Source organism: Pleomorphomonas sp. JP5 (assembly GCF_023721815.1).
Lineage (GTDB): Bacteria > Pseudomonadota > Alphaproteobacteria > Rhizobiales > Pleomorphomonadaceae > Pleomorphomonas.
Genome location: NZ_JAMDLI010000008.1, coordinates 1,031,074 through 1,115,105 on the forward strand (window position 1 = coordinate 1,031,074; position 84,032 = coordinate 1,115,105).

Below are 84,032 nucleotides of genomic sequence, written 5' to 3' on the forward strand. Positions count from 1 at the left end.
CGATGGCGATCGTTTCCTGTCAGTGGTTGTCACCAACGGTCGCTCCGACTGGTCGGTGTGCCAGCCGTTCCGCGAACTCGACGATTTTCGCCTGCGCATGACCGTCAAGGACGGTTCGGTATTGGTTCATGCCTCTCGTGACGGCCATACCTGGTCGATGCTGCGGGTGGCGTCCTTCGCGTCGTCGGCGCGCTATCAGGTCGGCCCCATGGCCTGTTCACCGTCGCGGGCCGGACTGGAGGTCGCCTTCTCCGACTTCTCCATCGGTCCGGCCTCAACCGAGCCACTGCACGCCGAGATGTGAGGCGAAGGAGCTTCCGCATGACCGAAACACCCGCGATCCGGCTGACCGGCGTCGACAAGCTGTTCTCGACCGAAGCCGGCGGCACGGTAACTGCGCTCACCGACGTCGATCTCGACGTGGCGGCGGGGGAGTTCGTCGCGCTGATCGGCCCGTCCGGTTGCGGCAAGAGCACCATCCTGAGGCTCGTCTCCGGTCTCGACAAGCCGACAGGTGGAGCGGTGGTCGTTCATGGCGGCGAGCCGGAGGCGCTTGGCCGGGCCCACAAGCTGGGGTTCGCCTTTCAGGACGCGGCGCTGCTGCCGTGGCTCGACGTTCGCGACAACATCGCCATGCCCTTCCGCCTCGCCGGCATCGAGACGAACAAGGATCGCGTCGCGATGCTTATCGATCTCGTGGGGCTTGCCGGTTTCGAGCGGGCGCGACCGGACGAACTCTCCGGCGGCATGCGCCAGCGTGTCGCCATCGCCAGGGCGCTTGTGCTTGAACCGGAGGTGCTCCTTCTCGACGAGCCGTTCGGGGCGCTCGACGCGGTGACGCGACGGCAGATGAATCTGGAGCTGCAACGCATCTGGAGCGCTACGCAGACGACGACCCTTCTGGTCACGCACGCCGTCGACGAAGCCCTGTTCCTTGCCGACCGCGTGCTGGTGATGAGTCCGCGCCCCGGCCGTGTCGTAGAGACGGTACTGGTACCCTTCGGCCGGCCGCGTGCTTCGGCGCTCCTCCGCGAGCCTGACTTCCACATCCTGGAGGACCGGTTGACCGAAGCGCTCATCCCGAATGTCTACAGCGAACCGGAACGCATCCAGCCTATTGCGTAGCCGCTCTCGAAACGCTAGGTAATCCCTCACGTTTCGGTCGCGGGGCATAGCGCAGTCTGGTAGCGCACCTGCTTTGGGAGCAGGGGGTCGCAAGTTCGAATCTTGCTGCCCCGACCAAACGGCGGCCCTCGATCGCGGTCCCGCGGCCGGCGGGCTGGGATGGCGATAGAGGAGAAGGGCCAAGATGACGGCGCGAATCTACAAGCCTGCCAAGACCGCCATGCAGTCCGGACGCGGTCGCACGGAGCGTTGGCTGCTGGAGTTCGAGCCCGAGAAGCCCAAGACCATCGAGCCGCTGATGGGCTACACCTCGTCGCGCGACATGAAGCAGCAGGTGCGCCTTTCCTTCGACACGCGCGAGGAGGCGATCGCCTACGCTGTGCGAGAGGGCCTCGCCTATCAGGTGATGGAGCCCAAGGAGCGGACGCCGAAGAAGCTCTCCTATTCCGACAATTTCAAATATTCCAAGGCCGAAACCTGGACGCATTGACGCGTTCGCCCCCCCGCCACACCACAGGGGCGATCGGCCCAACGGCTCCATAGCTCAGCTGGATAGAGCAGCCGCCTTCTAAGCGGCAGGTCGCAGGTTCGAGCCCTGCTGGAGTCGCCACTTCCATCGCAACTGCTCGCCCTTTGTTGAGGCCGCTTGCAGGCTTGGCTTATTGCCGAGGTGTCCATGACTTTCGGGTCACGGCGCGGTTGTTTCCAGTTTGAATACCAAGAAAACCGCTCTCATTCGAAATTACGCCAAGCGTGTTGATTGCGGATTGACTCGGAACCATTCCCGGTAGTTGTGTCTCGTCGATTTCCAAAGGGACTTGGGGTACAATCTTGAAGCGCTATTCGGTTTTGGCCGTCGCGTCTGCGGCGGTGGTTCTATCTGGCTGCGTTACGGTCGAGAAGACGTCGTTTGCCAAGCAAGCCGGACAGGAAGTCCTTGTCCGCTCCGGACGAGACGCCATTCTGTCGCAGACGGGATCCACGCAGCTCATCGTCGCTCCGGCCTCTCGCACGGAGAAAATGCCGAGGCCCACCTATGTGGCGCTGATCAGGAACACTGGGAACAAGCCGGTCACGCTGCGCTACTCTGACATTTCCGTCGTCCAGACCGACACCGGCAAGCCGCTCAAGGTGTGGACCGTCGACGAGTTGCAGTCCGAAGCTCGCGGACAAGCCATTGCTCTGGCCATTCTCGGCGGCGTGGCAGGCGTTGCAAGCGGATACTATTCTGGCTCGGGAACCGTCAACGGCCAACACTACACCTACAGCGGCTACAATGGCGCCGCAGGCTCGGCCATCGCTGGCGCCAACGTGAGGTCCGCCGCAGCCGAAGGGGAGATCAATGTCGCCGCCCTCGAAAACAACATGTTGATGGACAACACGATTCTGCCCGGTGAGTCGTATGGCGGCGCATTCGTGTTCGACGCGGCCAAAGTGGCCAAGACGTCCGATCCAAAGCAGTACACGATAACCTTCAAGATCGGGCCCGACGTCCACAAGATTCAGCTGGCGGTCACCAAGGAGAAATCGAAGTAAGTCCAGATCCGCTTTTGCCGCCGCCGGGGCGATCAGTCTTCGGCGGCGCCTTTCGCCGGCTATCACGCCTGTTGCCTTGTCGACGCCTTCGTTACCGGCGACACGGCAGAGTGCACGAGCACACAAGGAAGGCAGGAGCAAAGGTGATGGATCTGGAACGCATTGGACGTCGTTTGTTCCAGATGGCGGGCGTGATCTCGTTCGTCGTGATCGCAGTGCTCTCCGTCCTGCCCGGCGCCGACCGCCCGCATGTCTTCTCCTCGGGCAACGTCGAACACGTCCTAGCCTATGCCGGAGCTGCCTTCTTCGCTTCGTCGCTGCCTACCCTTCGCGGATGGCGGGTCGTGCTGCTGCTTTCCGCCGCCTCGCTGTTGTTCGAAGGCATCCAGATACTCATCCCCGGCCGAGGCCCCGGCCTCGACAACTGGATCGCCTCGACACTCGGCGCCATCGTCGGGTTGGCCCTTGGCCGCGCCTTCGTCACCGTGGCGCGCACCACGTTGGCGATCGTCTCGCGCTGAATCTCAGCTCGCCGTCACGAGTTCCACGCCCGACTGCCGAAGCGTCGTGGCCAGCTTCTCGGGCGGCGAGGCATCGGTGACGAGCGCATCGACATCCCGCCACGGCGCGTAGCGCGAGGGGAAGATGGCGTCGAACTTGGAATGGTCGGCCACCACCACGCTTTTGGCAGCACGCGCCACCATGGCCGTGTAGACGGCGCCGCATTCGAGCAGCGCTTCCGACGGGCCGTCGGCGGCGAGGCCCGACGCACCGGTGATGGCGTAATCGGCGTAGAAGTTGCCGAGGAAAGATACCGTGTGCACGCCGACCGTGGCGCCTTCGCTGGAGTGATAGTCACCAGGCAACATCAACACCTTGATGGTCGGGTTGAAGGCCAGAACCGTCGCCACACCGAAGGAATGGGTGATGACGGTGATGTTCTTCATCTCCACGGCTATGCGGCGGGCAACGTGAACCGTGGTGGCGCCGGACCCGATCATCAGCACATGGCCATCGCCAACGACCTTCAGGGCGGCGCGCGCGATACGCTGGCGCTCATCGACGAACAGGCTGTGACGTTCGGTGACCGACGGCTCGCTGGAAAGCGGCCGCACGGCGCCGCCATAGGTCCTGTTGAGCAACCCTTGCGTCGTCAGCTCGTCGAGGTCGCGCCGAATGGTCTCGGTGGAGACGCTTAGCCGACGGGCGAGCTCGGCGACGCGCAGCGACGGACTTGAATCGAGCTCCGCCAGAATCTGCGTCTGCCGCGATGATTTGGTCCGCTTCATGCTGCGCGCCATAGTTCTATCCGACCGACCGGCTCGACGCCGATTCGGCCATCCTATTGGTTTCCGAGGTTTTCAGGTCGCGGGGACCACGGTCAAGGTGTCATATGAGCTGCCTCGACCGCCGACGGGCTTCCTCCCCTTGGCAGGCGCTCCGCTTCGGCCGGAGAAGTAGCTTTCGCAACCTCACCCTTCTCTCGCCCGCAACTCGGAGCGCCGTTTGAGAAGGACACGAACAAGACCTCCCCCCAGCAAAAGCGCCGCCGCCGTGAGCGTGCTCATGGTGCCGAGCGCCGGCACCATGGGCGTATATCCGGCCACCATCTTGGAGTAGAGCCACTTCGGGATCGTCGAGTCGGCGCCGGCCGTGTAGAGCGACAGCGGAAAGTTGCCCCAGGAGAGCAGGAAAGCGAACAGCGCGCCCGACCAGATGCCCGGCCAGAGGATGGGCAGCGTCACCGTGCGAAGGGTGAAGAGGCGCGAGGCGCCGAGGTCGCTCGCCGCTTCCTCCAGCACCGGATCGAAGCTGAACACCTGGATGGCGATCACCAGCGTCACCACCGGCACGATCCAGACGAGGTGGGCGACGACGGCGGTCTTCCAGCTGGGGCTGATGCCAAGCGCGTTGAACCAGAGCAACAGCGCGAGGCCGAGCACCGGCTGCGGAAAGAAAATCGGCAACAGCAAGAGGCGCTGGAAGGCGCGGCGCCCTTTCCAGGGATAGCGGGCGAAGGCCAATGCCCCGAAGAAGGCGAAGAGAACGCTGAGCACGGTGACGATCAGCGCGATCAGTACCGAGTTCTGGACGAGAACGTGGATCTCGAAGGAATCCCAGGTCTTGCCCCACCACTCGGTGGAGAAGATCCGGATCGGGAAGGAGAAGTAGCGCCCCTTGGAAAGCCCGGCCAGTGCGCCGCAGGCGATCGGCAGGTAGATCGCCAGCACGACGAAGGCGGTCCAGGCGCGGATGAGGAAATGAGTGCGAGTGCGGCCGACAGTCTGCATGGCTCAGCGCTTTCCGAGGATCTTGTCGAGGTCGAGCCGAGACATGGCAGTGAGCGCCAGACCGGAGACGATGAGAACGAGGATGAGAGCAAGCGCCGATCCCATCGGCCAGTTCTGGGCGTAGGTGAAGGCAACCTCGATATCCTGGGTGATGGTGATTACCGACTGTCCGCCGAGGATCTTGGCCTCCGCCACCGCGCCGGCGGCCAGCACGAAGGTCAATAGAGCACCGATCAGGATGCCGGGCATGGCGAGCGGCAGTTCCACCTCGCGCCATATCATCAGCCTGGAGGCGCCAAGATCACGTGCCGCATCGACGAGATCGCGCGGAATCATGGCGATGCCGAGCGTCATTGGAAACAGCATGAACGGCAGATAGACGTAGACCATGCCGAAGAGCGTGATGCCCGGCGTGTAAAGAAGATCGGGGCCGCCGGGGAAGCCGAGCCATTTCAGAGCGCCGTCGAGGACACCGTTCTTGATGAAGAACAGCACCCAGCCGTAAAGGCGGACGTTTTCGGACACGAACAGCGGAAAGACGAACAGCACCGACACAAGGCCGGACCACTTGCCGAACACCTTGTTGAGCCCGAAGGCGATGGGGTAGCAAACAACGAGAAGGATGGCCACGCAGGCAAAGGCCAGCGCCAGCGCCCAGACGAAAGACGTCCAGACCGTGTTGTTGGCATCGAAGATCGCCGCGAAGTTCTGAAGCGTGAAGGAGCGGAAAACGTCGAAGCTCTTTGGCGTCGCAAAGGCATAAGCGGCAACCGTGACCAGCGGCGCAAGAAAACCGGCGACGAGCAGGACAAGCACCGGCAGCGAGGCACGAAGGCCGGGCGACAGTTTCGGTGCCGGTGCGGACAGGGAGTTCTCGGCCATGTCAGCCTCCCACCACGATGGCGTTGCCGGCATCCCAGCCGATCGTCACCTCTCCATCGCCCTTCCAGGCGGCGGCACGAGGCACCTCGATCAGGAAGGTGCGCCCGGTGCGACTCCTCACCTGATATTGCAGGCGTGAGCCCAGCGAGTACTCGTTGAAGATGGTACCGGTGAGCGTGTTGTCGGCGCCGGCCTCTTCGGTCACGAAGCGCATGTATTCGGGGCGGATGACGACGCTGGCCTCGTCGCCGGCGATATCGAGGCTCGACGGCACCGCCACCGGCTTGCCGTCGCGGCGCAGCCAGCCGCCATCGGCGCGACGGATCGGGACGATGTTCACCTCGCCGAAGAACTCTGCGACGAACCGGTCGGCCGGGGTCGTGTAGATCTGTTCGGGCGTGCCGATCTGCACCACCTTGCCGGCCCGCATGACACCGATGCGGTCGGACATCACCATCGCCTCTTCGAGCGAGTGGGTGATGTAGACGAAGGTCTTGCCGCTTTCGCGGTGCAGATCCTTGAGCTCCTTTTCCAGGAGCTTCTTGAGCTTGTAGTCCAGAGCGGACAGCGGTTCGTCGAAGAACAGGACGTCGGGGTCGTAGGCGAAAGCGCGCGCCAGCGCCACGCGCTGCTTCTCGCCGCCCGAACACAGCATGACGTTCTTGGAATAGTAGTCCTCGGGCAGGCGAACCTTGGCCATCAGCTCGAGTGCCCGCTTGCGCCGCTCTTCCGGGGCCATCTTTCGGACGCGCAGCGGAAACTCGATGTTGTCGCCCACGGTCATGTGCGGGAAGAGCGCCAGGGACTGGAAGACGAGGCAGGTCGGCCGCCGGTTGGACGGCACGTCGTTGATCAGCTCGCCGCGCAGCGTGATGTAGCCCTCGCTCGGGCTTTCAAGGCCGGCCAGCATCCGGAGCAACGTCGTCTTGCCCGACCCCGAAGGGCCGACGATCGTCACGAACTCCCCCTCTTCGATGTCAAGGCTGATGCCGTCGACCGCTGCGAAGCCGTCGAACACCTTGCGAACGTCGACAAGCTGCAGCACCGGTCGCGGCGACTTCTGGGCGACGAGTGAATCGGAGGCGGGAGAGGCGGCGACAGACGACATGAGCGAGCGACCCTGAAAGCAAACCTGAGGAAAGCCGTCCGCCGCGAGCGGCGGACGGTGTTGTTCGGGTGGAAGATCAGCCGCGCTGGCGCTTGGCGCCGAGCATGATCTCCAGTGCCTTGTCATAGTCGGGCACGATGTCGTACTCGGCCGAGCGAGCCATTTCCTCTTCGACGCTGTCCCACTGGATGGCGTCAAGTTCGTCCTTGGTGAACAGGTCGAAGCAGGCCTTGTTGCCCATCTGGGCCACCGGGTTGAAGGTGCCCTCGGCGAAGGCCACGGTGTGCGCCACTTCCGGATCCTGAACGTATTCGAGGAACTGGGTGGCGAGCGGCGACAGCTGCGGATTGTTGACCGTCGAAGTGATCTCGATCCAGGCCACGCCGCCTTTGCCGTCGATCGGTCCCTTCAGCGGCGTGACGGCGCGAAGGTTCGGATAGCCGTCGGCACGAGCCGGGGACACGGAGTAGGTGCCGCCGGTGAAGTGCAGGTCGATTTCGCCGGAAATCAGGGCCTGGTTCATGGTGGCGATGTCGCCGATCATCTTGGCACCCTTGAAGATGCGAACGGCGGTCTCCTCGAATGCCTTGAAGTCGGCATCCGTGTGCTCGACGAAGGGGTTGATGCCGGCGGTCAGGAAGATATCGAAGACGTTCCAGTCGTCGGATTCGAGGATGCCGTATTTGCCAGCTAGCGACGGGTCGTTGAAGAGGTTCCAGCCCTGCTCCTCGGCGGTAGCCCGGCTGATCTTGTCGGTGTTGACGACGAAGGAGTAAGGTCCGAAGCGCTGGGCCATGCCGAGCAGATCCTTGCCGTCGTCGCTCATCGCCCAGCGGTAGGGCGCCTTGAACTCGGGCAGCATCTTGTCGAAGTAGGGCTCGAAGGTCTCACGCGGCAGCGGCTTGATCAGGCCGGCCGGCGCCATGACCTTGCGCGCCCAGGGATTGTTGACATTGATCAGATCCCAGACGGCGGTCTCGCCAGCCCGGAGGCGGTTGATCATCGTCGGATCGTTGGTGAGGCTCTCGGCCTTCACCGTCGCGCTCTTGGCCGCCCGGAACGGGTCGAGCACCTGCGCCGAGTTGTAGCCCTCCCAGCAGAGAATGTTGAGCTCGCTTTCGCGGGCGGCGAAGGCACGGCTCGCGGACACCAGCGGGCCGGCGAAAGCCGCCGCCCCCATCATCTGCAACATGTTGCGCCTGGACATCGGACCCATCGGAAAATCCTTTCCTGCTGACGGTTGGTCTGTTCCCATTTGTTATGTTGGAAGTCTGTCGCAAAAATGTGTTGTTTACAACATCAATTTCGTTGGGCATGTTGACCTCAACGAAGGGCAGCCGTGCGGTAGGCGGGACGCTCGCCGGGTTGCAGACACAGGATATATACCCGCCAAAATCCCTTGTTTCCGGGGTAAATATCATGTTCACCGCATACCGCATCTTTTTTGACCTTCTGCTGCCGCAGGCATGACCGATATGCCGGATTTTTGGTCAAACAACGAGAGAAGGTGGAACTAAATGTTGCAGTCACTACATGGAAGGACAGTGATCGTCACCGGCGGGAGCCGGGGTATCGGCAAGGGAATTGCCCTTCGTTTCGGTGAGGCCGGCCTCAACGTCTTGGTTGTATCGCGAAGCGAGTCCGACGCTTCGGCCGTCGCAAAGACGATTGGACCGAACGCCAGCGGCTTCGGCGCCGACGTATCGACGCCGGAGGGATGCGCGGCGATGGCCAAGGCGGCGGTCGATCGCCATGGCTCCATCGATGTCCTGTGCGCCAATGCCGGCATCTTTCCCGCCGCCAAGCTGTCCGAAATGACGGCCGCCGATTTCGACCACGTCATTTCCACCAATCTCCGCTCCACCTTCCTCAGCGTGTCGGCCGTGCTTCCGGCGATGACAGAAGCCGGCCGAGGCCGCATCGTGCTGACATCGTCGATCACCGGCCCGGTCACCGGTTATCCGGGATGGTCGCACTACGGTGCGAGCAAGGCCGGCCAGCTCGGCTTCATGCGCACGGCGGCGATCGAACTGGCGCCAAAGGGCATCACCGTCAACGCCGTGCTGCCGGGCAACATCTTCACCGAGGGTCTTGAGGGGATGGGACCGGACTACATCGCCAAGATGGAGGCGTCGATCCCGCTGAAGCGACTGGGCACGGTGGCCGACATCGCCAACGCCGCCCTGTTCTTTGCGTCCGAAGAGGCAGCCTACATTACCGGCCAGACCATCACCGTCGACGGCGGGCAGATCCTGCCGGAAAGCCTCGGCGCGCTGGAAGCGATGGAGGGCTGAGTTGTTCAGGAGGAGCGGCGCTTGGCAGCGCCGTTCCTCCGACTTCCGCCGGTTCAGCGGTCCGCCAAAATCGCCTTCAGCGTCTCGACAAAGAACTCGGCATTCTCCCTCGAAAAGCAGAGCGGCGGCCGGATCTTCAGTGTGCTGCCCCAGAGTCCGGCAGCGCCAATCAGGACGCCGCGCTCCTTCATGGCATTGATGACGAAGGTGGCTAGCCCCTGATCGGGCCGGCCGTCGTCATCGACGAAGTCGAGACCGATGAACAGACCGGCTCCGCGCACGGCCCCGATATCGCGACGATTGCCCATCACCGTCAAAAGGTTTGCCTTGAAATAGGCGCCGACGTCGCGAGCATTGTCGATGAGCCCCTCTCCGTCGATGACGTCAAGCACCGCCGAACCGGCGGCGGCTGCCACCGGATTGCCGCCGAAGGTGTTGAAGTAGCCGGTCTCCTCGCAGAACAGCGACAGAAGGTCCGGCCGAGTGACGACGCCGGCCATCGGGAAACCGTTGCCCATCGGCTTTCCCATCGTGACGACGTCGGGAACGATGCCGTGACGCGAGAAGCCCCAAAGGCCGCCGCCAGTCCGACCGAAACCGGGCTGCACTTCGTCGGCGATGAAGAGACCACCGGCCTTGTGGGCGACATCGACCGCCGACTTCAGGAAGCCCGGAGGATCGGCGAAGATTCCGTCGGAGGAAAAGATGGTATCGACAATGACAGCGGCAAAGCCGACGCCATTCGCTTCGAGATCGTCGATCGCGGTCTGAAGATTGTTCGCAAAGAAGGCGGCGACATCGCCGCCCGGCGCCTGGGCCGGGTCAGGCTCGGGTATGACGCGCACGAAGTCCGGCACAGGCTTCGACTTCATCGATGATGGCGAGATGGCGGTCACGTGTTGGGTGTTGCCATGGTAGGCGGCGCGGGTGACGACAAACCCGCGCTTTCCCGTCGCCGCCTCGGCGATCCGCATGGCAAGGTCGTTACTCTCCGAGCCGGTACAGGTCATGGTGAGGTTGGTGAGCGGCGGCGGAAACCGCGACAGCAGCTTTTCCGCGTAGGCCTCGACCGGCTTAGTCAGGTAGCGGGTGTGGATGTTGAGGACGGCTATCTGCCTGGCCACCGCCTCGGCGACAGCCGGATGGGAATGGCCGATCGATGGCACGTTGTTGTAGACATCAAGGTAGCGCCGCCCCTCGGCGTCATACATGAAGACGCCTTCCGCCCGCACCATCTCGATCGGCTCCTTGTAGAAGAGCACCGACGACGCGCCGAAGGTGGCCTGACGTTTGGCGACACGCTCCGCCAGCTCCGGCGCCAGCGCCGTCCCCTCCGAAGCCTCGAAGCGATTGAGGGCGAGAATCTGCTTGGTCGGACTCATGCCACACCCTTCAGGAAATCGGCGGCGAGATAGCGGTCGGCGAGGTCGATGGTGCCGGCGGTGTAGGCCGCCCCCATGGACTGTGCCGTCGGCGTTTCGGAATGCGAAGCGATCCAGGCGGTGAGCTGCATCCGCCTCAGCATCACCAGCATGGGCAACGCCGCCGCCTGCTCCGGATCGAGCGGGGCGAGGCGCGCATAGCCATCGAGCCAAGCCGCCATCAGCTCGGGGATAAAGGGCTCGGTTTCCATGAAAGAAATCGAAGCGGCAAAGTCGTAGGCAAACCAGGAGAAGCCGCAATCGTCGAAGTCGATGACGCCCAGTCGGTCGCCATCCACCAGGAGATTGGCGGCGCGCATGTCAGCGTGGATCAAGCCAAAACGATCGGGCGAAGTGCCGAAGGAGGCTGTTTCCTGCTGGAGCCGGGCCGCCACCCTTTCGAGCACCGAACGGCCGACATCGTCCAGGCCAAGCGCAGCGCGCCAATCGCCCCAATAGGCGTTCGGGCCGATGATAGTATCGAACGTCCAGGTCTTGCGAGTAAAGCCAGCCGGCGGCGACCACGCTCGACTATGAGCGTGGAGACGGGCGGAGATCTCGCCGAGATGGCCGTACCACCTCGCAAGATCGCCGGCCTCGTCGGGGGCCTTACCGTTCATGAATTCGAACGCCACGACATTGCGATGCGTTTCGCCGTCGAAAAAGGTGGCGAGCAGCCGTCCGTCTCTTGCGTGAATCGGCGCCGGCGTGGCGATGATGCCCGCCTCCCTTAAAGCCTCGATCCATTGCAGTTCGGACGATATCTCTTCATCGCTGTGGTAAGCCGGGCGATGTACGCGCAAGATCTTGCGTCCGCCACCCTGAGCATCGTCCACCATGAAAGTGGCGTTCTCGGAAATGGTCAGCAGCGATAATCCCGCTGTTTCATCGATATTCCAAGTCGGTAGCGCTGAACGCAGGCCACCTTCGAGACGGGCGAGAAAGGCATCATGGTAGAGCATGCTGGCCGGATCCGTGCAGGACTATATTTGCAGATGCAACAACATCAATGTTGGAATTGCAACATTAAAAAGCGGGCAGACACTGCCTGCCACACCGGCAAGCCACACATTTTCGCCTTAAAAGCAATCCCCGGGGAGCCGTGCTCCCCGGGGATGCAAGTCTAGACCCAAACGATCGGGCAATGGCTCAGCGAGCAGCCGTCCAGCCCTTGTAGTCGGCCACGTTCTCGCGAGTCACGAGCTTGGACGGCAACAACGTCACCTGCTGCTCGGGCTTCTTGCCATTGAGCAGATCGATGCCGATCTGCGTGGCGAGCTGCGCCATGGCATAGGGATCCTGGCTCGACGAGGCGAGGACGAGGGACGAGGTGTCCTTCAACTCGGCTTCGATGTCGGGCGCGCCGTCGACGGCCGTGATGAACAGGTCGGTGCGATTGGCCTGCTTGGCGGCAAGGCTGGCGCCGATACCCGTCGGGTCGTTGATGGCGAACACGGCATCGATCTTCTCGAAGCGGGTCAGCATCGACTGCATGACGTTGAGACCGCCGTCGCGCGAGCCCTTGGCGTCCTGATCGTCGGACAGCACGTTGATGCCGGAGTTGGCGCCGAACACCTTCTTGCAACCGACGACGCGGTCGATGACGGCCGACACCTGCGGGCCGTTGATGATGACGACGTCACCCTTTCCTTCCAGCTTGTCGACGATGTACTGGCAGGCGATCTCGCCGGCCTGGACGTTGTCGGTGGTCACGGTGGCATCGGCGCCCTCGGCGGCGGTGTCAACGGCGACGACCGGAATGCCAGCGGCCTGAGCGCGGGCGATAGCCGGGGCCACAGCCTTCGGATCGGCCGGATTCAGGAGGATCAGGTCGACGCCGGCGGCGATGAAGTTATCGATCTGGGTGAACTGCTTGTTCATGTCGTAGTCATAGCCGAGGGCGGTGACTTCGACGTTGGGATTGATCTCCTTGGCCTTGTCCGTCGCGCCGGTGGCAAGGGCGACGAAGAACGGATTGCCCATGGAACCGAGCGAAATACCGATCTTGTTGAGGTCCTTGGCCGAGGCGACGCCGGTGAAAGCAACGGCGGCGGCGGCGGCGAGCAGAATGCTGCGAGACTTCATGACTACGTTCCTCCTTGGGATGCCGGCTGGGCCTGGCGGATCTCCTCCCGCCTGACGCGCCTGCTATGTCCGGCCGGCCGCGAGGCGGTCCCGCCGGTGGATTGCAGGGGTGGCATGGCTACCGGCCTCTACCGGCGATACACCACCCCAGATGCGGAGGCGGGGACAGCCCGCCGCCGAATTTCTGGGACTGGGCGAGGCACTCTGCCCAGTCCTCGTTTCCGAGCATCTGCCCGGTCCGAAAAGACTCCGGCTTTTCGGACCGACGGCTCAGGTGCGCGCCCCGCCCTGCGAACGGACGCGGTCGAGCGCCACGGCAATGATGATGACGAGGCCCTTGATGATGTACTGCCAGATGTCGGAGACGCCGATCAGCACGAGGCCGTTGGACAGCACGGCGATGATCAGCGCGCCGATCAGCGTGCCCCAGATGGAGCCGACGCCGCCGGTGAACGACGTGCCGCCGAGGATGACCGCCGCGATGGCGTCGAGTTCGTAGGACTGGCCGAGCTGGGTGCCGTTGGCGGCGAACAGGCGGGCCGCGCTCATCACGCCGCCGAGGCCGGCCATCAGGCCCGAGAAGCCGTAGACGAACAGGAACACCGCCCAGACCTTGATGCCCGAGAGGCGGGCGGCGCTCTCGTTGCCGCCGGTGGCGTAGATATGCACGCCGAGCACCGTCCGCCGCAGGATGATCCAGGTGACGATCACCGACAGGAAGGCGATGATCACCAGCCAGGGAATGCCGAACAGGTAGCCGTTGCCGATGAAGGCGAAGGGCAGGTGCGAGTTGAAGACGGTGGTGTCGTTGCCGAGCAGTCGGGCGACACCGCGCACGGCGGTGAGCGAGCCGAGGGTCGAGATGAACGGCGGCAGGCCGATGAAGGCGACCAGCGAACCGTTGATGAGGCCAAACACCAGGCCGGCGAACAGCGCCAGCGGAATGCCGATCATGCCCATGTCGGGAATGAGCGATCCGATCACCGCCACCATGGCCGACGCGGCGAGGATGGAGCCGACCGAGAGGTCGATGCCGCCAGTCAGGATCACCGCCGTCATGCCGCAGGCGAGCACGGTGTTGATCGACGCCTGCTGGGTCACGATGGAGAGGTTCTGTGGTGAGATGAAGCGGCCTGACATCAGCTGGAAGGCGATGCCGAGCAGGATCAGGATCGGCAGCATGCCGACGGTGCGAATGATCTGCTGGATGAGGACCTGACGATTGGCGGCGGCCTTCTCACGGGTGAGATCGGTGGCCGAGGTTTCCTGGGACATGGCGGTTCCCTTGCTTTCGTTTCTTGTGGCTTCAGGCAGCAGGCGCGCTCGGTTGAGCGAGGCCGGCGGCCAGGGCAATGATGTTTTCCTGGGTGATCTCGATACCGGTGGTGCCGCCGACCTCGCCGACGATGTGCCCCTCGCGCATCACCAGCACGCGATCGGCGATGCCGACCACTTCCGGCATCTCCGAGGAGATGACCAGCACGCCGACGCCCGCCTGCACGAGGTCGTCGATGATGCGGTAGATCTCCGACTTGGCGCCGATGTCGACACCGCGTGTCGGTTCGTCGAGAATGAGCACGCGGGGCCGCGTCTCCAGGAGGCGCGATAGCAGAACCTTCTGCTGGTTGCCGCCGGACAGCGATCCCACCTCGACGATCGGACCGGCGACGCGGATCGACAGTGCCTTGATGGCATCGACGGCACGCGCCCGGGCCTTCCTGAGGTTGAGAAACCCTCCCCCGCTGGCGTCGCGCCCAATCACTTGCAGGTTGACATTTTCCTGCACTGTCATGTCGAGGAACAGGCCCTGTCCCTTGCGATCCTCGGTGAGGTAGACGATGCCGGCATTGACGGCCTGGATCGGTCTATTGATGTCGAGCGGCTTGCCGTCAAGTTCGATGCTGCCGCTCTTGCGGGTGTCGGCGCCGTAGATCAGGCGGGCAAGTTCCGTCCGTCCCGACCCCACCAGACCAGCCAGACAGAGAACCTCGCCCTGATGCAGCTCCAGGGAACAACCGCGTACGCGGTGACCGTCGCTCACGTCGCGTACCTTGAGGATGACCTCGCCCCGGCTGCCCTTGGCGTCGTGGTCCTTCTTGTAGAACTTGGAGAGGTCGCGACCGACCATCATCTTGACGAGTGTCTCGGCGTTGAGTTCGTCCCGCGTCAGGGTGCCGACATAGCTGCCGTCGCGCAGCACCGAGCAGCGATCGGCCAGCTCGTAGACTTCGGCCATGCGGTGCGAGATGTAGATGATGGCGAGGCCGTCGGCGCGCAGCGTGCGGATGAGATCGAACAGCTTGTCGGTCTCGCGCGAGGACAGGGCGGTGGTCGGCTCGTCCATGACGAGGATGCGGGCATTGGCGTGGATGGCGCGGGCGATCTCCACCATTTGCCGCTCGGCGATGGACAGCGTCGAGACGATGGTTGTCGGCCCGAAGGTGGCGCCGAGGCGGTCGAGCACGCCCTTGCAGTCGGCGCGCATGCGGGCTCGATCGACCTGACCGCCCGACGACAGTTCGCGACCGAGGTAGATATTCTCGGCCACCGTCAGGTTGGGCGACAGGCTGAGCTCCTGGTAGATGACGGCGATGCCCTTCGTCTTGGCGCTGAGCGGGCCGTCGATATGGATGACTTCGCCATTGATGCGCAGTTCACCGCCGGAATCGGCCCGGTAGGCGCCCGAAAGAATCTTCATCAGCGTCGACTTGCCGGCGCCATTCTCTCCCATCAGGGCATGGACCTCGCCAGGGTAGACGGTCAGCTCGACATTGGCGAGCGCCTTCACGCCCGGAAAGGTCTTGGAGATGCCGCGCATCTCGAGGATAGGTGTCGTCTCAGGCGCGGACGGCATAGTCTCTGAACTCCCTGAACATGGGCGCCGTACCGGTCAGGATCGACGAGCGCGGCGAAAAGTTGAAGAAGAGTGGCAGCGTGGCGGCACCAAGGGCGCCGGCGCGAGCTCCGAACGAGCCCTCGAGCACGTTTGCGACGGGCACGCTTTCCGGCGTGGCGGCGCCAAGCGCTTCGGCAAGACGCTCGACGATGATCTCGATGAGCCCGCAATCGAGATCGCCCTCAAGAACGACCTGATCGACGTCAAGCGCCGCCGTGGTGGAAAGGATGGCAGGAACAAAGGCGGCGACGGCGTCATCGATCCATTCGTCGAACGCGACCGGCCGGGGCTGGCGACGGAAGAGGTCGCCGATCTCGGCCAGCGTATCGACGACATGACCGTGCCAGCGCAAATGGCGGCGAAGTCCAGCCAAAGACGTCCGGGTGAGCAGCACGTCGCAAGAGCGTTCGGGCCTAGGCGCCGATGGCAGCATCGACGCCGGCACAGGCATCATGGCGAAGTCGCCCGCATTGCCGCGACTGCCGCGCAGGCAGTCGCCATCGAGCACAATGCCGCCGCCAACAGCCCCCCCGATGAAGAGATAGATGAAGTCCGATCGTGCCCGGCCATGTCCGTAAAACAACTCGGCAATGGCAGCGGCGTTTCCGTCGTTCTCAACGAAAACGGGGATGCCGGTCTCCGCTTCGAGCGCTGCGCCGAAATCGAAATCGTCCCACAAGCGGAAGGAGTTGGCCGGCAGTTCCAGCTCGCGCAGCCAGCTTCCGAGATGATAGGGCTGGGCGAGACCGATGCCGGCAAGCCGCTCCCAGCGCTCCGGCCCGATCTCCTCTTCCAGCGACTTGATGTCATCGGCTACGATCGCCAGCATGTCCTTTGGTGGCGGCAGCAGCGTATCGTGCGACCGGCTGGCAAGAATGTGCCCTCCGAAATCGACACACACCGTCTCGCAGCCAACACGGTCGATGCGAACGCCGATGGAGTAGGCGCCCTCGGGCGCCAGCGCCAGCATGGTTGCCGGCTGGCCACGCTGCCCTTCACGCTTCTTGCCAAGTTCGACCACGAGGCCGGCGGAGGCGAGAAAGGCGATAATGGCGCCAATGGCATTGTTGGTAAGTCCGGCCGCACGAGCAAGGTCTGCTTTGGACGCCTCGCCAAACCGGCGTAGCGCCTGCAGTACGATCCGCTCGTTATAGAGACGAACCTGAGCAGAGTTCGACCCCTGCCCGGTCCGCATCGTGCGGGCCGACATTCTCACTCCCCCGGAACAGAGCAAAGCAACCGACTTGTCGACTGTTGAAGGTGGCGACGACGGCCTCCCAACCGTCGTCGCCCAGCCGAGGCAAGTTCTCCCGCGCTTCCCTCGATTAATTAATTCACGATGAAGAACCTAGGTCCGATGTGCGAGACCGTCAATTCAGCCAAAAGAATGAAAGACATCCGGTTGACGCGACGGACAGATTGCCGCATCGCGCGCAGGCACGGTAGGTAACAATTATGAATTGTTTCAAGCGAGATGACGGTCAGACGAGCCGCCTGAACGCAACGTTTCGAGCAAGCCAGCAACCGAGGGTGAGCCCCTCGACGGCGCCGCTCGCCGCGCGGCGAACCTGCATCGTCCAGTCGCCCGGTGCCGGCGCATCCATGCTGCGCGGCGTTGCCAGCTTCCAGACATCGCCGGCAAACGGTCGGATCTGGTGCATTGGTCCGCGACCGAGAAACCCATCGAAGCGGCCGGCAAAGGCAGGTCCAACGGCTTCGATCTCCAGAACCGAGTCGGTTTCCGCCGACCAGTAGCGGCCGGCGATGTCCGCCAACGGGGTGCCGACAAGCCGCGCCGCCAGACCACGAAGATTGTCACCCGGGCGCTCCAGGCGCAAACCGTCGCCCTCGCGGGAAAGGTTCATCCCCACCGAACGCGCCGCACCATCCTCACCAAGCGACAGCACCTCGGCACCCCCACCCATGTTGGCCAGGACGGCATTGCCATGGGTGATCACTTCGACCGAAAGCCCCGACTCCGGTTCAAGATAGGTGCCCGCCCACCCCTCTCCGACCGGCGCGCCATTGCGTGGCGACGACGGTCGACCGAGCGCCGCGCGCATCACGAAAAGCGCGGCAGCGTGAGCGTCGGCCTCGTGGTTGAACATGACGACGACCGACAGCCGCTCGGCCGCCGCGTGCAACCGGCGAATGCGGAAGCCCCGCAGCGCCCCGCCGTGACCGGTAATCGCGATATCGTCGATTCGATCGTGCGCAAGGCCCATGCCGTAGCGAGCCGGACCACCGTCGGCGAAAGCCGTCGGCGCCGACAGGCGGCGGTAGAGACCATTCGCATCGTTGCGAGTCCGATCGATGAAACCCTCCCAGGCGAGCATATCGTCAAGCGTCGCCGCCACGCCGGCATCCCCGGTCCAGAAGATGCGATTCGTCGCAGGGAACCAACCGAGCGCCGGACTGCCCTCGTAGCCGATCGTGCCGTTGAGCGGCAGCGCCGTGTCGGAGGCAAGACGGGCAGCGCTCATGCCGGCAGGCTCAAAAATGTGACGGCGGTAGAGCTCGGCAAGCGAACGTCCGGACTGGTCCTCAAGGAGATCCGAGAGGATGCGGTAGTTGCCATTGGAGTACGAGTACTGACTACCCGGCTCGAAATGGGTGGTCTTCATGCGGGCGAACAGCGGCCTCGCGTCCTCGCGGCGGAAGACACCCTCATGGTGAGCACCATGAAGGACGGTGAGTGCCCAGTAGTCGCGCAAGCCGGAGCGGTTGTCGCAGAGTTCGCGCACAGTCGGCCGTCGGCCCTGCAAGTTCGGCAGGAAGCCAGCAAGTCGATCATCAAACGCCGCGGGATCGCCAACGAGATCGAGCAACACGCCGCAGGTCATCTGCTTGCTGATGGAGCATATCGGAAGGAGGCGGGATGGCGTCATGGCCAGGCCTGCGTCCTGATCGGCGTAACCCCACGCCTCCCGAACGATGACCTCGCCATCCTTCATCACGCCGACCGTGCCACCCGCCCCCTTGAAACGCTCCGGCAGGGAGGCCACGGCGGCGGCAAGGGCGGCACGATCTATCGATGACATCTTCACTCTTCCTTCGGATTGACCAAGCGCAGCTAAGGCAGCAAACCCTTGCCGCGCAAGGCCGTTCCAGCCGAAGTTCGTTCTCTCAGTGCGACATTGAGGACCGATGCGCCCATCCGGTCATGCGCTTCTCCACCCAAGCCATGATCGAATACATGACGATACCCTCGACGGCGAGCGCCAGCAGACCGGCAAAGACGAGGGGGACGTTGAACTGGCTCTGAGCCGAGCTCATCAGATTGCCGAGGCCGTAGTTGGAGGCCACCGTCTCCGACACCACCGAGCCGACGAAGGCGAGCGTGATCGCCACCTTCAGCGAGCCGAAAAAATACGGCATCGAGCGAGGGATTCCCACTTTCAGCATGATGTCGAGCTTCTTGGCGCCAAGCGCCCGGAGCACATCCTCGGTTTCCGGTTCGATCGTGGCGAGACCGGTGGCGACGTTGACGACGATCGGGAAGAAGGAAATCAGAAAGGCCGTCAGCATGGCCGGCACGGCGCCGATGCCGAACCAGATGACCAGGATCGGCACAACGGCAACCTTCGGCACGGCGTTGAAGCCGATCATCAGCGGATAAAGTCCGGCGTAGATCACCTTCGACCAGCCGATAAAGAGCCCGAGTGCCAGTCCGCCGACCACCGCCATCAGAAAGCCGAGCGTGGTGGTGTAGAGAGTCTGCAGCGAGTTTTTCCAGAGCGGCGACCAATACTGGTAGAAGGCGGCGAAGATGCGCGAGGGCGCCGGCAGGATGGTGTATGGCAGATCGAAAATCCGGACCGCCGCCTCCCAGATGGCGAACAGTGCGATGGTGTAGAGCCAGGGGGACGCTTTCACCCAGTTAATGCGGGCGACCAGAGGCTTTGTCGGCTCGGGCTTCTGAATGTCCTCGACAACAGCGCTCATGCCGCCCTCCTCGCGTTTGCGATCTCGCCGTGCAGTTCGTGAACGACGTCGTTGAAAGCCTTGTCGTAAGTGATCTCCAAATCGCGCGGCCGGGCGAAGGGAACGCGGTGCTCGCGCAAGACGCGACCGGGACGCGCGCTCATCACCAGGATCTTGTCGGCGAGGAACACCGCCTCGCGCAGGTCATGCGTGACCAGAATGATGGTCACGTCCTGCGCGGCATGCAGGTCGCGGATGACACACCAGAGCTCTTCACGGGTGAACGCATCAAGCGCACCGAACGGCTCGTCCAGCATCAGGAGCTGCGGCTCATGGATCAGCGCGCGGCAGAGGTTGGCGCGCTGCTGCATGCCGCCGGAGAGCTGCCAGGGAAACTTCGACCCAAACCCCTTGAGGCCGACCACTTCGAGCAAGTGCTCAGCCTTCTCAACATACTCGGCCTTGTGAGCGCGCAGCCGCTTGCGGTGTTTCTCGACGATCTCCAGCGGCAGCAGGATGTTGTCGAGCGTGGTGCGCCACGGCAGCATGCTTGGGTTCTGGAAGGCCATGCCAACGATGCTCACCGGCTCGGTAACGTGTTGGCCGGCCACGATGACATTGCCCGCCTGGGGAATGTGCAACCCGGTGACGAGGCGCATCAGCGTCGACTTGCCGCAACCGGAGGGGCCGACGACGGCGGCGAACTCGCCCTTGTCAACCTTGAATGTGAGGTCGGCCACGGCCAGCGTTCCGCTCGCCCCGCCATAGCGCATGTCGACGTTTTCGATGGAGACGAGATGGGTCATGTGCCTCGCGTTTCAGGCTCGCTGTTCGGGGAAAGCGCGAGACCGGCCGAGAGGCCTCGACCGGTCCACATATCTTGATCAGGGCAGCATGCGTTCGCCTTCGGGCGGCAGGAAGCTCGCATCGAACACTTGGTCGGCAGCCACCGCACCCTTGAGGCCCATCGAGGTCTTCAGCGTTTCGATGGAAGCGGCGAGCCGCTCCGGATCGACGCCGCCCATGCCGTGTTCGACGACATAGGGAGTCTTGATGTTCTGGGCGTTGGCCATGGTGAGGCGTTCGAGTTCGATGTCTGGGTTCAGCGTCTCGTTGCGCTTCAGCACGGCATCGACACCCTCCTGCGGGTTTGCGACCGCGTCTGCGAAGCCCTTGGCAAGCGCCTTGAGCACGCCCTTTACCACCTCGGGATTGCTGGCCGCGAAATCGGTATTCACGGTGACGGTGTTGCCATAGAGGTTGAGGCCATGCTCGGCCATCAGGATCGGCGCGATGTCATCGGCCGGCACGCCCTGGGCCTTGAGGTTCAGGATCACCGAGAACGAGAAGCCGAAGACGGCGTCGACATCACCCTTGGCCAACATCGGTTCGCGCACCGGAAAGCCGACCGATTCAAGCGTGATCTTGCTGTCGTCGATACCGGCGACGGCCTTGAAGGCCTTCCACTGGGCAAAAGCGCCATCCGGCGGCGGCGCGCCAAGCTTCTTTCCTTCGAGGGATTTCGGATCGTCGGTAATACCGAGCGACTTACGGCCAACGATGGCAAAGGTCGGGCGATCATAGACCATGAAAACGCCCTTGATCTTCTGCGACGGGTCCTCGTCGAGCAGCTTGATCAGCGAGTTGATGTCGCCGAAGCCCATGTCGTAGGTGCCGGTGGCGACGCGCGAAATTGACTCCACCGAACCATTGCCGCTGTCGATGGTGACATCCAGCCCCTCGGCCTTGAAGTAGCCCTTGTCGAGAGCGAGCAGGAAGCCGGCCGCCGGCCCCTCGAACTTCCAATCGAGCGTGAACTTGACGGGTGTATCGGCAAAGGCAGCCGTTGCAGCGACGAGCGAAGCAACCCCAGCGAGGCCGACGAAAGCGACCCTCGCGGCGAGGCAGCGGGCGGATTTCAGCATGACGTTCCCCTTATAGGCTTGTAATGACGCCAGTTTGCCGGGGAAGTGGTCAGAAATGCAAGTCAAATTGCTCAATGTCTAAGCAAAATGCAATTCGCCTATATTTTAGACTGATCGCAAGGCCGATTTGCCCCTCACGTGAGCAGTCAGTTGTGGATAGCATCGGCAACCCACGTCAAGTTCCTTCACTGAAGGCCTGCATACCGCCAGTCCAGTTGCATCACAAAGCCAGCAGGAAGCTGTCGTCGGAAAACACCACCAACACTGACAGAGGCGGAAGAGCCCGTCCAACTCCGGTCGGTCAGGCCAAAACCCGCTTGAGTTGGAAGAGTCTGGATCGAGCGGAACGGCCGCGAGAACGCCCCTCGACCACCAAGACAGCAGCTCAGAACCGTGTATGCATGAGTTCGCGGCATGCGATGCCGGCGAGAACGGCAATCGGCCACGTAAAGTGCGATGAGGAGCGACATACGCCGACAGGAACACCTGGATCGGCGCCAGCCGAACCGACCACGCAAGAGTGGTCGATCGATACCGGGTCAACGAGGAGGCCACTCTCGCCGGCATCGATCGACCGACCCGACAAGACCAGGAGATGCGGCGGACCTGGCTTCACCGGGTTGTAGTTGGAAAGCAATTGTACTCTTTCCAAAATCTCTAGACTATCAACAATATTTTTCTACCGTTTTAACGAGTTATTTACAACAACATACAGGCCAAGCATCGCTTCTCGATACTTTAACCATAAAGAAGTAACCTTAATTCATGACTCGAAGTGTTCGCCGACAAGAGGATCAGAGACAGCCGATGAGTAGCACCAAGCCACTCATGCCACTGATTTTCAAAACAGGTTCGCCCCGAGAAGTCATCGACTCCTCGGCCATGGCCGACCATCGGCAAGCAAGACGCTCTGGGAGTGCCTGCGATCAGGCGGCGGCGAGCACGACCCGGTTCCGCCCCTCGGCCTTGGCGCGATAAAGGGCATTGTCGGCGCGCTTCAGCAGGGACTCCGGCGTGTCACCGTTGTGCAGGATATAGGCGGCGCCAACGGAAATCGTCACATCGACGAACTCCGCCCCGCCGTGAATGGCGAAGGGATCGCGGGCAATCTTGGTGCGAAGCCTCTCGGCAACGATGGAGGCGATGCCGTAGTCGGTTTCCGGCATCACGATCACGAACTCCTCGCCGCCAAAGCGACAGGGCAAGTCGAGCGCCCGCAGATTGCGGCGGATGCGAGTGGCGAACTCACGCAGGATCTCATCGCCGGCATCATGGCCGTGGGTGTCGTTGACCCGCTTGAAATAGTCGATGTCGATGATCAGAAGCGACAGATCGCCCTTCTTCTCGCCGGCGCGATCGACGAGTGCGGCAAGGTGCGAGTCCAGGTAGCGGCGATTGTATAGACCGGTCAGCGCATCGGTGATGGCAAGCTCCATGGTCTGCAGCACACTGGCGCGCAGCCGGTCGGTATAGCGCTTGCGGCGGATCTGGGTACGGCAACGCGCAATGAGCTCCTGGGCGTCCACCGGCCGGATCAGGTAGTCGTTGATGCCGAGTTCGAGGCCACGCGTCAGCCGGTTGCCCTCGTCAGGATCGGCGATCAGCAGGATCGGCAGCAAACGCGTCCTGTCCAGTGACCGCAACTGCGAACAAAGACGAAGCGCGTCGTAATCATCAAGCCCCATGGAAATCATGACGAGGTCATAATCGCCTTCGGCGGCACGGAACAACGCCTCCTGGGGATTGGTCTCGATATCGACCCCCATCTCGCTGGACAGTGCCTGGGCGATCCGCACGTATGCCGAGCGGCGATCCTCGACCAGCAGCACGCGACCGGGCGCGCGCGCAGTGAGATCGGCATAGGTCATTGCCCGGTCGAAGGCGACCGAACCCTGATTGGCCCTGAGATCGAGCTCGTCCGTGAGCTGCTTGAGGCGAACGAGGCTCTTCACGCGCGTGATGAGCTGGGTGTCGGAAACCGGCTTGGTGAGAAAATCGTCGGCGCCGGCCTCGAGGCCATGGACGCGATCGGCGGGCTGATCGAGCGCGGTGACCATGATCACCGGCAACTGGGTCGTCTTGGGATTGGCGCGAATGCGGCGACAAACCTCGAAACCATCCATCCCCGGCATCATGACGTCGAGCAAGACGATGTCATAGGTGGCGTTGTCGAGCATCGCCAGCGCTTCGGCGCCAGAAGTGGCGGTATGGACATCGAAATATTCGGCGGTAAGGCGAGCCTCCATGAGGCGCACGTTGACCAATATGTCGTCGACAACAAGAATACGCGCTGTCATCACACACTTCCGATCCGACCGGCGCTTATTGGTCGCCGATATACGTCCGCACCGTCTCGATGAACTTTGAAACTGAAATCGGCTTGGAGATATAAGCCTCGCAGCCCCCTTGGCGGATGCGCTCCTCGTCGCCCTTCATGGCAAAAGCGGTGACCGCAACCACGGGGATCGAGCGCAACTCGTCATCTTCCTTCAGCCACTTGGTGACCTCGAGCCCCGACACTTCCGGCAGCTGGATGTCCATGAGAATGAGGTCCGGCCGGTGGGTGCGCACCAGATCAAGAGCCTCGATCCCATTGCGTGTTTGAATCGTGCGATAACCGTGCGCTTCCAGGAGATCATGGAAGAGCTTCATGTTGAGCTCGTTGTCCTCGACGATGAGAACTGTCTTGGCCATTCGACTCTCTTTCCGCCTTGCGCACCGGTTTTGCCGGGTGCTTGGCGGTTTTCGTTCCGGCGCACTCGGCTCGTACGCAGGAGCGCCTTCCGGTGGGGATAGGTTGCCGCACTGATTCCAGTATAACAAATATAGTACGGATTCCTTTAGCAATCCCAAACGGTGGATCGAATATGCCCATTGGTAAAAGACTTACCCTTGACGCCGCGGAGGAGTTGGCCGTTTCCGCCCTCTCCTACCTTGCAGGAAATCCGGATGCGCTCGGTCGGTTCCTGTCACTTTCGGGCATCGGGCCGGCCGATCTTCGGGTGGCGGCACGCGAACCCGGCTTTCTCGCCGGGGTACTGGAATTCTTCCTGGCCGACGAGTCGCTGCTTCTCTCCTTCGTGGAAGCGGCCCAAGTGAGACCGACCATGATCGCCGCAGCCCACCACGCACTGGCGGGTGACAGCGAGTTCTGATTGGCCGGCGAGGGCAAGAGGAGCCGCCGGGAGGCGAACATGTCCCAAGCGTCGGGTGGTTTTTGCAGGGATTGCCTCGCCCCGGCTCCGGCCGAGGGGCGCCGCTGCCCCGCCTGCGGCGGCCCGCGCCTCCTCCGTCACCCCGACCTTCACCGCCTCGTCATCGCACATGTCGACTGCGACGCCTTCTATGCGTCGGTTGAAAAGCGAGACGACCCTTCGCTCGCCACCAAGCCGTTGATCATCGGCGGCGGCAAGCGCGGCGTCGTATCGACTGCCTGCTACATCGCCCGCATCAGCGGCGTGCGCTCGGCCATGCCGATGTTCAAGGCCTTGCAGCTTTGCCCCGAGGCGGTGGTGATCCCGCCCAACATGGAAAAGTATGCGCGCGTCGGCCGCGAGATTCGGCGGCGGATGCTCGAACTGACGCCGCTCGTCGAGCCGCTGTCCATCGACGAAGCCTTTCTCGACCTGTCTGGGACAGAGCAACTGCACCGCGCCAGCCCCGCATTGGTGTTGGCCCGCTTCGCCCGGGACGTGGAACGCGAGGTCGGCATCACCGTCTCGGTTGGCCTCGCCGCCAACAAGTTTCTCGCCAAGATCGCCTCCGATCTCGACAAGCCCCGAGGTTTCTCAGTGATCGGATCGTCGGAGGCGGCGGCTTTCCTGGCGCCCCGGCCAGTCACGACGATCTGGGGCGTCGGTCGCGCCTTTTCCGAGCGTCTTGCGGCCGATGGCTTCCGGACGGTCGGCGATTTGCAGGCCGCCGATCCCGCCCGACTTGCCAGCCGCTACGGCGCGCTCGGCCTCAGGATCGCCCGATTGTCGCATGGCGAGGATAGCCGGCATGTCATTCCCAACTCGAAGCGCAAGAGTGTCGGTTCGGAAGTGACCTTCTTTGAGGATCTGGCCGATCTCCGCGACCTCCGCCCAATCCTGCGAGAGCAGGCGGAGCGTGTTTCCTTTGGCCTCAAGCACGAAGACATCGCCGGTTCCACGGTGACGCTGAAGCTCAAGACCGCCGACTTCAAGCTGAGGACCCGGGCACGGCGCCTTGCCGATCCCACCCAGCTCGCCGACCGCATCTTCACGGCGGCCGACGCACTCCTCGCCGAAGAGGCGCACGGACAGAAATATCGGCTCATCGGAGTCTCGGTCTCGGATCTCTGCGAAAGCCGCTTCGCCGATCCGGCCGACCTCGTCGACCAAAAGGCAACGCGAAAGGCGGCCGCCGAGCGCGCCATGGACGAAATCAGGGAGAAGTTCGGCAAGCGGGCGCTCGAAACCGGCCTGGTCTTCGATAACCATCGCCGCCGCAAGGAGTGATGGCGTCACTCACCCATTGTTCAGACGGGCACGCGTCGTACGCGGCGTCGTCAAGAGCAGGCTGGTGTCCGAACCTGTAATGCCCGGCAAAAGGCGAATACGACGCAACACCGTGTCGAAGTCGGTGAGCGTCGCGGCACCCAGTTCCACGACGAGATCCCAACGGCCGTTGGTGGTGTGAATAGCCGCAACTTCCGGGAAACCTCCGAGTTGCCGGATCACCTTGTCCAGCACGTGCCCTTCGATCTCGATCATCATGACGGCCCGCACCGGGACCTCGATGGCGTCGTTGCGCAGGATCACCGTGTAGCCGAGGATATCTCCGTCGCGTTGCAGCCGCTCCATGCGAGACCGCACGGTGGCGCGCGAAACCCCCAGCTCGACGGCGAGATCCGACACGGAACGGCGACCGTCGTGACGCAGGAGAGTGACCAGTTGCTGATCGAGCCGGTCCATGAAACTCCGTTTTGCTCAATGGAACTGCCATTTTGATAAGGCAAACCATGTAATCTGCCAATCCCTCCTGTTCACTTCGCCGGCAAGCCATGGCCAGATGCACGCGATCCGACAGCGAGGGACGAAGGCATGAAGGTGAGGCTTCTGGGCATTCCGGTTGAGGACGGCGCCGGCCGCATGGGCTGCGAGATGGGGCCGAGCGCCTATCGGACCGCAGGCATCGTCGAGGCGATCGCCGAGCTCGGCCACGACGTCGAGGACCTGGGCAATGTCGCCCGAGGCCCGCTGCCAGCCGTTACGCCTCCCCACCCTCACCTGCGACGCCTGCCCGAGATCGCCGCCTGGATCGGCGCCGTGACGGAGGCTGCCTATCGCGCCTCGGACGGCGCCGTGCCGGTGTTTCTCGGCGGCGATCATTCGCTGGCCGCCGGTACCGTGCCGGGCATCGCCCGCCGCGCGGCGGAAGACGGGCGGCCCCTCTTCGTGCTGTGGCTCGACGCCCACACCGACTTTCACACGCTCGACACCACCCAGAGCGGCAATCTTCACGGCACACCTGTGGCCTATTTCACCGGGGCGAAGGGCTTTCACGACTGCTACCCGCCACTGTCCCACCCGCTATCACCTGGTAACGTGACCATGGTCGGCATCCGCTCGGTGGACCCTGCCGAGCGACGGGCGCTTGGAGGCTCCGGCGTCACCGTCCACGACATGCGCGCCCTCGACGAACACGGCGTCGGCTCGCTGGTCTGGCGTTTTCTCGAACGCGTGGCGGCGGCGAATGGCCGGCTGCATGTCAGCCTCGACGTCGATTTTCTCGACCCATCGATCGCGCCCGGCGTCGGCACCACGGCGCCGGGTGGCGCGACCTTCCGCGAGGCCCACCTCATCATGGAGATGCTCCACGACAGCGGCCTCGTTTCCTCCATCGACCTTGTCGAGCTTAACCCCTTCCTTGACGAGCGCGGCCGTACCGCCACGCTGATGGTCGACCTTCTCGCCAGCCTGATGGGCCGCACCGTCATGGATCGCCCGACCCGGAGCTTTGCCGCATGAACAGCATATCCCCGCTCGCCATCGTTCCCTTCGTCTCGGTCGACAACATGATGCGGCTGGTGCTCAGCGTTGGCGTCGAGCGCTTTCTGGTGGAGCTTGCCGACTACATCGAGGAAGACTTTCGGCGCTGGCCGACCTTCGACAAGACGCCGCGCGTCGCCTCTCACTCGGTCGATGGCGTCATCGAGCTGATGCCCACCTCGGATGGGACGCTCTACGGCTTCAAGTATGTCAACGGCCACCCGAAGAACATGCGCGAAGGCAAGCAGACGGTGACGGCCTTCGGCGTTCTGGCCGATGTCGGCTCGGGATACCCGATGCTGCTCTCGGAGATGACGCTGCTAACGGCGCTCAGGACCGGCGCCACCTCGGCGATGGCGGCACGGCGCCTGGCCCCGCGGGGAGCCAGCACCATGGCCATCATCGGCAATGGAGCGCAGTCGGAATTCCAGGCCCTCGCCTTCGGGGCCATACTCGGCATCCGCAACCTGCGCCTTTACGACATCGATCCGGATGCGACTGAGAAGTGCCGGCGCAACCTCGCCCCGCTCGGCTTCTCCATCACCCCGTGCCGCACCGGCCAGGAAGCCGTCGAAGGGGCGGATGTCGTCACGACCGTGACGGCCGACAAGCAGTACGCCACCATCCTGACCGACAACATGGTCGGTTCGGGCGTGCACATCAACGCGGTTGGCGGCGACTGCCCCGGCAAGACGGAGCTTCATCGCGACATCCTGAAGCGATCGTCGATCTTCGTGGAATACGCGCCGCAAACGCGCATCGAAGGCGAGATCCAGCAACTGCCGGCCGACCATCCCGTTACCGAGTTCTGGGAAGTACTCACCGGGGCTTCGCCCGGCCGCGCCTCGCCGGGCGAGGTAACGCTTTTCGATTCGGTAGGATTTGCCATCGAGGACTTTTCGGCGCTGCGCTATGTACGCGACAAGCTCGCCGGCACGTCCTTCTATCAGGAGCTCGATCTGCTCGCCGACCCGGACGAACCGCGCGACCTGTTCGGCATGCTGGTGCGCGCCGAGCCGGCCGCTACTTGAGGTGCTCCTGCAAGGCCTTGAAGCGGATGGCCAGTTCGTTCTTTCCGGTCGAGGCGCCAGTCGACTTGACCGGTGGCGAATAGCCAGGAACCGCAATGCCCTGCTCGAGCATCTCCTGAACAGTTATCGTCCCGGCATCGACGATCTCGCCGGTGCCAGTGTTGGTTATGTAGTGCCGGTAGGTGCTGCTGCCGACCTTCCAGTAGGAATGGGTTTTCTTGGCCTCCAGGTCGGCAATGCTCGGTGGAGGGCGAGGACCGGGCTCGGAAGAGGCAACGGGAAACGGTTTGACGTAAATCCAGATCGCCGCGAGGATCGCGGCAACGACCAGAGCCAGACAGCCGGCGATGAGAAACGAACGCGCATCCTGATGGCCGCCATTGCGGCGTCGACGGGCCAGTGTGCCGTTGGCCTTTCCACCTGTCTTTTTCGTGGAACTGCCGATGGACATGTTCTGCGAGGCGACTACTCGTGACTGCATGATCCGCCTCCCTCAATACGCGGCGCTCTTCCTCCACCAATCGACCCGGCTTTGCCGGTCACGGCAGTCGTGCAAGGCTCGACCAAACGTGCTTCTCGGTCATGATGAATCAGATAAGTACGAAAAACGTTTATTTCCCCACCTCGGGCAGTTCTTCGAGCAATAAAGAAATAACACAGTTAACAAAAACCTAATTCTACTTGACCACGCCCGAGACCGAACAAGCTTGAACCAAGCTGCATCGCCGATAGCTGACCTCCTGCTTCATTTGACAGAAAAACCTTTCGCGAGACTTGCGGGCCAATCGGATGACCAGCCCGATCATCGCTGGCTGGCCTTGCCAAGAGGGAAGAAAGCGCGGAGCAAGCCTCCGGGGTTACCGGGGCAAGTGAACTGAAAAGCCGATCTCCCACGCGTTGCCCCAAGATCTCGATCTGGCAGGCTCGTGGAAAGAGCCGGCCGAAGGACGGGAGCTTCTGACAATTGGAAATATTCCGAAGCATTGCCTCCTTAAGTCTCGATTCATCATTGCCGGCGCAATCCTTGTCCTATTGGTTTTTTGCAGAAGACGCGGATAATGTTCCTTAATCGAGTCAAGTTGTGGAAGGTAATTGGCACAGCCGTTGCGATCTTCATTACGTTAACGGTGTGCTTGCTTCTCTCCGTCGTCTACACGACGCTGTCGGCCGATGCCTCTCGGCAAGCATTTGAAAAACAGATGATCGCCATCCGCACGGGAGCCCTTCTGATGCAGAAGGACGTCGCGGACACGACGATCGCCTGGTCGGGGGATGCCGTCGACCACATCGAGATGCCGGCCATCCCGCCGTTCCCGACCCACAACCTCATCGACAACCTCACGCGCACGGCAGACGCAGCGGCCACCATCTTCATTTACGACGCCGCCAAGGACGACTTCACGCGCGCGACGACCTCGATCAAGAAGGCTGACGGAAGCCGCGCGATCGGCACCGACCTCGGCAAGGCCTCACCTGCCTACGCGGCCGTCAAGGCGGGGCGCACCTTTACCGGCGAGGCCGCCATCCTCGGCGTGCCCTATCTCACCATCTACACGCCGATCAAGACTGCGGCCGGTCAGGTGATCGGCATACTGTTTGCGGGCATTCCCGAAAGCACCGTCGCCGCCACCAAGGATGGATTGGTGTTGAAGGTCTCCCTTCTCGGACTGCTGCTGGCCGCGCTGATGTCCGTCGGCGCATCCTGGCTGGTGGCTCGGCTCATCCGCCCCGTGGCGCAGCTCTCAGGATTGATGGAGCGCATTTCCCGGGACGATCTCGCCGAGGAAATCCCCTACGCCACATATGGTAACGAGGTGGGAACCATCGCCCGCGCCGTCGTCATCTTGAAGGAGAGCGCCCTCACCCGCATCGCGCTCGAGAAGGACAAGACGGTCGAGGCATCCGACCGTGCTGCGCGACAGGAACGCATCGAGAAACTGATCGATGACTTCCGTGCGTCCACCCGGACGGCGCTCGGCGCGGTAAACAAGACGGTCGAGGATCTGCTTGCTGCCGCCGGCTCGCTGGGCACCGGCGCCCTGCGCACGGTGCAAGATGCAGGCGCAGCCTCGAATGCTTCATGCGACGCAACCGACAACGTGCAGGCCGTCGCGTCCGCGACCGAAGAGCTTGCCGCGTCGATCAGCGAAATTTCAGGGCAGATCCAGCGTACCGGCGTCATTGTCGCCGAGGCGGCGCGGGGAACGCGCGATGCCGACACCAAGATCAATCGCCTCGCCCTCGGCGCGACCAAGATCGGAGAGGTCGTCACGCTGATCAAGGAGATCGCCGAGCAGACCAATCTCCTGGCCCTGAACGCGACCATCGAGGCCGCGAGGGCCGGCGAAGCGGGCAAGGGATTCGCTGTCGTCGCTTCGGAAGTGAAGAACCTGGCCGGACAGACCGCCAAGGCAACCGAGGAGATCGCTGCCCAGGTCGACAATATCCAAGAGGCCACCGCCGACGCCGTCGAGGCAATCCAGACCATCAGCACGACGATGCAGGAGGTCGACCGCTACACTGGCGCCATCGCCGCCGCCGTCGAGGAGCAGGGAGCGGCCACCGACGACATCAGCCGTTCGGTCAACGCGGCGGCGGCAGGCTCGCAGAAGGTGGCGACCAATGTCGGCGCCGTATTGACCACCGCTCGCGAAACCGAGACCGCAGCGCAAAAGCTGGATCGGGATTCGCGCGAAGTGGCCGACGAAGCGGACCAGTTGCGCTCGACCATCGACACATTCCTCAGTGCCGTCGTCGCCGCCTGACGTTCAGGACCCCGGCTTCCGCCGGCATTCTTCTGGCGGAAGCTCCCAAACTCAAAAAAGTAGTTGGCAGGGGCTTGCATTGCCGGAACGATCCAACTAGGTTCCGCGCCGTCATGTGCAGCTGTAGCTCAGTTGGCTAGAGCGTCGGATTGTGGCTCCGAAGGTCGCTGGTTCAAGCCCAGCCAGCTGTACCATTTCTTCCTTACATATCGCACGGTGTTGGCCTTTTGCGCCGATGACGTCCTCGCCGCTTTCGCGCTGCCAAGCCGCTTGATCGTACCGACTTGAACGAGCCCGCAAGCAGCGCTTTGCCCCCTCTTCCGCGGACAGACACGGCCTGTCGACAAGGCCCGGTTCGGAGATACCGTGCGGGATGGCGCGGAATCGTTTGTCGGCCTCCAAGCGCCAGACTGCACCGGCAACGCGATCCAGCAACACCGCCGTGCGCTGCACGCCTCCGATCAGCTGACGGATGGCCGTATCCATCAAGGCAGACATGTCTCGGATGCCAAGCCCGCTCCACCGGGAGCCCCTGGGTGGTCGCATCTTCTATATGGGGCAGCCAGAGCCCTCCCTTCCCGGCAACGGGAACCATCCGGCAAGAGAAGCGTATCAACTCATGGCGGCGAGCGCGTTCGGCGCGAAAGAGCCACCGCAAGGGACCATCTGAGCTTCCCGGGCACGACAAACGCCCGATTTCCGCGGTCATCACGCGAAAGTGTGCGCAGATCGCGGTAATTTTTCCTCCCACGCACGTCTACACACGACTTCGTGAAAACACTTCACGGAATCCGTCCTGTCCTATTGACTTCAGGTACCCTTTTTCCGTGATGAGGTCAGTTCTATATCAACATCATCGAAGCGATACGAAAAATTGGGCTGGATTGAGACGACCCAAAGACCTCCCGACGCTCTCGAATACATGGAGTATGGAAATGAAGACCTTCACCATCGCCGCCGTTGCTGCCGCTGCTATCGCCCTTCCGAGCCTGGCCTTTGCCGCCGAGGGAACCTATTTCGAGCCTTCCGATGGCACATTCGTGTCCGGCACGCTGAACGCCCCTGTTGCCTCTGCCAATGAGGACGGCGCCCGCTACACTCAGGCGGTCTCCGTGTACGAGCCGGCCGACGACACTTTCGTGACCGTCAAGGTTTCGGGCGCCCCGGTCATCGCCACGCATGACGCCGCCAAGGCCACCTCGGTTATCCGCTATTACGAGCCCGCCGACGACACCTTCGTCGAAGTGCCGGTCGGCAAGTAATTTCAAGTCACCATTGCCAAAGAGAACGGCGCCGGCCTCTGACCGGCGCCGTTTTCGTATGTGACGGACATGGAAAGAGCGGCATTCCCGCAGTGACGAACGAGGCATCCGGACGACACGATTTTCCCTTTGCCTTGCCAGCGAACTCGGTTATAGGAACCTTGTTTCGCGTGTCCGCGACATGGCCATGCACCCGTAGCTCAGCTGGATAGAGTGCTGCCCTCCGAAGGCAGAGGTCACAGGTTCGAATCCTGTCGGGTGCGCCAACTCTTTCTTTTATTTCGACATATTGATTCTGCTGACGGCTTCTGGACAGCAAGACGTCAGCACCCCGAAGCTGCACTCAGGCAGGCAAGGGGGATATTGCCGAACGCACAAGGCCGGACACTGCGTCGCTATGTTAGCGGTCAAAGCGGATCGGCAAGCTCAGTTTCAAAGTGCGGCTTGCAACTCCATCTGGAAAGGCTGGCATGCTGCCGCTACGCCTGACAAGGGCCAACGCAGCTGCGTCAAAGTCACGGTTTCCCGAGCTGCGCGAGAGACTGATCGCGGAAATGCTTCCCGAAGAAGCGACCGTGAAGCTGATGACAGCCTGCAGCCCACGCTGGGCGCTCATGTCCAGAGACCGGCGCTGACGCATGATGCGGGCCCGAATCTTTGCGACATACCCTTTGAGCGCATCCGCGTCGGGTTTGCCAGCTCCCGATGCCTTGGGCGTCTCCTGCGAAGCGACAGAAGCCGGCTTGCTGCTTTTGGCGACTGCCGCCTGAGCCGGCGGAACGGTTCGTGTCTGCGCGGGTGACGGCTGAGCCTTTTTAGGCGGGCGCGGCTTCTTCGGTGGCAGCACTGTCGGCAGAACCTTCTCGGCTACGACCGTCTCGAGCGGCTCAACCTGGGCCGTTTCCACCGGAACATCCGATGACGACGAGACATCCGGGGGCGTATCCATCACAGTCCCCTGCGGTGGCTCATCGAGATTGACCTGATCGACGGCCTCCAAAGACGTCTCGGTGGGCTTCACATCCGGAACGTCTTTGGAGGCAACGCTTTCGACACTCTCGGCAGGAGGCAGCGCGAGCTCTGGCGGCAGATCGATCATGATCGCGGCTTCCGGCGCCTCGACGGCACGGTCCAGGGCGGTTCTGTTCAGCAGAAGAAGGGCGCCGATCACATGCAGGCCAAACACCATGGCAAAGGCGGTGGCCCATGCCAGCGAGCCTCCCCCGCCATGGTCTGCCACACCCCCGCTACCATCAAACGTCATCGCCATTGAAGTCGGCTCTTTCCTGTAGTGGATCAGGGCAGCGCTTCGCCGGAGCCAGCGGTGGGCGCTGTCTCCAGCCCGACGAGCGCAATCTTGAGGTAACCGGCCGCACGCAGGGCATTCATGATGGACATCAGATCGCCGTAGGAGACAGCACGGTCGGCGCGCAGGAATACCCGCTCGTCACGATTTCCGCCCGTGAACTCATCGACTGCGACCTGGAGGTCACCCGGCTGCACCGTCTCGTTGTCGAGAGCCAGGGTCAGGTCTTCCTTCACCGTCAGATAGAGCGGCTTGTCCGGCCGCCTGGCCGGTTCCGCCGTCGAACCTGGCAAATCGACCTGAACATCGACCGTCGCCAAAGGGGCCGCGACCATGAAGATGATCAGCAGCACCAGCATCACGTCGATAAAGGGCGTCACGTTGATCTCGTGCGCCTCGACCATCTCTTCGCCTTCGTCGAGGGAACCTGCCATCAGCGGGCCTCATGCGGTTTGGGCTGCATCACGTGCTGGCGGTCCGCATCGCGGGATACGAGACGTTGAATTTCAGCGGAAAGGTCCCCGATATCCGCCTTGTAGCCAGCGATCCAGCGGGCGAACATGTTGTAGATGACGACGGCCGGGATAGCGGCCACGAGACCGATCGCCGTGGCCAAGAGGGCCTCCGCAATACCCGGCGCAACGACGGCGAGATTGGTCGTCTGGGCTTTCGATATGCCGACAAAGGCATTCATGATGCCCCAAACCGTGCCGAAAAGGCCGACGAATGGCGCCGTGGAGCCGATCGTCGCCAGAAGTCCGGTGCCCTTCATCATCCGACGGCCGGCCGCAAGCTGAATACGGTCCAACCGCGACCCCACTCTCTCCTTGAGCCCCGCCGAGGGTGCCCCCTCCGAAAGCCGCACCTCATGGGCGGCAGCCCGCACCATGGCGCCAACCGGCCCACGGACGAATCCATCGGATGCCGCAGCCTCGTTGAGGCTGGACGCCTCTCCGATCCGTCTGGCGCTCCGAGCAAGCCGGCGACGGGCCACCAGCAGTTCGCCCGTTTTGACAAGAAAGACCGTCCAGGTGGCGAGGGAGACGACGGCAAGGCCGATCATGACAGATTTGACGATAATGTCCGCTGCCAGGAACATGCCGATCGGCGAGAGGTCGTGTGGAAGTATTTCGGTGGCGATGGCGTTCATTGGCGAAGCTCCGCCGGCGCGCGTGAAGAAAGCACCAGCAGATCAAGGCAGTTCGGCACAGGACCTTCAGGATCAGTGCAATCCATGACTTCGTTCACCAGAATGTGGTCGATGTTTTCGCAGCCGATACCGGTGATGGGAAATGACTTCACCATGGTCTTTTCCGCGGCAAGTGGTCCGAGCGCCGCAGCAAGGCGCTTTGAAACGATGCTCTCTCTGTCAAAAACGACCAGGTCGAGCTTCAACTGGGAAAGCGGCCGATCAAAGCCGTTGCGTATGACGACCGTCGCGCGACAATCCGCCCCCGACATCTCGAGCTTGTTGAGTTCCAGGCCGATGGTACGAGCTTCCGCCTGCGCCATCGCCGACGACGGCAAACAGATGAGGCCAACCGCCATGCACCCGGTCACGACCAGGCGGACGAGCCTACTCTGGATTCCGGCTCCGATTGACGTTGGATTATCGTTATTTTTCATGGCCATCCCGTTGAGCGAGCCCCTCAGGTCGCCATCTTTGATCGCAGCGCTTCAAACGCCTCGACCTGATCGGGCAACAGCTCTCTTGCCGCATCGCGGCGGACGAAAACCTTGAACATGGCCTCGCCGTCGCTGTTCATGAACTGGACTGACAGCGAGCGACGGCCATGGAACATGCGGTCGACGAAGTAGATCCCGGCGCAGCGGTCGGCCTTGATGTGGCCGCCAATCGGGCTGTCACCATGGATGTTGAAGTATCCGTGGCCATAGCTGCCGTCAGGCAATGCACCAACACATTCCAGCACGATATCCGACGTGTGGACGATGAAAAGAACCTCGCCCCAGCCAGTCAGCTCGCGCCATATATCGGCGAACTTCTCCTGGTGTACGGGAACCGCTGCACCTGTGGGCAGGTGGTCAAGCACGACGCGGGATGAAACACCGGCCTTTGCTGCAATGGCCTCGACGACCCCATCGGGGTTTTCGGCAAGTGCGGCGACAGCCGCAGCGGATCCAGACATTTTATGACTCCCAACAGGCCTTGAGCCCCCCTCAGGCGGCCGACGCCGAGATTTCGCGGCGTACGCCGTCGCCATCTTCGGCGATGATCACGTGGAAGCCCTCAAAATGTGGGCCGCCGAGATAGATGTTCTGCCGGCGCTCGCTCGCCTTGGCATGCGCAAGGCGGAAAGCATCTGATTTCGTCCAGGCGACAAAATCGTCATAGCTCTCCCAAAGCGTATGCGAAGCATAAAGCCTGTGATCTTCGGCCTCCGGACCCTTCAGAAGCTGGAATTCAAGGTAACCAGGCACGTCCTTGAGGCGGCTTTCACGCGAGCGCCAGATTGTCTCGAAGGTCTCTTCTTCGCCGAGGAGGACATGGAAGCGGTTCATAGCGATATACATGGGTCATTTCTCCAGTTTGGGGACGTTTCAGCCACCGAATCGAGCGTTCAGGGTGAACATCACGCTCATGCCGGCGCTCGGCTCGTCACTCAGATATTCGGTGTAGGTTTTGTCGAAGAGGTTCCTGACCTCGACGCCCATCGACAGATTGTCCGTCGCTTGCCAGTTGGCAAAGAGGTTGACGAGGTTATAGGCGTCGCTCGAACTGACGGTCGACGGAACGTCATTCTGCGCGAAGACGGATTCAAGCTGCGCACCGACGCTAAGTTTCCGGTCGAGGAATCGCATTCCGGCCGTCGTCACGATCTTGGCCGCCGGCACGGTCGCAAGGGCTTCACCGGTGTCGTCATTCTTGCCATCGACCACCGATGCGGCGATGCTGGTGAAAAAGCGCTCCGCATCATAGGCGGCTTCAAGTTCGAAACCGGTCAGCGTGCCTTGGCCAATGTTCACATACTGATAGGTGGATGTCGCCCAGTTTCCCGTCATGTTGAACTTGGCATCGATGAAGTTGTCGATGCGATTGTGGAACCAAGCCGTCTTCAGGCGCAGCCGGTCGTCCGCCGCAAAAACGCCATTGCGCGCATAATTGACGCCCATCTCAAAGTTATGCGCGGTCTCAGGGCTGAGATTGGGATTGGGTAGAAAGGTAAAGTTGGCAGAGCCGGGATGCGTGCCTGTGATCAGCGTCTCGGTGACGGAGGGTGCCCGGTAGCCTTCGGCGTAGGTACCATAGATCTGCAGGCCCTCGGCAATGGTGCCCTCGAACGGTTTCACACCGACGGTCACCTTGGGCGATAGGCGCCTACCGTCGGTCGAGGCATCGGCGCTGTCGAGGCTGTAGCCATCGAAACGGAGACCACCAATAATCTCCAGCCAGTTTGAATAGCTGATCGCGTCCTCGATGAAGGCGCCATAGGCCTGCCGCTTGCCAGATGGCGTATAGAGATCGCCACCAGAGCCCGATGCATCGAAGGTGGCGACGTCGTCACGGAAGAAGTCGCCACCATAGGTCAAGGCATGCGACAGGGATCCAGTGTCAACGCGGGATGTGTTCGAGATGTCGAAGCCAGCCGTCTTGATATCGAATGACTGCCCTAGCCCGGCATAAGTACCTGTCGTACGGGTCTCGTCCTTGTCGGTCTGCGTGTAATAGATCGACGCATTGACGTTGAAGAGCTTATCGTCTGGGTTGTCATACTCCCAGCGGGCACTTGCGATCTGCTCGTAAAGGTCGACGTCATACTGCGTGGCGGTTCGCGCTCCTCTGTCATAGTCAAAATTGTTGGCAAGATAACCGAGCGTGACGGTGTGATAGTCCGAGGGCTTGATCTCAGCCTTCAGCAGCCCGGCGCCGATACGCTCGCCCGTATTGAGGACGGCATTTCCATCGCCGTCTTCAAAGTCGCTGGCTCGATTGAAGTTGAAGCTGCCTAGAACGGCGAAGCGGTCCGAAAAGCGATAGGCTCCGGTCACGCCCGTTTCGGCATGACCGTCGTTGGTGCCGAGCACGGAGCGGCTCTTCACTGCCCAGGTCTCGTCGTCGTAGAGGAAATCGGACGGGCTGACCGTGCGCATGTTGACGATGCCGCCGATCGCACCCGAGCCATAGGCGTTGGCAACAGGGCCGCGCAGAACCGTTACTTCCTCCAGCAGACTGGGGTCGAGGTAGAATGCCCCGTTGGGGCCATGGCCTGCCTGCTGAAAGTTCTGGCGCGCGCCGTCGACGATCATCGCGACACGACCAAAACCCTCAAGGCCTCGAATATTCACGGCCGCGCCAGGATCGTCGGCGTCGATGGAGGCTTTGACACCCGGAATCCCTCGGAAAATATCCGAATAGGTGGTCATTGCCGGCTTGGTCGCATCGTCGAGCCGCACGACAGAAACGGAGGCCAGCGTATTCACTGGCGCCTTCTTGGTCCGGTTCACTGAAACCGTAATGGTGTCGAGGAGGATTTCGTCTTGCGCTGGGCAGTCAACACCAAGCGTGCATTGGTCACTCACCACCGCAGGAGCTTCCTGAGCCACAGCCCCCGGCATAGCCGCGACGATGCTCACCCCCATGATAGCTGTTGAGGCCAACAGCCCTTCGATTCTCTTGCTCAACATTGCAATTCCCCGACACAAAGCCCTCCAAAACGCCGCTCGACCAGTCACTAAGTTCACCTCGCGCCCTTGCTGATGGGCGCTGTGAATGAGGGGCTGACGGGCGGTCCGTCTTGGCTTCTCTTGCGTCAGTAAATAAATATGAGTATGAGAGTCAAGATACTGTTGCGAATGAATTGCAACATTAGAATCTCTAAAAACTAACGAGATATCAGATGGTTGGAATTTATGGCCGGCGAGTGGAGGGCTTGGTCGAGAGCCGCAAGCCGCCTGTTTGGTCCCTCAGGAAGGGCACCCGAGACACGATCGCCGGCGCTCTGGGATTGGCCTTGGTTGTCACAGCAAATCCCGCTTGTTCCGAAGAGGGTGGCCGGTCGGCAGCCCGCATCGTCTCCATCGGAGGAGCCGTGACAGAGATCCTCTACGCTCTCGGAGCTGAGGAGAGGATCGTGGCAACCGACACGACAAGCGTCTATCCGCCTGAGGCCAACGGCCTGCCGAAAGTTGGCTACATGCGCCAGCTCGCAGCCGAAGGTGTCCTGTCCGTCAAGCCCGACCTGATTCTCGCAGTGGAGGGATCGGGCCCGCAACAAGTTCTCGGCATCCTCGAGGAGAGCGCCGTGCCGATTGAGATCATCGCGGATGCCCAGACGCCGCAGGGCGTGCTCAAAAAGATCGAAGCGGTTGGAGCGGCCGTCGGCAAGGAGGCGGAAGCCAAAGCGCTTGAAGCCGAAGTCGCCGCCGACTTTGCAGCCTTGGCGGCAGAGGTCGCAGCCGTTGCGCAGTCGAACAGGAAAAAGGTTCTCTTCGTCCTGTCGCTTGCCAACGGAAAGGCGATGGTCGGCGGCAAGGAGAGTTCAGCGGATGCCATGATCAGCCTTGCAGGCGGTATCAACGCCGCATCGGGCATCAGCGGCTTCAAGCCGATGACCGACGAGGCCGTGATCGCTGCGGAACCGGACGTGATCCTCGTCATGCAGACATCGAGCCACGCACTGGATGCCGACGCCGTTTTCACGCTACCGGCCTTCAAGGCAACCCCGGCTGCCGAAAGCAGGGCGTTCATTTCCATGGGCGGCAATTATCTGCTCGGCTTCGGCCCACGGGCTGCCCAGGCCGCGCGCGATCTGGCCGCCAAGCTCTATCCGGACCGGATCGCTTCCCAATGACGGATGCCACATCCCTGCCGCGCCCGTCGGCCTTTCGTCGACGGGCGAAGTCCGGCGACAGGCGCCGTACCGGCCAACTGACGGTCGGCCTTTCTGCCCTGCTGTTGCTGGCTGTTTGCGTCTTGGCGGTCGCGACCGGACCGTCACCAATTCCCCTCGGCGATCTGGCGCGAAGCCTGCTTGGGGAGAGTGACGCGCTCAGCGCGCGCGAGGCGATCATCCTGCACGATATTCGCCTGCCGCGACTGTTGCTCGGTGCATTGACCGGCATGGCCCTGGGCGTATCCGGCACGATGATGCAAGGGCTTTTCCGCAATCCTCTGGCTGACCCGTCGCTCGTCGGCGTCAGCTCCGGGGCAGCGGTGGCAGCCGTCTGCGCAATCGTTCTTGGCGGCGGCCCTCTGTCCGCCTTCGCTGCCGTGCTCGGCAACAGCTTTCTGCCGGTTGCGGCTTTCATGGGTGCATTGGCAACCACCTCCTTGCTCTATTTCCTGGCGACGAAGGCAGGACGAACCTCCATTGCAACCTTGCTGCTGGCGGGACTTGCCGTCACCGCCATCGGCAACGCCCTGATCGGGCTCGTCGTTTTCACAGCTGACGATCAGCAACTGCGCGACATCACCTTCTGGACCCTTGGAAGTCTGGGTGGGGCAACATGGGGCCGAGCGATGGCCATGGTGCCGTTCGTCGGGATCATGCTTGCCGCAGTGCCTTTCGTATCAAGGGGACTCGATGCCCTTATCCTCGGCGAAGCGGAGGCAATGCACGTCGGCATAAACGTCGAAACACTGAAGCGAGCCACCATCCTCGCCGTCGCCTCGGCTTGTGGCGCTGCGGTGGCCGTCGCCGGTGTCATCGGCTTCATCGGCATCGTCGTGCCACACTTGCTGCGACTGGTGATGGGCCCGTCCAACCGATACCTGCTTCCCGCTTCCGCTTTCGGTGGCGCGGCGCTGCTGATCGGTGCCGACACAATCTGCCGTATCGTTGTCGCGCCGGCGGAACTGCCGATCGGGATCATCACCGCCCTGATCGGGGCTCCGGTGTTCATGGCCTTGCTGCTGCGACGCCGAAACGCCTTTGGCCTCTGAGGTTACAGATGTTGCAATGCCAGTCTATTTCCGTCGCCATCGGCAGCCGATATTTGCTGAAGGACGTTGGCTTTTGCGCGAGAGCGGGCGAGTTCACGATCATTGTCGGCCCCAACGGTGCCGGTAAGTCGACGCTGCTCAAGGTCCTCAGCGGTGAGATTCGCCCCGTCGAAGGTCATGTTTCCCTGAACGGCGAGCCGATTTCCCGCATGCGGCCGGCACAGCTTGCCAAGTGCCGTGCCGTCCTGCCGCAAAGCGTGACACTGGCCTTTTCCCTCACGGTGGATGAGGTCGTTCGTCTCGGCGTGGAAGCGGCCGGCGTCAAAGGTTCGGCACAGGAGAGCCTATGCGAGGCTGTCCTTGACGAGGTTGGGCTGGGCGGCTGGGGAACGCGGCTTTATCAAAATCTGTCAGGCGGCGAGCAGCAACGGGTTCAGTTCGCCCGGGTTCTTGCCCAGGTTCCCAGGCCGGTTGCCAATGACCTGCCCCGGTTCCTGCTGCTCGACGAACCGACGTCCAGCCTGGATATTCGCCACCAGATCGACCTTCTGGAGCGCGCCCGCCGCCATGCCCGCGAAGGCGGCGGGGTCATCGCCATCGTTCACGATCTCAATCTGGCTGCTGAATTTGCGGACCGGATTGCCGTGATGTCCAAGGGACAGATTGCCGCTTTTGGTCCCCCAAGCGAAACGCTGGATGACACGACAATCTCCAAAGTCTTCGGCATTTCCGGCATTGTCGGCACGCTGCCGCCCGCGACCATGCCTTTCATCCTGCCGCAGAGCCGCCATGCCGCGCTGCCTTAAGCGGTCAGCGTTGAACGCACGTCCATCTGGTTCAGCCTGGAGCCTGCCTTAGTGTGTTGGGAGAGCGTCACGCCCAGAGGGACGGGTCTTTTGAGGTCGAAACAGAACGAAGCGGCTTGCCGCAGCGAGGCCTAGATTCCCATCGCCGACTTGGTCGCAAAGGCGACGATGATCAGCGCTGCGAGGGCGAGACCCAGCACAGTGGGCACTGAAAGCATTGGTTTGGCCGAGTTTGCAGTGGTCACCGCGCCGCGCAACGCGATGGATGCCACGGCCAAGGCTAACCCCAGCGCGGCACCGATCCATTCCAGCGTCGCCAGGAGCACCGACATAGGCTCGGGCGGCACGGGAAACATCCGGCCGAGATCAAGCAGATAGACGGCGACGTAGGCGAGACCGGCAAGTCCGGCCCAACCAAGCCCTTTCCCTGTCCTTGTAACGAAATAGGCGAGGACGAAGCTTCCCAGACCAAGCACGGTCAGGAACACGTTGAAGGCGCCCAGAACCACTGCGGGATAGGCGCTGAAGTCGCGCGTTTCAACGAAGCCCCCAGGGATCATAAGCGTCAAGTTCAAAGCAGAAGCGACAAGTAGTCCGGCGATAACGAAGCGTGAGGCTGACATTCGAGTGATCCTCAAAACGATGTTGCGGATGGCCCCGCCAGGTGGCTTTCGCCGCTTGGCGCGAGGATCGCGGTGAACAGGTTGAAGACCCGGCGGTTGAGCATGAGAACCGTCCCTTGATCGTAACCTCGAGCGTTCAGCGCAAACCACCGGTCGGCTTCGCGCAATGCCGCGAAAGCCATGCTCGTCAGCAAGTCCAGGGGCAGGTCCGAGCGGACGGCGCCGAGGCGCTGTCCCGTTTCGATCAACCGCTCAAACCGAGAGTGGAGGTTCTCGAGCAGGTCCACGATGGCAATCTGCGCCCTCGCCTCCCGGTAGACGCCACGCCCAATTTCCGCCAAGCGCTCGTTCTGCTGGAGAATGGTTGTCACATTGCCGAAGAGAGCGGCGATTTGTTGCCAGTAGGCCGCAGCCGAGTCCGGAGCAGCCGGGGCGACTTCGAGCAAGCCGGCAAACTCGCTGAAGGCGCGCTCGATCACGGCGCGATAGAGTTCGCCCTTGTCGGCAAAATAGTAGTAGGCCTGCCCCTTACTGATGGCAGCACGCGTGAGAATGCGGTTCAGCGACGCAGCCTCGAAGCCGAACGCCATGAACTCCTCTTCCGCGATATTGAGCCATGCGGTGCGTTGCGCGTCCGGAAGCTTGCGCAGTCTTTCACGGGCCTCACGTCGACTGTCCATGCGATGATCCCAAAGCCTTCTTCTGTTCGTATGAATTTAGACCACCGGTCTAAACTTGTCCAGTCAGCAAACTCATTACTCTCTACGATGCCAAACAGCCCGATAAAGGCAGAAGCACCCAACTGGGCGTCGACCGTTCAGGCCGCGCCAAGCTGTTCGCCGAGATGCGTGGGACGACGTCAGCCGATATGCACCGAAGATACTGAGAGTGTGCGTCTGTCGATCAGGAGAACGCTCCCGCAGCGGAGCAAATGTCGGCGGCCAGCGCATCAACCCGCGCAGGGTCCGCGTCCCAGGCGAACATGAAGCGGGCGCCGCCACCGATGAAGGTGTAGAAACGCCAGCCTCGCTTGCGCAGCTCGTTCAGCACGGCCTCCGGGGCGCTCAGGAACACCGAGTTCGCCTCGACGGGAAAGAGAAAATCGATGCCGGGAGCTCCGGCAATCGCGGCGGCCAGCCGCGCCGCGCAGGCGTTGCCATGCCGGGCGTTTCGGAGCCATGCACCGCTTTCCAGCATGCCGACCCAAGGGGCCGACAGAAACCGCATTTTCGACGCGAGCTGCCCGGCCTGCTTGCAGCGATAATCGAAGTCCTCTGCCAGAGCCTTGTCGAAGAAAATGACGGCTTCGCCGACCGCCATGCCGTTCTTGGTGCCGCCGAAGCAGAGCACGTCAACGCCCGCCTTCCAGGAGAGGTCGGCTGGCGAGCAGCCAAGCGCCGCGCAGGCGTGGGCGAAGCGAGCACCGTCCATGTGCAGCTTGAGCCCCAGCTCCCGGCAAGTCGCCGCAATGGCTCGCACCTCTTCGATGCCGTAGACGAGGCCGGTTTCGGTTGGCTGGGTGATCGTCACCACCCTGGGCTTTGGGAAGTGGATGTCAGACCGGCTGGTGGCCATTGTCCTGATGATGTCCGGCGTCAGCTTGTTCTCCGCCGAGGGTGCAACAAGCAGCTTCGATCCGTTGGAGAAGAACTCGGGAGCGCCGCATTCATCGGTTTCCACATGCGCCGACGCGGCACAGATGACGCTGTGATACGATTGGCAGAGGGCTGAGAGAGCCAACGAGTTGGCGGCCGTGCCATTGAACACGAAGAAGACCTCGCAGTCCTTCTCGAACAGGCGTCTAAAGGCGTCCGCGGCGCGCTGGGTCCACTCGTCTTCGCCATAGGCGATGGCCGACCCACCATTGGCGCGCTCCATCTCGGCCCAGGCCTCGGGGCATATGCCGGCGTAGTTGTCGCTTGCGAATTGCTGGGCTGAACTGGTCACGTCAACGTCCTCTCTTGCCGATGAAGCGGAGTGACGCGCGTGGCTGGTGTCCCGTTGTTTGCCGGTCGGCCACATCCCCCTCTCGCGAGGAGCACCACCTTGCTCGGGAGCAGGTTGGTGTCGGGCGCCTCCCCGACTCTTGATGCATGAATGGCAAATAACACCAAGCTTGCGACTCGGCAACCGACCGCGGGGCGCTTTTCAGGCCCAGACAGCGTCGCCCTCCCCATCCTCTCGACGACGGCACTCGTACGGGAGACAGCGTACGCCGTTGCGCAAACAACGGTTCCAGCCTATTCCATTTTGCTTCGCGACGGCAGGTTTCCAGTCTTCGGCGCCCTTCTGGCGCGGCAGAGCTTGCGGCATGTCATGTCGCCGTTCGCGGAACTGCGTCATTGTGGACCGTGACAGACATGGTTTGTCGCGAGCGTGGCATCACCAGGCGGACGGAACATCTGGCCCAGCACTTGTGCGAGCGCTCGGGCAACTACCAAGAACGAACAAGGGGATACAGAACATGGCGCGGTTGGGTTTGGAGCGAAATGTCGTCGATACACAGGTTCTGGACCGGACCATCGCCCGTCTCGGACAGGCGGGCGTTCTGTTGCCCACGCTGGCGCAGCTTGCCGACCCCACGACGATTCCCGACGTCGTTCGGAAGCGCCTCGCCAGTGTCGATCCGGACGTTGCCGACCCTCTCAATCTCTTCCGCGTTCACTGGTTCAACGATGCCGCCCGCAATGGGCTGACCGACATTCCCGACTACGTCGAGCTTCCAAGCGAACTCACCGGCGTCAAGGCCCGCATCGTGCTGGCGCTGGGCAACCGCTTCCCGATGATCCGCGCCCACAAAGTGCTGGCCGCGTACGGCTGCCTCGTGCCGCGCCTCGTCACCGGGCAGTTCGATCCCGGCCATCACAAGGCGGTCTGGCCGTCCACCGGCAACTACTGCCGTGGCGGTGTCGCCATCTCGCGCATCCTCGGCTGCCACGGCGTGGCCGTGCTGCCGGAAAACATGAGTCGCGAGCGTTTCGACTGGCTCGACAAGTGGGTGGTGGATAGCTCCGACGTCATCAAGACGCCCGGCTCCGAGAGCAACGTCAAGGAAATCTACGACGAGTGCGCTCGCCTCGACAGCGACGCCGACAACATCATCTTCAACCAGTTCTGCGAGTTCGGAAACTATCTCGTCCACCGCACCTGCACCGGCGCGGCGCTTGAGACGATATACGAGGCGATCACCGGGGATCGCCCGGGCTCGAAGCTTGCCGCCTTCGTGTCGGCATCCGGATCGAGCGGCACGCTGGCGGCCGGCGACCATCTCAAGGAGCGTCACGGCACCAAGATCATCGTGGCGGAAGCCACCGAATGCCCGACGCTGCTGGAGAACGGCTTCGGCGAGCACAACATCCAGGGCATCGGCGACAAGCACGTGCCCTACATCCACAATGTCATGAACACCGACATGGTGGCCGGCGTCAGCGACAGCGACACCGATCGTCTGATCGTTCTGTTCAACACCGAAGTCGGCCGCAACTACCTGATCGAGCGGCGCGGCGTCGACCCGAAGCTGGTCGCCGACCTTGGCAACCTCGGCCTGTCGTCGCTCTGCAACATGCTGGCAGCGATCAAGGCCGCCAAGTATTACGACATGGGACCGGATGACGTCATCGTCACGCTGGCCACCGATGGCGCCGCCATGTACGGCAGCGAAATCGACAAGGTGGTCAAGCGCGATTTCGGCAACCGCTTCGACACGGTGGCGGCGGGCGAAACCTGGGGACGTTCGCTGGCGGCGGCGTCGACCAGCGATCTCCTGGAAATGACCCATGTCGACCGCAAGCGCGTGTTCAATCTCGGCTACTTCACCTGGGTCGAGCAGCAGGGCGTCTCCATCGAGGAGTTCAAGGTCCGCGCCAAGCAGTCCTATTGGGACGACCTGCTCGACCTCGTGCCCGCCTGGGACGAGATGATCGCCGACGTCAATGCCAAGAGCGGCATCGCCAAGAAGCTGGGCCTCTAGAGCATGGTCGGGTTTCGCTGCCACGGCTGCGGCGCCAAGGTCGACGCAGGCCTTGCTCTGGCGTTCCGCTGCCCGAACGCCGACGGCGATGATGTCGACCATGTGCTCGTGGTCGACAGTGAGGCGCCCTCGCCTTCCATCGGCAGCGAAACCGACCCGTTTCTGCGCTACCGCGCATGGCTGTCTCCCTATCGGCTGGCGCGGGAGGCAGGGCTACCCGACGCAGCCTGGGCCGATCTCGTCGGCCAGCTCGATACCGCACTGACAACCGTCGACGGACACGGCTTCCGCGTCACGCCGATGGCCGAGCGGCCTGCTCTCGCCGAGGCCATCGGTCTCTCGGGGGCTCTCTTCGTCAAGGACGAGACCGGCAACGTGTCGGGCTCCCATAAGGCACGCCACCTGATGGGTGTGATGCTCTATCTGCGCGTCCTGGAGACGGCACGGCTGCAGGCAGGTGACAACATCAGGTCTCGGCGTCTCGCGATCGCTTCCTGCGGCAACGCCGCGCTCGCGGCGGCCGTTGTGGCGCGAGCCGCGAACTGGCCGCTCGACGTGTTCATACCGCCCGATGCCGACATGTCGGTAAAGGCAAGGCTCGGGGAGCTCGGCGCACAGATCACCATCTGCGATCGTCGGCCGGGCGAAACCGGCGATCCCTGCTATCTGCGCTTCCGCGAGGCAGTGGCCGCCGGCGCCATTCCCTTTGGCGTGCAAGGCACCGACAACGGACTGGCGATCGAGGGTGGCCGCACGCTCGCTTTCGAGATGGCGGAAGAATTCCATCGCATCGGCACGGTACCGGACGCGCTTTTCGTTCAGGTTGGCGGCGGCGCACTGGCCAGTGCGCTGGCGCAAGGGCTGGCGCTAGCCCGTGCGAACGGATTGCTGCCCAGACTCCCCAAGCTGATCACCGTTCAAACCGCGGGCTGTGCGCCTCTGGCCCGTGCCTGGGAACGCCTCGACGGCATCGACCTCGCGGTAGCGGCGAAGACGCGTTCGAAGTTCATGTGGCCCTGGGAAACGACGCCATCGAGCCTCGCGCATGGCATCCTCGACGATGAAACCTACGACTGGTGGGCGATCGCCGAAGGCATGCGGGCGAGCGGCGGTTCGACGGTCGTGGTGGATGAAGCGCAGGTCGCCGCGGCGCATAGGGTCGGCCGCACACACACCGATATCGTCGCCTCCGCAACCGGCACCGCCGGCCTCGCCGGCGTGATCGCGACACCCGATGCCGGCAAGAAGATCGCCGTGATCTTCTCGGGCAAAGAGAGATAGCCGCGGCATCGGTCGCGATGCCGGCTTTCAGACGATCGACGATATGCGGACGCTTCGGAAAATGATCCCCAAAGCCCTACCGCTCGACAGGCTAAGGTCGCCGCGCGAGACAGAACTATAACACGGAAACCTGATTATCATGTTTGTTTGATATATTAGGTTGATATTTTTGTGACTTTGCTTTAGTGACTGTCTCAATCAGGAGAGCAGTCATGCCAGCCTTCGGCCTGGGAAACGGAACAATCTGCGCGCCCATCCCGATATCCGTTGACCACAAGGTGCGCTCCGGCTGCGCGCATGACATTGCGAGCTTCTCATTCGGTACCACGACGGCGTCGGCCGGTTGATTTCTCCAGCGACGGATCCGTCCCGTGCATCACAATGACGACCTTGAGCAAGTGAAAGCGTCGTCCGGCCCGACCGGACGGCGCAAGGCCCTTCTCGACTATCTGCTCCCAGCCGGCTCCGCCCAGGTCGAAGAGCTTGCCGACCATTTCGGCGTCAGCCGCATGACCGTCCATCGGGACCTGCGCCTTCTGGAGGAGCAAGGGATCGTGCGGCGTGTCCACGGCGGTGTGACGGTGCGGTCCTCCAGCCTGGCCGATAGCACCATCCTCTATCGTGCCCGCCTCGCAGACGCCGAGAAAGACGCTCTCGCCCAGGCCGCTGCGGAGCTTGTCGAGCCGGGTCAGGCGATCATCCTCGACGACTCAACCACAGTCGGCCACCTCGCGGCCCATCTCGTCGACTGCACGCCGCTGACGGTGATTACCGGTAGCCTGACGATCATCGACACGCTGAAGGATGTCCCCGGCATCGAGACCATCTGCCTTGGCGGGCACTATAACGCCAGGTTCAACGCGTTTTTCGGCTATCTTTGCGAGCAGGCGGTCGGATCCCTGCGCGCCAACACCCTGTTCATGTCGACATCGACCGTGTTCGGCCTGACCGCCTTCCACCAGCAAGAAGAAGTGGTGAAGTCGAAGCGCGCCCTGATGGAGGCCGCCGACCGCAAGATCCTGCTGATCGACAGCAGCAAGTTCGGCAAGACCTCACTGATCAAGCTGGCAACGCTGACCGAGTTCGATCAGGTGATCACCGATGGCGCCCTCTCGCAGGCGGACGCAGACAGCCTGCTCAAGGAAGGGGTCAAGCTCACCATCGTCGAGACTTAATGACGTTGCCGAGGGGGAAAGTTGGCGACAGGCCAAGCCCCTCGGGACGAACGGCATCGGCCATTCGGGGCAAATCCGGGGGGGGTCAGGCGCGCGTTTCTATCCGACCGCGACGGCGGAACTGGAGGCGATCCGCCCCATACGTTCTCGGACCGCAATGGCCTTGGAGATCAGCGAGGCAAAACCGGCAGGCGTCCAAGCCGCACGACCAATGAACAAGCCATCGATCGTCGGTTCGGCAGCAAGCACGGCCGCGTTGTCGGGATTAACGCTGCCGCCGTAGAGCACCGGCACCAGTGGAGCCCCCAGTTCACTCAAGGTGGCATGAAGAGCCACGTGGACCTCGCGCGCCTCCTCGGCGGTTGCCGGCACGCCAGCCTCGCCGATCGCCCATATTGGCTCATAGGCCACGAGGCAACGGCCGACCTCACTTCCGCAAAGGCCAGAAAAGGCCAGCTTCACCTGGCGTGTGACCGCTTCCGCCGAAGCGCCGGCCGCTCGTTCCCCGGCACTGTCGCCGACGCAAAGCAGAGGCTTCAGACCGTGCCGCAAGGCAGTCTTCACCTTCATGTTGATCGTTTCGTCGGTCTCGCCGAAATACTCCCGCCGCTCCGAATGGCCGAGTTCGACCAGATCGATATCGAACTCGTCGAGCATCGACGCCGATATCTCGCCAGTATAGGCGCCGGCATCGGCCCAGTGCATGTTCTGCGCTCCAAGCAGAAGAGGCGTCGTACCGATCGCCTCCCGCGCGGCAGCCAGAGCGGTGAACGGAGGAATGACGAACAATGCGTAGTCGTCACCGATATCGGCCGGCAGACGCGTCCTCAAGTCGGCTATGTAGCGCCGAGTTTCGGCAACCGTCTTGTTCATCTTCCAACCGGTACCGATCCAGAATGTACTCACCTCAGCCTCCGCCTCACGGCGGCGAAGGTCATTTGCCCTCGCGAACCGCTCTTCGCTAGAGCACGTCCGGCGAACTCTGGTTCGCAGACATGCTCCATCTCTTTGCCTGTACGCAACTCGGAACGCAAAACCGGATTCCGCTTTCGCGGGAGTTGCACTGGAGGTCACCGCCGATCTCTCATCGATCACCAGTACCGCCAGGACAGCTCACGCGGCAATATAGTCGCGCATTGCCTCTAGGATCAGCGACATCGAAACAGCCCCGGGATCCGGATGCCCCAGCGACCGCTCCCCGAGCGTCCTCGCCTTGCCGGTGGTCGCGATCATGTCCTTGGTCGCCTCGACACCACCCTTGGCGGCATCCGTTGCCTCTTTCACCACCTCGACCAAGCCGCGCGCGATCGCGGTCTTCGCAGCGGTGGCAGCCGGGGCCAAGGCGTCGATCATGGTTTTCTGGCCAGGCTTGGCAGCGCCTCGCTTCTCGACACCTTCAAGTCCCAACGCAAGGAACCCGGCAAAGCCTTCTGCATTGAGAACCGCTTGTCCGTCGAAGGCGGCGCTGCCAGACCGAAACATGGTCCCGAAAATGGCACCGGCGGCGCCGCCGGTCTTGGCCATGATCGCCGTGCCGGCCGCCTTGAACACGGCAGAGACCGAAACGGGCTCGGTTGACGCCATGGCTTCCTCGACGGCGGAGAAACCGCGCCGCATGCCAATGCCGTGATCGCCGTCGCCGATCGCCTGATCGACCTGGGTCAACATATCCACATTGGCGACAAGGTGCCGGGCCACGGCCGAGAGCATGTCCCGCGCCTGGACTGGTGTAAGGGTATCGTGCATGGTCAAGACCTCGAGTAGGCGAAGGAACGAGCCGGCATATCCAGATAGCGCTTCAGCTCGTCGTCGAGCTTCATCAGGGTGATCGACAGGCCGGCCATCTCCTGGCAGGTCAGGAATGAGCCGACGTCCGTCCTGTGAACGGCGATTCCACGCTTGGCGAGGACCTGATGCACCTTGCGGGCGACGATCAGCATTTCCATGCAGGTCGTCGCGCCAAGGTTGTTCACGAGAAGAGCGACCTCATCGCCCGACGAGAACGGCAGGTCGGCAAGAATGCGGTCCGTCATTTCCTCGGCGATGGCATCCGCGTCTGTGATCTTGCGGCGAGCAATACCCGGTTCGCCGTGCGCGCCCATGCCGATCTCGATCTCGTCCTCGGGCAGCTCGAAGGTCCGTTCCCCTGTCTCGGGAATGGAGCCTGCCGCAAGGGCAACACCCATCGAGCGCGTATTGTCGCGCGCTTTCACCGCGACGCGATACACATCATCAAGGTCTTTCAGCTCGGCTGCCGCACCACCGGCCACCTTGATCACGAAGAAGTCGCCGGCGATGCCACGCCGGTCGGTGATGCGATCGAGAGGCGCGGCGGCAACATCGTCCCACACGCGAACGGTACGGGTGACGATGCCCGCTTCCTCGGCAAGTTCGGCGGCGATGTCGAAGTTCATGTTGTCGCCGGCATAGTTGCCGTAGACCATCAGCACGCCTCGACCACGATCCACGGCGGACAACGTGTCGAGCACGAGATCGGGCGTCGGCGCGGCAAACACTTCGCCACAGGGCGCGCCGTCCGCGAGATTGGGTCCGACGAAGCCCGGAAACATCGGTTCGTGCCCGCTGCCGCCGCCGATCAGCAGCGCCACCTTATCGTCGGCGAGTTTCGTGCGCACAACGGCGTTGCGATCATCAAGACGACGCAGATCGCCACCTGACGCAGCCACCAGACCGTCGATGAGCTCGGTGACGACGTTCACTGGATTATTGAGCAGTTTCTTCGGCTTAGCCATGCCGAGCCTCCCATTTCGTTATGCGACCGAGTTCACCCACAGAGCGCCGGCCGGGTTGAGGCAATAGGGCCACCGGGATGGGCACATGTCAATCACAATTTCACGATTCTGTTATTTTACTACCTGTTTTATGTTTATTTCAGAGCTTGATATCATCAAATTCACCATCATCCGGAGATCGAAAACACGGCCCACCGACAGGAAAATCCGCCAGAGAATATCTTATAACTGTATGTTTATAAATTGTTTTTCAGAAGAGTGCTCATCTTTCTATCGGGCTTTCGTGGGCGAACATACCGGCATCGATCGTCTCAGTCGCGGACTTGCTCACAGAGAGATTGAGTGTTATCAAACGACCACAGATCGTGATGTTACTTAACACGCCCGGAAGGGTTAGCGACTTCGCGGGCAAGGATCAGTTCGCACGACATGTAGAGCCACGTGAGCAGAGGTGGAGGAGAGGAAACATGAAAGCGCTTGTTCTCGAGGAGATCGGCAAGATCCGGCTGCGGGACATCGATCTGCCGACCACGCCCGGACCGGACGACGTCAAGATCGCCATGAAGAACGTCGGCATCTGTGGCAGCGACGTACACTTCTACGAGCACGGCAACATCGGACCGTTCGTCGTCAAGGAGCCGATGGTTCTCGGCCATGAGGGCGCGGGCGTCGTTGTGGCGGTGGGAGCCAACGTCACCTCGTTCAAGGTCGGCGACAAGGTCTGCATGGAGCCGGGCATTCCCGACTGGACCTCCAGGGCCTCGCGCATGGGGCTCTACAATCTCGATCCGGCCGTGCGCTTCTGGGCAACGCCGCCGGTTCACGGCTGTCTGGCACCGGAGGTCATCCATCCGGCGAACCTTACCTTCAAGTTGCCCGACAATGTGAGCCTGGCCGAGGGCGCCATGGTCGAGCCGTTGGCCGTTGGCATGCAGGCTGCCACCAAGGCGCGCATCCAGCCGGGTGCGACGGCTGCGGTGATCGGCTCCGGCACAATCGGCATCATGACAGCATTGTCAGCCGTGGCCGCCGGCTGCTCCGACGTTTTCGTCATCGATATCCAGCAGGAGAAGCTCGACGTTGCCGCCAAGTATCCGGCATTGACGCCGATCAACCTCTCCAAGGAGGACGCCGTCGCCCGGGTTCGCAACGCCACCGGCGGCTGGGGCGTGGATGCCGTCTTCGAGGCGAGCGGCAGCATGAAGGCCTATGACACGCTGTTCGACTACGCATGCCCGGGCGGTTGCGCGGTGCTGGTAGGCATGCCGGCGAAGCCCGTGGCCTACGACGTCGTGGCCGGACAGGCCAAGGAACTGCGCGTCGAGCACGTGTTCCGCTACGCCAACATTTACGACCGTGCGATCAACCTGCTCGCCTCGGGCAAGATCGACGTCAAGCCTCTGATCTCGAAGTGCTACTCCTTCGAGCAGTCGGTCGAGGCCTTCGAGTTCGCGGCCAAGGCCCCCGCCAACGTCATCAAGACGCAGATCGTCTTCGGTTGACCGCAACGCCGCCGGATCCCTTCGGACCCGGCGGCCCCTTATCGCAGCTATTGCCCCGTGGCCAACCTCTGTGCCCGTTGCCGGCGCTTGCTGGTTGCATCGTCAAGGGCAAGGACGGTGTGCGCGTTGGCCGAGCTTGTGGCCAACGTATTGACGACACCGGTCCTGAGCGCGCCGAGAATTCCCGCCGCCTTGGTGTTCTCGCTGGCGATGGCGACGACATTTGGAATTCGCCCGAGTTCCCCGACCGTCAGGCCAATGATGCGTCCCTGCATCGGCGTACGCGATTGATTGCCCTCGATATCGATGAAGTCGTAGCCCATCAGGTCGCCGATGGTTCCCGACAAGCGGGCCTCGACGATCTCCTGTGGCGAGAACCAGCCCATGCGAACCATGTTGCTGTCTTCGCTGAGATCGCCAACGCCGATCAGCGCGATGTCGGCGCGGCGTGCGCGGTCGAGCGTCTGCTTGATGGTGTCGTTCTTCAGCAGCGCCGCGCGGATGTCAGGATTGGCAACCAAAGCCGGTGCATAAAGCGTTTCACTTTCGCCACCGAAGCGAGAAGCAAGGCGCCGGCAGATGTGGTCGGGGTTCATGAACTCCCCAGCCCTGAGAGAGCCTCCGATCGCCGAAACGAAGGTGACGGCCTTCTGAGTGGGGGCAAAAATGTTGTCGGCCACCGCGCCGACATTGCGCCCCATGCCAACGGCCACGATCATGCCGTCGAGCAGCGTCTTGTCGAGATAGTTGGCCACCAGATTGGCCAGCGCCGATCTCTGGGCGTCCGGATCGCGGTTATCGGCGGCGATCAGGACCCGATCGACCCCGAAACGCTTCACGAACTCCTGCTCAAGTCTCAGGCTGAGCGACGGGTGTGTCCGAACGGCGATCTCGACGATGCCTTCCTCGCGCGCCTGGCGGAGCAGGCGGCCAATCTTGGCACGCGACATGTGATATTTGCGAGAAAGGGACTCCTGGGTCTCCTCTTCCAGATAGTAGGCTGCGGCGATTTCGGTCAGGATGGTCAGATCGGTGTCGTTCATGATCTCCCGCTCGCCCGCTCCGCCGCGCTTGCGACGGAGCGTGGGCCTCCTCTGCCGCAAGGACTACCGAACAGCCGATCGACCATCGGTCGATCGGCTCGCTTGAACAGTGGATTAGCATATGGGCGGGGCGCGATCAGCCCCGCCGACCGGCGTAGAGAGACGTCCTCACGCCACCCGCATCTCCTCGACGAAGTTGCATACTTCCTCGCCGAGTTGAGCAGATTGCCGCTTCAGCTCTTCGGAAACCGTAAGCACGTGCCGCGCCGCCGTGTCGGTAAGCTGTGACGACACGCCGACCCTCTCCATGATCGTCGTCACCTGAGAGGCGGCCTCGGCGGCGAGTTGGGTACTGCGGGCGATCTCGGCAGTGGCCGAGCCCTGTTCTTCGACGGCGGAGGCAATCGACTGGGACGACAGTTCGATGGTGGCCAACGTCTCAACGATGCCAGCCATTGCCCGCTCCGCCGTATCGGTCGCCGCCTTGATCTCGCCGATCTTGCCGCCGATCTTCTCGGTTGCGCCGGTCGTCTGGTTGGCCAGCTCCTTGACCTCGGCAGCGACAATCGCAAAGCCACGACCGGCCTCCCCGGCCCTCGCCGCTTCGATGGCGGCGTTGAGCGCCAGCAGGTTGGTCTGCGAGGCGATGTCGCTGATCATGCTGACCACCTCGCCGATCTCGTGCACCGCCGTCGACAATACCCTGACGCTGGAGGCGCTGCCGCGCGCCTCTTCCGCCGCCCGACTCGCCGTTACCGACGAGCGCTCGACCAGGGACGCGATCTCCTGGATGGAAGCGGCGAGTTCCTCGGCACTGGCGGCCACCGCATGCACGTTCTGCGAAGCGTGATCGGCGGACGAAGAGCCTTCCCGTCCCTGCCGCGCCGTGTCGCCGGCCGTCTCCGTCAGATTGTTGGCCGAATCCGCGAGCGTCACCGACGAGGCGCCGAAGCCGGATACCATTTCCTGCGTCCGCTCGACGAAGCGCTCGGCGAGCCTGGCGCGCTCTGCAATGATCGCCTGGTGACGGGCGTCGACGTCCTGTTGGGCGGCGCGCTCGGCAACGCCGGCAGCCAGAGCCCGGCGCAGAGCCTCGAGGCTCTCGGCCAGCGCCCCAACCTCATCCTTGCGATGATCGATCGGGATGGAAACATCGTAGTTTCCCCCCTCGATTTCGGCCATCATCCCAAGCAATCGGCGCAGCGGCTTCGATACCGTCCGGCTCATGAAGCCGATCCCGACCGCCATGACGATGATGACGGCAAGAAGCGTCCCTCCGGCGGAAAACCCGATCGAAAGCCAGGAGTAGGCATTGCTAGCCTTGGACTCGGCCCGCACGTCCTTGAGCAGAACATCGTTGAAGCGGACGGCCGTGGCCTGGGACTTCTCGATGGCCGGTGTGCAAGACTTCAGCATGTCGTCGACCGCCGCATCGGTCTGCTTGCGATCGGGCGACATCAGCCTCTCCATGACGCTGCCACAGGTCTCCAGGAAAACCTTGTCGAGGTTCGACCGGATGGCCTTCAGTTCCGTTGCCTTGGCTGGCAGGGCTTTGGCAGCCGCGTCGATATACTTGTTGAAGTTGGAGCGGCTGGTTGTACGCAACATCGCAGCTTGCTGGATCTGCTCCGGCGTGGATGCCGCCGCATTCTGATACATGGATGTTACGATATCGGAGATCGCTCGATTGGCGCGTCCGACGTAGTCGGCGGCTGCCACTGACCCGTTGAGCAGATCCGAATAGCGCTGGTCGACCATCAGCATGTTGACCGACGAGTAACCGCTGCCGAGCAGCGCCATCACACCGAGCGCTCCAACCAGAAAATTGGTCTTGAGCATCAGCGAGGCATTGACGATTCTCATGACTTTCCCCTTCCGGAGCCGGCTTCGCTTACCAAGACCGCCCCTCCTCCTCCGCCACCCACCGCCTGGAGCATCGAGCTATCGCTCCGCATGCGCCCCACCAGGCCGGCCCTTTGGTTTGGCTCTATCCCCTGGTGTGTCCCGGGAGGTGACATCACGCAACATCGGACACCCGAGGCCTTCTCAGGACAGAGCGCCACTCGAATGTCACTTTCAACAAAACAATATGACCACAATTATTGATATAGTTCTAACGCGACGGCACACACAATCGCTTCCTCTCGGCAACCGAGACCACGCGAGAGTGGGGTGTCGCGTCAATCGGAACAGAAAAAGGCCCGCATCGCCTTCACGATGCGGGCAAAACCCTGCTTTCGAGCCGTAGAACGCGCCCCACACCTCGGAGGCGCGACCGGCAACAATCTGACTGCTTACGTCTTGGCCGCCGTCCCTTCGGGGGAGCAAAGGCCGACGGGCCAAGTGGCCGGAAAGCCGGGTTTGTGGCGCTCGGGACCTCCGGTCGAGTGACGATCACTTGTCCGCACTCGACCGGAGGGTAGCATCGCCGAGTTATTCGGACAGCACGAAGGGCGAGGTCATCTTGTCGACGTTGTCCTTGGTGATCAGGAAGCAGTCATAGAGCTGCTTCTCTGTGTCGACGCCCGTCTTGCCGGTCTTGATGAAGTTGTCCGCCTGCTCGACCGCCTTCTGGGAGAAGGTCGCCACCGGCTGAAGGACGGTATACTGCAGTTCACCGGCCTTGATCGCGGCAACCGCGTCGGGCGATCCGTCGAAGCCGCCCACCTTAACCTTGTCGAGCTTGCCGGCTTCCTTGAGAGCGGCCACAGCACCGAGCGCCATCTCGTCGTTGCCGGAGATCACGCCGATGATGTCGGGATGAGCCTGCAGCAGGGACTGCATCTTCTTGTAGCCCTGCGCGCGGTCCCAGTTGGCCACTTCACGGCCGACCTTGATAAGGTCGGGATACTGGGTCAGCACGGTCTCGTAGCCATTCGAGCGCGTGGCGGCGTTGTTGTCTGACGGGTTGCCGAACAGTTCGACGTAGTTGCCCGACTCGCCGACCATCTGAACCCACTGCTGGGCGCCGACGGCAGCACCCTGAGCGTTGTTGGAAACCAACTGCGCCTTGGCGAGACCTTCCTGGTTGATCTCGGCGTTCACCAGGAACACGGGGATGTTGGCGGCAACCGCCTTCTTGACCGCGCCCACCGAACCATCGGCATTGGCCGGATCGAGGATGATGGCCACCGACTTGTTGGTGATCGCGGTATCGATCAGCGTGCTTTCGGTGTTGGTGTCTCCCTTGTGGGCGGCGACGTTGGCGGTGTAGCCGAGCTTTTCGGCCGTCGCCTTGGCAACCTCGCCTTCGGTGAACCAATAAGGATTGGCAGGGTCGGTGACGATGATGGAGATGAGGCCGTCGGCATAGGCGTAGCCGGCCATCATCGGAGTCACGGCAGCAGCGGCCAGGAGCACGCGGCGGAAGGCGTTAGGCATGTTTCTCTCCCTAGGTTGTTTTTCGCGCCGGACAGGCGACGAAGCTTTCCGCCCAGGCATTTTCCTCCGGCCTGGAGCAGAGAAGAGCGGAAGAACGGCAGCTAGAAGCGCTTGCCACCGTACTGAAGGCTGTTGAGCAAGACGGCGAGCACGATGACCGCGCCGGTGAAGACGGTCTGCCAGTAGGCGGAGACGCCGATGATCACCAGGCCGTCGGACAGGAAGCCGATGACGAAGGCGCCCAGCATGGTTCCCCGCACCGTGCCGCGGCCACCGTTGAGCGACGCACCACCAATCACGACCGCGGCGATGGCGATCATTTCATAGGTGAAACCGGCGGTCGGACCGGCCGACGTCAACTGTGAGGACAGCACCAGCCCGGCAACCGACGCCAGCATTCCGGAGAGTGCATAGACGCAGATGTGCACGAAGGGGACCGGGACACCCGACAACTCGGCGGCGCGCTGGTTGCCGCCAGTGGCGTAGATCCAGCGGCCAAAGGCGCTACGGGCCAGGATGATGCCGAAGATGGCAGCCAGCAGGGCAAGGATGATCACGCTCACCGGAATTCCGAACAGGCGATTGAAGCCCAGCCAGTCGAAACCAGTGTTGCCGTAGGTCTCGTTGCCTCCGAGATTGTTGTAAGTAAGGCCGTTGGTAATCAGCAGCGCAATACCGCGAGCCACATAGAGAATGCCCAGCGTCGCGACGAAGGAGGGAACCCGCAGGTAGGCCACGAGGACGCCGGTGATCGAACCGAGGAATGCGCCGAAGGCCAACGTCATCACCGTCACAGCCCATACCGGCGGATAAAGGATGACGCCGAAAGAGTTGATGGTGATGCCCTGCATCAGGAAGCCGGCGATGATGCCGGCAAGGCCGAGCACCGAGCCAACCGACAGATCGATGCCGCCGGTCAGGATGACGAGGAGCATGCCGATCGCCAGAATACCGTAGATCGCCACATGCGACGACATGATGAGAAGGTTGCTGACAGTCAGGTAGTTTGGTGACATCAGCGAGAAGAAGATGATGATCACCAGAAGCGCACCAAAAGCACGTCCCTCGATGAGAAGTCCGGCTATGTTGATCTTTGGCTTGGCAGCGGTTGGGTTCATTTTCGAAACATCTGTGCTAGACATCAACGTTGTCCTGCTCACTGGACTTTAGTGGACAACGGCTTCGCCCGAAGCCGCCATAATTCGTGCCTTGGTCACATCTGAGCCGAACTCGGCAGAGATCTTTCCCTTGTGCATGACGATGATGCGATGAGCGACGCTCAGGCACTCGCCGACTTCAGAGGTCGTGTAGAGAACGGCGAGGCCTTCGCGGGCGCCCTCGGCCAGCAGACGGAAGACCTCCGCCTTTGCGCCGATGTCGATGCCGCGGCTCGGCTCGTCGAGCAAAATCGCCTTGGGATTGGTCGACCACATCTTGCCGATGACGACCTTCTGCTGGTTGCCGCCGGACAGCGAGCCGATCAGGTGATCGGGCGAACCGGCCTTGACGGTGGTCCGCCGGATGGCGTTGTCGACATGCTCGCGCTCAAGTCGCTTGGACGTGAAAGGACCGCGGACAAGGCGAAGCAGATTGGCCAGCGACAGGTTCTGTCCGATGGTCATGGTCTGCACCAGACCATCTCGCTGCCTGTCCTCGGGCACCAGCACCAGCCCCTCGGCAATCCGCTCGGCAATGCTGGCGCGGGTAATGTCGCGACCGTGCAGATGTACCCGCCCTTGTCGGGCCGCGAGCCGGCCAGCCAGACACTCAAGAAGCTCGGTGCGCCCGGCCCCCATCAGGCCGTAAATGCAGACGATCTCCCCGGCTCTAACTTCGAGCGACAGCTCATCGACCAGCTTCTGGTTCCCAGTGGCGTCGACGACGGTGACCGCGCCCACCTTGAGCACGGTGTCACCGAACTCGTATCCGGTCGGCGGCGTTCCGAGGTTGAAATGTTCGCCAACCATATGGCGAACGATCCACTCGAGATCGATGTCTCCGCGCGGCGCATACGCGGTCATGTTGCCATCCCGGAGGACGACGGCGTGATCGGTAATCTGAAGCGCTTCCTCAAGGTGATGAGAAATGTAGACGATCGATACGCCCCGGCTCTTCAGGTCGCGGATCACCTTGAACAGCACTTCCACCTCGGATGCCGAGAGCGCGGACGTCGGTTCGTCCATGATGAGGATCCGGCTGTTCACCGACAGAGCGCGAGCGATTTCCACGATCTGCTGCTGTCCGAGGCGCAGTTCCTCCACCCTCGTCTTCGGGTCTATGTTCTCCTCGAGCTCGGCGAGCAACAGGCGGCACTGCCGTTCTTCCTCGGCAAAGTCCACACCCTTCATGGTCCGGATTTCCCGTCCCATGAAAATGTTGTCGCGCACCGTCATGTTCGGCGCGAGGCTGAGTTCCTGATGGATGATGGAAATGCCGTGGTTGCGCGCGTCGGTCGACGAGTCAAATTCGATCGGCTCGCCATCGAGGATGATCGTGCCGGATGTCGGCTTGTAGACGCCCGACAGGATCTTCATCAGCGTGGACTTGCCGGCGCCGTTCTCTCCGAACAGCGAGGTCACCTGCCCGCGACGGACGTCGAAGTTCACGCCCTTCAAGGCTTGAATGCTGCCGAATGTCTTGGCGACATTCCTGGCGCTCAGCACGATGTCCGACGTTTCCGGCTCAGAAGTGGGGAAGATGGATGTGTCCACTTTACTGGACCTCCAGGCGAACCGGCGTCACCAGCCAGCTTTTCGGATTGATCAACCGAAAGGCGCCGACCACGGAGACCGTCTTGCCGGCCAGGGCGCCGGTGTCAACGGATGCGAGAACCGTTTTCTTCATCTCGTTGTTCAGCGCCGAGCCAGCATTCTGATACTCGATCTGGTTGGTGAACTGTCCGAAGGAAATGGTTCCGGGTGCATCCCGCAACTCCGTACCGTTGATGGCAGGCCCGGTCTGGACTCGGACCTTCACGTCCGGCAGATCGGCGACCTTGACCTCGCATAGTCCGGACGCCAGCCGTTCGCCCGCGACACCGACGAACTTCACCGAGAAGACCGGCCCGGAGCCACCCGCGACTCCGTATTTGGCGATGGCTTCGTCCTTGTTGGCGAGAATGGCCTGCTGGAGCGTGGCGGCCTCTACGGCGCGACTCTCGATTGCCGCCTTGACTTCCGGGAAGGCCTTGGCGCCGTAGACAGCCGCGGAGAACCCGGCCTGTCGCAGATCATCGGACGAGCCGATCCGAACCACTTTGGTATCGAGCGCTATCGCCAGAACGACAACCAGCACGCCACCCAGCAACGCAAGACGCCGCTTCCGTCGCCCGGACGACATGGGCCTCTCCATCTTCGTCTCAACGATTGCCGCATTCGCCTTCTTGATCATCGCCTAGGAACCCCGACCATTGATGACCACACTGAGGCTGGTTGGACGCGGCGCATCCTTTGTCGGCATATCGCCGGCGGCCGAGACATGAGTGCCCGACCACGATGCCTGGCAGGCATCGAAAGTGATGTTTCTGCGTGTCCTCCCAGTCGACGCGCCTCGGGCTTCTCCTCACCACCGAGCGTGTGATCTGTTGTTATTTTGATCAAACCATACGGCAACCGTAACACCGATGTCAATAACTTATGTTTTTTTTATACCACAAACATGTTCTTTCGTCTCGTCCAAAGGTCGGAAAACCAAACCGGTTTTGTCAGCCGGCCCGCCGTCCCGAAAGTCCTGGATCGGCATTTTAACGAGCCTAAACATATAGTTGACAGAACTCGGCCGATACACCCACTCCACCCCGGACGGTCAATACGCATATCAGCGGCCGCACACCACCAAACGTAACACCACAACTCATCCGGTTGTAAGTATCGGCCGCACATCTGACGATGAGGCAGCCCCCCCATCGAGCGTATCTTTCCAAGCTTCACGCGCAGTATGGAGGGAAGAGATACTCCAGCGGCGGCCATGACGGCCGAGCACAGCCGTTGAAGGCGAGGCATCCGGCAGCAAGGCCGAAGTCACAACGGCCGGGCGATGATTTTTCCAGCCCGAACAAGAGCCAGAACATGTCGGCTCGGCCAGAGCCCATCGACCCACACCTACCGAGTCTCTCGCCCGTGTGCGCCGAGAAGGTAATAGCTTCGAAGGCGCCAGGTCGACGGAGACCGTTCACCCCTATCCTGACGACTCGCTCGGCTGGCTGATCTGAGCAGACTCATCAGACACTTCGCGGCCGACGATCGCGCGGATCAAGTCTTGGTGGCGAACCTCGGCGAGCAATCCTCCGACATGGATGTCATCGCGAAGGGCCTTGTAGGCATCGACGAGCCCGAAGGGCTCCGGCAAACGCCGGAAACATAGACGACACCAAGACCGAGCGCTTGCAAGAGACGAGAGGCCGAAAGCATGCACTGGGCCTCTCATCCCCCTGGAAGCCAGAGCCAGGTCGCGTCATGTTCTGTTTCCGAGGAAAGCGGAGCGATCGCCGGCCACAGAACGAAATGGCCATCCGCCAGGCGAACGACCATTCCAATCTACATGTAACAGCGCGCGGAAATGCTTCCGTCACGCCCGAGACTCTCGCCACTTGTGGGCGCGTCGCCCGATCAGGCCGGCAGCTTGGCGCGCAACAGGCCGCACAGGGTTTCAGTATCCTTGGCGAACTGCCGGATACCCTCGGCCAACTTCTCGGTGGCCATCGCGTCCTCATTGAGCTGCCAGCGGAAGCTCGTCTCGTCGAGATCGAGACGACGAATGTCGCGTGAGGGCGGGTTGGCGCCCAACTGGCGTTCCACCTCCCCCTCGGCAGCACGAAGTTCCTCCAGAAGATTGGGGCTGATCGTCAGGCGGTCGCAACCGGCGAGACCAAGAACCTGGTCGGTATTGCGGAAGGAGGCGCCCATCACCACCGTCTTGTAGCCGAAGGCCCGGAAGTAGTCGTAGATCTCTCGAACCGAACGAACGCCAGGATCGTCCGAGGCGGACGTCACGACCGCGCCATGCGCCTTGTACCAATCGGTAATTCGCCCAACAAACGGCGAAATCAGGAAGACACCGGCGGCGCCACACAGGGCGGCCTGCGCCTTGGCGAAGATCAGCGTCAAGTTGCAGGCAATACCCTTGTCCTTGAGTTCGGCGGCGGCCTTCACGCCTTCCCAAGTCGCGGCGATCTTGATCAGGATACGCGACGGGTCGACGCCTGCTTCCTTGTAGATAGCGATCAGGCGCTCGGCTCGCTTCACCGTGCGGGCCGTATCAAACGACAGGCGGGCATCGACCTCGGTCGATACGTAGCCTGGCACAATGCGGGACAGTTCCGCCCCGAAGTTGACCGCCAGCTTGTCGAGCGCCAGCTCAAGACGGGCGCTGGCATCACTCTCGCGAGCAACGGCATAGGCGACGGCATCGTCCATCAAGGCGGCATACTCCGGCCTGCTTGCCGCCTTTAGAATGAGGCTCGGATTGGTGGTGCAGTCCTGCGCCCGTACAGCCTTGATCTGAGCGATGTCGCCGCTATCGGCGACGATTACCGTGTGCCGGGCCAGCCCGGCGAGTTTGTCGGTCATGACGATTTCCTTCCTTCCGGGCCCATGGGCGACCTCGCCGCCTGGCGCAGACTCTTCGTTGGAAACGGGATGATCGGAACGTAGCAGGTCACGCGCTCCAGTCAAGAAAATATAACATATTTTGTTGCTTATGTATCATGATATCGGTTATTTTGGCTATCCGACATCATGTATGCCCATAACGGCGGCCTTCTCCGGATAACTATCGTCCCCAGGGGTAGGCAGCAGGCTGGAGTTCCGCCGATCAGGTTGAACCGACCCGATCGAAAAGCGCCTGCTCCGGCAAACAAGCCTGGAGTCTTCGCTTGACGGCCAGATATTTCAGTTTGGTCAGCGATGGCGCCAGATCGCTGCACCGAGGCAAAGCGCACCCGGCTGCCCCCCGCTACGCCTCTTCGGATGTGGAGAGCTCCCCTCCCTGCCCTTCGCCGAAAGCAGTGTGCGGTGTGACGACAAGGTGCTACAAATTTCGTCAAATTGTGCTAACACCGGGGGCAGATTTCCTAGAAGGAACGTTACGACCGTGGATATCGAACATGACCGACGCCGGGGCGTGAAGCCGTCTTCAGGACCGGAGGGGCGGCGCAAAGCACTCCTCGAGTACCTCCTGCCTGTCGGCTCAGCCCAGGTGGACGAGTTGGCGACGCATTTCAGCGTCAGCCGGATGACCGTTCACCGAGACCTCAAGATCCTCGAGGAACAAGGCATCGTTCGTCGCGTCCACGGTGGCGTAACCGTTCACTCGTCGAGCCTGGTCGAAAGCACCATCCTTTATCGCTCTCGCCTCGCCGACGCGGAAAAGGAGGCCATCGCCCGCGCCGCCATCGAGATGGTCGAACCCGGTCAGGCGATCATTCTCGACGACTCGACCACCGCGTCCCGCATGGCGCCGTTGATCGTTGGCTGCAAGCCGCTGACCGTCATCACCAATAGTCTCACGGTGATCGACATGCTGAAGGAAGCGCACGGCATCGAGACCATTTGCCTTGGCGGTCACTATAACTCCCGCTTCAATGCCTTCTTCGGCTATCTCTGCGAGAAGACCGTTTCGACGCTCAGGGCCAACACGCTGTTCATGTCGACCTCGACCATTCTCGGCTCCGTGGCCTACCACCAGCAGGAAGACGTCGTTCGGACCAAGCGGGCGCTGATGGAAGCGGTCGACCGCCGCGTGTTGCTGGTCGACAGCTCGAAATTCGGTATCACGGCGCTCATCCGTCTCGCCGGCCTCACGGAGTTCGACACCGTGATCACCGATTCCGGCATCCCACCGGCCGAAGCCGAGCTGCTGCGAAAGAGCAACGTGCAGCTGCGCATCGTCGAGGCCGTTCCGGCGGACTGAACGGCGCTTGATCTCTGAAAGCGCGCCCCGCGCCCGGAGATCATGTTGGGGCGACGGCGTCGCCCCAACAATAGCTTCTCTCAGGGGACCAGCATGATCTTGAGAGACTTGTCGCCCTTCTTCATCATCTTGAAGCCGTCGTCGTAGTCCTTGAGCGGCAGCTTGTGAGTGACCACGCCCTCGGTCGGCAAGCGGCCGTCGGCGATGGCGTCGATGACGAAAGGATAGACGTAGGGGCTGAGGTGGGCGCCAAGCACGTCGAGCTCCTTGCGATCGGATATGATCGACCAGTCGCAGGTGACGTCGTGGCTGAAGACGCTGAACTCGACGAAGCGGCCGAGCTTGCGGATCATCTTGAGGCCCTGGAGAACGCTGGACGGGTGACCGGTGGCCTCGATGTAGACATCACAACCGTAACCGTCGGTCAGATCCTTGACGATCTTGTCGACATCCTCCTTGAACGGGTTGAGGACCATGTCGGCACCGAACTTCTTGGCAAGCTCGAGCCGGTCCTCCTTGCCGTCGAGAACGATCAGCTTCTTCGGATTCTTGAGCCTCAGGGCGCCGACCATGCCGAGACCAAGCGTGCCGGCGCCCGATAGCACCACCACGTCGTCAAACTGGACATTGCCGCGATTGACCGCATGCGCCGAGCAGGCATAAGGCTCGACAAGAACGGCCTTTTCAAGCGGAAGGTCGTTGGGGACCTTGTGGGTGCGCGACTCCTTGGGGAAGCGCATGTAGCCGGCCATGGCGCCGTTGACGTTGGTCTGGAAACCATAGACGTCGTGCTTCTCGCACATCCAGTACTCGCCACGCTGGCAGAACCGGCAATGGCCGCACGGCACGATCTGCTCGGAGATCAGCCGATCGCCGAGCTTGTACTTGCCTTCGGCGGCCACGTTCTCGCCCAGTTCCACGGCGATGCCGACGAACTCGTGGCCCGGAATCATCGGCGCCTTGATGTAGGCAGGCTGATCCTTGTCGCCCCAGAAGGACGGCGCGCCGTCATAGCTCTTGATGTCGCCGGCACAGATGCCGCACCCCTCGACCTTGATGATGATCTCGTCCGGACCGGCGCGAGGCACATCGACCTGGGTAAAGCGGAAATCGCCGGGTGCGTAGGCAACGACGGCGTCCATCTTCGCCGGCAGTTCGCCAAGTGAAATCGAGCGGGGATGCTTCACGAAGTTCATTTCTTCCTCCCTGAGGGTTCGGCGGCGTAGCGGCTTGGCCGAGAGAACGCCGCCAACTAGGTACAAGCGGCAGCCGGCAAGCCCTTTCCCGACCGTGGCGCCCGGCCACGGCCGATCCTCTGAAAGAGCATTGCCGCCGCTTTGTTCAGTCGAGTTTGGTGGCGACGCTGGCGGCTAGTGTTTCGAGAATGATGCAACACGATGCCGATCCGGCATCCATCACACCGCGCGAACGCTCGCCGAGACGACTGGCCCGGCCGACCTTGGCAATCATTGCCACCGTCGAGTCACGCCCCTTTCGCGCAGCCTCGACCATGTCGTCGAGCGCCACCCGGTAGGGCTTGCCGGCCGACACCGCCGCCTCGAAGGCTTCCACCGCCGGCACCAGGGTGTCGAGCAGCGTTTTGTCGCCGGGCTTGGCGCCGCCGATATCGAGCACGCCGTCGAGACCAGCGCGGATCATTCGGCCGAAAGCGGAGGCATCGAGCTCGGTAACTCCATCAAGGGAGTCTGCCATCTCGTTGAAGAAAGTGCCGTAGAGCGGCCCCATCGAGCCCCCGATTCCGGCCATCAGCGTGTTGCCGAGAATGCCAAGGCTCTCCTTCAGGCCCGGCGTCGGCGTCCCGAGCGCCTGGGCACACAGGTTGAAACCCTTGGCCATGTTGACGCCATGGTCTCCGTCACCAATGGCGCCATCGATCTCACTCAGATGATCGCGCTCGGCAACGATCGCCTTGACGAGGTCGGTTACCAGAAAGCCGGCCTGACTGACGGGAAGGTTCATGATCCATCCTTCCTTACTTCACGAGGCCGACCGAACGCGCCGGACGGGCAAGCAACCGGTCCAGTTCGTCGTCCAGGCGCATGACGGTGAGCGTCGCGCCCATCATCTCGAGGGACGTGAAGTAGTTGCCGACGAAGTTGTGCCTGATATCAATCTTCTTCTGTCCAAGCACCTCGGCAATGCGGTCATAGAGAATGTAGAGCTCCATGATCGGCGTCGCGCCAAGACCCGACAGCAAGACCGCGACCTTGTCGCCCGCAGCGAAAGGCAGGTCTGGCAACACATAGTCCAGCATCATGTCGGCCATTTCGGCCGCCGGCTTGGTCTTCATCACCGAGACACCCGGCTCGCCGTGGTGACCGATGCCGACCTCCATCTCACCATCCTTGATCTGGAAGTTGGGATGCCCGACCGCGACGATCGTGCAAGGGCTGAGGCCGATGCCGATCGAACGAGTGTTGTCGATCACCTTCTGAGCGGCGGCGATCACCTCGTCGAGACTGCCGCCTTCGGCAGCGCGCGCCGCGCCGACTTTCCACATCAGGATCTCGCCGGCGACGCCGCGGCGCTTGGCCAGCTCATCCTTCGGCGCAGAGGCCACGTCATCGTTGGCGACCACGGTCTTGACGGTGATGCCCTCCTTGGCAGCCATCTTGACGGCCATCTTCACGTTCATGTTGTCGCCGGCATAGTTGCCGTAAAGGCAGGCGACGCCGGCGCCACCGTTGCTGGCCTTGAATGCATCAAGAAAAGCCTGGGCCGTGGGCGAGGAGAAGATCTCTCCGATGGCGACCGCATCGACCATGTCCTCGCCGACGTAGCCGAGAAAGGCAGGCTCGTGACCGGAGCCGCCGCCCGTCACCACGCCGACCTTGCCGGCTTTCGGCGCGGACTTGACCTTTATCACGCGCGGATTTGTTGTTTCCGATACCAGATCCTGATGCGCCTTGAGATAGCCGCGAACGGCATCCTCGACCATAAGATCGGGATCGTTGAATATTCTATTCATCGGTCGTCTCCACCCTAACCCAGTTATTATTATGTGTCCGACCATTCATACGCCGGACATATCTTGCCCGTCACCGCAAACGTCTGGAACGAAAGCAGTCGCTGTACTTCAAACTTGGCAAGCCGCTCGCTGGCACGTCTATATGCGTGGACCTAGCGACCTGTTTCCTTCCCTACGCAGTCATGTTGCTGCTTTTGTTATTTGAAGAAACGCTACGCCCGGCCCGGCCGGATGTCAACACGCATGAGCGTTTGTTCGCGTTCTTACGGGCGAAACTGACATCGTTTTTGATACAAAAATACCATTTTTGACGCGACCAGCCACGATTATCCGGATTTCCTGATCACTTTCCGGCCTGAACATGACACACTGAACAAAATCGACCCGTCAGTCCAACCAGCACGGTCGAGCAATCGACTCGCCCACCGCTCATTTGCGCATAAGGATTTTGCTGACTTCCGTCGCAATAAAGGCATAGATTGTAGTATAAATTATTGGATAATATCTACACCCATACTCATACTAAAAATCACATATCATTAACATGCGCTCATAGCCGCCACTAAATAAAAAGTGAATTTACAAATCTCATATACAATATGTATACTCCGATAAAAGCGTCATATATAAAATTCTATATTTCATGCCCCACAAATTACTATATTTTTACTTCGAGGTAGCGTCCAAAGAACGGATATACCTGACGACAGTCGTCACGCTATGCCGACCAACCTGCGCCAAGGTCCATCTCGGGCGTCAAACACCCCCCTCGGAACGTGTTTCCGCACAGTCGGCTGCTTTTCGGAGATCGCGGCTCGGGGAGCTCACCAGGGAAACGTCGATCAACCGATCCTGCCAGCCACGCGTTTGGGCTTACCCGGCAGGAGTGAGACGAGCACTTTTGAGATGGGACGCCAAAACGACCGAAGCTCCGTTGATCTGCTTGACCAGATCAACGGAGCTTCGGGGCAGAGGCGCGAATATCATCCAGAAGACGCGTCGGCTAGGCTCGGCTGGCCCAGCGCATGGCAAAGTTCCAGGGCGCAGGGGGGGGGCAGAGCTAGACGACCCACGCATTCTCCCGCCGGGGGACACAGAGTCCCCCGGCGGTTGACGCGAGTTCAGCGCTTATATTCCGGTAGCACCTGATAGCCGGTGTGGAGAAGATCGTGGGCCTTGTGGCCGCCAATCTCACCCAGGAACTCGGAGTAGAGCTCCTTGATGTAGGGATTGTGGTGCGAGCAGCGCCAGAGCCCAGCCTGATCTTCCTGATACAGGCCAGCGGCACGCTTGGCGCGCAGTTCGTTGGTCGCACCATAGGGCTGTCCACCGCCGCCAACGCAACCACCGGCACAGGCCATCACCTCGATGAAGTGATAGGGCAGTTCCTCGCCGGCCTCGCGGGCGGCCCTCACCTTTTCCAGCACCTGCTCGACGTTGGCGAGGCCGTGGGCCACCGCAACGCGGATCTCCTTGCCGGCAACGTTGAGCTTGCCTTCCTTGACGCCTTCCAGACCACGCGTCATTTCGAAATCGACACGCGGCGCGTCATGACCGGTAACGTAGTAATGAGCCGTGCGAAGAGCCGCCTCCATGACGCCGCCGGTGGCGCCAAAGATGGTGCCGGCACCGGTGTAGGCACCGAGCATGTGATCGGGCTGTTCATCGGGAATGGTCACGAAGTCGATGCCCGACTGCTTGATCATGCGCGCAAACTCACGCGTGGTCAGCGACACGTCGACGTCCTGATATCCCGACGAGCTCATCTCCTTGGACCGGATGATCTCCGACTTCTTGGCCGTGCAGGGCATGACCGAAACCACGAAGATCTTCGCCGGATCGATACCCATCTTCTCGGCATAGTAAGTCTTCGAGAGAGCGCCGACCATCTCGTGCGGCGACTTGCAGCTCGAGAAATGGTCGATCATGTCGCCATGGAACTTCTCCATGAAATCGACCCAGCCCGGACAGCAACTGGTGATCAGCGGCAGGGCTCCCGTTCCCTCGAGCAGGCGGCTCTTGAACTCGGAGGCTTCCTCCATGATCGTGAGATCGGCGCCAAAGTTGGTGTCGAATACCGCCTTGAACCCCATTCGGCGCAGAGAGGCGTAGATCTTGCCGGTCAGGTTGGCGCCAATCGGGAAACCGAAGGCCTCGCCGACGGCGACGCGAACGGCGGGCGCGATCTGCACCACGCAGTAGGCTTCGGGGTCCTGCAGCTTGTTCCAGACGGCAACGGTCTCGTCATACTCGACGATGGCACCGGTCGGGCAATGGGCCGAGCACTGGCCGCAGCGCACGCAAGGGGAGTCGGCCAGCGGGATATCACCGGCGGCAGCGATCCGCGTCTTGAAGCCGCGATTGAGGAAGCTCAGCGCCCAGACGTTCTGGTGCTGCTGGCAGACGGTGATGCAGCGGCCGCACAAGATGCACTTGCGCGGATCGAGCACGATGCTTTTCGTGGACGTGTCGAGCGGCAGATCGGGCACGATGTTCGGCAGTTCGGATGTGGTCATGCCGAAATCGGCCGCGAGGGCCTGAAGCTCGCAGTTCTGGTTGCGGAGGCAGGTCAGACACTCGTTGGGATGACGCGACAGCGTCAGTTCCAGCACGCCGCGCCTCACCTCGACGATCTCCGGCGTCTCCGTCAGGATGTCCATCCCTTCGTCGAGGGGAGTGCAGCAGGAGCGAAGCATCTTGCCGGTGTTCTGCACCTTGACGATGCAAATGCCGCAGGCGCCGGTTGCCTCGAGGTCCGGATGCTTGCAGAGCGTCGGAATCTTCACGTGAACCTTGCGCGCCGCGTCCAGGATGGTGGTTCCCGGGGCGACCTCCACAGGCACGCCGTTAATCGTTGCGTTGATCATGTCTGTCATTTCGACCACTTTTCGATCTCGGGAAATCAGACTTCCACAGCCGCGGGCTGCTTGAGACGCTCGGTGAACTCCGACGGGAAATGCTTGAGCGCCGACAGCACCGGGTTCGGCGCGGTCTGCCCCAGCGCACAGAGGGAGCCCTTCTGCATGGCCTGAGCGATCATCCTGATGTTCGCGATATCCTCTTCCGTGCCGTCGCCGGCGACGATCTTGTCGAGGAGATGCAGCATCTGCGTTCCGCCGATACGGCAGGGCGCGCACTTGCCGCAGGACTCGTCGACGCAGAAGTCGAGATAGAAGCGGGCGAGCTCGACGACGCTGTCGTGATCATCGATGACGATGAGACCGCCGGACCCCATCATCGAGCCGAGCTGCTGCAGGTGCTCGTAGGAAATCGGCGTGTCGAACTGGCTTTCCGGGATCATGCCCCCCGACGGACCGCCGGTTTGCACGCCCTTCACCTTGCGCTCGGTGCCGGTGCCGCCGCCGATCGTCTCGACGATCTCGCGGATGGTAATGCCCATCGGCACCTCGACGAGACCATTGTGGGCGATCTTGCCGGTCAACGCGAAGACCTTGGTGCCTTTCGATTTTTCCGTCCCCTTGGCGGCGAACCACTCGGCGCCCTTGAGCAGGATGCGCGGCACGTTGGCAAGCGTTTCGACGTTGTTGACGCAGCTCGGCTTGTCCCACAGTCCCTTGACGGACGGGAACGGCGGCCGGGGGCGCGGCGTGCCGCGCTTGCCTTCCACCGAGGCAATGAGAGCCGTCTCCTCGCCGCAGACGAAGGCGCCAGCGCCCAGACGAACGTCGAAATCGAAGCTCCAACCGGAGTTCAGGATGTTGCGCCCGACCAAGCCGGCCTGGCGCGCCTGTCGGATGGCCTTCTCGATGCGATCGACGGCGAGCGGGTATTCGGCACGGATGTAGAACACGCCGTTGGTGGCATTCATGGCGCGAGCCGCGATCATCATGCCTTCGAGGACGGCGTGCGGATCACCCTCCAGCACGGAACGATCCATGAAAGCGCCCGGATCGCCTTCATCGCCATTACAGATGACGTACTTGACGTCCGACTGCATGCGGCGGGCGAAGTCCCACTTGAGACCGGTCGGATAACCAGCGCCACCACGGCCGCGCAGACCGGATGCCAGCACCTCCTGGCAGATCTCCTCGGCGGACATGGTGAGAGCTTTTCGGAGGCCCTGATAGCCGCCATGCACGAGATAGTCGGCGAGCTTTTCAGGATCGGCATGACCATTGTTGGAGAGCACCACGCGCTCCTGCAAGGCGAAAAAGGCGGCATGCAGATCGACGACGTGGGCGCCAAGCGGTCCGACGGGATCATGGATCTCTTCGCCATTGGCAACCGGAGCAACGACCTCCTCGACGAGGCGCGTCGCGAGATCGGGCGTCATCTCGCTGAACAGGACATCCTCGTGCCCCTTGCAGGTCATGCGAACCAATGGCCCTTTGCTGCACAGGCCCATGCAGCCCGTGCCGCCAACCTGAACTTTGCCAACCAGTCCTCTTTCGGTGATATCGGCCTTGATACGCGCGACGATGTCCGCCGCGCCGGATGACTGACAGCCCGTGCTCGAGCAGCAGACCAGGCGCACGTCCATTGCTTGCTGCTTGGCAAGCTCGGCGGCAGCTTTCACTTCAAGCTCTTCCGGCTTCATAACGGTCCCACTTGTGTCTGGAATTGGTCGAACTCGGCGGCCTACTCGGCGTCGGCGGACTCTGCGGCAACGTGCATCGGCTCATCCCGCTTGACGTTCTCGAGCAGCCCATGCGCGTCGGTGACGTCCTGCTTGCCGTAGACCTTGCCATTGACCGAGGCGAGCGGCGCAAGGCCACAGCACCCGAGACAGCGCACACCCTGGAGGTGGTACTCGCCGTCGGGCGTGCTTTCGCCTTCCTTGATGCCTAGCTCGTTCTCGATGCCATGCAGAAGCTTCGGCGACCCCTTGATGTGACAGGCCGTACCGGTACAAACGGAGATGATGTACTTGCCGGGGCTTTCCAGCTTGAAGTAGTTGTAGAAGGTCAACACCTCGTAGATGTTGGCAAGCGGAATGCCCATTTCACGGCCAAGCTTCATGGCGGATTCGCGCGGCACATAACCGAGGCGCCCTTGAAGCTCATGCAGTGCCATGATGAGGCTGCCTCGCTTCTTCTTCCACTTCTGAGCCAGGACGACGATTTCGTCCTCCGGAGCCTCTTCGACTTCGGACTCGACATCATCCAATGCTGTATCTTCACTCATGGTCATTACCCGTGCAGTCTTTTGTTGCTACCTCAATCGATTTAGAAGGCCATCGAATGCAATTGTGGTTCTCTTTACTCCAGTTTTAAGAGATTACCGCAATCAACTCGCCTTCCAGTCGCATCCGAATATTTAGATTCTTGTTTTCATATTTTCGGAGCCACCAAGCATTCGATCCGTGCCGCCCGCCTCAACACTTGAGGAGGCTTTCACATCATCGCCGCCTCATCAAGAAGTAGAGTTCCCTATATGACGGCATGAATATTCGATCCGAAACGTTTCCAGAAGAACTCATTCTGTCTGCGCTGCCGCCAAGCAGGTGCGAAGGCGGCTTTTCAGCCACCTCCTCTCCGTCCAGCAGAAGGAGATTTCACCTCAACCGAGCGCTGAACGCCCGTCAGTTCGGACCGCCGTCGGCTGCTGCCGCGTACTTTCTGTCGACGTCCTCGATGGCCTTTACATTCCCTCCAGACGGTCCATTTGGATCAAACTTTCCGGTCAGATTCAGAAAGGTATCGGCAATCAGCTTGGCATGTTCGACCCCCACGACGCGTGCGCCAAGCGTGATGATCTGAGCATCGTTGGAAAGAGCCGCCCTTTGGGCAGAGTAGACATCATGCGTCAGGGCCGCGCGAATGCCCCGAACCTTGTTGGCGCTGATACACACACCGATGCCCGTTCCGCAGATAAGGATGGCCCGGTCGTAGGCTCCGCTCAGCACACCTGTTGCAACCCGGTCGGCAAGGTTGGCATAGAATGGATCGGCGACATTACCGGTACGCGACACTTCGAACACCTCGAAGTGAGACTTGAGATGTTCGGCCAGCACATGGGCCAGCCCTTCTCCGGCACTGTCACCGGCCACTGCCACCTTGATCATGCTTTCCTCTCCGCATATTGGCGCCCGCGCTCGCTATCCGGGCCCTATGCCCTCCACCGCGGGGATGTGAACTCACACGCCTTGCCACCCGACAAAACGATCAAATTCTCACCACCCTGTGCGCCTTTGGGCTTTATGAGGCGAAGATAACACCGTAACAGGCCAAATCAACCTAATTATGTTGGTTTGATAACTTATGTTGATATTTTTGTGCTTTTGCGGTAGAGGCTGTCGCAAAAGGGAGGACCAGCATGTCAACCACATCAGACTGGATCAGAGAAAAGGCAACCCACGCTCCGGTGGACTTCCAGCTCGCCAACTGCATCCGGGCACTCGCCATAGATGCCGTCGAAGCTGCCAACTCAGGACATCCCGGAGCACCGCTTGGCATGGCGGATGCCGCGACAGTGTTGTTCGCCCGTCACCTGAAGTTCGATGCCGCCCACCCCGACTGGCCCGACCGAGATCGCTTCGTACTCTCCAACGGCCATGCGTCGGCGCTGCTGTACGCGCTGCTCTATCTCACCGGCTATCAGGACATGACGATCGATGAGATCAAGGCCTTCCGCCAGTGGGGATCGAAGGCAGCCGGACATCCCGAATATGGCCATGCCAAGGGCATCGAGACGACGACCGGGCCACTCGGGCAAGGCCTCGCCGGCGCGGTGGGCATGGCGATGGCGGAACGGCGACTCTCCGACGAGTTCGGTGCGGATGTCGTAGATCACCACACCTATGTCCTCTGCGGAGACGGCTGCCTTGAGGAAGGCATCAGCCAGGAGGCGGCCTCGCTGGCCGGTCATCTTGGCCTCGGCAAGTTAGTCGTTCTCTATGACGACAACGGGATCACCATCGACGGGTCCACGACCGTCAGCTTTTCCGAAGACATTCCCGCGCGGTTCCGGGCTTGCGGCTGGCACGTCCAGACATGCGACGGTCACAACATCGGTGCACTCGATCAGGCGATCGCCGCCGCCAAAGCTGCGACAACTCGCCCATCTCTGATCGCCATGCGCACGGTGATCGGCTTCGGATCTCCCAACAAGGCCGGCAAGGAATCTTCCCACGGCGCGCCGCTTGGCGCCCAGGAAGCTGCCGCAACCAAGGCGGCGCTCGGCTGGACCGCACCGGCCTTCGAGATTCCCGACGATCTTCTCACGCGTTGGCGCCAGATCGGGAGTCGCGGCGCGGCGGCACGCCAGGCGTGGCAAGACCGCCTTGCGGCCCAACCGGCCGCGCTTCGGGATGAGTTCGAAAGGCGCATCAGCGGCGCCCTGCCCTCTGGATACCCGAATGCCGTCGAGGAGCTGAAACGCGAGCTGTTCGCCAAGCCTCAGAAAGTAGCCACACGCCGCGCCAGCCAGATCGCCCTCGAAGCGATCACCGCCGCCGCACCTGAGATGATCGGCGGCTCGGCCGACCTCACCGGCTCCAACCTGACCCGTGTCAAAGCGGTCGACAGCCAGTTCACCCGCTCCCAGTCGGGCCGCTACATCGGCTATGGCGTGCGCGAGTTCGCCATGGGGGCCATGATGAACGGCATGGTCGCCCATGGGGGGCTCATCCCCTACGGCGGCACGTTCCTGGTGTTCTCCGACTATGCTCGGGGCGCCATACGCCTGTCGGCGCTGATGGGCATCGGCACCATCTATGTGATGACCCACGACTCGATCGGGCTCGGCGAGGACGGCCCCACGCATCAGCCCGTCGAACATCTGGCGTCACTTCGCGCCTTGCCGCGCCTGTTGGTGTTCCGCCCTGCGGACGTGGTGGAAACGCTCGAGTGCTGGGACGTCGCAGTCCGCAGCCGTCATCGTCCCTCGCTGCTGGCGCTCTCGCGGCAGGCTGTGCCGCAGTTGCGCGGCCATGACGGAGAAGCCCCCACGGAGAACCGCGTCGCTTCGGGCGCCTACGTCATTCGCAGCTTTGGCGGCGACAAGCGCGACGTGACGCTACTCGCCACCGGCACCGAAGTATCATTGGCCATAGAGGCCGCGGAAGTGCTCGCAAAAGATGGGCTTTCCGTCGCCGTGGTCTCGATGCCGTGCTGGGAGCTTTTCGAAGCGCAACCCAAGACCTATCGCGAGTCCGTCCTTGGCTCGGCGCCACGTGTTGCCGTCGAGGCAGCGGGAAAGTTCGGCTGGACACGCTATGTCGAAAGCGAAGAGGACGTCATCGGCCTCGACGACTTCGGCGCGTCGGCCCCGGCCGAACGGCTCTATGCCGAGTTCGGGATCACCCGTGAGGCCATCGTTGCCAAGGCAAAGGCCCTGGCGGGGCGCGCCTGAACGCGGCCCCAAGCCTCGCGCATACCTTCATGATGAGATAGGGCGGCCTCCTCCCGCCCGATCGGAGCCGTGCCGGAGTCACTCCCGCTCCGGCACGGTTCCCAACAAGAAGCTGGCTTCGGGAGGGGCAGAATCGTTGCCTACAGGACATAGCGGCCCGCATAAATGCCGCAAACGCCGCGTATCGACCTTGCCGAAAAGCACAAGGTCACACGATGAACCAGCACGCGCGCGACATCGAGCCGGATCTCGGCCCGCTTCTCGACATAACCGATGACCTTCCGGATCAGGATGCGTTCGGAAGTGGCAAGACCGAGCCCCGCCTTGATGACAACACCAAGAAAAAGCCCGGTCTGACGCTTGGGCCAATGGACCGCATCGGCCCGATGAGCGCCCCGCCCTCGGAGCGGTCACCCAAGCGCGTACCCAAGGCAGCGGCGCACCCCGCCCCCGGGCTTTGGGGCGGGTTCTGGCGCGCCGTCGTCATCGGCATCGTTTCCGGAATCGTCGGCGGCCTCGTTGGCGCCTTCACACTCGTCTGGCTGACCGGCGAGGGTTGGAGCGTGTTGGCAAAGCTGCTCGTCGATGCGATCGGGCATCTCTGACGCCCTTCGAACGACTTCAGGCCTTCAGCCAGCCGTCGACATCGGCCGCCTTTGGCAGGCCGCCGGCATGCACGACCTTGCCGTCAACCACCACGCCCGGCGTCGCCGCGATGCCGTAGCCGGCGATGGCAGCATAGTCGGTGACCTTCTCGATGGTGACCGATACGCCGAGCTTTTCGGCCTCGGCCTTCAGGAGATCGGCCGTGAGCTGGCAGGTCTTGCAGCCGGAGCCAAGAACTTTGATGTCTTTCATGATTTCCTCCACGTTGAGTTCAGGTGGGTGAGGTGAGCTTCTGAAACAGCGGCTTCAGGCGATCCCTGTAGGCGCCGACAATCGCCGCTTCGTCAGCCGCGAGCGGCTTGACCGGCACAAGATCCATCACATCGTCGGGCGCGAGGCCAGACTCGAACAGTGTGGCTGAGGCACCATTGACCATGGCTTCGACCGCTCGGCGGCCCGCCGCGTCCGTGAGACCGAACTCCACGGCGAGGCGTTCAAGTTCCTTGAGCTGGAACCACAGGTAGGTTGGGCCCATGGCGGAGATCAGCGCATAAGCCTCTAGGGCGCCTTCATCCACCACTGGACAGTCGCCGAGTGGCTCCATCAACGTAAGGAGCGTACTTCGCTCGTTCTCCGGAAGCCCCACGGAGAAGGCAATGGGATTGTACCCCTTGCCGACGATGGATGGCGCGTTGGGATTCTGCCTGGCAAGGCGGGAGAAGCCACCGAGCAGGTTGGAAAGACCGGCGAACTTCATCTTCGGCGCCAGAGAGAGAAGAACCGCTTCGGGCTTCAGGTGCCCCTTGATCGTTGGCAGCGCCTCGGCAAGCACCGGAGGATGCAAGCCGACGATGACAAGGTCGGCGGATGCCGCCTCGGCGAGGGTACCGGGCGTCACTTCGGGCGCGATGGATGCAAGCCTCGCCGCCTGTTCGGAGTTTACGTCGAAGACGACGACCGTCCTCGGCAAGGCGCCGGCCTTCTTCCAGCCCTCGATCATGATTCTGGCTATACGCCCGCCACCGACGAAACCGATGGTTCTCATGGTTGCTCCTTTGCCGCGTCAGGCAACGAAGAGGATGTTGAACAGATAGCCGACGGCCAGGATGCCGACCCCGACGACGCCGGCAAAAACCGCGATCAGCCGGACGGTCAGGACCTTTCGCAGGATGATCATCTCCGGCATCGACAAGGCGATCACCGCCATCATGAAGGCCAGCACGGTGCCGAGCGCCGCCCCCTTGCCGATCAGCGCCTCGACGATGGGAATGATGCCGGCGGCGTTGGAGTACATGGGGATGCCAACCACGACGGCGGCGGGCACCGACCACCAGGCATCCTTGCCCATGATCGAGGCGAGGAGATCGGCCGGAGCATAGCCGTGGATCAGCGCGCCGACCGCGATACCGGCGATCACCCACATCCATACCTTGCCGACGATGTCGGCGACCGCGTCGAGCCCGGCTTGCAGGCGATCGACGACCGTGAGCTTGCGATCGGGCAGATCGACGTTGCCCATGCGCACCTCACGCACCCAGGGCTGAAGCCAGCCATCGAGATGGAAGCGGCCGATGACGAAGCCGGCAACAATGGCCACACCGAGGCCGAAGCCGAGATAGGTGAGCGCCACCTGCCAGCCGACGAGGCCGAACAACAGGCCCAGGGCGACCTCGTTGACCATGGGGGCGGCGATGAGGAAGGAAAAGGTAACGCCGAGCGGTACCCCGGCCGAAACGAAGCCGATGAACAGTGGCACCGCGGAGCACGAACAGAAAGGCGTGACGATGCCGAGCGAGGCGGCAGCCACGTTGCCGACGCCCTCGCGCTTGCCGGACAGAAGCCGGCGGGTGTTCTCGGCAGAGAAGAAGCTGCGGACGACACCCATGGCAAAAACCACTAGCGTCAGCAGCATCAGTACCTTGGGCGTATCGTAGAGGAAAAAGGCAAGAGCGTCGGCAAGGTGACTGCCCTGCGCGACGGGCAAATGCGCCACGGCCCAAAGCGAAGCCGGCTGCAGCAGCTGATAGACGACGAACCATAGCACGATCGCGGCAACGGTGGCGCCAATCCACAACGGGGCATGAGGTTCGCCCCCCGGCTTGGGCGGTGTGGGGAGCGGACAACAGCTGGTCATGCCGCGACCTCCTCGGCCAACTCGGCGGAGGGCAGCGCCAGCGCCGCGTCGACCATGGCGGTCACGGCCGGGCTGAGGGCGGGATTGCGACGGTAGCGAACCCATTGGGCGTCGCGCCGGTCGGTGACCAAGCCAGCCACCTTCAGTGTCGCCATGTGACGGGACATGCGCGACTGCGAAGCGCCGAGCTTGCGCATCAACTCGCAGACGCAATGCTCCTCGCCATCCCAGAGCAGGCGAATGGCACCGAGGCGGGTGGGATCGGCAAGAGCCGAGAGAATGTCGACGGGGTCTTTCATGTGGTCATCCGCTTATGCGCTTATCAGCAACTACTACTCAATGAGCCACCCGACAATCCGGATATTGTCTTATATCCATATTTCGTCTAGCGTCGATATATGGATAAGACACAAGCTCTCGATTCCCTCTCGGCACTGGCGCAGCAGACGCGCCTCGACGTTTTTCAGTTGCTGATCCGCTACGAGCCGGAAGGCCTGGCGGCCGGCGACATAGCCGAGCGGCTGGGCGTGCCGCAGAACACGCTCTCGACCCATCTCGCCATCCTCACGCGCGCCGGCCTCGCGACATCGGAACGTCGCAGCCGGCAGATTATCTATCGTGCCGTGGTGCCAGCGCTGCGCGGCCTCGTGCGCTATCTGGTCGACGATTGCTGCGCGGGCCACCCGGAGCTTGGCCGCCATTTCGATTGCCGTGGCACCGAGAGTTGCTCCACCTCCCTTCCTCTGGAGAGCGCGTCCATGCCAGACCGCGTCTACAACGTTCTGTTCCTGTGTACGGGCAACTCCGCCCGGTCCATCATCGCCGAGACCATTCTCAACAAGGATGGCGCCGGCCGCTTCCGCGCATTCTCGGCCGGCAGCCACCCGTCCGGACAGGTCAATCCGCTGGCCATCGAGGTACTGAAGGAAGAGGGGTTTCCGACCGAGGGGCTGCGGTCCAAGAGCTGGGACGAGTTCGCGGTTCCCGGAGCACCCGAGATGGATTTCGTGTTCACGGTTTGCGACAACGCCGCCGGTGAAGTCTGCCCGGTGTGGCCCGGACAACCGATGACCGCCCATTGGGGCATCGAGGACCCGGCACGTGTCGTCGGCACCCATTTCCAGCAGAAAGCGGCCTTCATCACCGCCGCGCGCTACCTCAAGAACCGCATAACCGCCTTCCAGTCGCTGCCGCTTGCGAGCGTTGACCGCATGGCCCTGACCAGCCACTTGCGCGATATCGGTCGTCTCGACGGAGCCACGGCAAAGGCAGGAGAGACCAAATGACGTCCGTTGCCAGCCGGCTCAGCTTCCTCGATCGCTACCTCACCCTCTGGATCTTCGCCGCCATGGCGCTCGGCATCGCGCTTGGTTACGCCTTCCCCTCGGTCGAGGCGATGATCAACTCGGGAACGGTGGGCACCACCAACGTCCCGATCGCCGCCGGCCTGATCCTGATGATGTATCCGCCGTTTGCCAAGGTGCGCTACGAGGATCTGCCGAAGGTGTTCGCCGACCTCAAGGTCCTCGGGCTTTCGCTCGTGCAGAACTGGCTGATCGGACCGGTGCTGATGTTCGCGCTGGCGATCATTTTCCTGCCGGACAAGCCCGAGTACATGGTGGGGCTGATCCTGATCGGCCTTGCCCGCTGCATCGCCATGGTGATCGTCTGGAACGAGCTCGCCAAGGGCTCGACGGAGTACGCCGCCGGCCTCGTTGCCTTCAACTCGATCTTCCAGGTTCTGTTCTACTCGGTATTCGCGTGGTTCTTCATCACCGTGCTGCCGCCAGTCTTCGGATTGACAGGGTCGGAAGTGGACATCTCCATTGGCGAGATCGCCAAGAGCGTCTTCATCTATCTCGGCATTCCGGCCATTGCCGGCGTGCTGACACGCGTGATCATGCTGCGTTTTGTCTCGAAGGACTGGTATCACGGCCATTTCGTGCCGAAGATCGGGCCGATCACCCTCATCGCGCTGCTCTTCACCATCGTCGTCATGTTCTCGCTGAAGGGCGAGTTGATCCTGACGATCCCGGGCGACGTGGTGCGGATCGCAATCCCGCTCCTCATCTATTTCGTGGTGATGTTCGCACTGAGCTTTACCCTGTCGCTGAAAGCCGGCACCGATTATCCGCGCTGCACGACACTGTGCTTCACGGCGGCCAGCAACAACTTCGAGCTGGCGATCGCCGTCGCGGTGGCTGTTTACGGCATCAACTCCGGCGCCGCATTTGCCGCCGTCATCGGCCCCCTGGTCGAGGTTCCGGTGATGATCGGCCTCGTCAATGTGGCGCTGTGGTCGCGCCGCTTCTTCCCGGCCGAGAAGGCAGCCTGACGATGGATATCGTGATCTACCACAACCCCGGCTGCGGCACCTCGCGCAACGCGCTGGCATTGATCCGCCATGCCGGCATAGAGCCGCACGTGATCGACTACCAGAAATGCCCGCCGAGCCGGGAGCTGTTGCGTCAGCTGATCGAGCGGATGGGCATGGCTGTGCGCGACGTGCTGCGCGTCAAGGGTACGCCCTATGCGGAGCTGGGACTCGGCAATCCGGCGCTCACCGACGACGAGTTGCTCGACGCCATGATGGCGCATCCGATCCTGATCAACCGGCCGATCGTGGTGAGCCCGCGCGGCGTAGGGCTCTGCCGACCCTCCGACATGGTGCTGGACCTGTTGCCGGAGGCCCCGCTTGCCGACTTCGTCAAGGACGACGGCGAGATCTGCCTACGCGATGACGAGGTGGCCGGCCGCGACGCGGGGCTCGTGGCGGCGCTCGCGGCGGAAAGCCTCCCCACGAGCGATCTTGCCGAGCCGGGGCGGCGGTTCTTCGTCTACCGCACGCTCTCCGGCGAGATCGTCGGGTATGCAGGCCACGAACTTTACGAGGCTGACGCCTTCCTGCGCTCGCTTGTGGTGCTGCCGGCCTGGCGCGGCAAGGGAGCCGGCAAAGCCATCGTGTCGCGGCTCGTCCGTCGCGCCTTCGACGAGGGCGGACGGACGGCTTGGCTGATGACCACATCGGCGGCCGAGGCCTTCGAGGCAATGGGCTTCAAGCGCATCGCACGAGAGAATGCACCCGAGGCCATCCTTGGCACACGGCAGGCGAGGGAGCTTTGTCCGTCGTCGGCGGTCATTCTATCGAGGGCGATCAGGCTATAGGCCAGCCCCCTTACGCGGCGAGCCGGCTCACCACCAACTGATCGACTTCGCCATCCGAAAGCATGCGATCGATCAACTGGACGCCCATGACCTGATCGTTGCACCAGACAACCTTGACGTCCAACGGGCCAAGGACCGGATGAACGACCCGACCGTCGGTGCCGGCCCTCATGCCGTCGACCTTGGCCAAGCGCATGCCGGAACGCGACGCGTCATGCAGGCGAAGCGAACGCCGGGCGCCATCGGCGAAGTCCACCACCACCATGACGTCGGCCTGTTTGCGCGGGTGCCGCCGCTGGTCCATGAGGTCATGTACCAGTGCGTCGACTTCATGTTCCAAGCTTTGCACCTGGCCGACGAGAGTGCCGCTCATGTCGGCCAGTTTCGCCGCGGCCTGCTCGGTCTGAGAGGCAAGCGTCGGCAGGCAGTTGAGGCTGGCGACCACATCGTGGTTGGCTGTCGTCGAACGATCCAGGCTCTCATTGATTTCCGATGTTGCAGCGCTTTGCTGTTCCACCGCGCCGGCAATGGTCGTGCTCAGCGACGACATGGCTTCGATCGATCCCGTGATCTCGTCGAGCGAAGAGGCGACCTCCTGGGCAGCGGCCCGAATGTCCTCGACCTGCCGGGTGATCTCATCGGTGGCGCCCGCCGTCTGGTTGGCGAGTTGCTTGACCTCGGAGGCCACCACGGCAAATCCCTTGCCCGCCTCGCCGGCGCGCGCCGCCTCGATAGTGGCGTTGAGGGCGAGCAGATTGGTCTGCTGGGCGATGGCCGAGATCAAGGTCGTGACCTGTCCTATTCTCTCCGACGCCTGTGTGAGCTTGGTGCCGAGAGCCCTCGCCGCTTCCGAGTAGGTCCGAGCCGTTTCCGCGTCCTTGGCCGAAACTGCGGTCTGTTGGGAAATTTCGGACAAGGAAGCCGCCAGTTCGGTCACGGCGGAGACGACGCCGTTCATATCCTTGTTGGTAAGGTCGAGGCGGTCCAGCGACACGTCCAGCTCGCTGCGCGTCGTCGACGCATTGGTCGCGACGGCATCGATCACGACGCTGACATTCTGGGCGAGCCCGTTGATCGCGGTCACCACCGAGTGGACCGACACGCGCAGGCGGTCGGCCACACCGGCTAGCGCGGCCCGCTTGTTTTGCAGGATTTCGCGCTGGCGCTCCTCCGAGTTGGCCTCGTTGAGCTTCTCGATGGTCCTATCGCGGAAATAGGCGACGGCGCGCGCCAGCTGCCCCACTTCGTCGGAGCGGCCGGCCTCCACCAGCTCGGTGGATATGTCGGAATCGCCGAGCTCCCGGATATGAGCATCCAGGCTGGATATGCTGCGGACGATCGAACGAGACAGGAGCACGGCCGCGGCGATGGCCAGGATGGCAATGCCAAGCGCGAGGCCAAGCATGGTGGACATGCGCGCCCAGAAGCCTCCGACACGCACTTCGAGCAGGTCATCAAGCTGATCGGCCGATTGCCGCCAGTAGCTGTCCGCCGCCCCGACCAGCGCCTTGTTGGCCGCCGAAAGTGCGGCGATGTCGGCTCTGGCTCGCATCTCGTCATTCCGAAGCTCGGCGGCAACCTTGTTGGCGGTTTGCGAGAAGGCCTCGACACTGTCGACAAAAGCCGCTGTCGGACCGTCGAGCGCGGCAGCTACGGAGCCGGACAGGTTGCTCTTCTTGGCAACCTCGACCGATGCTTCGATCGTGCTCCTGTCGGTTTCGATCTGGCCCAGCAGGACGATGAAAGCGGCGCGGGCCGTGTCGTCGAGTTCCTTCAGGGTCGACTGATGACGAGCCAGCATATCCAGTTCGGCGGCGCGGGTGATCAGGTCTGGCAGACGCACCACCACCGTATCCATGACATAGAAGCTGTCGAGGTCAGGGTCGAGGATCAGGTTGCTATCGTTGCCCGCAGCCGTCGCCAGATCCCGGAACAACGCCCCGACCTCGGCTGTGGCTTTGCCCGACAACGAAAGACGACCGGCCGCGTCACGAACGGATGCCGGATACTCTGGCACCATGAGCGATCTGGCCGCCTCCAGGATCTTCTCGTCGTCGCCATCCGGCGCAGATGCCCATGACATAACCGAAGGCCACATCTGGCGAAGCCACCCGGTTCCGGCCAGCTCGGCTTCGGCGAAAGCAATGTCTTTCTTGCTTTGCAGCACGAACAAGCCGGACATCAGTCCGAGAGGCAGAAGCAGCATGACAACGACGATGGCCAATTTTCCCCGAATGGACATTCGACCGCTCCGTCCCACGTATTCGCCTCCTCATCTTCGCGGCAATGGCCTAATATTTAGGAAAATGCACCTAAAGTTGACCAGCCCGACCGAAAACAGCCGAATACGACTCAAATTAACCAAGATATATTTTGGTTCAGAGTCGTTAATTCCGTATTTATTTCTCCTTTTCTGATCAGATCTCAATATGCCGATTTTTGCATATCAAAGATCTCGACGTTTGCTTTGAGAAAGGCGCTACAACAGGGGGATCAGGATACGGCGTACTTGGATCGCCCCCCCTTGTAACTTAGCCCCACCACGATCTGGTATCATTCCGGTTGCGGTGGCGGACGGGAGACCGCCCCCCCTTAGGGACACCAAGCCCGTGATTG

General features: G+C 62.2%; 73 protein-coding genes, 4 tRNA genes, 6 pseudogenes and 1 riboswitch (1 of these 84 running past the window's edge). Of the genes and pseudogenes, 31 read left to right on the forward strand and 52 right to left on the reverse strand.

Annotated features, from left to right (window positions below; genetic code table 11):
* The 7 genes from M4J40_RS15890 to M4J40_RS15920 all read left to right on the forward strand — a co-directional run.
* Window positions 1-304 carry the 3' portion of a DUF1349 domain-containing protein gene (locus tag M4J40_RS15890; protein WP_251755332.1) on the forward strand. It extends 284 nt beyond the left edge of the window, so the window shows 304 of its 588 coding nt (coding positions 285-588); its start codon lies off the left edge, out of view; the stop codon is at window positions 302-304.
* A 17-nt stretch (window positions 305-321) separates the two neighbouring features.
* Window positions 322-1,125 (forward strand): ABC transporter ATP-binding protein, encoded by an 804-nt coding sequence (locus tag M4J40_RS15895; protein WP_251755334.1) that lies wholly within the window; start codon window positions 322-324, stop codon window positions 1,123-1,125.
* 40 nt (window positions 1,126-1,165) lie between these two features.
* Window positions 1,166-1,242 (forward strand) — tRNA-Pro (locus M4J40_RS15900).
* Window positions 1,243-1,309: 67 nt separating this feature from the next.
* Entirely contained in the window at window positions 1,310-1,615 is a 306-nt protein-coding gene (locus M4J40_RS15905; RefSeq protein ID WP_026790850.1) for an ETC complex I subunit, read from the forward strand.
* 43 nt (window positions 1,616-1,658) lie between these two features.
* A tRNA-Arg gene (locus M4J40_RS15910) sits at window positions 1,659-1,735 on the forward strand.
* 221 nt (window positions 1,736-1,956) lie between these two features.
* The gene (locus M4J40_RS15915) at window positions 1,957-2,661 is read left to right on the forward strand and encodes a hypothetical protein (RefSeq protein ID WP_251755336.1); all 705 of its coding nucleotides are present in this window, start codon (window positions 1,957-1,959) and stop codon (window positions 2,659-2,661) included.
* 146 nt (window positions 2,662-2,807) lie between these two features.
* On the forward strand, window positions 2,808-3,182 hold the full coding sequence (locus M4J40_RS15920; RefSeq protein WP_251755338.1) for a VanZ family protein: 375 nt from the start codon (window positions 2,808-2,810) through the stop codon (window positions 3,180-3,182).
* A gap of 3 nt (window positions 3,183-3,185) precedes the next feature.
* Here the strand turns inward: M4J40_RS15920 and M4J40_RS15925 are convergent, their stop codons facing one another.
* The 5 genes from M4J40_RS15925 to M4J40_RS15945 all read right to left on the reverse strand — a co-directional run bounded on the left by M4J40_RS15925 (window position 3,186) and on the right by M4J40_RS15945 (window position 8,158).
* Entirely contained in the window at window positions 3,186-3,962 is a 777-nt protein-coding gene (locus M4J40_RS15925; protein WP_251755339.1) for a DeoR/GlpR family DNA-binding transcription regulator, read from the reverse strand.
* 171 nt (window positions 3,963-4,133) lie between these two features.
* Window positions 4,134-4,952 carry an ABC transporter permease gene (locus M4J40_RS15930; protein WP_251755341.1) on the reverse strand — a complete coding sequence of 273 codons (819 nt, stop codon included), beginning with the start codon at window positions 4,950-4,952 and terminating at the stop codon, window positions 4,134-4,136.
* 3 nt (window positions 4,953-4,955) lie between these two features.
* Complete coding sequence (locus M4J40_RS15935) at window positions 4,956-5,834, reverse strand: ABC transporter permease (RefSeq protein WP_251755344.1); 879 nt, start codon at window positions 5,832-5,834, stop codon at window positions 4,956-4,958.
* Between the two features lies 1 nt (window position 5,835).
* Complete coding sequence (locus M4J40_RS15940; protein ID WP_251755346.1) at window positions 5,836-6,942, reverse strand: ABC transporter ATP-binding protein; 1,107 nt, start codon at window positions 6,940-6,942, stop codon at window positions 5,836-5,838.
* A gap of 76 nt (window positions 6,943-7,018) precedes the next feature.
* Window positions 7,019-8,158: a PotD/PotF family extracellular solute-binding protein gene (locus M4J40_RS15945; RefSeq protein WP_251755348.1), complete on the reverse strand. Its 1,140-nt coding sequence runs from the start codon at window positions 8,156-8,158 to the stop codon at window positions 7,019-7,021.
* Between the two features lie 301 nt (window positions 8,159-8,459).
* Here M4J40_RS15945 and fabG point away from each other — a divergent pair, with 301 nt between their 5' ends.
* Entirely contained in the window at window positions 8,460-9,236 is a 777-nt protein-coding gene (gene fabG, locus M4J40_RS15950) for a 3-oxoacyl-ACP reductase FabG (protein WP_251755350.1), read from the forward strand.
* 53 nt (window positions 9,237-9,289) lie between these two features.
* Here fabG and M4J40_RS15955 read toward each other — a convergent pair whose 3' ends face one another.
* From M4J40_RS15955 to M4J40_RS16010, 12 genes are all read right to left on the reverse strand, one after another.
* On the reverse strand, window positions 9,290-10,618 hold the full coding sequence (locus tag M4J40_RS15955; protein ID WP_251755352.1) for an aspartate aminotransferase family protein: 1,329 nt from the start codon (window positions 10,616-10,618) through the stop codon (window positions 9,290-9,292).
* Window positions 10,615-11,619: a phosphotransferase enzyme family protein gene (locus tag M4J40_RS15960; RefSeq protein WP_251755355.1), complete on the reverse strand. Its 1,005-nt coding sequence runs from the start codon at window positions 11,617-11,619 to the stop codon at window positions 10,615-10,617. The genes M4J40_RS15955 and M4J40_RS15960 overlap by 4 nt, the downstream gene beginning before the upstream one ends.
* A 187-nt stretch (window positions 11,620-11,806) precedes the next feature.
* Window positions 11,807-12,742 (reverse strand): ABC transporter substrate-binding protein, encoded by a 936-nt coding sequence (locus M4J40_RS15965; RefSeq protein ID WP_251755357.1) that lies wholly within the window; start codon window positions 12,740-12,742, stop codon window positions 11,807-11,809.
* Between the two features lie 270 nt (window positions 12,743-13,012).
* Window positions 13,013-14,017, reverse strand: coding sequence for an ABC transporter permease subunit (locus tag M4J40_RS15970; RefSeq protein WP_251755359.1), 1,005 nt, complete (start codon window positions 14,015-14,017; stop codon window positions 13,013-13,015).
* Window positions 14,018-14,048: 31 nt separating this feature from the next.
* Window positions 14,049-15,596, reverse strand: coding sequence for a sugar ABC transporter ATP-binding protein (locus M4J40_RS15975; RefSeq protein ID WP_251755361.1), 1,548 nt, complete (start codon window positions 15,594-15,596; stop codon window positions 14,049-14,051).
* Entirely contained in the window at window positions 15,580-16,848 is a 1,269-nt protein-coding gene (locus M4J40_RS15980) for an ROK family protein (protein ID WP_251755363.1), read from the reverse strand. Before M4J40_RS15980 ends, M4J40_RS15975 begins: the two co-directional genes overlap by 17 nt.
* 271 nt (window positions 16,849-17,119) lie before the next feature.
* A complete protein-coding gene (locus M4J40_RS15985) occupies window positions 17,120-18,679 on the reverse strand; it encodes a D-aminopeptidase (RefSeq protein ID WP_251755365.1) in 1,560 nt (519 codons plus the stop codon).
* 85 nt (window positions 18,680-18,764) lie between these two features.
* Window positions 18,765-19,583, reverse strand: a complete 819-nt coding sequence (locus tag M4J40_RS15990; protein WP_251755367.1) for an ABC transporter permease — start codon at window positions 19,581-19,583, stop codon at window positions 18,765-18,767.
* The gene (locus M4J40_RS15995; RefSeq protein WP_251755368.1) at window positions 19,580-20,368 is read right to left on the reverse strand and encodes an ABC transporter ATP-binding protein; all 789 of its coding nucleotides are present in this window, start codon (window positions 20,366-20,368) and stop codon (window positions 19,580-19,582) included. Before M4J40_RS15995 ends, M4J40_RS15990 begins: the two co-directional genes overlap by 4 nt.
* A gap of 78 nt (window positions 20,369-20,446) precedes the next feature.
* The gene (locus tag M4J40_RS16000) at window positions 20,447-21,487 is read right to left on the reverse strand and encodes an ABC transporter substrate-binding protein (protein ID WP_251755370.1); all 1,041 of its coding nucleotides are present in this window, start codon (window positions 21,485-21,487) and stop codon (window positions 20,447-20,449) included.
* Between the two features lie 926 nt (window positions 21,488-22,413).
* On the reverse strand, window positions 22,414-23,784 hold the full coding sequence (locus M4J40_RS16005) for a PleD family two-component system response regulator (RefSeq protein WP_251755372.1): 1,371 nt from the start codon (window positions 23,782-23,784) through the stop codon (window positions 22,414-22,416).
* A gap of 25 nt (window positions 23,785-23,809) precedes the next feature.
* On the reverse strand, window positions 23,810-24,181 hold the full coding sequence (locus M4J40_RS16010) for a response regulator (protein ID WP_101290899.1): 372 nt from the start codon (window positions 24,179-24,181) through the stop codon (window positions 23,810-23,812).
* Window positions 24,182-24,354: 173 nt separating this feature from the next.
* On the opposite strand from M4J40_RS16010, the gene M4J40_RS16015 reads away from it, so the two are divergent.
* Both M4J40_RS16015 and M4J40_RS16020 read left to right on the forward strand, forming a co-directional pair.
* Window positions 24,355-24,642, forward strand: coding sequence for a DUF3572 domain-containing protein (locus M4J40_RS16015; RefSeq protein WP_251755374.1), 288 nt, complete (start codon window positions 24,355-24,357; stop codon window positions 24,640-24,642).
* A gap of 39 nt (window positions 24,643-24,681) precedes the next feature.
* The gene (locus tag M4J40_RS16020; protein WP_251755377.1) at window positions 24,682-25,968 is read left to right on the forward strand and encodes a DNA polymerase IV; all 1,287 of its coding nucleotides are present in this window, start codon (window positions 24,682-24,684) and stop codon (window positions 25,966-25,968) included.
* Window positions 25,969-25,977: 9 nt separating this feature from the next.
* Here the strand turns inward: M4J40_RS16020 and M4J40_RS16025 are convergent, their stop codons facing one another.
* On the reverse strand, window positions 25,978-26,424 hold the full coding sequence (locus M4J40_RS16025; RefSeq protein WP_251755380.1) for an Lrp/AsnC family transcriptional regulator: 447 nt from the start codon (window positions 26,422-26,424) through the stop codon (window positions 25,978-25,980).
* A gap of 129 nt (window positions 26,425-26,553) precedes the next feature.
* Between M4J40_RS16025 and rocF the strand changes: the two genes are divergently transcribed.
* Window positions 26,554-27,480 (forward strand): arginase, encoded by a 927-nt coding sequence (gene rocF / locus M4J40_RS16030; protein ID WP_251755382.1) that lies wholly within the window; start codon window positions 26,554-26,556, stop codon window positions 27,478-27,480.
* A complete protein-coding gene (locus tag M4J40_RS16035) occupies window positions 27,477-28,532 on the forward strand; it encodes an ornithine cyclodeaminase (RefSeq protein ID WP_251755384.1) in 1,056 nt (351 codons plus the stop codon). Before rocF ends, M4J40_RS16035 begins: the two co-directional genes overlap by 4 nt.
* On the opposite strand, the gene M4J40_RS16040 is transcribed toward M4J40_RS16035, so the two are convergent.
* Window positions 28,525-29,013, reverse strand: coding sequence for a hypothetical protein (locus M4J40_RS16040; protein ID WP_251755386.1), 489 nt, complete (start codon window positions 29,011-29,013; stop codon window positions 28,525-28,527). The genes M4J40_RS16035 and M4J40_RS16040 overlap by 8 nt on opposite strands.
* Before the next feature lie 718 nt (window positions 29,014-29,731).
* Here M4J40_RS16040 and M4J40_RS16045 point away from each other — a divergent pair.
* The 4 genes from M4J40_RS16045 to M4J40_RS16060 all read left to right on the forward strand — a co-directional run bounded on the left by M4J40_RS16045 (window position 29,732) and on the right by M4J40_RS16060 (window position 32,825).
* Window positions 29,732-31,297, forward strand: a complete 1,566-nt coding sequence (locus M4J40_RS16045) for a methyl-accepting chemotaxis protein (protein ID WP_251755388.1) — start codon at window positions 29,732-29,734, stop codon at window positions 31,295-31,297.
* 117 nt (window positions 31,298-31,414) lie between these two features.
* Window positions 31,415-31,491, forward strand: a tRNA-His gene (locus M4J40_RS16050).
* A 741-nt stretch (window positions 31,492-32,232) separates the two neighbouring features.
* Window positions 32,233-32,559: a hypothetical protein gene (locus tag M4J40_RS16055; RefSeq protein ID WP_251755390.1), complete on the forward strand. Its 327-nt coding sequence runs from the start codon at window positions 32,233-32,235 to the stop codon at window positions 32,557-32,559.
* Window positions 32,560-32,748: 189 nt separating this feature from the next.
* A tRNA-Arg gene (locus M4J40_RS16060) sits at window positions 32,749-32,825 on the forward strand.
* A gap of 134 nt (window positions 32,826-32,959) precedes the next feature.
* Here the strand turns inward: M4J40_RS16060 and M4J40_RS16065 are convergent.
* From M4J40_RS16065 to M4J40_RS16095, 7 genes and pseudogenes are all read right to left on the reverse strand, one after another.
* Window positions 32,960-33,829: a TonB family protein gene (locus M4J40_RS16065; RefSeq protein ID WP_251755392.1), complete on the reverse strand. Its 870-nt coding sequence runs from the start codon at window positions 33,827-33,829 to the stop codon at window positions 32,960-32,962.
* A 26-nt stretch (window positions 33,830-33,855) separates the two neighbouring features.
* A complete protein-coding gene (gene exbD / locus M4J40_RS16070; RefSeq protein WP_251755394.1) occupies window positions 33,856-34,299 on the reverse strand; it encodes a TonB system transport protein ExbD in 444 nt (147 codons plus the stop codon).
* Window positions 34,299-35,054: pseudogene (gene exbB / locus M4J40_RS16075) on the reverse strand (tonB-system energizer ExbB); the annotation flags it as partial. The gene exbD and the pseudogene exbB, both read right to left, overlap by 1 nt.
* Complete coding sequence (locus M4J40_RS16080; protein WP_251755398.1) at window positions 35,012-35,491, reverse strand: hypothetical protein; 480 nt, start codon at window positions 35,489-35,491, stop codon at window positions 35,012-35,014. The pseudogene exbB and the gene M4J40_RS16080, both read right to left, overlap by 43 nt.
* Window positions 35,492-35,514: 23 nt before the next feature.
* Window positions 35,515-36,012, reverse strand: coding sequence for a heme utilization cystosolic carrier protein HutX (gene hutX / locus M4J40_RS16085; protein WP_251755401.1), 498 nt, complete (start codon window positions 36,010-36,012; stop codon window positions 35,515-35,517).
* A gap of 31 nt (window positions 36,013-36,043) precedes the next feature.
* A complete protein-coding gene (locus tag M4J40_RS16090; protein ID WP_251755403.1) occupies window positions 36,044-36,397 on the reverse strand; it encodes an antibiotic biosynthesis monooxygenase in 354 nt (117 codons plus the stop codon).
* Window positions 36,398-36,424: 27 nt separating this feature from the next.
* Window positions 36,425-38,509 carry a TonB-dependent hemoglobin/transferrin/lactoferrin family receptor gene (locus M4J40_RS16095; protein ID WP_251755405.1) on the reverse strand — a complete coding sequence of 695 codons (2,085 nt, stop codon included), beginning with the start codon at window positions 38,507-38,509 and terminating at the stop codon, window positions 36,425-36,427.
* Window positions 38,510-38,745: 236 nt separating this feature from the next.
* Here M4J40_RS16095 and M4J40_RS16100 point away from each other — a divergent pair, with 236 nt between their 5' ends.
* Genes M4J40_RS16100 through M4J40_RS16110 form a run of 3 tightly spaced genes read left to right on the forward strand, consistent with a single transcriptional unit; the run spans window position 38,746 to window position 41,572 of the window.
* Window positions 38,746-39,675 carry a hemin ABC transporter substrate-binding protein gene (locus tag M4J40_RS16100; RefSeq protein WP_405030764.1) on the forward strand — a complete coding sequence of 310 codons (930 nt, stop codon included), beginning with the start codon at window positions 38,746-38,748 and terminating at the stop codon, window positions 39,673-39,675.
* The gene (locus M4J40_RS16105; RefSeq protein ID WP_251755408.1) at window positions 39,672-40,766 is read left to right on the forward strand and encodes an iron ABC transporter permease; all 1,095 of its coding nucleotides are present in this window, start codon (window positions 39,672-39,674) and stop codon (window positions 40,764-40,766) included. The genes M4J40_RS16100 and M4J40_RS16105 overlap by 4 nt, the downstream gene beginning before the upstream one ends.
* Before the next feature lie 8 nt (window positions 40,767-40,774).
* Window positions 40,775-41,572, forward strand: coding sequence for a heme ABC transporter ATP-binding protein (locus M4J40_RS16110; protein ID WP_251755409.1), 798 nt, complete (start codon window positions 40,775-40,777; stop codon window positions 41,570-41,572).
* Between the two features lie 131 nt (window positions 41,573-41,703).
* On the opposite strand, the gene M4J40_RS16115 is transcribed toward M4J40_RS16110, so the two are convergent.
* The 3 genes from M4J40_RS16115 to M4J40_RS16125 all read right to left on the reverse strand — a co-directional run bounded on the left by M4J40_RS16115 (window position 41,704) and on the right by M4J40_RS16125 (window position 44,142).
* Window positions 41,704-42,195 carry a hypothetical protein gene (locus tag M4J40_RS16115; RefSeq protein WP_251755410.1) on the reverse strand — a complete coding sequence of 164 codons (492 nt, stop codon included), beginning with the start codon at window positions 42,193-42,195 and terminating at the stop codon, window positions 41,704-41,706.
* A gap of 11 nt (window positions 42,196-42,206) precedes the next feature.
* A complete protein-coding gene (locus tag M4J40_RS16120) occupies window positions 42,207-42,875 on the reverse strand; it encodes a TetR/AcrR family transcriptional regulator (protein WP_251755411.1) in 669 nt (222 codons plus the stop codon).
* Window positions 42,876-43,098: 223 nt separating this feature from the next.
* Entirely contained in the window at window positions 43,099-44,142 is a 1,044-nt protein-coding gene (locus M4J40_RS16125) for a beta-eliminating lyase-related protein (RefSeq protein WP_251755412.1), read from the reverse strand.
* A 44-nt stretch (window positions 44,143-44,186) separates the two neighbouring features.
* A riboswitch (SAM-I-IV-variant riboswitch) is annotated at window positions 44,187-44,293 on the reverse strand.
* A 366-nt stretch (window positions 44,294-44,659) separates the two neighbouring features.
* Between M4J40_RS16125 and M4J40_RS16130 the strand changes: the two genes are divergently transcribed.
* The 3 genes from M4J40_RS16130 (at window position 44,660) to M4J40_RS16140 (ending at window position 48,621) form a co-directional block, all read left to right on the forward strand.
* Complete coding sequence (locus M4J40_RS16130; protein ID WP_251755413.1) at window positions 44,660-46,165, forward strand: pyridoxal-phosphate dependent enzyme; 1,506 nt, start codon at window positions 44,660-44,662, stop codon at window positions 46,163-46,165.
* A gap of 3 nt (window positions 46,166-46,168) precedes the next feature.
* Complete coding sequence (locus M4J40_RS16135; protein ID WP_251755414.1) at window positions 46,169-47,446, forward strand: PLP-dependent lyase/thiolase; 1,278 nt, start codon at window positions 46,169-46,171, stop codon at window positions 47,444-47,446.
* A 371-nt stretch (window positions 47,447-47,817) separates the two neighbouring features.
* Window positions 47,818-48,621, forward strand: a complete 804-nt coding sequence (locus tag M4J40_RS16140) for a DeoR family transcriptional regulator (RefSeq protein WP_251755415.1) — start codon at window positions 47,818-47,820, stop codon at window positions 48,619-48,621.
* A 99-nt stretch (window positions 48,622-48,720) separates the two neighbouring features.
* Here the strand turns inward: M4J40_RS16140 and M4J40_RS16145 are convergent, their stop codons facing one another.
* The 3 genes from M4J40_RS16145 to M4J40_RS16155 all read right to left on the reverse strand — a co-directional run bounded on the left by M4J40_RS16145 (window position 48,721) and on the right by M4J40_RS16155 (window position 51,374).
* On the reverse strand, window positions 48,721-49,527 hold the full coding sequence (locus M4J40_RS16145; RefSeq protein ID WP_251755416.1) for a triose-phosphate isomerase: 807 nt from the start codon (window positions 49,525-49,527) through the stop codon (window positions 48,721-48,723).
* Between the two features lie 207 nt (window positions 49,528-49,734).
* Window positions 49,735-50,367 carry a dihydroxyacetone kinase subunit DhaL gene (gene dhaL / locus M4J40_RS16150; RefSeq protein ID WP_251755417.1) on the reverse strand — a complete coding sequence of 211 codons (633 nt, stop codon included), beginning with the start codon at window positions 50,365-50,367 and terminating at the stop codon, window positions 49,735-49,737.
* Between the two features lie 2 nt (window positions 50,368-50,369).
* On the reverse strand, window positions 50,370-51,374 hold the full coding sequence (locus tag M4J40_RS16155) for a dihydroxyacetone kinase subunit DhaK (protein WP_251755418.1): 1,005 nt from the start codon (window positions 51,372-51,374) through the stop codon (window positions 50,370-50,372).
* Between the two features lie 467 nt (window positions 51,375-51,841).
* Here M4J40_RS16155 and M4J40_RS16160 point away from each other — a divergent pair, with 467 nt between their 5' ends.
* Window positions 51,842-52,876, forward strand: a complete 1,035-nt coding sequence (locus M4J40_RS16160; protein WP_251755419.1) for an NAD(P)-dependent alcohol dehydrogenase — start codon at window positions 51,842-51,844, stop codon at window positions 52,874-52,876.
* 47 nt (window positions 52,877-52,923) lie between these two features.
* Here the strand turns inward: M4J40_RS16160 and M4J40_RS16165 are convergent, their stop codons facing one another.
* From M4J40_RS16165 to tal, 8 genes and pseudogenes are all read right to left on the reverse strand, one after another.
* Window positions 52,924-53,919: a sugar-binding transcriptional regulator gene (locus M4J40_RS16165; RefSeq protein ID WP_251755420.1), complete on the reverse strand. Its 996-nt coding sequence runs from the start codon at window positions 53,917-53,919 to the stop codon at window positions 52,924-52,926.
* 168 nt (window positions 53,920-54,087) lie between these two features.
* Complete coding sequence (locus M4J40_RS16170; protein ID WP_251755421.1) at window positions 54,088-55,782, reverse strand: methyl-accepting chemotaxis protein; 1,695 nt, start codon at window positions 55,780-55,782, stop codon at window positions 54,088-54,090.
* Window positions 55,783-56,352: 570 nt separating this feature from the next.
* A complete protein-coding gene (locus M4J40_RS16175; protein WP_251755422.1) occupies window positions 56,353-57,300 on the reverse strand; it encodes a D-ribose ABC transporter substrate-binding protein in 948 nt (315 codons plus the stop codon).
* A 101-nt stretch (window positions 57,301-57,401) separates the two neighbouring features.
* Complete coding sequence (locus M4J40_RS16180; protein WP_251755423.1) at window positions 57,402-58,442, reverse strand: ABC transporter permease; 1,041 nt, start codon at window positions 58,440-58,442, stop codon at window positions 57,402-57,404.
* A 24-nt stretch (window positions 58,443-58,466) separates the two neighbouring features.
* A pseudogene (locus M4J40_RS22640) lies at window positions 58,467-59,153 on the reverse strand (ATP-binding cassette domain-containing protein); the annotation flags it as partial.
* A gap of 59 nt (window positions 59,154-59,212) precedes the next feature.
* A pseudogene (locus M4J40_RS22645) lies at window positions 59,213-59,999 on the reverse strand (ATP-binding cassette domain-containing protein); the annotation flags it as partial.
* A 13-nt stretch (window positions 60,000-60,012) separates the two neighbouring features.
* A complete protein-coding gene (locus tag M4J40_RS16190; protein WP_251755424.1) occupies window positions 60,013-60,639 on the reverse strand; it encodes a DUF2291 family protein in 627 nt (208 codons plus the stop codon).
* 1,268 nt (window positions 60,640-61,907) lie between these two features.
* Window positions 61,908-62,867: a transaldolase gene (gene tal, locus M4J40_RS16195; protein WP_251755425.1), complete on the reverse strand. Its 960-nt coding sequence runs from the start codon at window positions 62,865-62,867 to the stop codon at window positions 61,908-61,910.
* Window positions 62,868-63,390: 523 nt separating this feature from the next.
* On the opposite strand from tal, the gene M4J40_RS16200 reads away from it, so the two are divergent.
* Window positions 63,391-64,209, forward strand: coding sequence for a DeoR family transcriptional regulator (locus tag M4J40_RS16200; protein ID WP_251755426.1), 819 nt, complete (start codon window positions 63,391-63,393; stop codon window positions 64,207-64,209).
* 80 nt (window positions 64,210-64,289) lie between these two features.
* Here M4J40_RS16200 and M4J40_RS16205 read toward each other — a convergent pair whose 3' ends face one another.
* From M4J40_RS16205 to M4J40_RS16235, 7 genes are all read right to left on the reverse strand, one after another.
* A complete protein-coding gene (locus M4J40_RS16205) occupies window positions 64,290-65,405 on the reverse strand; it encodes an alcohol dehydrogenase catalytic domain-containing protein (RefSeq protein WP_251755427.1) in 1,116 nt (371 codons plus the stop codon).
* Between the two features lie 145 nt (window positions 65,406-65,550).
* Window positions 65,551-66,192: a dihydroxyacetone kinase subunit DhaL gene (gene dhaL / locus M4J40_RS16210; protein WP_405030765.1), complete on the reverse strand. Its 642-nt coding sequence runs from the start codon at window positions 66,190-66,192 to the stop codon at window positions 65,551-65,553.
* A gap of 10 nt (window positions 66,193-66,202) precedes the next feature.
* A complete protein-coding gene (locus M4J40_RS16215) occupies window positions 66,203-67,198 on the reverse strand; it encodes a dihydroxyacetone kinase subunit DhaK (RefSeq protein ID WP_251755429.1) in 996 nt (331 codons plus the stop codon).
* Window positions 67,199-68,319: 1,121 nt separating this feature from the next.
* Window positions 68,320-70,074, reverse strand: a complete 1,755-nt coding sequence (locus M4J40_RS16220; protein ID WP_251755430.1) for an NADH-dependent [FeFe] hydrogenase, group A6 — start codon at window positions 70,072-70,074, stop codon at window positions 68,320-68,322.
* A 26-nt stretch (window positions 70,075-70,100) separates the two neighbouring features.
* Entirely contained in the window at window positions 70,101-71,756 is a 1,656-nt protein-coding gene (locus M4J40_RS16225) for a NuoF family protein (protein ID WP_251755431.1), read from the reverse strand.
* Between the two features lie 41 nt (window positions 71,757-71,797).
* Window positions 71,798-72,343 carry an NAD(P)H-dependent oxidoreductase subunit E gene (locus M4J40_RS16230; RefSeq protein ID WP_251755432.1) on the reverse strand — a complete coding sequence of 182 codons (546 nt, stop codon included), beginning with the start codon at window positions 72,341-72,343 and terminating at the stop codon, window positions 71,798-71,800.
* A gap of 397 nt (window positions 72,344-72,740) precedes the next feature.
* Complete coding sequence (locus M4J40_RS16235) at window positions 72,741-73,220, reverse strand: RpiB/LacA/LacB family sugar-phosphate isomerase (RefSeq protein ID WP_251755622.1); 480 nt, start codon at window positions 73,218-73,220, stop codon at window positions 72,741-72,743.
* A gap of 254 nt (window positions 73,221-73,474) precedes the next feature.
* On the opposite strand from M4J40_RS16235, the gene tkt reads away from it, so the two are divergent.
* Together tkt and M4J40_RS16245 are read left to right on the forward strand one after the other, a co-directional pair.
* Complete coding sequence (gene tkt / locus M4J40_RS16240) at window positions 73,475-75,511, forward strand: transketolase (protein ID WP_251755433.1); 2,037 nt, start codon at window positions 73,475-73,477, stop codon at window positions 75,509-75,511.
* 215 nt (window positions 75,512-75,726) lie between these two features.
* The gene (locus M4J40_RS16245; protein WP_251755434.1) at window positions 75,727-76,116 is read left to right on the forward strand and encodes a hypothetical protein; all 390 of its coding nucleotides are present in this window, start codon (window positions 75,727-75,729) and stop codon (window positions 76,114-76,116) included.
* 16 nt (window positions 76,117-76,132) lie between these two features.
* On the opposite strand, the gene M4J40_RS16250 is transcribed toward M4J40_RS16245, so the two are convergent.
* From M4J40_RS16250 to M4J40_RS16265, 4 genes are read right to left on the reverse strand one after another with little or no spacing between them, the layout of a single operon-like run.
* Entirely contained in the window at window positions 76,133-76,369 is a 237-nt protein-coding gene (locus M4J40_RS16250; protein ID WP_251755435.1) for a thioredoxin family protein, read from the reverse strand.
* A gap of 19 nt (window positions 76,370-76,388) precedes the next feature.
* Entirely contained in the window at window positions 76,389-77,162 is a 774-nt protein-coding gene (locus M4J40_RS16255; RefSeq protein ID WP_251755436.1) for a pyrroline-5-carboxylate reductase, read from the reverse strand.
* Window positions 77,163-77,180: 18 nt separating this feature from the next.
* Window positions 77,181-78,251: a permease gene (locus tag M4J40_RS16260; RefSeq protein ID WP_251755437.1), complete on the reverse strand. Its 1,071-nt coding sequence runs from the start codon at window positions 78,249-78,251 to the stop codon at window positions 77,181-77,183.
* On the reverse strand, window positions 78,248-78,550 hold the full coding sequence (locus M4J40_RS16265; protein ID WP_251755438.1) for a helix-turn-helix transcriptional regulator: 303 nt from the start codon (window positions 78,548-78,550) through the stop codon (window positions 78,248-78,250). Before M4J40_RS16265 ends, M4J40_RS16260 begins: the two co-directional genes overlap by 4 nt.
* A gap of 99 nt (window positions 78,551-78,649) precedes the next feature.
* Between M4J40_RS16265 and M4J40_RS22555 the strand changes: the two are divergent.
* The 5 genes and pseudogenes from M4J40_RS22555 to arsN2 all read left to right on the forward strand — a co-directional run.
* Window positions 78,650-78,886 (forward strand): annotated as a pseudogene (locus tag M4J40_RS22555) (ArsR/SmtB family transcription factor); the annotation flags it as partial.
* Window positions 78,887-79,009: 123 nt separating this feature from the next.
* Window positions 79,010-79,537 (forward strand): arsenate reductase ArsC, encoded by a 528-nt coding sequence (locus tag M4J40_RS22560; RefSeq protein WP_311134147.1) that lies wholly within the window; start codon window positions 79,010-79,012, stop codon window positions 79,535-79,537.
* Window positions 79,534-80,586, forward strand: a complete 1,053-nt coding sequence (gene arsB / locus M4J40_RS16275) for an ACR3 family arsenite efflux transporter (RefSeq protein ID WP_251755440.1) — start codon at window positions 79,534-79,536, stop codon at window positions 80,584-80,586. Before M4J40_RS22560 ends, arsB begins: the two co-directional genes overlap by 4 nt.
* A 2-nt stretch (window positions 80,587-80,588) precedes the next feature.
* A pseudogene (gene arsC, locus M4J40_RS22565) lies at window positions 80,589-80,975 on the forward strand (arsenate reductase (glutaredoxin)); the annotation flags it as partial.
* A 48-nt stretch (window positions 80,976-81,023) separates the two neighbouring features.
* Window positions 81,024-81,416, forward strand: a pseudogene (gene arsN2 / locus M4J40_RS22570) (arsenic resistance N-acetyltransferase ArsN2); the annotation flags it as partial.
* 10 nt (window positions 81,417-81,426) lie between these two features.
* On the opposite strand, the gene M4J40_RS16285 reads toward arsN2, so the two are convergent.
* Window positions 81,427-83,658, reverse strand: coding sequence for a methyl-accepting chemotaxis protein (locus M4J40_RS16285; protein ID WP_251755442.1), 2,232 nt, complete (start codon window positions 83,656-83,658; stop codon window positions 81,427-81,429).
* Window positions 83,659-84,032: the final 374 nt, after the last annotated feature.

Bases quoted from the DNA above. Each gene is read 5' to 3' on its own strand.
- M4J40_RS15895 (WP_251755334.1), top strand. From the start codon at position 322: ATGACCGAAACACCCGCGATCCGGCTGACCGGCGTCGACAAGCTGTTC.
- M4J40_RS15905 (WP_026790850.1), top strand. From the start codon at position 1,310: ATGACGGCGCGAATCTACAAGCCTGCCAAGACCGCCATGCAGTCCGGA.
- M4J40_RS15920 (WP_251755338.1), top strand. From the start codon at position 2,808: ATGGATCTGGAACGCATTGGACGTCGTTTGTTCCAGATGGCGGGCGTG.
- M4J40_RS15925 (WP_251755339.1), bottom strand. From the start codon at position 3,962: ATGGCGCGCAGCATGAAGCGGACCAAATCATCGCGGCAGACGCAGATT.
- M4J40_RS15930 (WP_251755341.1), bottom strand. From the start codon at position 4,952: ATGCAGACTGTCGGCCGCACTCGCACTCATTTCCTCATCCGCGCCTGG.
- M4J40_RS15935 (WP_251755344.1), bottom strand. From the start codon at position 5,834: ATGGCCGAGAACTCCCTGTCCGCACCGGCACCGAAACTGTCGCCCGGC.
- M4J40_RS15940 (WP_251755346.1), bottom strand. From the start codon at position 6,942: ATGTCGTCTGTCGCCGCCTCTCCCGCCTCCGATTCACTCGTCGCCCAG.
- M4J40_RS15945 (WP_251755348.1), bottom strand. From the start codon at position 8,158: ATGGGTCCGATGTCCAGGCGCAACATGTTGCAGATGATGGGGGCGGCG.
- fabG (WP_251755350.1), top strand. From the start codon at position 8,460: ATGTTGCAGTCACTACATGGAAGGACAGTGATCGTCACCGGCGGGAGC.
- M4J40_RS15955 (WP_251755352.1), bottom strand. From the start codon at position 10,618: ATGAGTCCGACCAAGCAGATTCTCGCCCTCAATCGCTTCGAGGCTTCG.
- M4J40_RS15960 (WP_251755355.1), bottom strand. From the start codon at position 11,619: ATGCTCTACCATGATGCCTTTCTCGCCCGTCTCGAAGGTGGCCTGCGT.
- M4J40_RS15965 (WP_251755357.1), bottom strand. From the start codon at position 12,742: ATGAAGTCTCGCAGCATTCTGCTCGCCGCCGCCGCCGCCGTTGCTTTC.
- M4J40_RS15970 (WP_251755359.1), bottom strand. From the start codon at position 14,017: ATGTCCCAGGAAACCTCGGCCACCGATCTCACCCGTGAGAAGGCCGCC.
- M4J40_RS15975 (WP_251755361.1), bottom strand. From the start codon at position 15,596: ATGCCGTCCGCGCCTGAGACGACACCTATCCTCGAGATGCGCGGCATC.
- M4J40_RS15980 (WP_251755363.1), bottom strand. From the start codon at position 16,848: ATGTCGGCCCGCACGATGCGGACCGGGCAGGGGTCGAACTCTGCTCAG.
- M4J40_RS15985 (WP_251755365.1), bottom strand. From the start codon at position 18,679: ATGTCATCGATAGATCGTGCCGCCCTTGCCGCCGCCGTGGCCTCCCTG.
- M4J40_RS15990 (WP_251755367.1), bottom strand. From the start codon at position 19,583: ATGAGCGCTGTTGTCGAGGACATTCAGAAGCCCGAGCCGACAAAGCCT.
- M4J40_RS15995 (WP_251755368.1), bottom strand. From the start codon at position 20,368: ATGACCCATCTCGTCTCCATCGAAAACGTCGACATGCGCTATGGCGGG.
- M4J40_RS16000 (WP_251755370.1), bottom strand. From the start codon at position 21,487: ATGCTGAAATCCGCCCGCTGCCTCGCCGCGAGGGTCGCTTTCGTCGGC.
- M4J40_RS16005 (WP_251755372.1), bottom strand. From the start codon at position 23,784: ATGACAGCGCGTATTCTTGTTGTCGACGACATATTGGTCAACGTGCGC.
- M4J40_RS16010 (WP_101290899.1), bottom strand. From the start codon at position 24,181: ATGGCCAAGACAGTTCTCATCGTCGAGGACAACGAGCTCAACATGAAG.
- M4J40_RS16015 (WP_251755374.1), top strand. From the start codon at position 24,355: ATGCCCATTGGTAAAAGACTTACCCTTGACGCCGCGGAGGAGTTGGCC.
- M4J40_RS16020 (WP_251755377.1), top strand. From the start codon at position 24,682: ATGTCCCAAGCGTCGGGTGGTTTTTGCAGGGATTGCCTCGCCCCGGCT.
- M4J40_RS16025 (WP_251755380.1), bottom strand. From the start codon at position 26,424: ATGGACCGGCTCGATCAGCAACTGGTCACTCTCCTGCGTCACGACGGT.
- rocF (WP_251755382.1), top strand. From the start codon at position 26,554: ATGAAGGTGAGGCTTCTGGGCATTCCGGTTGAGGACGGCGCCGGCCGC.
- M4J40_RS16035 (WP_251755384.1), top strand. From the start codon at position 27,477: ATGAACAGCATATCCCCGCTCGCCATCGTTCCCTTCGTCTCGGTCGAC.
- M4J40_RS16040 (WP_251755386.1), bottom strand. From the start codon at position 29,013: ATGCAGTCACGAGTAGTCGCCTCGCAGAACATGTCCATCGGCAGTTCC.
- M4J40_RS16045 (WP_251755388.1), top strand. From the start codon at position 29,732: ATGATCGCCATCCGCACGGGAGCCCTTCTGATGCAGAAGGACGTCGCG.
- M4J40_RS16055 (WP_251755390.1), top strand. From the start codon at position 32,233: ATGAAGACCTTCACCATCGCCGCCGTTGCTGCCGCTGCTATCGCCCTT.
- M4J40_RS16065 (WP_251755392.1), bottom strand. From the start codon at position 33,829: ATGGCGATGACGTTTGATGGTAGCGGGGGTGTGGCAGACCATGGCGGG.
- exbD (WP_251755394.1), bottom strand. From the start codon at position 34,299: ATGGCAGGTTCCCTCGACGAAGGCGAAGAGATGGTCGAGGCGCACGAG.
- M4J40_RS16080 (WP_251755398.1), bottom strand. From the start codon at position 35,491: ATGAAAAATAACGATAATCCAACGTCAATCGGAGCCGGAATCCAGAGT.
- hutX (WP_251755401.1), bottom strand. From the start codon at position 36,012: ATGTCTGGATCCGCTGCGGCTGTCGCCGCACTTGCCGAAAACCCCGAT.
- M4J40_RS16090 (WP_251755403.1), bottom strand. From the start codon at position 36,397: ATGTATATCGCTATGAACCGCTTCCATGTCCTCCTCGGCGAAGAAGAG.
- M4J40_RS16095 (WP_251755405.1), bottom strand. From the start codon at position 38,509: ATGTTGAGCAAGAGAATCGAAGGGCTGTTGGCCTCAACAGCTATCATG.
- M4J40_RS16105 (WP_251755408.1), top strand. From the start codon at position 39,672: ATGACGGATGCCACATCCCTGCCGCGCCCGTCGGCCTTTCGTCGACGG.
- M4J40_RS16110 (WP_251755409.1), top strand. From the start codon at position 40,775: ATGTTGCAATGCCAGTCTATTTCCGTCGCCATCGGCAGCCGATATTTG.
- M4J40_RS16115 (WP_251755410.1), bottom strand. From the start codon at position 42,195: ATGTCAGCCTCACGCTTCGTTATCGCCGGACTACTTGTCGCTTCTGCT.
- M4J40_RS16120 (WP_251755411.1), bottom strand. From the start codon at position 42,875: ATGGACAGTCGACGTGAGGCCCGTGAAAGACTGCGCAAGCTTCCGGAC.
- M4J40_RS16130 (WP_251755413.1), top strand. From the start codon at position 44,660: ATGGCGCGGTTGGGTTTGGAGCGAAATGTCGTCGATACACAGGTTCTG.
- M4J40_RS16135 (WP_251755414.1), top strand. From the start codon at position 46,169: ATGGTCGGGTTTCGCTGCCACGGCTGCGGCGCCAAGGTCGACGCAGGC.
- dhaL (WP_251755417.1), bottom strand. From the start codon at position 50,367: ATGCACGATACCCTTACACCAGTCCAGGCGCGGGACATGCTCTCGGCC.
- M4J40_RS16155 (WP_251755418.1), bottom strand. From the start codon at position 51,374: ATGGCTAAGCCGAAGAAACTGCTCAATAATCCAGTGAACGTCGTCACC.
- M4J40_RS16160 (WP_251755419.1), top strand. From the start codon at position 51,842: ATGAAAGCGCTTGTTCTCGAGGAGATCGGCAAGATCCGGCTGCGGGAC.
- M4J40_RS16165 (WP_251755420.1), bottom strand. From the start codon at position 53,919: ATGAACGACACCGATCTGACCATCCTGACCGAAATCGCCGCAGCCTAC.
- M4J40_RS16170 (WP_251755421.1), bottom strand. From the start codon at position 55,782: ATGAGAATCGTCAATGCCTCGCTGATGCTCAAGACCAATTTTCTGGTT.
- M4J40_RS16175 (WP_251755422.1), bottom strand. From the start codon at position 57,300: ATGCCTAACGCCTTCCGCCGCGTGCTCCTGGCCGCTGCTGCCGTGACT.
- M4J40_RS16180 (WP_251755423.1), bottom strand. From the start codon at position 58,442: ATGTCTAGCACAGATGTTTCGAAAATGAACCCAACCGCTGCCAAGCCA.
- M4J40_RS16190 (WP_251755424.1), bottom strand. From the start codon at position 60,639: ATGTCGTCCGGGCGACGGAAGCGGCGTCTTGCGTTGCTGGGTGGCGTG.
- tal (WP_251755425.1), bottom strand. From the start codon at position 62,867: ATGACCGACAAACTCGCCGGGCTGGCCCGGCACACGGTAATCGTCGCC.
- M4J40_RS16205 (WP_251755427.1), bottom strand. From the start codon at position 65,405: ATGAACTTCGTGAAGCATCCCCGCTCGATTTCACTTGGCGAACTGCCG.
- M4J40_RS16215 (WP_251755429.1), bottom strand. From the start codon at position 67,198: ATGAATAGAATATTCAACGATCCCGATCTTATGGTCGAGGATGCCGTT.
- M4J40_RS16220 (WP_251755430.1), bottom strand. From the start codon at position 70,074: ATGACAGACATGATCAACGCAACGATTAACGGCGTGCCTGTGGAGGTC.
- M4J40_RS16225 (WP_251755431.1), bottom strand. From the start codon at position 71,756: ATGAAGCCGGAAGAGCTTGAAGTGAAAGCTGCCGCCGAGCTTGCCAAG.
- M4J40_RS16230 (WP_251755432.1), bottom strand. From the start codon at position 72,343: ATGAGTGAAGATACAGCATTGGATGATGTCGAGTCCGAAGTCGAAGAG.
- tkt (WP_251755433.1), top strand. From the start codon at position 73,475: ATGTCAACCACATCAGACTGGATCAGAGAAAAGGCAACCCACGCTCCG.
- M4J40_RS16245 (WP_251755434.1), top strand. From the start codon at position 75,727: ATGAACCAGCACGCGCGCGACATCGAGCCGGATCTCGGCCCGCTTCTC.
- M4J40_RS16250 (WP_251755435.1), bottom strand. From the start codon at position 76,369: ATGAAAGACATCAAAGTTCTTGGCTCCGGCTGCAAGACCTGCCAGCTC.
- M4J40_RS16255 (WP_251755436.1), bottom strand. From the start codon at position 77,162: ATGAGAACCATCGGTTTCGTCGGTGGCGGGCGTATAGCCAGAATCATG.
- M4J40_RS16260 (WP_251755437.1), bottom strand. From the start codon at position 78,251: ATGACCAGCTGTTGTCCGCTCCCCACACCGCCCAAGCCGGGGGGCGAA.
- M4J40_RS16265 (WP_251755438.1), bottom strand. From the start codon at position 78,550: ATGAAAGACCCCGTCGACATTCTCTCGGCTCTTGCCGATCCCACCCGC.
- M4J40_RS22560 (WP_311134147.1), top strand. From the start codon at position 79,010: ATGCCAGACCGCGTCTACAACGTTCTGTTCCTGTGTACGGGCAACTCC.
- arsB (WP_251755440.1), top strand. From the start codon at position 79,534: ATGACGTCCGTTGCCAGCCGGCTCAGCTTCCTCGATCGCTACCTCACC.
- M4J40_RS16285 (WP_251755442.1), bottom strand. From the start codon at position 83,658: ATGTCCATTCGGGGAAAATTGGCCATCGTCGTTGTCATGCTGCTTCTG.